The 113,613-nt window shown below is 61.2% G+C and carries 106 protein-coding genes and 3 tRNA genes (2 of these 109 cut by a window edge); 28 read left to right on the forward strand and 81 right to left on the reverse strand.

Annotated elements, in window-relative coordinates; genetic code table 11:
* Together O9X62_RS01075 and O9X62_RS01080 are read right to left on the reverse strand one after the other, a co-directional pair.
* On the reverse strand, positions 1-78 hold the 5' portion of the coding sequence (locus O9X62_RS01075) for a chemotaxis protein CheX (protein WP_269530924.1). The gene continues 552 nt to the left of window position 1, outside the view; 78 of the gene's 630 nt are visible here — the first part of the coding sequence; it begins with the start codon at positions 76-78; its stop codon lies beyond the left edge, outside the window.
* Positions 75-440, reverse strand: coding sequence for a response regulator (locus O9X62_RS01080; protein WP_269530925.1), 366 nt, complete (start codon positions 438-440; stop codon positions 75-77). The genes O9X62_RS01075 and O9X62_RS01080 overlap by 4 nt, the downstream gene beginning before the upstream one ends.
* Before the next feature lie 224 nt (positions 441-664).
* On the opposite strand from O9X62_RS01080, the gene O9X62_RS01085 reads away from it, so the two are divergent.
* Positions 665-2,359: a M28 family peptidase gene (locus O9X62_RS01085; protein WP_269530926.1), complete on the forward strand. Its 1,695-nt coding sequence runs from the start codon at positions 665-667 to the stop codon at positions 2,357-2,359.
* Positions 2,360-2,450: 91 nt separating this feature from the next.
* Here O9X62_RS01085 and O9X62_RS01090 read toward each other — a convergent pair whose 3' ends face one another.
* The 16 genes from O9X62_RS01090 to siaA form a co-directional block, all read right to left on the reverse strand.
* Complete coding sequence (locus O9X62_RS01090) at positions 2,451-2,744, reverse strand: DUF3144 domain-containing protein (protein ID WP_269530927.1); 294 nt, start codon at positions 2,742-2,744, stop codon at positions 2,451-2,453.
* Positions 2,745-2,768: 24 nt separating this feature from the next.
* Positions 2,769-3,740 carry a lipoyl synthase gene (lipA, locus tag O9X62_RS01095; RefSeq protein WP_269530928.1) on the reverse strand — a complete coding sequence of 324 codons (972 nt, stop codon included), beginning with the start codon at positions 3,738-3,740 and terminating at the stop codon, positions 2,769-2,771.
* Positions 3,741-3,766: 26 nt separating this feature from the next.
* Entirely contained in the window at positions 3,767-4,438 is a 672-nt protein-coding gene (gene lipB / locus O9X62_RS01100; protein WP_269530929.1) for a lipoyl(octanoyl) transferase LipB, read from the reverse strand.
* A gap of 2 nt (positions 4,439-4,440) precedes the next feature.
* Positions 4,441-4,710, reverse strand: a complete 270-nt coding sequence (locus tag O9X62_RS01105) for a YbeD family protein (RefSeq protein WP_269530930.1) — start codon at positions 4,708-4,710, stop codon at positions 4,441-4,443.
* A 267-nt stretch (positions 4,711-4,977) separates the two neighbouring features.
* Positions 4,978-5,481 carry a GNAT family N-acetyltransferase gene (locus O9X62_RS01110; protein WP_269530931.1) on the reverse strand — a complete coding sequence of 168 codons (504 nt, stop codon included), beginning with the start codon at positions 5,479-5,481 and terminating at the stop codon, positions 4,978-4,980.
* Positions 5,475-6,335, reverse strand: coding sequence for a D-amino acid aminotransferase (locus tag O9X62_RS01115; RefSeq protein WP_269530932.1), 861 nt, complete (start codon positions 6,333-6,335; stop codon positions 5,475-5,477). Before O9X62_RS01115 ends, O9X62_RS01110 begins: the two co-directional genes overlap by 7 nt.
* A 15-nt stretch (positions 6,336-6,350) precedes the next feature.
* Positions 6,351-6,782: a GNAT family N-acetyltransferase gene (locus tag O9X62_RS01120; RefSeq protein ID WP_269530933.1), complete on the reverse strand. Its 432-nt coding sequence runs from the start codon at positions 6,780-6,782 to the stop codon at positions 6,351-6,353.
* Between the two features lie 2 nt (positions 6,783-6,784).
* Positions 6,785-7,912: a D-alanyl-D-alanine carboxypeptidase family protein gene (locus O9X62_RS01125; RefSeq protein WP_269530934.1), complete on the reverse strand. Its 1,128-nt coding sequence runs from the start codon at positions 7,910-7,912 to the stop codon at positions 6,785-6,787.
* 166 nt (positions 7,913-8,078) lie between these two features.
* Positions 8,079-9,050: a Nudix family hydrolase gene (locus O9X62_RS01130; RefSeq protein ID WP_269530935.1), complete on the reverse strand. Its 972-nt coding sequence runs from the start codon at positions 9,048-9,050 to the stop codon at positions 8,079-8,081.
* Entirely contained in the window at positions 9,047-9,898 is an 852-nt protein-coding gene (locus O9X62_RS01135; RefSeq protein WP_269530936.1) for an ATP-binding protein, read from the reverse strand. Before O9X62_RS01135 ends, O9X62_RS01130 begins: the two co-directional genes overlap by 4 nt.
* Positions 9,899-9,904: 6 nt before the next feature.
* A complete protein-coding gene (locus tag O9X62_RS01140; RefSeq protein ID WP_269530937.1) occupies positions 9,905-10,318 on the reverse strand; it encodes a TonB family protein in 414 nt (137 codons plus the stop codon).
* A 19-nt stretch (positions 10,319-10,337) separates the two neighbouring features.
* On the reverse strand, positions 10,338-11,561 hold the full coding sequence (argJ, locus tag O9X62_RS01145; protein ID WP_269530938.1) for a bifunctional glutamate N-acetyltransferase/amino-acid acetyltransferase ArgJ: 1,224 nt from the start codon (positions 11,559-11,561) through the stop codon (positions 10,338-10,340).
* A 119-nt stretch (positions 11,562-11,680) separates the two neighbouring features.
* The gene (siaD, locus tag O9X62_RS01150; RefSeq protein ID WP_269530939.1) at positions 11,681-12,466 is read right to left on the reverse strand and encodes a biofilm regulation diguanylate cyclase SiaD; all 786 of its coding nucleotides are present in this window, start codon (positions 12,464-12,466) and stop codon (positions 11,681-11,683) included.
* Positions 12,463-12,849, reverse strand: a complete 387-nt coding sequence (gene siaC, locus O9X62_RS01155; protein WP_269530940.1) for a biofilm regulation phosphoprotein SiaC — start codon at positions 12,847-12,849, stop codon at positions 12,463-12,465. Before siaC ends, siaD begins: the two co-directional genes overlap by 4 nt.
* Positions 12,850-12,863: 14 nt before the next feature.
* Positions 12,864-13,406: a biofilm regulation protein kinase SiaB gene (siaB, locus tag O9X62_RS01160; RefSeq protein WP_269530941.1), complete on the reverse strand. Its 543-nt coding sequence runs from the start codon at positions 13,404-13,406 to the stop codon at positions 12,864-12,866.
* A gap of 25 nt (positions 13,407-13,431) precedes the next feature.
* Positions 13,432-15,429 carry a biofilm regulation protein phosphatase SiaA gene (siaA, locus tag O9X62_RS01165; protein ID WP_269530942.1) on the reverse strand — a complete coding sequence of 666 codons (1,998 nt, stop codon included), beginning with the start codon at positions 15,427-15,429 and terminating at the stop codon, positions 13,432-13,434.
* Positions 15,430-15,573: 144 nt separating this feature from the next.
* Between siaA and O9X62_RS01170 the strand changes: the two genes are divergently transcribed.
* On the forward strand, positions 15,574-16,962 hold the full coding sequence (locus tag O9X62_RS01170; RefSeq protein WP_269530943.1) for an aminopeptidase P family protein: 1,389 nt from the start codon (positions 15,574-15,576) through the stop codon (positions 16,960-16,962).
* Here the strand turns inward: O9X62_RS01170 and O9X62_RS01175 are convergent.
* Entirely contained in the window at positions 16,959-18,938 is a 1,980-nt protein-coding gene (locus O9X62_RS01175) for an ATP-binding protein (RefSeq protein WP_269530944.1), read from the reverse strand. The genes O9X62_RS01170 and O9X62_RS01175 overlap by 4 nt on opposite strands.
* 326 nt (positions 18,939-19,264) lie before the next feature.
* On the opposite strand from O9X62_RS01175, the gene O9X62_RS01180 reads away from it, so the two are divergent.
* Positions 19,265-19,837: a DUF2087 domain-containing protein gene (locus tag O9X62_RS01180; protein WP_269530945.1), complete on the forward strand. Its 573-nt coding sequence runs from the start codon at positions 19,265-19,267 to the stop codon at positions 19,835-19,837.
* Positions 19,834-20,781 carry a GNAT family N-acetyltransferase gene (locus O9X62_RS01185; protein ID WP_269530946.1) on the forward strand — a complete coding sequence of 316 codons (948 nt, stop codon included), beginning with the start codon at positions 19,834-19,836 and terminating at the stop codon, positions 20,779-20,781. Before O9X62_RS01180 ends, O9X62_RS01185 begins: the two co-directional genes overlap by 4 nt.
* A 124-nt stretch (positions 20,782-20,905) precedes the next feature.
* Here the strand turns inward: O9X62_RS01185 and mutY are convergent, their stop codons facing one another.
* On the reverse strand, positions 20,906-21,952 hold the full coding sequence (gene mutY, locus O9X62_RS01190) for an A/G-specific adenine glycosylase (RefSeq protein WP_374708383.1): 1,047 nt from the start codon (positions 21,950-21,952) through the stop codon (positions 20,906-20,908).
* Between the two features lie 37 nt (positions 21,953-21,989).
* Entirely contained in the window at positions 21,990-22,913 is a 924-nt protein-coding gene (gene nhaR / locus O9X62_RS01195) for a transcriptional activator NhaR (protein ID WP_269530948.1), read from the reverse strand.
* A gap of 112 nt (positions 22,914-23,025) precedes the next feature.
* Between nhaR and O9X62_RS01200 the strand changes: the two genes are divergently transcribed.
* From O9X62_RS01200 to O9X62_RS01210, 3 genes are read left to right on the forward strand one after another with little or no spacing between them, the layout of a single operon-like run.
* Positions 23,026-23,433, forward strand: a complete 408-nt coding sequence (locus O9X62_RS01200) for an HPF/RaiA family ribosome-associated protein (RefSeq protein WP_269530949.1) — start codon at positions 23,026-23,028, stop codon at positions 23,431-23,433.
* 10 nt (positions 23,434-23,443) lie between these two features.
* Positions 23,444-23,866: a TerB family tellurite resistance protein gene (locus O9X62_RS01205; protein ID WP_269530950.1), complete on the forward strand. Its 423-nt coding sequence runs from the start codon at positions 23,444-23,446 to the stop codon at positions 23,864-23,866.
* A gap of 30 nt (positions 23,867-23,896) precedes the next feature.
* Positions 23,897-24,889 carry a TerC family protein gene (locus O9X62_RS01210; RefSeq protein ID WP_269530951.1) on the forward strand — a complete coding sequence of 331 codons (993 nt, stop codon included), beginning with the start codon at positions 23,897-23,899 and terminating at the stop codon, positions 24,887-24,889.
* Here the strand turns inward: O9X62_RS01210 and O9X62_RS01215 are convergent.
* Positions 24,835-25,302, reverse strand: coding sequence for a VOC family protein (locus O9X62_RS01215; protein WP_269530952.1), 468 nt, complete (start codon positions 25,300-25,302; stop codon positions 24,835-24,837). The two genes, O9X62_RS01210 and O9X62_RS01215, sit on opposite strands and share 55 nt — an antisense overlap.
* Before the next feature lie 137 nt (positions 25,303-25,439).
* On the opposite strand from O9X62_RS01215, the gene O9X62_RS01220 reads away from it, so the two are divergent.
* Positions 25,440-26,840, forward strand: coding sequence for a diguanylate cyclase domain-containing protein (locus tag O9X62_RS01220; protein WP_269530953.1), 1,401 nt, complete (start codon positions 25,440-25,442; stop codon positions 26,838-26,840).
* A gap of 121 nt (positions 26,841-26,961) precedes the next feature.
* On the opposite strand, the gene O9X62_RS01225 is transcribed toward O9X62_RS01220, so the two are convergent.
* From O9X62_RS01225 to O9X62_RS01245, 5 genes are all read right to left on the reverse strand, one after another.
* Entirely contained in the window at positions 26,962-28,542 is a 1,581-nt protein-coding gene (locus O9X62_RS01225) for an ABC transporter substrate-binding protein (protein WP_269530954.1), read from the reverse strand.
* Between the two features lie 59 nt (positions 28,543-28,601).
* Positions 28,602-30,194, reverse strand: coding sequence for an ABC transporter substrate-binding protein (locus tag O9X62_RS01230; protein ID WP_269530955.1), 1,593 nt, complete (start codon positions 30,192-30,194; stop codon positions 28,602-28,604).
* A gap of 241 nt (positions 30,195-30,435) precedes the next feature.
* Positions 30,436-31,203, reverse strand: coding sequence for an SDR family NAD(P)-dependent oxidoreductase (locus O9X62_RS01235; protein WP_269530956.1), 768 nt, complete (start codon positions 31,201-31,203; stop codon positions 30,436-30,438).
* Positions 31,204-31,269: 66 nt separating this feature from the next.
* The gene (locus O9X62_RS01240) at positions 31,270-32,859 is read right to left on the reverse strand and encodes an ABC transporter substrate-binding protein (protein WP_269530957.1); all 1,590 of its coding nucleotides are present in this window, start codon (positions 32,857-32,859) and stop codon (positions 31,270-31,272) included.
* 116 nt (positions 32,860-32,975) lie between these two features.
* A complete protein-coding gene (locus O9X62_RS01245) occupies positions 32,976-34,091 on the reverse strand; it encodes a beta-ketoacyl-ACP synthase III (RefSeq protein ID WP_269530958.1) in 1,116 nt (371 codons plus the stop codon).
* Between the two features lie 241 nt (positions 34,092-34,332).
* On the opposite strand from O9X62_RS01245, the gene O9X62_RS01250 reads away from it, so the two are divergent.
* Positions 34,333-35,130: an ABC transporter substrate-binding protein gene (locus O9X62_RS01250; RefSeq protein WP_269530959.1), complete on the forward strand. Its 798-nt coding sequence runs from the start codon at positions 34,333-34,335 to the stop codon at positions 35,128-35,130.
* 12 nt (positions 35,131-35,142) lie between these two features.
* Here the strand turns inward: O9X62_RS01250 and ybaK are convergent, their stop codons facing one another.
* The 5 genes from ybaK to O9X62_RS01275 all read right to left on the reverse strand — a co-directional run bounded on the left by ybaK (position 35,143) and on the right by O9X62_RS01275 (position 39,625).
* Entirely contained in the window at positions 35,143-35,640 is a 498-nt protein-coding gene (gene ybaK / locus O9X62_RS01255) for a Cys-tRNA(Pro) deacylase (protein WP_269530960.1), read from the reverse strand.
* A gap of 69 nt (positions 35,641-35,709) precedes the next feature.
* Complete coding sequence (locus O9X62_RS01260; RefSeq protein WP_269530961.1) at positions 35,710-36,468, reverse strand: transporter substrate-binding domain-containing protein; 759 nt, start codon at positions 36,466-36,468, stop codon at positions 35,710-35,712.
* 39 nt (positions 36,469-36,507) lie between these two features.
* Entirely contained in the window at positions 36,508-37,263 is a 756-nt protein-coding gene (locus O9X62_RS01265) for an ABC transporter substrate-binding protein (RefSeq protein WP_269530962.1), read from the reverse strand.
* A gap of 11 nt (positions 37,264-37,274) precedes the next feature.
* The gene (locus tag O9X62_RS01270) at positions 37,275-38,804 is read right to left on the reverse strand and encodes a methyl-accepting chemotaxis protein (protein ID WP_269530963.1); all 1,530 of its coding nucleotides are present in this window, start codon (positions 38,802-38,804) and stop codon (positions 37,275-37,277) included.
* A gap of 92 nt (positions 38,805-38,896) precedes the next feature.
* Positions 38,897-39,625 carry an ABC transporter substrate-binding protein gene (locus tag O9X62_RS01275; protein WP_269530964.1) on the reverse strand — a complete coding sequence of 243 codons (729 nt, stop codon included), beginning with the start codon at positions 39,623-39,625 and terminating at the stop codon, positions 38,897-38,899.
* A gap of 135 nt (positions 39,626-39,760) precedes the next feature.
* Between O9X62_RS01275 and O9X62_RS01280 the strand changes: the two genes are divergently transcribed.
* Positions 39,761-41,197: a YdiU family protein gene (locus tag O9X62_RS01280; RefSeq protein WP_269530965.1), complete on the forward strand. Its 1,437-nt coding sequence runs from the start codon at positions 39,761-39,763 to the stop codon at positions 41,195-41,197.
* A gap of 145 nt (positions 41,198-41,342) precedes the next feature.
* Here the strand turns inward: O9X62_RS01280 and O9X62_RS01285 are convergent, their stop codons facing one another.
* The 3 genes from O9X62_RS01285 to O9X62_RS01295 all read right to left on the reverse strand — a co-directional run bounded on the left by O9X62_RS01285 (position 41,343) and on the right by O9X62_RS01295 (position 46,789).
* Positions 41,343-42,764, reverse strand: coding sequence for a S41 family peptidase (locus O9X62_RS01285; RefSeq protein WP_269530966.1), 1,422 nt, complete (start codon positions 42,762-42,764; stop codon positions 41,343-41,345).
* A 213-nt stretch (positions 42,765-42,977) separates the two neighbouring features.
* Complete coding sequence (locus tag O9X62_RS01290) at positions 42,978-44,813, reverse strand: methyl-accepting chemotaxis protein (protein ID WP_269530967.1); 1,836 nt, start codon at positions 44,811-44,813, stop codon at positions 42,978-42,980.
* Positions 44,810-46,789 (reverse strand): methyl-accepting chemotaxis protein, encoded by a 1,980-nt coding sequence (locus tag O9X62_RS01295; RefSeq protein ID WP_269530968.1) that lies wholly within the window; start codon positions 46,787-46,789, stop codon positions 44,810-44,812. The genes O9X62_RS01290 and O9X62_RS01295 overlap by 4 nt, the downstream gene beginning before the upstream one ends.
* Positions 46,790-47,048: 259 nt before the next feature.
* On the opposite strand from O9X62_RS01295, the gene O9X62_RS01300 reads away from it, so the two are divergent.
* Positions 47,049-47,711 (forward strand): FMN-binding negative transcriptional regulator, encoded by a 663-nt coding sequence (locus O9X62_RS01300; RefSeq protein WP_269530969.1) that lies wholly within the window; start codon positions 47,049-47,051, stop codon positions 47,709-47,711.
* An 11-nt stretch (positions 47,712-47,722) separates the two neighbouring features.
* On the opposite strand, the gene O9X62_RS01305 is transcribed toward O9X62_RS01300, so the two are convergent.
* The 4 genes from O9X62_RS01305 to O9X62_RS01320 form a co-directional block, all read right to left on the reverse strand.
* On the reverse strand, positions 47,723-48,709 hold the full coding sequence (locus O9X62_RS01305) for an NAD(P)/FAD-dependent oxidoreductase (RefSeq protein WP_269530970.1): 987 nt from the start codon (positions 48,707-48,709) through the stop codon (positions 47,723-47,725).
* 7 nt (positions 48,710-48,716) lie between these two features.
* The gene (locus O9X62_RS01310) at positions 48,717-49,256 is read right to left on the reverse strand and encodes a glutathione peroxidase (protein ID WP_269530971.1); all 540 of its coding nucleotides are present in this window, start codon (positions 49,254-49,256) and stop codon (positions 48,717-48,719) included.
* 76 nt (positions 49,257-49,332) lie between these two features.
* Positions 49,333-50,088 carry an IclR family transcriptional regulator gene (locus tag O9X62_RS01315; protein ID WP_269530972.1) on the reverse strand — a complete coding sequence of 252 codons (756 nt, stop codon included), beginning with the start codon at positions 50,086-50,088 and terminating at the stop codon, positions 49,333-49,335.
* Entirely contained in the window at positions 50,085-50,972 is an 888-nt protein-coding gene (locus tag O9X62_RS01320; protein WP_269530973.1) for a DMT family transporter, read from the reverse strand. Before O9X62_RS01320 ends, O9X62_RS01315 begins: the two co-directional genes overlap by 4 nt.
* Before the next feature lie 156 nt (positions 50,973-51,128).
* Here O9X62_RS01320 and O9X62_RS01325 point away from each other — a divergent pair, with 156 nt between their 5' ends.
* The 6 genes from O9X62_RS01325 (at position 51,129) to O9X62_RS01350 (ending at position 57,760) form a co-directional block, all read left to right on the forward strand.
* The gene (locus tag O9X62_RS01325; protein WP_269530974.1) at positions 51,129-52,307 is read left to right on the forward strand and encodes an acyl-CoA dehydrogenase; all 1,179 of its coding nucleotides are present in this window, start codon (positions 51,129-51,131) and stop codon (positions 52,305-52,307) included.
* A gap of 193 nt (positions 52,308-52,500) precedes the next feature.
* Positions 52,501-53,655 (forward strand): CaiB/BaiF CoA-transferase family protein, encoded by a 1,155-nt coding sequence (locus O9X62_RS01330; RefSeq protein ID WP_269530975.1) that lies wholly within the window; start codon positions 52,501-52,503, stop codon positions 53,653-53,655.
* A 3-nt stretch (positions 53,656-53,658) separates the two neighbouring features.
* A complete protein-coding gene (locus O9X62_RS01335; protein ID WP_269530976.1) occupies positions 53,659-54,948 on the forward strand; it encodes an FAD-binding oxidoreductase in 1,290 nt (429 codons plus the stop codon).
* Positions 54,949-54,959: 11 nt separating this feature from the next.
* Positions 54,960-55,856 carry a polysaccharide deacetylase family protein gene (locus O9X62_RS01340; RefSeq protein ID WP_269530977.1) on the forward strand — a complete coding sequence of 299 codons (897 nt, stop codon included), beginning with the start codon at positions 54,960-54,962 and terminating at the stop codon, positions 55,854-55,856.
* A gap of 10 nt (positions 55,857-55,866) precedes the next feature.
* Positions 55,867-56,397: a PH domain-containing protein gene (locus tag O9X62_RS01345; RefSeq protein WP_269530978.1), complete on the forward strand. Its 531-nt coding sequence runs from the start codon at positions 55,867-55,869 to the stop codon at positions 56,395-56,397.
* 16 nt (positions 56,398-56,413) lie between these two features.
* A complete protein-coding gene (locus O9X62_RS01350; RefSeq protein WP_269530979.1) occupies positions 56,414-57,760 on the forward strand; it encodes a glutamine synthetase family protein in 1,347 nt (448 codons plus the stop codon).
* Positions 57,761-57,870: 110 nt separating this feature from the next.
* Here the strand turns inward: O9X62_RS01350 and O9X62_RS01355 are convergent, their stop codons facing one another.
* The 10 genes from O9X62_RS01355 to grpE form a co-directional block, all read right to left on the reverse strand.
* Complete coding sequence (locus O9X62_RS01355) at positions 57,871-58,479, reverse strand: DNA-binding response regulator (RefSeq protein ID WP_269530980.1); 609 nt, start codon at positions 58,477-58,479, stop codon at positions 57,871-57,873.
* Between the two features lie 24 nt (positions 58,480-58,503).
* A complete protein-coding gene (locus tag O9X62_RS01360; protein ID WP_269530981.1) occupies positions 58,504-59,604 on the reverse strand; it encodes a sensor histidine kinase in 1,101 nt (366 codons plus the stop codon).
* 225 nt (positions 59,605-59,829) lie between these two features.
* A complete protein-coding gene (locus O9X62_RS01365) occupies positions 59,830-61,647 on the reverse strand; it encodes an amidohydrolase family protein (protein ID WP_269530982.1) in 1,818 nt (605 codons plus the stop codon).
* 180 nt (positions 61,648-61,827) lie between these two features.
* A complete protein-coding gene (locus tag O9X62_RS01370; protein ID WP_269530983.1) occupies positions 61,828-62,181 on the reverse strand; it encodes a DUF4870 domain-containing protein in 354 nt (117 codons plus the stop codon).
* Positions 62,182-62,355: 174 nt separating this feature from the next.
* Complete coding sequence (locus O9X62_RS01375) at positions 62,356-62,667, reverse strand: DUF4156 domain-containing protein (RefSeq protein WP_269530984.1); 312 nt, start codon at positions 62,665-62,667, stop codon at positions 62,356-62,358.
* A gap of 62 nt (positions 62,668-62,729) precedes the next feature.
* Entirely contained in the window at positions 62,730-63,119 is a 390-nt protein-coding gene (locus tag O9X62_RS01380; protein ID WP_269530985.1) for a DUF3718 domain-containing protein, read from the reverse strand.
* Positions 63,120-63,172: 53 nt separating this feature from the next.
* Positions 63,173-65,158 carry a methyl-accepting chemotaxis protein gene (locus tag O9X62_RS01385; RefSeq protein ID WP_269530986.1) on the reverse strand — a complete coding sequence of 662 codons (1,986 nt, stop codon included), beginning with the start codon at positions 65,156-65,158 and terminating at the stop codon, positions 63,173-63,175.
* 220 nt (positions 65,159-65,378) lie between these two features.
* A complete protein-coding gene (gene dnaJ / locus O9X62_RS01390; RefSeq protein WP_269530987.1) occupies positions 65,379-66,509 on the reverse strand; it encodes a molecular chaperone DnaJ in 1,131 nt (376 codons plus the stop codon).
* 86 nt (positions 66,510-66,595) lie between these two features.
* Positions 66,596-68,515, reverse strand: a complete 1,920-nt coding sequence (dnaK, locus tag O9X62_RS01395; RefSeq protein WP_269530988.1) for a molecular chaperone DnaK — start codon at positions 68,513-68,515, stop codon at positions 66,596-66,598.
* Between the two features lie 113 nt (positions 68,516-68,628).
* The gene (grpE, locus tag O9X62_RS01400; protein WP_269530989.1) at positions 68,629-69,177 is read right to left on the reverse strand and encodes a nucleotide exchange factor GrpE; all 549 of its coding nucleotides are present in this window, start codon (positions 69,175-69,177) and stop codon (positions 68,629-68,631) included.
* Between the two features lie 346 nt (positions 69,178-69,523).
* Between grpE and aceA the strand changes: the two genes are divergently transcribed.
* From aceA to O9X62_RS01415, 3 genes are all read left to right on the forward strand, one after another.
* Entirely contained in the window at positions 69,524-70,822 is a 1,299-nt protein-coding gene (gene aceA / locus O9X62_RS01405) for an isocitrate lyase (protein WP_269530990.1), read from the forward strand.
* Positions 70,823-71,042: 220 nt separating this feature from the next.
* On the forward strand, positions 71,043-73,205 hold the full coding sequence (locus O9X62_RS01410) for a malate synthase G (RefSeq protein WP_269530991.1): 2,163 nt from the start codon (positions 71,043-71,045) through the stop codon (positions 73,203-73,205).
* Positions 73,206-73,292: 87 nt separating this feature from the next.
* The gene (locus O9X62_RS01415; protein WP_269530992.1) at positions 73,293-74,720 is read left to right on the forward strand and encodes a diguanylate cyclase; all 1,428 of its coding nucleotides are present in this window, start codon (positions 73,293-73,295) and stop codon (positions 74,718-74,720) included.
* Between the two features lie 134 nt (positions 74,721-74,854).
* Here the strand turns inward: O9X62_RS01415 and O9X62_RS01420 are convergent, their stop codons facing one another.
* Positions 74,855-75,775: a DUF808 domain-containing protein gene (locus O9X62_RS01420; RefSeq protein WP_269530993.1), complete on the reverse strand. Its 921-nt coding sequence runs from the start codon at positions 75,773-75,775 to the stop codon at positions 74,855-74,857.
* 178 nt (positions 75,776-75,953) lie between these two features.
* On the opposite strand from O9X62_RS01420, the gene O9X62_RS01425 reads away from it, so the two are divergent.
* The gene (locus tag O9X62_RS01425) at positions 75,954-77,696 is read left to right on the forward strand and encodes an ABC transporter transmembrane domain-containing protein (RefSeq protein WP_269530994.1); all 1,743 of its coding nucleotides are present in this window, start codon (positions 75,954-75,956) and stop codon (positions 77,694-77,696) included.
* Positions 77,686-79,452, forward strand: coding sequence for an ABC transporter ATP-binding protein (locus O9X62_RS01430; RefSeq protein WP_269530995.1), 1,767 nt, complete (start codon positions 77,686-77,688; stop codon positions 79,450-79,452). The genes O9X62_RS01425 and O9X62_RS01430 overlap by 11 nt, the downstream gene beginning before the upstream one ends.
* 6 nt (positions 79,453-79,458) lie before the next feature.
* Here the strand turns inward: O9X62_RS01430 and O9X62_RS01435 are convergent, their stop codons facing one another.
* Positions 79,459-79,836 carry a homoserine dehydrogenase gene (locus tag O9X62_RS01435; RefSeq protein ID WP_269530996.1) on the reverse strand — a complete coding sequence of 126 codons (378 nt, stop codon included), beginning with the start codon at positions 79,834-79,836 and terminating at the stop codon, positions 79,459-79,461.
* A gap of 60 nt (positions 79,837-79,896) precedes the next feature.
* Positions 79,897-80,055 carry a hypothetical protein gene (locus O9X62_RS01440; protein WP_269530997.1) on the reverse strand — a complete coding sequence of 53 codons (159 nt, stop codon included), beginning with the start codon at positions 80,053-80,055 and terminating at the stop codon, positions 79,897-79,899.
* 260 nt (positions 80,056-80,315) lie between these two features.
* Here O9X62_RS01440 and O9X62_RS01445 point away from each other — a divergent pair, with 260 nt between their 5' ends.
* A complete protein-coding gene (locus O9X62_RS01445) occupies positions 80,316-81,413 on the forward strand; it encodes an ABC transporter substrate-binding protein (protein WP_269530998.1) in 1,098 nt (365 codons plus the stop codon).
* 66 nt (positions 81,414-81,479) lie between these two features.
* Here O9X62_RS01445 and O9X62_RS01450 read toward each other — a convergent pair whose 3' ends face one another.
* Positions 81,480-83,696, reverse strand: a complete 2,217-nt coding sequence (locus O9X62_RS01450; RefSeq protein ID WP_269530999.1) for a TonB-dependent siderophore receptor — start codon at positions 83,694-83,696, stop codon at positions 81,480-81,482.
* A gap of 288 nt (positions 83,697-83,984) precedes the next feature.
* On the opposite strand from O9X62_RS01450, the gene O9X62_RS01455 reads away from it, so the two are divergent.
* Positions 83,985-85,592, forward strand: coding sequence for an NAD(P)/FAD-dependent oxidoreductase (locus tag O9X62_RS01455; RefSeq protein WP_269531000.1), 1,608 nt, complete (start codon positions 83,985-83,987; stop codon positions 85,590-85,592).
* Between the two features lie 203 nt (positions 85,593-85,795).
* On the opposite strand, the gene O9X62_RS01460 is transcribed toward O9X62_RS01455, so the two are convergent.
* The 28 genes from O9X62_RS01460 to tpiA form a co-directional block, all read right to left on the reverse strand.
* Positions 85,796-85,872 (reverse strand) — tRNA-Pro (locus tag O9X62_RS01460).
* A gap of 49 nt (positions 85,873-85,921) precedes the next feature.
* On the reverse strand, positions 85,922-86,335 hold the full coding sequence (locus O9X62_RS01465; RefSeq protein WP_269531001.1) for a MerR family transcriptional regulator: 414 nt from the start codon (positions 86,333-86,335) through the stop codon (positions 85,922-85,924).
* The gene (locus O9X62_RS01470) at positions 86,304-86,624 is read right to left on the reverse strand and encodes an integration host factor subunit alpha (RefSeq protein WP_374708384.1); all 321 of its coding nucleotides are present in this window, start codon (positions 86,622-86,624) and stop codon (positions 86,304-86,306) included. The genes O9X62_RS01465 and O9X62_RS01470 overlap by 32 nt, the downstream gene beginning before the upstream one ends.
* 43 nt (positions 86,625-86,667) lie before the next feature.
* A complete protein-coding gene (gene pheT / locus O9X62_RS01475; RefSeq protein ID WP_269531003.1) occupies positions 86,668-89,031 on the reverse strand; it encodes a phenylalanine--tRNA ligase subunit beta in 2,364 nt (787 codons plus the stop codon).
* Positions 89,032-89,098: 67 nt separating this feature from the next.
* The gene (gene pheS / locus O9X62_RS01480) at positions 89,099-90,097 is read right to left on the reverse strand and encodes a phenylalanine--tRNA ligase subunit alpha (protein ID WP_269531004.1); all 999 of its coding nucleotides are present in this window, start codon (positions 90,095-90,097) and stop codon (positions 89,099-89,101) included.
* A 142-nt stretch (positions 90,098-90,239) separates the two neighbouring features.
* Positions 90,240-90,599, reverse strand: coding sequence for a 50S ribosomal protein L20 (gene rplT, locus O9X62_RS01485; protein ID WP_269531005.1), 360 nt, complete (start codon positions 90,597-90,599; stop codon positions 90,240-90,242).
* A 23-nt stretch (positions 90,600-90,622) separates the two neighbouring features.
* On the reverse strand, positions 90,623-90,823 hold the full coding sequence (gene rpmI, locus O9X62_RS01490; RefSeq protein WP_269531006.1) for a 50S ribosomal protein L35: 201 nt from the start codon (positions 90,821-90,823) through the stop codon (positions 90,623-90,625).
* Between the two features lie 134 nt (positions 90,824-90,957).
* Complete coding sequence (gene infC / locus O9X62_RS01495) at positions 90,958-91,479, reverse strand: translation initiation factor IF-3 (RefSeq protein WP_269531831.1); 522 nt, start codon at positions 91,477-91,479, stop codon at positions 90,958-90,960.
* Between the two features lie 83 nt (positions 91,480-91,562).
* On the reverse strand, positions 91,563-93,464 hold the full coding sequence (gene thrS / locus O9X62_RS01500) for a threonine--tRNA ligase (RefSeq protein WP_269531007.1): 1,902 nt from the start codon (positions 93,462-93,464) through the stop codon (positions 91,563-91,565).
* 161 nt (positions 93,465-93,625) lie between these two features.
* A tRNA-Val gene (locus O9X62_RS01505) sits at positions 93,626-93,702 on the reverse strand.
* A 56-nt stretch (positions 93,703-93,758) separates the two neighbouring features.
* A complete protein-coding gene (locus O9X62_RS01510) occupies positions 93,759-94,061 on the reverse strand; it encodes a DUF2818 family protein (RefSeq protein ID WP_269531008.1) in 303 nt (100 codons plus the stop codon).
* On the reverse strand, positions 94,058-95,512 hold the full coding sequence (gene nuoN, locus O9X62_RS01515) for an NADH-quinone oxidoreductase subunit NuoN (RefSeq protein ID WP_269531009.1): 1,455 nt from the start codon (positions 95,510-95,512) through the stop codon (positions 94,058-94,060). Before nuoN ends, O9X62_RS01510 begins: the two co-directional genes overlap by 4 nt.
* Positions 95,513-95,546: 34 nt before the next feature.
* Complete coding sequence (locus O9X62_RS01520; RefSeq protein ID WP_269531010.1) at positions 95,547-97,043, reverse strand: NADH-quinone oxidoreductase subunit M; 1,497 nt, start codon at positions 97,041-97,043, stop codon at positions 95,547-95,549.
* A 47-nt stretch (positions 97,044-97,090) separates the two neighbouring features.
* On the reverse strand, positions 97,091-99,133 hold the full coding sequence (gene nuoL, locus O9X62_RS01525) for an NADH-quinone oxidoreductase subunit L (RefSeq protein WP_269531011.1): 2,043 nt from the start codon (positions 99,131-99,133) through the stop codon (positions 97,091-97,093).
* A gap of 43 nt (positions 99,134-99,176) precedes the next feature.
* On the reverse strand, positions 99,177-99,479 hold the full coding sequence (nuoK, locus tag O9X62_RS01530; protein ID WP_269531012.1) for an NADH-quinone oxidoreductase subunit NuoK: 303 nt from the start codon (positions 99,477-99,479) through the stop codon (positions 99,177-99,179).
* A 27-nt stretch (positions 99,480-99,506) separates the two neighbouring features.
* Positions 99,507-100,157, reverse strand: a complete 651-nt coding sequence (locus tag O9X62_RS01535) for an NADH-quinone oxidoreductase subunit J (protein WP_269531013.1) — start codon at positions 100,155-100,157, stop codon at positions 99,507-99,509.
* A 24-nt stretch (positions 100,158-100,181) separates the two neighbouring features.
* Positions 100,182-100,670: an NADH-quinone oxidoreductase subunit NuoI gene (gene nuoI, locus O9X62_RS01540; RefSeq protein ID WP_269531014.1), complete on the reverse strand. Its 489-nt coding sequence runs from the start codon at positions 100,668-100,670 to the stop codon at positions 100,182-100,184.
* Positions 100,671-100,685: 15 nt separating this feature from the next.
* Positions 100,686-101,744, reverse strand: coding sequence for an NADH-quinone oxidoreductase subunit NuoH (gene nuoH / locus O9X62_RS01545; RefSeq protein WP_269531015.1), 1,059 nt, complete (start codon positions 101,742-101,744; stop codon positions 100,686-100,688).
* Positions 101,745-101,754: 10 nt separating this feature from the next.
* A complete protein-coding gene (nuoG, locus tag O9X62_RS01550; RefSeq protein ID WP_269531016.1) occupies positions 101,755-104,079 on the reverse strand; it encodes an NADH-quinone oxidoreductase subunit NuoG in 2,325 nt (774 codons plus the stop codon).
* 32 nt (positions 104,080-104,111) lie between these two features.
* Complete coding sequence (gene nuoF / locus O9X62_RS01555; protein WP_269531017.1) at positions 104,112-105,401, reverse strand: NADH-quinone oxidoreductase subunit NuoF; 1,290 nt, start codon at positions 105,399-105,401, stop codon at positions 104,112-104,114.
* 4 nt (positions 105,402-105,405) lie between these two features.
* Positions 105,406-105,909 carry an NADH-quinone oxidoreductase subunit NuoE gene (gene nuoE / locus O9X62_RS01560; protein ID WP_269531018.1) on the reverse strand — a complete coding sequence of 168 codons (504 nt, stop codon included), beginning with the start codon at positions 105,907-105,909 and terminating at the stop codon, positions 105,406-105,408.
* Positions 105,906-107,159 carry an NADH-quinone oxidoreductase subunit D gene (locus tag O9X62_RS01565; protein WP_269531019.1) on the reverse strand — a complete coding sequence of 418 codons (1,254 nt, stop codon included), beginning with the start codon at positions 107,157-107,159 and terminating at the stop codon, positions 105,906-105,908. The genes nuoE and O9X62_RS01565 overlap by 4 nt, the downstream gene beginning before the upstream one ends.
* The gene (locus O9X62_RS01570; RefSeq protein ID WP_269531020.1) at positions 107,152-107,745 is read right to left on the reverse strand and encodes an NADH-quinone oxidoreductase subunit C; all 594 of its coding nucleotides are present in this window, start codon (positions 107,743-107,745) and stop codon (positions 107,152-107,154) included. The genes O9X62_RS01565 and O9X62_RS01570 overlap by 8 nt, the downstream gene beginning before the upstream one ends.
* 14 nt (positions 107,746-107,759) lie before the next feature.
* Positions 107,760-108,254, reverse strand: coding sequence for an NADH-quinone oxidoreductase subunit B family protein (locus O9X62_RS01575; RefSeq protein ID WP_374708379.1), 495 nt, complete (start codon positions 108,252-108,254; stop codon positions 107,760-107,762).
* The gene (locus O9X62_RS01580; RefSeq protein WP_269531022.1) at positions 108,245-108,613 is read right to left on the reverse strand and encodes an NADH-quinone oxidoreductase subunit A; all 369 of its coding nucleotides are present in this window, start codon (positions 108,611-108,613) and stop codon (positions 108,245-108,247) included. The genes O9X62_RS01575 and O9X62_RS01580 overlap by 10 nt, the downstream gene beginning before the upstream one ends.
* 104 nt (positions 108,614-108,717) lie before the next feature.
* Positions 108,718-108,802 (reverse strand) — tRNA-Leu (locus O9X62_RS01585).
* A 25-nt stretch (positions 108,803-108,827) separates the two neighbouring features.
* Positions 108,828-109,187 (reverse strand): preprotein translocase subunit SecG, encoded by a 360-nt coding sequence (secG, locus tag O9X62_RS01590; RefSeq protein ID WP_269531023.1) that lies wholly within the window; start codon positions 109,185-109,187, stop codon positions 108,828-108,830.
* Positions 109,188-109,189: 2 nt separating this feature from the next.
* A complete protein-coding gene (tpiA, locus tag O9X62_RS01595; RefSeq protein ID WP_269531024.1) occupies positions 109,190-109,915 on the reverse strand; it encodes a triose-phosphate isomerase in 726 nt (241 codons plus the stop codon).
* 213 nt (positions 109,916-110,128) lie between these two features.
* Here tpiA and pstS point away from each other — a divergent pair, with 213 nt between their 5' ends.
* From pstS to pstB, 4 genes are all read left to right on the forward strand, one after another.
* Positions 110,129-111,172 (forward strand): phosphate ABC transporter substrate-binding protein PstS, encoded by a 1,044-nt coding sequence (pstS, locus tag O9X62_RS01600; protein ID WP_269531025.1) that lies wholly within the window; start codon positions 110,129-110,131, stop codon positions 111,170-111,172.
* Positions 111,173-111,278: 106 nt separating this feature from the next.
* A complete protein-coding gene (pstC, locus tag O9X62_RS01605; protein WP_269531026.1) occupies positions 111,279-112,277 on the forward strand; it encodes a phosphate ABC transporter permease subunit PstC in 999 nt (332 codons plus the stop codon).
* A 13-nt stretch (positions 112,278-112,290) separates the two neighbouring features.
* On the forward strand, positions 112,291-113,136 hold the full coding sequence (gene pstA / locus O9X62_RS01610) for a phosphate ABC transporter permease PstA (RefSeq protein ID WP_269531027.1): 846 nt from the start codon (positions 112,291-112,293) through the stop codon (positions 113,134-113,136).
* 37 nt (positions 113,137-113,173) lie between these two features.
* Positions 113,174-113,613 carry the 5' portion of a phosphate ABC transporter ATP-binding protein PstB gene (gene pstB / locus O9X62_RS01615; RefSeq protein ID WP_269531028.1) on the forward strand. 331 nt of this gene lie beyond the right edge of the window, so 440 of the gene's 771 nt are visible here — the first part of the coding sequence; its start codon is at positions 113,174-113,176; its stop codon lies off the right edge, out of view.

Genomic DNA, 113,613 nt, shown 5'->3' on the forward strand with positions numbered 1-113,613 from the left:
CGCGGCAGCGCGACCCACGCTGATATTGAATATCTCGCACAGGGCGTCCTGCTGCAGCGCGGTCAGTTCCGTGCTCATGCACCCTCAACCAGTTCCAGCAACTGGGCGATCACTGCCTCGGTCACCGGCTTTTGCAGAAAGCACATGCCCAGCGCTTCGGCACGTTGCCGCACGCTGCTCTGCACGTTGGCCGTGAGCACCACCACGCTCAGGCCCGGATGCAACTGCAGCATCTGCTCGCCCGCCACCAGGCCAGACATACCGGGCATGTTCACATCCAGCGTGACCAGTTCAATCGGTTCACGGGCAACGATACTCAGCGCTTCTTCGCCACTGGCCGCCTCGAAAAACCGCCAGTCAGGGCGCTTTTCCTCAAGGTAGGCACGCGCGAGCATCCGCGATACGCGGCTGTCGTCGACGATCAATACATGTTTGCTCATGGCAGGAAACGATCCTTGGCGCGATATGCAACGGTGTTGCCATCATCATAGTCCATGCCGCGCTGCCTTCCTGCACTTGCCCGGTGTTTCGGATATACGACGCCGCATTAGAAAGGGCTGATTTATCCGCACGCCTGTGCCAGCATGCCGCTGGGCCGGATCGGGCCCATAAAAAGTCGGGCTGCACCACACGTGCAGGCTCACCAGTACAAGCGGGAGACACCATGCACCGGCAGTACTTTCACATCGCCAGCCTGTTAGCCGCTATTGCGGCACCGGGGGTCGCCCATGCGCAGGACGCCCTGATCCGCAGCGACCAGCTGATAGCACATACTCGCATCCTCAGCAGCGCCGAATTCGAGGGCCGCGGCGTTGCCTCGGCAGGCGAGCAGAAGACCGTGGCGTACCTGACCGAACAGTACAAGGCCATGGGCCTTGCACCGGGCAATCCCGATGGCAGTTATGTGCAGAAGGTGCCGATGGTCGGCATCCAGACCCAGCCCAGCCTGCGCTTCAGCGGCTGTGCCAAGGACATCAAGCTCGATGCCCCCATCGACTACGTGGCCTTCACCACGCAGGAAAAGCCCCGCATCCGCACGCAGGAATCCGATCTGGTATTCGTCGGCTATGGCGTTGTGGCACCCGAATACGGCTGGGACGATTACAAGAACGTGGATGTACGCGGCAAGACCATCGTCATGCTGATCAATGATCCGCAATTGCCCGATCCGCACGATCCGGCACGGCTGGACGACAGCAAGTTCAAGGGCCGGGCAATGACCTACTACGGCCGCTGGATGTACAAGTACGAGATGGCAGCACGCAAGGGTGCCGCTGCCGCCATCATCATCCACGAGACGATTCCGGCCGCTTACCCCTGGCTGGTCGTGCTCAACAGCAACTCGCGCGAGAACTTCACCATCGCCGCCAAGGACGGCCATGCCAGCGATGTGCCGGTGCGCTCATGGCTGCGCGGCGACCACGCCGAAAAGCTGCTCAAGGCTTGCGGCCAGGATTTTGACCAGCTCAAACAGGCCGCGCTGAGCCCTGGGTTCAAGCCGGTCAAACTCAAGGCCAAGGCCAGCTTCACGCTCAACAACACGCTGCGGCGCATGGACTCGCACAATGTAGTCGCCCGCCTTGAGGGCAGCGACCCGGCCCGCCGCGATGAACTCATTGTCTACACCAGCCACTGGGATCATCTGGGCAAGCGTGGCAACGACATCTATTACGGTGCCACCGACAATGCCACGGGTTCGGCCGCCTTGCTGGAGCTGGGTCGCGCATTCAGCGACGCCGCCAAAGCCGGCCACCGCCCCGCGCGTAGCCTGCTGTTCCTGGCCACCACGGCCGAAGAATCCGGCCTGCTTGGCGCGGCCTATTACGCCGCCAACCCGCTGTATCCGCTCGCCCGTACCGTGGCCAATATCAATATCGACGGCATCAACACCTGGGGCCGCACGCGCGACATGGTGATTGTGGGGGCGGGCCAGTCCAGTCTCGAAAACATTGCCCGCGATGCCGTTGCCCAACAGGGGCGCGTGGTCGCGCCCGAGGCCAAGCCCGAAAACGGCGGCTACTTCCGCTCCGACCATTTCGAGTTCGCCAAGGCCGGCATACCGGCGCTGTATATGTGGAGTGGCGTGGATTACATCGGCAAGCCGACCGGTTACGGCATCGGCAAGATGAGCGAGTACATCAGTAACGATTACCACAAGCCCAGCGATGTGATGAAGCCGGATTGGGATCTTAGCGGTGGCGTGGAAGACACCGAGCTGCTGTACCGGATCGGCCGCCGGCTCGCCGATGGGGTCGAGCAACCAGCCTTCAATGCCGATTCGGAGTTCAGGGCCAAACAGCATGCCTTGCAGGGCAAAGCCGGGCAGCGCTACGGCAATACAGGATACGGCGCCAACTGAGCCCGCAATGACAACGGGCGCCTCGGCGCCCGCTGGCCTTATTGCACCCTGTGTTCACCCTGCGTAGGGGCGTCATCGCCGCCGGGTCGTATCAGGCCTGATCAGCGTCTTCGCGGTATTCGTCGAAGTTGTCGATGTAATCGGCCAGGCTGTCCTTGAGCGCATTCTGGAACTGTGCCGTGTACAAGGCCAGCAATTCACCGCGCTTGGCACGCAAGGCATCGACACTGTCAAAGCCCTGTGCAGCCGTCCATACCGTGTAACGCGTCAGGGCAAACAGGAAAGCCGCCTGCACTTCGTCGGCACCCGCGGTATCGAGCTGGACATTGGCCAGCTGGACGTACGCATCGGCCCGATCAAAAAACGCGTCCTCGTTGTCGCTCATGCTCATCTCCATTGCGCTGCCAGCTTACAGGCCAGCGTCATGCGCCTGCTGATCGGCGTGATAGGACGAACGCACCAATGCGCCCACGGCGGCATGTTTGAAGCCCATTTCGTAAGCGGCAGCTTCGAAGACCTTGAACTGCTCCGGCGTCACATAACGCAGCACCGGCAGGTGGCTGTTCGATGGAGCCAGATACTGGCCGATGGTGATCATGTCGATATCGTGCGCACGCATGTCGCGCATGACTTCAAACACTTCCTCATCGGTTTCACCGAGGCCCACCATGATGCCGCTCTTGGTCGCGACATTCGGGTTGCGTGCCTTGAAGTCCTTCAAAAGCTTGAGCGAGTGCAGATAATCCGAACCGGGACGGGCCTGTTTGTAGAGGCGCGGGGCGGTTTCTAGGTTGTGGTTCATCACATCGGGCGGGGTGGCCGTCATGATGTCGATGGCCACATCGAGGCGACCACGGAAGTCGGGCACCAGCACCTCGATCTGAGTATTGGGCGACAGTGCGCGAGTCTGGGCAATGCAATCGGCAAAATGCTGGGCACCGCCATCGCGCAGGTCGTCGCGGTCTACCGAGGTGATCACCACATACTTGAGGCGCAGCGCGGCAATCGTTTCAGCCAGATGCTTGGGTTCATTGGCATCGAGCGGGTTCGGGCGGCCGTGGCCCACGTCGCAGAACGGGCAGCGGCGCGTGCAGATGTCGCCCATGATCATGAAGGTGGCCGTGCCCTTGCCGAAGCATTCGCCAATGTTCGGGCAGCTGGCCTCCTCGCACACCGTGTGCAGCTTCTGCTCCCGCAGGATGTTCTTGATCTCGTAGAAGCGGTCACCGGCCGGTGCCTTCACGCGGATCCAGTCAGGCTTCTTGAGCGGCTCGGCCAGCGGCACGATCTTGATCGGGATGCGGGCGGTCTTGGCCTCGCCCTTGAGCTTGACGCCTTGTTCGGCTTTCTCGGGCGGGGTGGTGACAACGGGCGAGGACATGCTTGGGGACTTTCGTTCACGCCGGCTCAAGCGGCCGGCTGGGAGTTCAAGGCGTAATCTGATACCGCGGCGGTACCGTCCTGCGCCAGCAAGGCCTTGATTTTACCGGCCAAACGCGGTCCGAGCGAGGCCGGCGTCTCGTTCAGGCCAAAATCGCTGAGCTGGGTCACGGCCAGACCCGCATAACCGCAGGGGTTGATATAGCCGAAAGGCGTGAGGTCCATCGCTACATTGAGCGCCAGCCCGTGATAACTCTTACCGTTGCGGATGCGCAGCCCCAGTGAGGCAATCTTGGCTTCTACGCCGTCGCGCTGTACATACACGCCGGGTGCATCCACCTTGCCGTAAGCGGCGATGTTGAAGTCTGCCAGCAGCTCGATGATGGCCTGCTCGATCCGGCGGACAAACTCGCGCACACCCAGCTTGCGCCGGCTCAGATCCACCAGCAGGTAGACCACCAGCTGGCCGGGGCCGTGATAGGTAACCTGACCACCACGGTCGATGGGCACGATGGGGATATTGCTGAGCTGCAGCACATGCTCAGGCTTGCCAGCCTGGCCCTGGGTGAACACGGGCGGGTGTTCGAGCAGCCACAGCTCATCGGGCGTGCCGGTACCACGTTCATCGGTGAACGTCTGCATGGCGCGCCAGGTCGGTTCGTACTCGACCAGGCCAAGTTGTTTGACGACAGGTTCCACGCTTACAGCACGTACTTGACCATGGGGTGGCCCGTCACCGCGCGGTAGATTGCATCGAGCTGTTCCTGCGAGATGGCCGTGACCGTCACGGTCAGCGACACATACCTGCCACCGGAGCTGACGCGCAGCTCGATATCTTCGGCCGTCAGGTCATCGGCATGGATGCGTACCAGCTCGAAAATGGTTTGCGAGAAATCGTCGTGGCGTTCGCCCATCACCTTGATGGGAAAACGCGTGGGGAATTCGATGATGGCTTCTTTGGGTTCGCTCATGGCGACCTCCTTGTAGCTGGGCCAGGGTCAACGCCCCATCGGGCGCAGGGTAAGGTCTGGCAAAGGTAAGATTCCGGGCGATGGGCTGTCGCGCCACAGTTTATTCGTCGCGTCGCCCTAGGCATCCTTGAGCCGACAGATGAACTGTCGACGGGCCCTGGCGGTGCTGATCTACGCCAGCGGGAACGGCTACGTGATGCAGTGGACTCCGGATGGCATCCCGACCTAGATGGTGTCATTGCCGTGTTTTCAAACCCCTGCGACCGTTCAGCGGCGCAAATCGAGCGCCATATGGTACTCATCGTAGTGCGCCTCACCCACACGCAGCGAATCGCGCTCGGTGCCCCACACCACAAAGCCGGCACGCGCATAGAGCGCCACGGCGGCCACATTGCCGGTTTGCACACTGAGCTGCAGCCAGTCCGCGCCCAGTTCGGTGCGCGCGCTGCGCTTGATGGCATCGACCAATTGGCTCGCCACACCCTGGCCGCGGCTTGCCGGCTTTACATACATGGCGAACAGATTGCAGCGGTGCCGCGCCTTGTGCGACATCTCACGCCGCGCGGTTGCTGTCGCGATGAGTTCGCCGTCGCGCTCGGCAACCCATACGCGGTTCAGCGGGTCGGTCAATCGTGCGGCCACCACGTCAGGCGAGAAGCCAGCCTCTTCGGCCACGCTGCTGCCATAGGCCTCGGGATGGGCGGCCAGCGCCTCAAGCCGCATGGCCTGCCATGGCTGTGCGTCGGCCGCCGTGGCCAGACGGATCAGCATGCGCCACCCGCACGCATCACGGTGTCCTTGTAATCCTGATACAGCGCGTCCATGCGCTGCGCCAGCGGGCCGACCTTGCCATCACCCACCGGCTGGCCGTCAAGTTCGACCAGCGCCAGCACTTCCTTGGTGGAACTGGTCATCCACAGCTCGTCGGCGGCGCGGACTTCGGCTTCGGTAATCGTGCGTACCTGTAGCGGCAAACCATGTTGCTGCGCCAGTTCGATGATCAGGTCGTAGGTAATGCCGGGCAGGATCAGATGATTCTTGGGCGGCACGGCAATCACGCCATCCTTGACCACAAACACATTGCTGGCCGCGCCCTCGGTGAGGAAACCATCACGGAACATCACGCATTCGGCACAGCCGGCACGCTTGGCGGCCTCGCGAAGCAGCACGGTGGGCAGCAGGTTCAATGATTTGAGATCACAGCGTAGCCAGCGGAAATCGGCATGACTGATGGCGCGCACGCCCTGTGCCTTGATCTCGGGCGAGGGGGATTTGAGTTCGGCTGCAAAGATCAGCACGGTGGGCGGCACGTCGACCGGAAACGGAAAGTCGCGCTCGTTTGCGCTGCCGCGCGTCACGTGGAAATACACCGACTGATCATCAAACGGCTGGCGAGCAATCACGCCCAGTATCCGTTCACGCCACTCATCCCGGGTATGTGGATTGGGCAGCTGAATGGCGGAGAGATTGGTCTCCAGCCGGCCCAGGTGCTCATCGAGCCGGAATGGGTGGCGCGAGTAGACCGGCACCACTTCGTAAATGCCGTCGCCGAACAGGCAACCGCGATCGAAGGCAGAGATTCTTGCCTCAGCAGCCGGCAGGTAGTCACCGTTCAGATACAGCATCGCGAACCACTCCCTTCAAGCCAGTGTTTTGCGGAAAGCCAGCTGGCGCTTCACTTCGGCATAGCCCAGTCCACGATAGAACGCATGGGCTTCTTCACGTTGGGCGGCCGAGCGCAGGCTGACAATCGCGATGCCCTGCGCCTGAGTCCAGCGCTCCACCGCCGCCATCAAGGCAGCGCCTATACCCTGGCGCCGGCAGCGCTGATCCACGACCAGGCCACCGATCTCTACCGAGAGCGGCGATTCGATCAGTGGCCGCACAAAACCATGCACCCAGCCCACCACCTCGCCAGCCGGATTTTCCGCTACCAGCAGGCAATGATCAGCATTGCCCAGCATGCGCTGCAGGTTGTGCCGCACCGTGGTCAGCTCAATGGCATAGCCCAGCTGGGCCGAGAGTTCGACCAGCGCGTTGGTATCCGGCAGCGCAATCGGACGGATCTGCACGATCAGTTGAACCAGAGCTTGATGCTGTCGATGGTGCGGCCAAAGAAGCCGGCCTCGGCGACCGGGGCCAGCGCCTTCAGCGGCAGCTCGCCCAAGGCCTGACCATCGAGGCTCAGCTTGACCGAGCCAACCACCTGGCCTGCCTTGACCGGTGCGATCAGACGCGGCTGCAGCACAATCTGTCGTTGCACGCGGGCAGCGGCACCCTTGGGCACCGTGGTGTACTGGTCGGCATCGAAACCCACGGCGAGCTTGTCGCTCTGGCCCTTGAACACGCGCATCTGGCTGACCGCCTGACGGGCTGCGTACAGCTTGGGCGTATCAAAGAACTGCAGGCCGTAGCCCAGCAGGCTGGCGCTTTCGTTGGCGCGGGTCACATCGCCCTCGGTACCCAGCACCACGCTGAGTACGCGGCGATCGCCATCGCGCTTGCTGGCAACCAGGCAGTAACCGGCGCTTTCGGTGTGACCGGTCTTCATGCCATCCACGCCGGGATCACGGTAAAGCAGCAGGTTGCGGTTAGGCTGGCTGATGTTGTTATAGCGGTACGACTTCATCGAGTAGATGGGGTAGTACTGCGGAAAATCGCGCAGGATGGCCGTCGCCAGAATGCCCAGATCCCGCGCCGTGGTGTAGTGGTTAGGATCAGGCAAGCCGGTCGAGTTCATGAAGCGCGTGCCCTTCATGCCCAAGCGTGCCGCTTCCTGGTTCATCAGGGCAGCAAAGGTCTCCTCGCTGCCGGCAATCGCCTCGGCCAGCGTCACACAAGCATCGTTACCGCTTTGTACGATCATGCCGCGGATCAGCTCATCCACCGTGGCGGGCTTCTTCGGATCCAGAAACATCCGCGAACCTTCGGTCTTCCAGCCCTTTTGCGACACGGTCAGTTGCTGCGTGGCCTGAATGCGGTTTTCCTTGAGCGCCTTGAAGGTAATGTAGGCCGTCATCAGCTTGGTCAGCGAGGCGGGCTCGATGCGCTTGTCGGCATCCTTGGTAGCCAGTGTGGCGCCGCTCTTGATATCAAGCAGTAGATAAGCGCGCGCGCTCAGTTCCGGTGCGGGCGGGACAGGCAGGGCAGCGTGACTCGCCAGCGAAGTGGCGATCAGCAGGGCAAGCAGGGATTTCTTCATGGCGGGAGACAGGTATTCCGGTTGGATCGGCGCAGATCGGCACGCCGCGCTGCAAAACACGCCGCATTGCGCGGCAAAGGCGCCAATTATATGCGAAACAGCCACCTGCTCAGGTGGCCGTTTAGGCAAGACAAGACCGATACTGCGGCCAAGCCAAGGCCTTGGGCTAGCCGGATACCAAGCGATCTTGCAAACCCTGCTGCCAGGGCGCGCGCAAGGCCGCAACCCCCTGTGCACCGGCCGCTTCGGCCTGTGGCAGATCCTTGATGGACAAACCGCCAATGCCGTAAACCGGCAAAGGCCAGCCCTGGCTTACCAGATCGGTAAAACCAGGCCAGCCTATGCCCGAGCGGCCCGGATGACTGGGCGTAGGGTGCAGGGTGCCCAGCACCGCATAGTCGAGCCCCAGTTCAGCCGCCTTGGCCAGCTCGGCGGCGTTGTGCACCGAGGCGCCCACCCAGCCCTCAGGCCGGCTTGCCGTCTGCAGCAAGGTGCGGGCACTGAGATGCACCCCGTCCGCCCCCAGCTGTGCCGCCAGTTCAGCTTGATCATGCAGCAGCACCCGAGCCCCGAAGGGTCCGGCCATATCGATCACCTGCCGGGCCAAAGTCGCGTAATCCACGGCGGATAGCTGCGGCTCACGCAGCACCACCCAGCGCAATCCCCCCTGCAAGCAGACAAAAAGGCGCGCCAGCCAAGTGGGGATACCCAGCTCAGCCACGTTGGAGAAGGCCAGCAAGGGCGGCAATTCCAGCCCCCGCAAGATGGGGGTGTTGGCAGGCAACACCGGCCCCACCGTGAGCGCGCCCGGCCACTGCCAGGCGAACGACTGCGCCTCGCGGGAATGCAGCTCACCTTCCCAGGCGGTTACCTTGAAGAAATTGAGCCGCACGGTGGCATGGGGGTAGGTAAAGGTCTGCACCAGCCAAGGATGCGCGGCCGTCACAGAAATGCCCATCTCTTCGTGCAACTCTCGGTCCAGCGCCTGCCGCGGCGTCTCACCCGACTCGATCTTGCCGCCGGGAAACTCCCACCAGCCTGCGTACGCCTTACCTTCGGGCCGCGACCCCAGCAGGAACTGGCCGTCAGGCCGGACCAGCACGCCAGCCGCGACATGGGTGATCTTGGTCTCGCTCATGCGCGCCCCGCCTTGTCACGCGCAAACTGCCAGGCCACACGGCCCGAGCGCGAGCCACGGCCCAGCGCCCAGTTGAGTGCTTCGCGTTCGATGGTCTCATCCCAGGCCGGCGCACCAAGCTCAGTCAGCCAGTGGCGTACGGCAGCCAGATACTCATCCTGGCTGAACGGGTAAAAACTCAGCCACAAACCAAAGCGCTCGGAAAGGCTGATCTTTTCCTCGACCGCATCGGCCGGATGGATTTCGCCATCCACATGACGGGTCTTCAGGTTCTCGTCGAAGTACTCAGGCAGCAGATGACGGCGGTTGGAGGTGGCATAGATCAGCACATTGGCGCTGGTCGCAGCCACACCGCCATCAAGCACCGATTTGAGCGCCTTGTAGCCACCCTCGCCTTCTTCAAAACTCAGGTCGTCGCAGAACACGATGAAGCGTTCGGGTCGCTGGCTCAGCTGCGCCACGATATCAGGCAGGTCAGTCAGATCGTCCTTATCCACCTCCACCAAGCGCAAACCCTGAGCGGCGTACTCGGTCAGTACAGCCTTGACCAGGGACGACTTGCCCGTGCCGCGTGCGCCCGTCAACAGCACGTTGTTGGCGGACTTGCCCTCGACAAACTGGCGCGTGTTGCGAGCGATTTCGACCTTCTGCGGTTCGACATTGTGCAGATCTGCCAGGCGGATGCGATGCGGCGCAGCCACGGCTTCGAGCCAGCCCATGCTGGTACCCAGCACCACCTTCTTGCGCCAGCGGAAGGCGAATGCAGTCCAGTCGGGTTCTGCCACCAGTGGCGGAAGCAGGGCATCCAGGCGGTTCAACAGATCAGCAAGTTGGGGGCTGAGGGTCATGGTGGCTCAGAGAATCTCGAAATCCAGACTGATTCTGCATCTGACGGGAATGGCTTTGCCATCGCGCTCGGCCGGTTTGAAGCGCCAGCCACGTGAGGCAATCAGTGCGTGATTCTCGAACCAGGGGGATTGCTTGGAAACGGCCTCTGCATCAACCACTTGCCCTTGTTCATTGACCGTGAAGGTCAACCTCGCAGACCCGTGTTCATTGGCAAGCCCACGGCCAACGGGATAGAGCGGTTTCGTACCGCGAACCAATTCAGGCGGACGATCCAGCTGATTGGGTATGCAACCAGTGAATACCCTCGGCGCCATGGAAATAGCCGGCGTGATCGGGCGACCGAAGGGATCAAGATCGATCGGGCCCAAGGCGCAGGACGTTAGCGTCAACGCCACGGTAGAGACAATCACTACTCGCATGGACATACCTGGAAGGCGACTAGCTGCGGTAATCGGCATTGATCTTCACATAGTCGTAGCTGAAATCGCAGGTCCACACGGTCGCGCTGACCGGGCCGCGGTTCAGCACCACGCGGATCAGGATTTCGGCCTTGTTCATCACGCGCTGGCCGTCTTCCTCTCGGTAGGCCGGGTTACGACCTCCCTTGGTCGCGACCAGTACCTCGTCGAGGTAGAGGTCGAGCTTGTCCACATCCAGATCATCGATGCCGGCATAGCCGATGGCGGCGAGAATGCGGCCCAGATTGGGGTCAGAAGCAAAGAAGGCGGTCTTCACCAGCGGCGAGCGGCCAATCGCATAGCCGATGGCCTTGCACTCGGTTTCATCCTTGCCGCCTTCAACCTGCACGGTCATGAACTTGGTCGCGCCTTCACCATCGCGAACAATGGCTTGTGCCAAGGTCTGCGCAACTTCCGTCACGGCATCGCGAAGTGCGGCGAATTCGGCGCTGGCCGCGTCGCTGATAGCCGGGCCGGTCTGGCCGCTGGCGATCACGATGAAGCTGTCGTTGGTGGAGGTGTCGCCATCAATCGTGATGCAGTTGAAGCTGCGGTCGGCAGCGTGCTTGACCAGCGCCTGCACCAGCGGCTGGGTGAGCTTGGCGTCGGTGGCGATGTAGCCGAGCATGGTGGCCATGTTCGGGTGGATCATGCCGGCGCCCTTGGCGATACCGGTGATGGTGATGGTGGCGCCGCCGATGCTGACCTGCTTGCTGGCCGCCTTGGGCAGCACATCGGTTGTCATGATGGCCGCTGCGGCGTCGGACCAGTTGGCCGGGGCCAAGTTGGCGACGGCGGCGGGGACGGCGTTAATGATTTTCTCGTATGGCAGCGGCTCAAGGATCACGCCGGTCGAGAACGGCAGGATTGCTTCGCGGCGCAGGTTCAGCGCGCCGGCGACAGCATCGCACACCTTGATCGCGCGCTCGCGGCCATCAAGGCCGGTGCCGGCATTAGCATTGCCGGTGTTCACCACCAGTGCACGTGGCGTGGCAACCGCCAGATGCTCGCGGCACAGCTGCACCGGGGCGGCGCAAAAGCGGTTCTTGGTGAACACGCCGGCTACAGCAGCGCCTTCGTCCAGCTTGATGACCAGTACGTCCTTTCGGCCGGCCGTCTTGACCCCCGCCGAGGCAATGCCCAGCGTCACGCCGGGGACGGGATGGAGCGAGGCAGGATCGGGCACGACGAGGTTGACGGGCATGGCGGGGTTCCGGTTGTTGCAGTGCAAGAAAGGCGCAATTCTAGCCCGGAATCGACATGGCAGCAGGGGGATTACCGGCGCATTGCGCCATGGTGCCTCGCGAACGCGAGACACGGCATTCAGGCGCTATGGCCCTGATTGCGGCCGGCGCGTTTGGCCTCCAGCAGCGCGGCATCGGCACGATTGAGGGTATCGGCATAGGCCTCTCCCGGTCGATGCGCCGCCAGTCCGGAACTCACGGTAATGGAGATGGCTTCTTCACCCACACGGATCTTCAGGGCGGCGATGGCCATGCGCACACGCTCGATGATGCTGACAGCAATCTCCATAGTGGTTTCCGGCAGGAGGATCAGAAACTCCTCGCCGCCCCAGCGGCCGCACAGATCGTAATCGCGCATCTCATCCTGCATGCATCGTCCCGCTTCGATCAGCACGGCATCGCCGGCATCATGCCCGTAGCGGTCGTTTACCAGCTTGAAGTGATCAAAGTCGAGCAAGGCAATGCAGAAGCTGCGCTGGTGGCGTTCGTCACGCTCTACCTCGGCGCGCAGCCGCTCCATCAGCAGCCGGCGGTTAGGCAGACCGGTGAGGGCATCATGGGTGGAAGCTTCTTTGAGCGCAGCATTGAGGTCCTGCATCATCTGCTGGTAGCGATCGGAGATGCGCGCCACCTTCTGCAACTGGCGCAGCTGCTTGTCCACACGCTCTGCCATGCTTTGCTCGCGCTCGCGGGCCATGCTCTGATACACGTCCGAGACACGGGTGATACGGTCGAGCCGGTTGAGCAACTCGTGGTGCTGGTGCCAGAGCTGGCTGAGCGGAAAACGCAGGGGGTTATCCTGGTAATCAGGGTCCGCCAGCAGGCGCTTGACCTGCTCTTCCAGTATCCACTTGTCGGTGCTCATACAGGTTCGCTGGCCACAATCGCAAAGGGGAAGCTGCAGTCTTCCTTGAACTCGCCGGCCAGCTCGGCCACCCGCTCGTTGCGGGCGTCGTAGTGCCAGTTCACGGCCACGGCACGGCCCTTGTGATGGACTTCTTCGAGCAGATCGAAAATATCCATCATGACCTTGATGCTGCTGGTATTCAGGTACATCAGCCGCAATTCCAGGGTCAGCGGACGATCCGTCTCAGCCAGAAAGTGCTCTACCCAGTCGATCACAGGGCCGAAAAGTTCGAAGGAGTTTTCCGGGTAGGAGTCACCGGCAATCGTCAGCAGGCCTGCGGCATGCGCGGTATCGATGGCGGGTGTGGATTGGGTGGCAGGGATATGAATATCGGTGGTCATGGTCTTGTCTTGCATCAGATTACGGCGCGCAGGCTGAAGAAGGCTTTGCCGTCTTCGAGTTCGGTCAGGCTGGCGGCCAGGGGCGCGCTGGCCTTGCGGGCGATGTCGATCAGGCCCAGGCCGGCGCCGGTGGTGGCGTCCGCATCACGGGGCTGGCGCAGCTGCTCCTTGTAGCGGGCCTTGAGTGCGGCCTTGTCAAGGCTGGCGAGGCTGGCCACTTGCTGCAGCAGGATGGCGCCATCAGCGCGCTCAACCAGATTGCCCGCCGACACCACATAGTGCCCGTCATCATCGCGGCCTATCACCACCGTGGCCGCCGATTCCACCTCGGCGTAACCGCGGCTCTGCGCGTAATGGCGAATATTCTGGCTCATTTCAATATACACGCCGAATACATCCATGGCCTCGCTGGGTGTGGCCTGCTCGGCCTGCAGGTAGTTCTTGAGGGCCGTGCCGATTTCTTCAATCAGGCTGCGCGAGATCGGGCCATTGAAACACAGCAGGATGCGCTCGCGGTTGAAGTGGGTGCGCAGGCTGTAGAGGTCGATATTGTTCATGTGGCTCTCAACGGATCATCGTGGATCAATCAAAGCGGAAGCACAGCAGGGTAATGTCATCGCGCTGGTTGGCATCGCCCTGATGCCGGGCCACGGCCGCCGCTAGCGCGGCACCCTGTTCGGCCAGCGGCAGGGCAGCATGCTCGCGCACCAGCGCAACCAGCCGGCTGGTGCCAAAGCCAAAGCCATGCTCGCCACCAGCCTGATCGAGCAGGCCGTCCGTGGTCAGATAATAGGTGCGATTGGCCTGCAGCGGCACGGTGACATCCTGATAATCGCCACGACGCTTGTCGCCGATGGCGCGGCGGTCGCCTTTGATCTCTTCGACAGTTTCGCCATCGCTCCACAGCAAGGCGATCTTGGCGCCAGCAAAGCGCAGGGTCTTTTTTGCCCGATCCACATAGACCAAGCCGGCATCCATGCTGGTGGCAATGCTGCGCGGCAGGTGGCTCTCGGACAACATCTGACGCATGGCGGCATCGGTGTGATGCAGGATGGCAGCCGGCGAGGTGGTGCCGACTTCGGCAATCGCATGGTCGATGGCCGCGCGCGCCAGCATGGTCATCAAGGCCCCCGGCACGCCATGGCCTGCACAGTCGATCACGCCAAGCAGGCAGTTGTCGCCGTCTTCCCGGAATACATAGAAGTCGCCCCCCACCACATCGCGCGGACGCCAGAGCACGAAGTGATGTTCGCCCAGCGATTGCGTGAGCTGCCGGTCAGGCAGGATGGCGCGCTGGATCAGGCTGGCGTAATCGATGGAATCGTTGATCTTCTTGTGCGCGGCGGCCATCTCGCGGTTCGCAGCTTCCAGCGCCGCCGTGCGTTCCTGTACCCGCGCCTCGAGCTGTTCGGTATGGCTGCGCACCTGATCGGCCATGCCGGCAAAGGCACGGCTCAGCTCGCCGATCTCATCATCACGCTGGCTGGCGCCCCCCACCTGATAATCGCCCTCCGCCATGGCCTGGGCGGAGGCGCGCAAGCGTTTGAGCGGGCCGAGGATCAGTCTCTCCACGGCGTAGATGAAGCCGGCCAGCAATAGAAACAGCACCAGCACCACGCCGGCCAGCACGGGTTTGATCCAGGCATCTTCGAACAAGCGCGCGGCGTGCAGATCGACAGCACTGACCACATACCAGCGCAGTTCAGGAATATGGCTGACCGCAATCACCTGTGATTTGCCATCAAGGCGGGCATGCGCCAAGCCCACGGCATCGCGACTGGCTTCCGCCACCTTCATGGCCTTGAGAAGGGCAGCGCGGGTCGATGCGTCAGGCAGCATCGTGAGCAGGTTGCCGCCCGTATGCGTGGCCGATTGCGTGCCGGAATTGAGTGCGATCAGGCGCTCATCGGGATGCGCCTGGATCGCGCCCTTGGCATCGATGATGATGGGCGTCACACCCACCGCGTGGTTGCGGATGAACTCACCCAGAAAGGTCGATAGATCGAATCCAGTACCGGCGAGACCGATCTTGCGCTCGCCGTCGTAGACCATCACGTTGATCCAGGCCTTGGTGACCTTCAGCGAGGCATCGTAATTGACGTTGATGTTGTAGCGCTGGGTGTTCTTGAGCGTGCTGAAGTACCAGCCGTCCTCCGCCTTGGCGGCATCCAGACGGTAGCGCGGCGCCTGGCTCAGTGGCGTGAAGGCATCGTTGAAATAATACTGGTGCGACTGGTTGCTGATGATGAAGTAGGACCGATCGCGGAAATCCCGCCGGTAGCCCTCGGCCTCACGGAACATCAACTCGCGCTTGGCCGGGTTGGTTTCATCAAGCAGCCACTGGCGGGTGATTTCCGAATCCGCAAAACGTAGCGACAAGGCCAGCTCGCGCGATAACGGTGCAAATACCCGCTCACGGCTCAACAAGGCGGTATCACGGGCGTACGCCACCCCGAAATGGTTGCGAATGTTATCCACCACACGCCAACCGATGAGCAGGGCCGGTAACAGGGCCAGGATGCAGGCAATCGCGAGGGCAATCAGGGCCTTGCCACGCAGGCCGAGTCGGGACAGCAGCATCGGTACTCCGGAGAGAGGATTCAGGTGCCGGAACCGGCACAGCCACTATCTTGCCATCGAATCCGGCCTTGCATCATCTGCCTTGCATGACAAATCCACGTGCCAGCACCGGTATCATGCGCAGCAAGTCACCAGGAGCCCGTCATGTTCACCCCCGACACCTACGCCGCCCGCCGCGCCGCGCTTGCCCAACAGGCCGGCAGCGGCCTGATCCTGCTGCTCGGCAACGCCGACAGCCCGATGAACTACACCGACAACATCTACCCCTTCCGTCAGGATTCGAGTTTCCTCTACACCTTTGGCCTGGACATGCCGGGCCTGGCCGGGGTGATCGATATCGATGCCGATACCGCCACCTTGTATGGCGACGATGTCAGCCTCGACGGCATTGTCTGGATCGGCCCGCAAGCCACGCTGGCCGAGCTGGCGCGCAGCGTGGGCGTGATTGAAGCCAAGCCGCTGGCCAAGCTGGCCGACCGCATTGCCAAGGCGCGTGACGCCGGCCGCGCCGTGCATTACCTGCCGCCCTACCGTGCCGAGCTCCGCCTGTGGCTGGCCGAGCTGCTATCGCTGTACGTGAATGCGGTGGATGCCGGCGTATCCGAAAAGCTGACGCAGGCAATGATTGCGCTGCGCTCGATCAAATCGGATGCCGAAATCGCTCAGATGGAAAATGCGTTGGACGTCGCCCAGCGCATGCACTTGCTGGCCATGCGCTCGGCGCGCAATGGCGTGAAGGAACAGGAAATCGTCGGCCTGATGACGGGCCTGGCCGCGAGCCAGGGCCGGGCGCTGGCCTATCCGATCATTTTCAGCCGCGACGGGCATATCCTGCATAACCACGGCCATGGCTACACCCTCAAGACCGGGGATCTGGTTGTCAACGATGCCGGTGCGGAAAGCCCCCTGCACTACGCCAGCGACATCACCCGCACCACACCTGTGGGTGGCCGCTTCAGCGAACGCCAGCGTGTGGTCTACCAAGCAGTCCTGGATGCGCAGCTGGCCGCGATCGACGCCATGAAACCCGGTATCAGCTACCGCGAAATCCACGATCACGCCGCGCGCGTGTTGGTGGCCGGCGTCGAGCCGCTGGCACTGTTCAAGGCCAGCGCCGAGGAAGTCGTTCACAGCGGTGCCTATGCCCTGCTGTTCCCGCACGGCCTTGGCCACCATATCGGGCTGGATGTGCACGATATGGAAGCCCTGGGCGAAGACCGCGTCGGTTATGGCGAAGGCGTGAGCCGCAGCAACGAGTTCGGCCGCCGCTCACTGCGCTTGGGCAAGCCGCTGCACGCGGGCAATGTGGTGACGGTGGAGCCGGGCGCGTACTTCATCCCCGCACTGATCGAACGCTGGGAGGCCGAAGGCCGCCACGCCAGCCTGATCAACTATGCCTCGTTCAATGCCTGCAAGGATTTTGGCGGCATCCGCATCGAGGATGATGTGCTGGTCACCGCCGGTGGTGCACGGGTGCTCGGCAAGCCGATTCCGAAGACAGTGGCGGATGTCGAGGCGCTCGCCAGCGCTTAATCCGTGGTTAACGGCAGGGTCAGATCGCAGGACACACCGCTGCGCGTGGCCTGCAGACGATACCGCCCGCCGGCCTCCGCCACCCAGCGGGCCAGATGGGCCAGCCCCTGGCCCGGCTTGCGGGTATCGGCGTCAAACCCGCAACCATCATCCGCAAACTGTAAATGCAGCTGCGCGTCGCTCACGTCGATCTGGAGTCGCCACTGGCGTGCGTTTGCATGGCGGGCGCTATTGGTCAGCAACTCCTTGACCACCTGCTGCAGACGCTCTGCGCGGTAGTCGTCCAGCAGCGTTTGCTCAGGCACTGTCGCTACGTCGATCTGCAAGTCCACGCCGGCCGCTGTGGCGCTGGTCCGGGCCTGCTGCGTCAGCTCGGCTAGCACGGCAGTCAGCGGCAACAGGGTGCGCGGCTGGTCGGTCTCACGCTCGGCGTCTGCAGCAACCGGTAGTGTGTCCATCGCTCGCGCCAGCGCACGCAGCCATTGATCTACCTGTTTCGCATGGGTCGGGCTCAACAAGACATTGCCCTGCCAAGGCTGCTCGATGCGGGCAGCGGGTAGATTGAGCAAGGGCGGCAGGATCAGGGTTGCGCCGGCATCGACCACCGTAGTGCGCAAAGGCATACGGCCCGGCTCGGATACCTGCCTTGCCGCAAAGGCGCGTTGCAAAGCCGCCTGCCAGCCAGCTGTGCGTACCGCCCGATCCGGCTCGCGGATCAGCTCGGCCAGTTTGCCCAGCATGGCTTGCTGATCCAATCTATGACGCTGATGCAGGGTGGCACGCAGGCGGCGGAAACCGAAGATGGCTAGACCACCCGCCAACAATGCCGGGACCATCGCCATGGCGGTGCCGATGGCCGGATGCAGGCCGGCATACACCGTAGCAGCTACGCCCAGTGCGATGACCGCGCCCAGCAGGTGCCAGCACCACACATCGAACCGATACAGTAGATGCCGCTGCACGCCGACGGCCAGCGCGGCAAACACCAGCACCACGCCCGCCTGCAACAGCACCGCTTCACTGGCGGCATCGTCAGCGAACAGCATCAACACCATGCCGCCCAGACACACGGCCAGCAACACGGCGCGCAAGCTCGCCCGTGCCCAAGGGTTGGTCCGGCTGCGCGACAGCTGCAACAGCAGCAAGGCGATCGCGGCCAGCATCAGACCCTGCAAACCCGCGTGCAACCTGGCACTCGACAAGGCGCCCGTTCCCGTGGCAATCAGACTGGCCATGCCCAGCACCGGTACGGCCCAGAAAACACGGTGCGCCAGCAAGCGGGTCGGGTACAGCAGCAACAGGCTGAGCAGCGCAAAACCGAATACCAGGGCGGCACCGTTGTGCAACAGACCCATACGCAGCAGATAGGCTGCCGGCATCGCGAGCTCGCGGCTGCTGCCCAGTGCGGCCGTGTACGCCAGCACCGGATAGCTGAGACCCGCCAAGGCCAGCGCCACCGCGGCCGGCGAACGCGGATGCGCGGCCCAAGCCCAGGCGGCTAGCAGCGCCACCGCCGCGCCACTCCAAATATAGGCCCAGTAGTGCGAGGGCATGGTGTTGGCCGCGCGCTCGACCGGGCGGATCAGATAGGTGGCCGGCACCCCATCGTGCGCCACCAGCAGGGTCAGCTCAGGCTGCTTGAGCCATTGCGACACCATCTCCTGCCGCGCCAGCCAGCCCGCTTCCAGCGAGGCGGTCTTTCCCGGTACGGCGGCGAGGTCGCCGACATTGAGCGCCAACCGCTGCTCGCGATCAACCGAACCCACAGCCAGCAGTTGCGCGGGTGTCTTGATGGCCGCTGTCGGGCCGCTAGTAGAAACAATCACGACCTTGCCGCTGGCTGCATCGGCCTGCAGCACCATGCCCAGCAAGGGAGTGGACTGCGCCAGCGCCAGCAGCCACATGGCCGCCAGCGTCAGCACGATGGCCAAGCCCATCAGGAGCGGCAGGGAGGCAATCGGGCGGGATAAGTTCACGGTAAGCATTCCAGAGCGGACAAGATAGGCCGCGATTATCGTACGGACAGCCAGGCACGGCGATAGTGCTGCAGTGGATGCCGGCGACCACCCTTCATCCGCTCATGCTTGAGCATCACCCCGCGGTCGGCGTATGCTCGCGTTCGGTCGGCAGTTCACCCAGGCGTCGCCGGTTCACCTGAACCACGCTAAATCTGCCCGGCAATCCCTCTCGCCGTGTCTTTGCACACGGCCACACAGCTTGGCTAGAAACCTTAGTGCCAAGCCATAACGGCGACCAATGGCATACCCGCAACCGGGTAGGCACGATGACAAGGAATCGAACCATGTCTCGTCCCGTTTTTCCGTTTTACGCACCCGATATCTCCGCCCTCGCCCGCTCGCTCTCCAAGCAATGGGCCGAGCAGACCGAGCCGCCCAGCCATGTGCAAATGCTCAATATGCTGGCGCGCGCCATCGGGCAGCAGAACTTCCAGCAGTTCCGTACCGCCGCCCCCGTCGAACCGGCAGCACCGGTCTTGCCGCCCGTGGCACCCGACTATGCCGAACAGCGCGCCGCCGCAGCCACCGCCAGCAACGCCGACACACGCCGCCTGCTGCGTCATTTTGACGAAGCCGGCCGCCTGCTGCGCTGGCCCGGCAAGTTCTCGGAACAGCTACCGTGCATCTGGACCATCTGGGCGCGGCTACCGGCCCGGCGTGATCTGAGCGAAAAGGCCATCAACGAATACATCAAACGCTGCGAAACTTTTGGCGACCATGTGCTTTTGCGCCGCGAGCTGGTGAACTACAAACTGGTCGAACGCACGCCCGATGGCAGCACCTACCGGCGCATCGAGCAGCCACCGCCGAGCGAGCTGACGCCGCTATTGCAAGCCGTACTGGGGAGGCAGGCATGATGCTGATCAGCCCCATGGCGCTGAGCCGCCACGCCGCCCTGCGCGATGCCGGCGGCTACGCTGATGGCCGCAGCCTGCAACTGGATGCCCTGCAGCACAGCGATCTGCCTGCCTTGCAGGCACTGGTCACGCAGGCGCTCGCCCCGGCCGAGCCGCCCGATCTGGCGAGCGATCTCTACAGCGGTCCGCGCGGTGCAGGTCGTCAGGTCGTGGTGGCGCGCAGCGGCGGCCAGATACTCGGTTGTGCGGCCTGGGTGACCTTCGGCATTGCAGAAGATGGCCGGCTTTATGGCTCGCCGGTCGTAGCCACCGATCGCCACACGGCCCACGCACTATTGGCCTACCTGCTCGACACGGCATCCACACTGGGTGCCAGCCACCTGCGTGTCAGCACCTGGGCGGGTGAATCGGCCAAGGTCGCGGCCTTGCAGGCGGCGGGGTTTACGCAGCTATTCGAGTGGGTCAACTTTGCGCGTGACACCGGCGATTGGGTCGCGCCGGACTGGTCAGACACAGGTCTGCACCGGCTTGATCTGGCACAGGCCGATTGGGCGCAACTCACGGCACTCCATAACGCCGCATTCTCGGGCGTACCCAACGCGCCGCCCCTGGACGAGGCCACCGTGCAGGACGATTGGCAATCCGCCGACCAGCAAGCCAGCGCCGTACTGGTGGATGGTGCGGGCCACTATGTGGCCTATGTGCTGGTCACCGAGGAAGGCGATGTGGATGGCGTGGGCGTGGACGCCAGCCTGCGCGGCCGTGGCCTGGCGCGACGCCTGTATGCCCATGCCGCGCAAGCCTTGCGTGCCCGCGGCCTGCATCAGCTCACCGCGCTGGTCTCCAGTGCCAATGCCGAATCCATGGCCTTGCATCAGCGTCTGGGGTTTCATGAATCCACACCCCGTGGCGCGGTCTACGAGCGCGCCACTCACGCAGCCTGAGTGTTCGTGGCCTCCAGCCAGCCGGAGCTTCGTAGGAGTGGGCGTGCCCGCTCCTACGAATCCATTCCGTTCCATGCCTGGGCCGAATGCAATGAAACCCCAAGCTACGCAGCACCGATGTGAATCAGCCTTTAGGCATACCTGCGAGCAGCAGTTTGCGTACCGGCGTGGGTATGCCCGCCTTGAGCGCCTCAGCACGGCCGAACCAGCGGGCACTGCCTTCTGCGACGCCGGCCGCTCCCGTGAGCACGACCGGCAGCGGTGTGATCGTCAGGCGGAAATGCGTGAACACATGCACCAGCGGTGGCAAGGCGGTTTCAGGCACCACCTCCAGACCGAAGCGTTCGCGGCACAACGTAGGTGCTGTGGCGACAGCATCCGTCTCCGGCAAGCTCCACAAGCCGCCCCAGATCCCCGTGGGCGGGCGCTGTTCGAGCAATATCCTGCCCTGATCCAGCACCAGCAGCATCACGGTGGCACGTTCGGGTATGGTCTTTTTGGGTTTGCGGGTCGGTAGCTCGGCCTGACGGCCTTCGATATGCGCTCGGCAATCGTCCCGCAGGGGGCAACGCGGGCATTGCGGCTTGCTGCGGGTGCAGACCGTCGCACCCAGATCCATGATGCCCTGGGTGAAGGCCGGCATGTCGTCTGCACTGGCAGGCAGTAAATCCTCGGCCAGTTGCCACAGCCGGTTCTCGATCTTCTTTTCGCCGGGAAAGCCCTCAATACCGGCCCAGCGTGTCAGCACGCGTTTGACGTTGCCATCCAGGATCGGCGTGCGCTCGCCAAAGCAAAAGCCCGCAATCGCCGCTGCGGTAGAACGGCCGATGCCCGGCAGGGTTTCCATTTGCACGGCGCTTGGCGGGACCACGCCGGCAAAGTCGCGCATCACGGCCTGAGCCGCCTTGTGCAGATTGCGCGCCCGCGTGTAGTAACCGAGCCCCGCCCAGTGCGCGAGCACCACGTCCAGCGGCGCGGCGGCCAGATCGGCCACCGTGGGGAAGGATTCGGTGAAGCGCTGGAAGTACGGGATGACCGTGGCCACCTGCGTCTGCTGCAGCATGATTTCCGACAGCCACACCTGGTAAGGATCGCGCACCTGCCAGGGTAGATCGTGGCGGCCATGGGCGCGCTGCCAGCGCACCAGTCGTGTGGCAAAGTCGGTCGGCATATGAGTCATGATCGGCATACTGGCATGGCGGGGCACATTAGCCCCGCTCGGTGTGGGCGGCTTGGCCGAACAGGGTGTTGCGTGCCTGATTCGTGACGGCCAGCACCGCAGGATGCCGTAACTGCCGCTCGACGGAAATGGCGTAGAACTGTTCAGTCAGCTCATCAATCCGGCCCAGTTCCTGCAACTGGTACTCCTCGCAGATGGTGGCGGCCAGCACGGACGGTGCCGCAAAGCAGCCCATGCCTGCCTTACCAAAGGCCTTGAGCAAGGCGCCGTCATCAAATTCTGCCACCACCCTGACACGCAAGCGGCGCCGCTCCAGCCAAGCCAGCAAGCGTGGACGAATCGCGGCATCCTGACCGGGTAGCAGCCACGGCGCATCCTGCAGGCAATCGGGGAAACTGCCCGTCAGGCTGCGGCATAAATCCGCCGTCGCCAGAATGCTGATCGCACTCTCACCCAGAAGGTGATTGAACGCACGCACATTCGCCTCGGGTGGCAAGGGGCGATCCGCAATCACCAGATCCAGCTGGTGGATGGCCAGATCGGCCAGTAGCGCCATCAAGCCCCCCTCCCGACAAATCAGCCGCACGGGCAGATCGGCAGACATGGCCGGTTGCAGAAGGTGGAAGGCAATGGTCTTGGGCACCATGTCACCTACCCCCACCCGGAACTGTTGCGGCAGCCCCCCGGGATAGTTGCGCAGCACATCCTGCAACTCCCGCCCCAGATGGAAAATCTCGTCGGCGTAGCTCAGCACCAGCCTGCCGGCGTCCGTCAGCTCCAATCCGCGCCCGCGCTTGCGCAGCAACGGTGTGCCCATGGCCTCATCCAGCAGGCGTAACTGGCCGCTGATGGCTTGCGGCGTCAGGTGCAGCTGCTCGCTGGCGCGCAGCACGCCACCGTGTTTGACCACCATCCAGAAGTAGTGCAAGTGCTTGTAGTTCAAGTGATTCATTGCATGAATACTTCCAGAAAACTGATCAATTAAGAAATTTTATTCGATTTTTATCCATATTGCCGACTCGCTAGACTGGCCTTGCTGATGGACCACAACCAAGGTGCAGACCATGAAGATCGAGATCAAGGCCCACAACTTCACCGTAAGCGACGGACTCCGGGCATTCGTCAATCACCGGCTCGCGCTGGGCCTGCGCCGGCACCGTGAACGCATCCGCCAGGTGACTGTGCGGCTGGCCGACATCAACGGGCCTCGCGGTGGTATCGACAAACATTGCACCGTGCAGATAGCGCTTTACCACCTTCCTGATGTGCTGATCGAAGATGTCGAGGCAGATCTGCACCAGGCCATCTCTCGGGCTGCGGACCGGGCGAGCCGCACCGTAACGCGCCGGCTGGCCCGCCAGCAAGACCGCGATAGCCGTGCAGCAGAGCTGGCCGATAGCGATGTACTGGATATCGAACCTAGTCGGTGGATACCGCCGAACCCTGCGACATCCCGCTCAGCCATGTATTGAGGAGACCCTAATGCGCCATTACCCGGATAACAGCCCGGCCGCCGCGGCCCGCCTGATCGCCCTGACCCTGCTGGCTGATGGCGGGATGGACCCGTCCGAGCTGGCTGCGCTGGAGCGCAGCCAGGTACTCGCCCAGCTAGGCATCAGCTACCCACAGTTCCAGCAGGTCTTGCTGGAACTATGTGCCGACGCCCTGCAATACAGCGATTGGCCGGGCATGCAGCAACTGGCTGGCGACCCCGCCGTGCTCGATCGCCTGCTGGGCGAGATCAGCGATCCCGGCAAGCAAGTCACTGTCTTGCGCGCCATGCTCGATGTAGCCGATGCCGACCAGCAGCTGACTGACAGCGAACGCACTGTGCTCGGTCGCGCCATGCAGTGCTGGCACCCTGCGCTGCAAAGGAGTGGTACCCGATTAGCGCAGGCCGCCTGATTCCGGCGGCCTGCCACAAGGAGAAGCATGATGGAAATCTGGATGGCCCTCTGGCTGGGTAAGCCTATATGGATGTGGGTCGCATTTCTGGCCGTGGTCCTCGCACTGCTGGTCTTCGACCTTGGCGTACTGAACCGCAAGGATGAGGAAATCGGCGCCGTCAAAAGCCTCAAGCTGTCTGCGTTCTACATTGCTGCAGGTTTGGCTTTTGGCGCCTGGGTCTGGCTAACGCTGGGTGCCGATGCGGGCATGCAGTACTACACCGGTTTCCTGATCGAGAAGAGCCTGTCGCTCGACAATGTGTTCGTCATCTCGCTGATATTCACTTACTTTGCGGTACCACGCCGTTACCAGCACCGCGTGCTCTTCTGGGGCATTCTCGGGGTCATCGTGTTGCGCGCCATCATGATTGCCTTGGGCGCCACGCTCGTTGCCCAGTATTACTGGACGCTCTACCTGTTCGGCGGATTCCTGATCCTCACAGGCCTGAAGATGCTCTTCGTATCTGACAGCGAACCCGATTTGTCGCGCAACCCCATACTGCGCCTGTTGCACAACCGCCTGCGTGTGACCGATCAGCTGCATGAGCAGCGCTTCTTCGTGCGACAACCAGCCGCCGATGGCAGCGGGCCGATGGTCTGGTGGGCAACGCCCCTGTTTCTGGCGCTGTGTATGGTTGAACTCGTCGATCTGGTGTTTGCGGTCGATAGTGTGCCCGCCATCTTCGCCATTACCACCGATCCGTTCCTGGTCTACACGTCTAACATCTTTGCGATCCTGGGTCTGCGCGCGCTCTACTTTGCCTTGGCCGCCATCATCCACCGCTTCCATTACCTCAAGTACGCCTTGGCGCTAGTGCTGGTGTTTATCGGCTCGAAGATCTTTCTGGGCGACTTCGTGTTCGATGGCAAGGTCCCCGCTACCTTATCGCTGGCCATCACCTTCGGCCTGCTGGCCGCAGGCGTACTCTACTCGCTGTGGAAAACACGCGATGGCGGGGTCGTTGCGGCGGCATCGAAATAGAAATTCCCGGCGGCATCCAGATAGCCGCCGGGGTTCCAGGCCACTTCCCACACATAGCCATCGGGGTCGGCAAAGTAACCGTTACGGCCACCCCAGAAAGCATCCTCCGCCGGGCGCGTAATCGTCGCGCCCTTGGCGGAGAGTTCTGCCAGCAGCGCATCCACCTGATCACGTTCAGCCACGTTGTAGGCCAGCGCAATGCGCGAGTGGCCGGTCGTGGTGGCATCCAGCCCTGCATCCTTGGCCAGTTCAGCCGCAGGGAACAGGGCCAGCACAAAGCCATTAAGCTGGTAAAACGCCACTCCGGGCTGGCTTTTGGGCGATAACGGCCAGCCGAGTGTCTGGCTGTAGAAAGTCTGGGCGCGGGCCAGATCGGCGACACCGAGGGTCAGGAAGCTCAGGCGTGCTTGCATCGCAATATCATCCCTGGATTGGAGCACGGAGTTTACGGCCACGCCGCCCACTGCGGGCAATCCGTCGGTATGGGGTTCATGCTGGCCCGAGCCGGGTGTAATCTTGCGCCGACGACTTTTATATATTGATTCTCGCCATGTCCACGGCCGCCAGGGAAACCTATCTGCAGCGCATTATCGACACCCAGTCTGCGATTGTTCAGGCAACGCTGGACCTCGATGCCTTCATGCAGCTGATCGTGGATACCTTGCAGGACCTGACCGAGGCGGTGGGTGCTGTCATTGAACTGGTAGACGGTGAACACATGCTCTACCGCGCGGCCAGCGGTGCCGTCGCCCCTCACGTGGGCTTGCGCTTGCGTCGCGATGGCAGCCTGTCCGGCCTCTGTGTGGCGCGGGCCGAGGTACTGCTGTGCGAGGACTCGGAAACCGACCCACGTGTAGACCGGGAGGCCTGCCGCCGCGTTGGCGTCCGTTCCATGATCTGTGCGCCGCTGTTTCGTGCCGGCGAAGCCGTTGGCGTACTCAAGGTCATGTCCCGCGAGACACACGGCTTTGACGCCGAGGATGTACAGACGCTCAACCTACTCAGCGGTCTACTCGCTGCCGCTCTTGGCAAGCAATTGGCCTTCGATGCGCTTCACCAGGCCGAAGCGCGGCTCAGGGTTTTGCTGGACAATGCCCAGGATGCTGTCATTTCTGTCGACGAGGCGGGCAGGATCTTGCGCTGGAACCGCGCCGCAGAGCGCCTGTTCGGCTGGCCCGCCAATCAGGTGATAGGACAACCCATTCACACGATTGCGCAGCAAGGCGACGGCTCGCTCGCGGAAATTTTCGATGACTTCCGCAGTAATCCGGCCTTGTTTCAGCTAGACCTGAGACCGGAGATGCAACTGACCCTGCAGGATGGTCGCTGCATCACGGTGGAATACAGCGTAGGCATCAACGAGTTCGAGCAGGGCAAGGAGCTCAATGCCTTTCTGCACGATGTAACGGTCCGTAAATCACTGGAGCTGGCCATGCGGGACATGGCACTCACCGACGGACTGACCGGGCTGCCCAATCGCCGGAAAATCGTCGATGCCCTGCACACCGCCATCCTCCGGTATCGCCGTCATCCGACCGGGATGGTGTTGATGTTTCTGGATATGAATGGCTTCAAGCTGATCAACGACACCTACGGCCATGATCTCGGTGACCGGGCCCTGCAGGAGTTTGCACATCGTTTGCGCGCCACCGTCCGGGAAACCGACGTAGTCGGGCGACTGGGCGGAGACGAGTTCGTGGTGCTAGCCGAGGATGTAGGCAGCAGCGCGAATGCTTTGCAGATCGCTGAAAAAATCATCGCTGCCATGATCAACCCGCTAGGCGCGACCGATATCCGCCTCGCCACCAGTATCGGTATTTGCCATTACGAGGCGCCCTGGGGGCAGGACGAATGGCTCAAGCGGGCAGATGCCGCGATGTATGCCGCCAAGCAGCAGCGAACCAAGCTGAACCGCATCGCCGTTTTCGACGACACGATGCTGCGACCCTAGCCGTGGGCTGCGGGCCCCGATGCACGGCTCGACCAAGGTAGCCAGCCTGGGTAACCGGTAAAAAAAGAAACACCAGCCCGCAGGCTGGTGTTTCTTTTGGGGGGGACTGCAGCCAACGTGGCTACTTGGGCACCACGCCTTCAAAGTTGTTATTGGTGAACGGATTCGGTTTGAACCCGGTCACCCCCTTGAGGAAAGCCACGCTGTTGAGCGGCTCCACCAGGGTTGCCCACGGCGATTCGTCAATGAAGATCTGCTGGGCCTGTTCGTACAGCTTGGTGCGCTCCTTGATATCGGTTACGCGCTTGGCCTTGTCGATCAGGCTATCGAACTGCTTGTTGCACCAGCGCGAGCGGTTCTCACCCGACTCAGCGGCGGCGCAGCTGAGGTTAGGGGTGAGGAAGTTGTCGGGGTCGCCGTTGTCGCCGGCCCAACCGTACAGCGTCACATCATGTTCGCCGGCCTTGGTACGCTTTTGCAGTTCCACCCACTCGAACAGCACGATCTTGGCGTCCACGCCGATCTTCTTCCAGTCGGCCTGCATCATCTCGGCAGTCAGCTTGGGATTCGGGTTCGAGCCCATGGCCGAATTGCGCACGAAGATGTTCAGCGTCAGGCCCTTCTCGTAACCCGCTTCCTTCATCAGCTTGCGGGCCTTGTCGAGATCGCGCTTGGGCGCCGGAATGCTGCGGTTGTAGCCCCACATCTTGGCCGGCAGCGGCAGGTGCGCCGTGGCGGCATTGCCCTCGTACACCACCTTGGAGATGGCGTCCTTGTCGAGCGCCAATGCCAGCGCCTGACGCACGCGCTTGTCCTTGAGGTGCGGCTTCTGGGCATTGAAGGCCACATAGGCCAGCAGCAGCGCCGGGTGCTGTACGACCGTGATCTTGGGGTCCTGCTTGAGCGAAGCAATATCGGCGGGCTTGAGGTCTTCCATGAAGTGGCACTCGCCGCGCTTGAGCTTTTGCGCGCGTACCGAGGCATCTTCGGTAATCGCGAAGATCAGCCGGCTGGCGGGCTGCTTGCCACGCCAGTAGTTGGGGTGCGCCTCGTAGCGTACCTGCGCGCCCTTGTCGTAACGCTTGAACACGAAGGGGCCGGTGCCCACGGGCTTGAGGTTGATGTCGCCGGGACGGCCGGCCTTTTCCAGCTGCTGTGCGTACTCGGCCGACACCACATCGGCAAAGCCCATGGCCAGGTTGGCCAGGAACGGGGCTTCGGGCTTGGTGAGGATGAACTTCACCGTATACGGATCGACCTTGTCGATACGCTTGATCAGCTCGGGGAAGCCCATGTCCACCGCGTAGGGCCAGCCTTGCGGACTGGCTTTGTGGCCGGGATGCTTGGTGTCGATCATGCGCAGGAAGGTCCAGAGCACATCGTCGGCATTGAAGTCACGCGTGGGCTTGAACCATTCGGTGGTGTGGAACTTCACGCCTTTACGCAGATAAAAGGTGTACTCCAGGCCATCCTTGCTGACATCCCAGCGCTCGGCGAGGCCGGGGATGACCTTGGTGCTGCCTTTGTCGAACTCGGTCAGGCGATTGTAGATGGCCTCGGTGGACGCATCGTGGGTGGCGGCAGCCGTGAACATGCCGCCGTCGAAGCCTTCGGGCGCGGCAGACGAGCAGAACACCAGCGGCTTGGCGTGCAGGGTGGCGCTCAGGGCCAGGGAAGCCAGCGCAATATGGGTCAGTTTCATGGAAATTCCTCGTAACAATGGCCCGCAACGGGGCGGGCCATCATGGGGCTGCGGGCGGCTTACTTTACCGAGACGCCGGTGAACTGCATGGTGCCGAAGGGGCTGATCTTGAAGCCCTGCACCTTCTTGCTCATCGGCACGTTGACCACCGAATGGGCCACCGTGGTCCACGGAAGTTCCTGCTTGAAGATTTCCTGGGCCTTTTCATACAGGGCGGTGCGCTGCTTCACATCGGCCGTCTGCTTGCCCTTCATGACTAGATCGTCAAACGGCTTGTGGCACCACTGCGAGTAGTTGTTGCCACCCACGGCATCGCAGCTCAGGTTCACGCCCAGCCAGTTGTCGGGGTCGCCATTGTCGCCGGTCCAGCCGACCAGGATCGCATCGTGCTCGCCGTTCTTGGCGCGCTTGAGGTACTCGCCCCATTCAAAAGTGGTGATCTTGGCCTTGACGCCGATCTTGGCCCAGTCGGCCTGGATCATTTCAGCCATCAGCTTGGCATTGGGGTTGTAGGGGCGCTGTACCGGCATGGCCCACAGGGCCAGCTCGAAGCCATTGGGGAAGCCGGCCTTGGCCAGCGCAGCCTTGGCGGCATCGACGCTGTAGGCTTGATCCTTGAGCTTCTTGTTGTACGACCACTGCGTCGGCGGCATCGGGTTGGTGGCCGGCTGGCCGGAGCCGGCGTACACGGCCTCGATGATGGCCTTCTTGTTGATGGCCATGTCGAGCGCGCGGCGCACGGCCACGTTATCGAGCGGCTTGTGCTTGACGTTGTAGCCCAGGTAACCGAGGTTGAAGCCGGCCTGCGACATCACATTGATCTTGGGGTCCTTCTTCAGCACTTCGATGTCGGAGGGCTTGGTCTGGAAGGCGATATCGCACTCGCCGGCCTTGAGCTTTTGCGCACGCACGGCCGAATCGGTGGTGATGGCGAAGATCAGGTTATCGACCTTGATATCGACCTTGTTCCAGTACGCCTTGTTGGCGGTGAAGCGGATCAGCGCGTCCTTCTGGTAGCTCTTGAACGCGAACGGGCCGGTACCGATGGGCTGGGTGTTGAGTTGCGAGGCCTTGCCCGCCTTGAGCAGGGTGTCGGCATACTCAGCCGAGTGGATCGAGGCAAACGACATGGCCAGATTGGCGATAAAGGCGGCATCCACCTTTTTGAGCACGAACTTGACCGTGTGAGGGTCGAGCTTCTCGATCTTGGCGATATTGGCATCCATGCCCATATCGGTGAAATACGGGAACTCGCTCGGGTAGGCCTTGCGGAACGGGTGATCCTTGCTGAGCATGCGCTCGAAGGTAAAGACCACATCGTCGGCATTGAAATCGCGCGTGGGCTTGAAGCTGTCGTTGCTGTGGAACTTCACGCCCTTGCGCAGCTTGAAGGTGTATTCCAGACCATCCTTGCTGATGTCCCACTTCTCGGCCAGACCGGGGGTCACGTTGGTCGCACCGCGCTCGAACTCGACCAGACGGTTGAACACCGGCACGGCCGAGGCATCGAAATCTGTCCCTGCCGTGTACTGACCGGGGTCGAAACCGGCCGGACTACCTTCGGAACAGTATTTCAGGGTACCGGCTGCGTGGGTGTACCCGGCTGCGAGCGCAGCAGTCAGGGCGAGCGACAAGGTGGTCAGACGCTTCATGGATTCGGTCCTCGGAGGATGGTGGGAACGTAGCGACGTTATAGCCGCGGATGGCGGCTCGCGCATGCGCGGAGGACGGTATCACAGGCTGCGTGGCGCCCGTCATGTCGCAGCGAATCACTGTTGCGGGAGGCCGACAGAGCGGCGGGCCACCACTTCAACACCGCGCAACGGACTTGACGTGAACCATGAAAAACGGGCCTCGCGGCCCGTTCTATCTGGATGACGCCCAAGGTCTGACTCAGGCAGACAAGCCGCCGTCCACCACCAGACAATGCCCCACCACATACGATGACACGGGCGACGACAGCCAGAGGATGGCCTGAGCGATCTCGTCGGCGGTCGCGAGGCGCCCCAAGGGAATGGCTTGCGCGGTATGGGCCTGGATCTCCTGCCGCATGGCTTCCGGGACAGCCGCCATGCGCTGCTGCCGCCTCGGCGTATCCGTGGCGCCGGGGCATACGGCATTGATCCGGATGTGCTGGCCTATGTACTCACGCGCAACAGAGCGTGTCAGCCCCAGTACCGCATGACGCCCGGCACTGTACATGGCCGCGCCCGCCACGCCCGACAAACCGTTGACCGAGGAGACATTCACGATCGTGCCGCCCCCCTGCGCTTGCATCATCGCAATTTCGCGCTTCAGGCACAGAAACTGGCCATGGACATCCGTATTCAGCAGCGCGGCGGCTTGCTCATCGGACATCTCATGAAGCATGGCCGGGCTTTGTGCCACGGCAGCGGTATTGACCGCGCAGTCCAGCCGGCCAAACCGATCGGTCACAGCCTGGAACAGCGCCGTTACGCTGACGACATCCGAAATATCGCAGGGCACGAACAGGGCTGCCTCACCAAGCGAGGTCTGCGCGGCCTCGCCTTTTTTTGTATCCCGTCCGGCTATCACCACGCGCGCGCCGGCCGCAACAAACAGCGCCGCAGCCGCCAGACCAATACCTGACGTACCGCCCACAATCAGCGCGACCTTGTTTTCCAGACCCGGATAAATCACGGCACCGCCTGCTTGTCAGGAATGATGAAGACTGGCCGGCCAGGGTGTCCTTGCCGACCAGCCAGATTACTGGAGCGATACCCCGGAAAAACTCATGCGGCCAAACGGGCTGATCTTGAAGTCCACCACCTTGCGGTTCATGGGCACGCTGACCACCGAATGGGCAATCGTCGACCAAGGCATGGCCTGTTTGAAGCGTTCCTGCGCCTTCATGTAGATGGCGGTGCGCTTCTTCACATCGGCCGTCTGCTTGCCATCCAGCACCAGTTTGTCGAACTCCTTGTCGCACCATTGCGAGTAGTTACCGGCGCCCACGGCGTCGCAACTGAGGATGTTGAGCCAGTTGTCGGGATCGCCGTTATCGCCGGTCCAGCCGAACATGCCGGTATCGGCCTCGCCCTTCTTGCCACGCTTGAGGTATTCGGCCCACTCATAGGTGGTGATCTTGGCGGTGACGCCGACCTTGGCCCAATCGGCCTGGATCATCTCGGCCATCAGCTTGGCATTGGGGTTGTAGGGGCGCTGCACCGGCATGGCCCAGAGGCCGATTTCCAGTTGCTTCACGCCCGCCTTGGCGAGCAGCGCCTTGGCTTTCTCGGGGTTGTAGGGTGCGTCCTTGAGGTTCTTGTTATACGACCACTGCGTCGGCGGCATGGGGTTGGATGCTGCAATGCCGGTACCTTGGTACACGGCCTCCAGAATCGCCTTCTTGTTGATCGCCATATCGAGCGCCTGGCGCACCTCCAGCTTGTCCAGCGGCTTCTTGGTCACGTTGTAGGACAGATAGCCCACATTGAAGCCGGGCTGCGACGCAATCACGATCTTGGGATGGCCCTTGGCAGCCGCCAGATCAGCGGGCTTGGGCATGAAGGCAATATCGCATTCGCCGGCCTTGAGCTTTTGCACCCGCACGGCGCTATCCGGCGTGATCACGAAGATCAGCTTGTCGAGCTTGGTCTCAGCCTTATTCCAGTAGGCCTTGTTGGCGCTATAGCGGATGACCGAATCCTTGTCATAGCGCGTGAACACGAAGGGGCCAGTACCGATGGGCGCGCTGGCAATCTGTGCCGGTTTGCCGGCCTTGAGCAAGGCATCGGCATATTCAGCCGAGTGGATGGACGCAAAACCCATGGCCAGATTGGCGATGAACGCGGCGTCGATCTTCTTGAGCGTGAAACGGACGGTATAGGGGTCCACTGCTTCCACATTGGCGATGTTCTGATCCATCCCCATACTGGTGTAGTAGTGGAACTCGGCCGGGTAAGCCTTGTTATAAGGATGCTCGCGCTTGCCCATGCGCTCGAAAGTGAACACCACGTCCTGCGCATTGAAATCGCGTGTGGGTTTGAAGGCCTCGTTACTGTGGAACTTCACCCCGCGGCGCAGATGGAAGGTGTACTGCAAGCCATCCGGGCTCAGCGTCCATTTCTCGGCCAGACCCGGCACCACGGCCGTGCCACCACGCTGGAACTCCACCAGGCGGTTGAACACCGGCTGCGACGAGGCATCGAAATCCGTGCCCGCCGTAAGCTGACCGGGGTCGAAACCTGCGGGACTGCCTTCGGAGCAATACTTGAGCGTGCCGGCGGCATGGGTAGTGGCGCTGGCGGCAATCAGGGTAGCCAAGATCAGGCTGGGGCGGACATAACGGTGCATCGGGGGTTCTCCTCGGAGTACACGGGGCCGAAAAACAGACAGCCCGCATTGTGGCGGGCTGTGCTGGATTATGAAAGCAAGTGGCGCGACGACCGCTTGTGCTGAGGCGACAGGCCTCAGCGCTTGCGCAGCACTACGCTGCCGACCGAGTAACCCGCGCCAAAGCTCGAAATCACGCCCACCTCGCCCGCTGCCATCTCTCCGTGCAGATGAAACGCGATGATGGAGCCCGCGCTCGATGTGTTGGCGTACCGATCCAGAATCACCGGTGCCTCATCGGCCATGGCATCACGATCGAGCAATTTGCGCGCGATCAGCAGGTTCATGTTCAGGTTGGCCTGATGCAGCCAGTAGCGACGCACGCCGGTAGGTACCAGATTGAGGCTGCCCAGATGGGTGGCAATATGCTCGGCCACCATGGGGCAGACTTCCTTGAACACCTTGCGGCCTTCCTGCACGAACAGCTTGTCGCGCAGATCGCCCCATTTATCCTCGGCACGGTTCAGGAAACCCGCGTTATTGCGGATATTGTTCGAGAACAGCGTGGCAAGCTTGGTGCCCAGAATCTCGTAACCGGCCGTCTTGGCCAGATCAGCACGCTCCACCACCACCGCTGTCGCCACATCGCCGAAGATGAAGTGACAATCGCGATCGCGCCATTCCAGATGCGCCGAGCAGATTTCCGGGTTCACCATCAGCACCGCGCGCGCCGTGCCGGTCTTGATCGCATTGGCAGCCTGCTCGATGCCGAAGGTCGCGCTCGAACACGCCACGTTCATGTCGAACGCCCAGCCGTTGATACCCAGAGCCTGCTGGATTTCCACCGCCATGGCCGGATAGGCGCGCTGCATATTGCTGGCCGCGCAGATCACGCCGTCGATTTCATCCACGCTCCGGCCAGACCGCTCCAGCGCCTGCTTGGCCGCCGCCACGGCCATCTCGGCCATGATCGACAATTCCTCATTGGCGCGTGGGGCAATGCTCGGGCACATGCGCGCGGGGTCGAGCACACCGGCTTTATCCACTACAAAACGCTGCTTGATGCCCGATGCTTTTTCGATGAACTCCACCGAACTCTCGGCCAGCGCCTCCCGCTCGCCCGCAGCAATTGCAGCCGCGTGTTCAGCGTTGTGGCGACGCACGTATTCATTAAAGCTGGCGACCAGTTCCTCGTTGCTGATGGCATGAGGCGGCGTGTAGAGGCCGGTGCCGGTGATGACGGCAGTGTGCATGGGCGGTATCCGTGATTAAGCAAGCGCTTGAATCGGCTAATGATAGCAGATGGGTCCTGTGCTCCTGATCAGGGCGATTGGCGGCTGCGAGTCATGAGGCAAGCCACCAAGCCCGCTCAAGCAAGCTACTGGCGATCCCGCCGAGGGACCAAACGTCCCGGCAAGTGCTGCCACATTCACGCTCATGTACTAGGCTGACTGATCAATACATGCTGCTGAAACATCCCGATAAGGAATTGCCATGCGCTTGCTGCCCTTGCTGGCCTGTCTGCTGAGCACCAGCGCCATTGCCTACGCCCAATCACTCTGCCTCGATCGTCCCATCCACTTTGCCCACTACGAGTTCGGCCTGATCTACGCCGAGGGTAAAGGCGGTATTGATGACGATGTGCAGAAGGAACTGGCCAGACGCAGCGGCTGCGCATTCAAGACCACCCTGCAGCCGCGCGCGCGAACCTGGTTTGAACTGGAAAGTGGCTCGGTGGACATGGCGGGATCCGGTGTGCAGACGCCAGCGCGTGATGCCTTTGCCTGGTTTGAGCACTACGTGATCGAGGTCAATCAGGTCGTCATCGGCCCCAAGGTACCCGCCCAGGTGCGCAATATGGATCAGTTCATTGCGACCCCGGCGCTTACCATTGGCGGCGTTCGCTCCTTCAGCTACGGGTCTTACTATGACCGCTACGTGAAGTTGCTGGATGCGCAAAACCGCTTCTACAACGCAGCCGATTCGCGCATGGTCTACCAGATGTTTGACCGCGGACGTTTCGACATCTTCATCACATCGCAGTTCTTGTCGCAGTTCTACTTCCGCGAACTCAAGATCCCTATTGCAAAGCGGATCGAGAACTGGGATCCCGGCAGCGGCACACCTAGCGGGCTGGTGTTATCGAAGAAATCGTTCACGCCCGAACAGGCGCGCGGCTGGCAGGAGATGATCCGCAAGATGCGCGAGGACGGCACGCTGCGGGCGATTCTGGCAAAGCATCTGGGCAAGGAGCTGGGTGCGCAGTCGATATATGTACCGCCCGCCAAGTAAACGAACTGACATTCACTCCGTACCGTGCGGATTGGCGACATCAACGGCTTCGGGCTTGAGGACCGGCAGCAAATCCTGCGGATTGAGCCCCACCAGAAAACCGCGCTTGCCGCCGTTCAGATAAATGCGCGGCAAGTTGAGAATGCTGCGTTCGATGTACACGGGCATCGGCTTCTTGGTGCCTAGCGGCGAGGTGCCGCCCACCAGATAGCCTGTGTGTTTATTGGCGACTTCGGGCGTGCATGGTTCCACATGCTTGCGGCCGGTCTGGCGTGCCAGATTGCGCGTGGAGGTTTCGCAATCACCGTGCATCAGCACAATCAGCGGTTTCTTGTGCTCGTCTTCCATGACCAAGGTCTTGATCACCGCGTGTTCGGGTACACCAAGCTGGCGGCTGGATTCGGCTGTGCCGCCCTTCTCCACGTAGTCGTAAAGGTGTTCGGTAAACGCGACCTTGTGCTGGCGCAGGGCGCGCACGGCCTGGGTAACGGGGGCTTTTTCCTGTGACATGCGGCAATCTTAACAAGGCGGCCACCCACTGCCCAAGCGGGTGGCCGCACTGGTTTCCAGCAGGCCGGACTATTTGAAACTGGCCACGGCCTTCTTGTACTCCGGAGACTCCCGCACGGTGGCGACGGTCTGCCAGACCTCTTTGGCAAATGCGCCGTTCTGTGCAACCAGTTGTTTGGACAGCATCAGGTAGTAGGGCTTTTCAACCAAGGGAGGTGAGACCTTTTCCACCTTGCCTGCAAACTCCGGCAGACGGATCGAGTTCTCGCCTTCCAGTGTCTGCAAGGCTGCCGCACCCAAACGACCTGCCGCCAGCTTGCGCAGCGTGTCGTCGGCGCTGCGCGTGCCATCATCCACCCGCACGCCCATCCCCTTGAGTTGATCCACCACCGAGTAACCCTGTTGGGCACCCACCGCACCATTGAGGTTGCTGATGGTTTTGCCATCAAAGCTCACCGTACTGCCTTTGGCGCGGAACAAGGTGTAGCCATCCATCATCATATGCTTGCTCTCATCGGGCTTGTCGCCGCCGCCAGGGTAAACCCCAAGCGCCAGGCGATCCGGCTTGAAGCTGGCAGCGAAGGCACCATCCATATTGCCTTGGCGCATCTCATCGAGGCAGCGTGCCCAGGGGATGCGGTGGAACTCGAACTTGGTGCCCAGCTTCTGCGACACCATCTTCAGCTGGACGATGTTCAGTCCGTCGCGCCCATCCACCACCCATGGGTAGACCTCGGTACTGTCTACACACAGTTTCAGCATTGCTGGCTTGTCAGCTGCAGAGACGCCGACACCCAGCATGGCGGCTAGCAGAAATAGCATTCGCATCTTCATGTTCCTTGTCGGTAGGGGACGATGCCGCCAGGACTAGCCACCCAAACGCTTGTCCATGATGGCCTTCACGTCGATCTTCTTGAGACCTTCGTTGAATATCTTGGCTATGCGCTGGCCCTCGGCATCCTTCTTGAAGCAGACGAACAGCTTCTTGTCCTCCAGCAGCTTGGCGTTCATGGCCAGCTTGCCTGCAAAGGGCTTGAGATCGGGCTGGGTTTGCAGCAGGTAGCGGAACACATTGGCATCCACCACCGCAAGGTCGATACGGCCATTGCCCAGTTTTTGCAGGTTCTTGCCATCGTCCATGGCCACATCCACCCGCTGCTGCTTGGCCGCGACGCGCGCATCGAATTCGGTGGTGTTCACATAGTCCTGCACCACGCCGACCTTCTTGCTGGCCAGATCGGCAATGCTGCTCCAGGTGTAGGGCGCATCCACCCGCTGGGCCAGACCCAATGGGCCCGAGCCCATGGGGTCGGACAAGTGGAAGTCCTTGCGGACTTCGGGTGAGTCGTATTCCGGGAAGTAGCCTGCGTAGCCGGGGTCACTCTTGGCAAGCTGCACAGCCCGGCTCCAGGGATAAAACTCCACCTTCAGCTCGTAGCCCATGGCTTTGAAGGCGGCTTTGGCGACCGCCACGCTGGCCCCCTGCTCTGTCAGCTTGGCACCGGTGTAGGGCGGCCAATCCAGCGAGGTCAGCTTGACGACCTTGGTCTCAGCCAGCACCGGGGCGGCGATCAACAACGAAGCCAGCAGCGGCCCACACGACTTGCGCAACAATTCCAACATGGCGACTCCTTTCAAACCTTGAATTGCTCGACGGCGTTCTGCAACTGCACCGCCAAACGGGCCACCTCCTCGGCGGAAATGGAAGTCTGGCGAGCGCCATTGGCGGCTTCGCTGACCACTTTCTGGATATTGCGGATGCTGTCTGTTACGCCATCAACCGATTGATCCTGCTGGGCCGAAGCGGCAGCAATCTCCTCATTGATGGCGGCAATGCGCCGGGCCGATTCAGCCAGATGTTCAATGGTGCTGCCGGCATCCCGGGCGCGATTGAGGCCTTCCTCGGCGCGATCACGGCTGCTGTCCATGGCCATGACAGCGCGAGTGGTACCCTGCTGCAGCTCGGTGATGACCTGCTTGATCTCGGTGGTGGAGTCATGGGTGCGGTTGGCCAGCACCCGCACCTCATCCGCCACGACCGCAAAACCGCGCCCTGCCTCGCCGGCTCGCGCAGCCTCAATCGCGGCGTTGAGCGCCAGCAGATTGGTCTGCTTGGCAATTTCGTTGATGACTTCCAGCACGGTGCCGATCTTGGCGCTATTGGCTTCCAGCTGGGCAATCACCTCGGCAGCAGCCTCCACTTCGCGCGCGGCGTTGCCGATGGTCGAGATGGCGTTGTTGACGACCGCCTGGCCTTTATCGGCCTCGACATTGGCAAAGTTGGCGGCATCCGCCGCTTGATTGGTATTCACGGAAATCTCGTGGACCTGGCGGCTCAATTCTGCCGCCGCCACCACTACGGCTTCGCTCTCCTGCTGCTGAAGCTGGATACCGGCACTGCTGGCCTCCATGATGCGGCTGGTCTGTTCGGCCGCGGCAGCCAGCTGTGGCGCAATCTCGGCCACCTGACGCATCACACCCTGAAGGCGCTCCACAAAGAGATTGAACGAGCGCGATACCGCCGTGAACTCGTCATCTCCGCGCAAGGTAAGGCGACGGGTCAGATCGGCATCGCCGGAGGCAATTTCGCGTAGCGCCTTGCTCAGCTGGTTGAGTGGCCGGAGCACCACGGCACTGAGGCTGAACGACAATGCCACCAGCAAGATGATGTCGACCACCAGAATCTGGATCACCAGCACCGTGAGGTTCTCGCGCAGCGCGTCCTCCACGCCTTGCTGCGAGACAAAGATTTCGGCAACCCCCACGCTCTTCTTGGTGCCTTCATCATTGAATTCGAGGGGCACTTCCTGCTTGCTGCCGGGAATCACGGCCGCCAGTTCGGCCTTGGTGGTCTTGCCATCCTCCCCTCGCATCAGGCCGGCAATGGAGTCCTTGCCATTGCGCAAACGGATCCCGTTGAAGGTCCGGGACACCATTTCGGCCTCCAGCACCTGGCCAATCTGGTTCTTGTCGAAGTTCCAGATCGCGGCTGGCAAGCTGAGCTGCAGCCGCACGGCCAAGGCATCGGCCTGTTCCTTGAGGCCCTGTTCCAGACGCTGCTTGGTGGACAGGTAGTTGTAAGCACCCAGCGCCAGCAGCACGAGGCTGATCACCAGCACAAAGATGAGGTTAAGCCGCCAGCTGATGCTCTTGTTGAATTTCATGATGCCCACCCATTGAAGGCTTGCCGACGTGGTGACAGGTTCGTTGTTATCCGGTCCTCATCAGGGGGCATATGCCCCCTGTGGGCGCCGTTTTATTGGTATTTCTTGCCGATCCGGTCAGCCGTGCCATCCTGTTTGACGGCTTTGACGGCATCGTTGAGTTTGCGGATGACGTCATCCGCCACACCGGGATTGCAGGCCAGATACATATGCGCATCCTTGGGGTCGCCTACGGTGATCACGGGCTTGATCTTCAGGCCGCTGCCCTCGCGGGAAACCTTGTAGGGGCCGCTCTTGGCCCCTGCCACCCAAAGATCGATACGGCCCGCCGCCAGCTTGGGCAGATTGAGCGAATCACTGGGCACGCGGTCCAGCTTGATACCCTGCTTCTCCACGAAGTCCCCATAGGCATCGCCGTTGTAAGCGCCCACCTTGTAGCGCTTGGCATCGGCGGGTGAACCCAGGGCGATGTTGCTGTCGGCACGCGCAAACAGGGTGATGTCGTCACCGACCAGCGGGCCGATCCACTTGAACTGTTTTTCGCGTTCGGCGTTACGCACGGCGGAGTAGACGCAGACATCGGCCTGCTTCTTGGCCATATCGAGGGCGCGCTCCCAAGGCAGCAGCTCAATGTTGGCCGAGAGACCTGCGCGCTTGAGTGCATCCTGAAGGATCTCGGTCGAGATGCCACTGACCTTGCCATCGCTACCCTTGAGGTTGAAGGGCGCATAGTCCTCGGTCACGAACTTGAGCGCAGAAGCCTGAACCGCCACCAGGCCCAGCAAGGCCACCTGACAGCAACGGGTCGTCACTGAACGCATGAATGTCTCCTTCAGAATATCTATGTATCGGGTAACCACGGCGAGGGACCATACCGGTATCTCCACGCTAGTTGAGCAATCACTCAGGTTCAAGTTGAGGTACTTGACCAGGCATGGCTCCGATAAGATGCGGACATGAACACCCCCTTCCTGCATCCACCCGGCTGGGCCGCCTTGGGCGAAGCCTTTTCACAAGCAGTCGTGCCCACACCCTTGCGCGAGCCGGTGATGGCGGTCTGGAACCGCGCGCTGGCCGACGAGCTGGCGCTGCCAGGCACCGGCGAGGATTGGCTGGCCCGTCTGTCGGGAACCCCGATGCCGTCAGCCAGCCCCGCACTGGCAACGGTGTATTCAGGTCACCAGTTCGGCATCTGGGCTGGGCAACTTGGGGATGGGCGTGCCCTGCTGCTGGGCGAGGTGGCAGGACAAGAGATCCAGCTCAAAGGTGCCGGGCTGACGCCCTACTCGCGTATGGGCGACGGGCGGGCAGTACTGCGATCCAGCATCCGCGAATACCTGTGCTCCGAAGCCATGCAGGGCCTCGGCATCCCCACGACCCGCGCATTGGCACTGGTGGCCAGCCCGGAAACTGTCTGGCGCGAAACGCCCGAAACCGCCGCTGTCGTGACACGCGTGGCGCCCAGTTTTCTGCGCTTTGGGCACTTTGAACACTTTTTCCACCGCGGCGAACACGCGCAGCTGCGGCAGCTGGCCGACTACGCCATCACGCGCTACTTTCCCCACTGCCGGGAAAGCACCAATCCCTATCAGGCCTTGCTCGACGAGGTTATCGAGCGCACGGCCGACCTGATCGCCGACTGGCAAGCCGTGGGCTTCTGCCATGGGGTGATGAACTCGGACAATATGTCGCTGCTGGGTCTGACGCTCGATTACGGCCCGTTCGGCTTTCTGGATGGTTTTGATGCAGGCCACATCTGCAACCACTCGGACCATCAGGGCCGCTACAGCTATGCGAACCAGCCCGAGATCGGCTTGTGGAACCTACACTGCCTGGCGCAGGCGCTGTTGCCACTGCTGGACCGGGATGCTGCTGTCGCGGCCCTGCGTCGCTATCAGCCCCAATTCGAGGCGGCACTGGGTGAGCGCTTCCGCGCCAAACTGGGCCTGCTGACCGAACGTGAAGACGACTGGGCCTTGCTGACCACGCTATTCGATTTGATGCAGGCCGGTCGCACCGACTGGACGATTTTCTGGCGCCAGCTCGGCGGATTTTGCAGTCAGCCCGGCGCAGCCAATACCGCCCTGCGGGACCTGTTCGTCGACCGCGACGGCTTTGATGCCTGGGCTCTCCGCTATGGCGAACGCCTGCGCACCGAGAACCGCACCGATGCCGAACGCGCACAGGCCATGAATCGGTCCAATCCCAAGTTCGTATTGCGTAACCATCTGGCCGAGCAGGCCATTCGCCTTGCCAAGGAAGGTGATTACAGCGAGATCGCTCGCTTGCAACATGTGCTGGCCGCACCGTTTGATGAACACCCGGACCACGCGGCACTTGCTGCCCTGCCGCCCGACTGGGCACAGACACTATCGGTGAGCTGCTCATCCTGATCCGGCGCGTCGCCCGCGGGATGCGATAAGGCCGCGTGATACGGCACCAACTACGTGGACGCTCATCCGCATGTCAGGCGCGGACTCGGTTCCAAAAGCAAAAAGGCGCGAGAGATCGCGCCTTTTTGCTTTGCTTGCCCCAACTTTACTGACGTTTGGGCAAGGTGAACGCATTCTCACGCAAGGGGCCACGCAGCATCAGGCCATCGATCGGCTCACCGCCGACCATCCGGGCGGCCGCAGCCGGCTTGCAGCTGCCATTGGCGCGCTTGTACAGGGCGGCAGACAGCATGCCCTCGTTGCTGTCGCCCAGCTGGCTGGAGAAATCATCGCTGGCACGGCAGGTTGCGGCAAAGCCATCGGCATAGTCACCAAAGCCCTTGGCATTGGTGCCCGAGAACTCGATCGGGAAGTAGGAAATCCCGCAGTTATCCTTGGCCGTAAAGCCATAAGGCTTGCCACAGGTAGTGCCACCAATCAGCTGTACGTCCACATCCACGCCGCGCAGCCCATTGATGATGGACTCGCTCGCCGAACAGGTGGCGTTACTGGCGATGATGTACACACGAGCCAGACCCAGCGTGGGCAGCGCATCGCCCGAGGTGCAATAAAACTGGCTGTTGAGCTTGCAGGCCGTGGTGCGGAACAGGTCACGTGAGGCGGCAGTATCGGCTGCTCGCTTGTCGTTGTATTGCAGCTGGGTAAAGACCTTGCCCTGCGCACGGGCCGGGCCGGCAATCATGTAAGCCAGCTGGTTGGCCAGATACAGATAGCCACCGCCGTTGTAGCGCAGGTCCAGCACCAGATCGGTGACGCCGGCCGTCTTGAACTGGTTCACGGCATCAATCAATGGCTGTTCGGCCGTGGCGATATGGTCGTTGAAGACCATGTAACCGACTTTGGCACCGCCGGCATCCAGCGTTTTGGCCACCAGCACCGGTTGCTTGGCCACAGTGGCGGCTTGCAAGGTCACCGTGAATTGCGTGGCGCCCGTGCGGTTGAAGACGAAATTGTGGCTGCCCTGGGCAGCGGGATAGAGCGCGGCATTCAACGTGTCTACCTCAAGGCTGGTAGTGCCATCCGCACTCACGCCGTCCACCGTGACCAGCAGATCACCACGACGCACACCGGCCTGGGCGGCGGCTGAACCCGGCTCGACATACGCGACCTTGATCCCGCGGGGCGCACGCGCGGAATCAAGGTGCCATTCAATGCCATAGCCCAGCGAGGTACCGCTATTGGCCATGTCATCCCATGCCTTGGTCGGATAGGTAAAGCTGAACTCGTCCTTGCGCTTGCCCGAGGCGGTGAACAAGGGGGACTTGAGCGCATTGAAGTAGTTATCGAGCGACTCGTAGTACTTGCTCTCATTGCTGTAGGCAAGATCATTGGCATCCACGACAGGCACATCGCGGTACCAGAGATAGTTGCGGTCGATGTAATCACGCACCCAGCGCTTTTCATCACTGAGGGTGCCGATCGTGGTCGTCCCTTCGGCATCGCCGCGATAAGGGTTATTGGGCGAACAAGCCTGCGCCTTGACGGTGGACGTCGGCGGCGTGGTCACCGGCGGGCTGACAACTACATTGCTGCCACCCCCACCTCCGCCACCACAGCCCGCAAGGCCAAGCGCCAACACAAGCGCGCAGCTTGCGGCGCGCGGGGAAAAGAGGGGCAATGCTGAATACATGGCAAACCTGCAAACAAAGGGATCAGCCCGCCATGGTGCAATCAGCAGGCCGCCACTGCAAGCGGTGCAAAGGCTGAACAGACCTTGGCCTTAACTGTGCGCGGGCTCCAGCGCAAAGAAGCGGACCAGCTGGTGCAAGGATTCAGCCTGTACCCGCAGGTCTGCTGCAATATGCGCCAACTCCTCGGCCGTACCTGCATTCTCCTGAACAGACTGGGATATCTGCCCCAAGGCGATATTGATTTGCTGGGTGCCGCCCGACTGCTCGGCACACGCCGCACTGATGGCGGAAACGAGTTCCGAGGTGCGTTTCACTGCGGGTTCGATCGCCGCCAGCATGGCTTGCGCCTGTTGCGTGGTTTGCACACCTGTGCGTGCCACCTCGGCCACCTCCCGCGCGGCGGCCGCTGCATGTTCGGCCAAGCGGCGCACCTCGCCGGCAACCACGGCAAACCCTTTGCCATGCGGCCCGGCACGGGCAGCCTCAATGGTGGCGTTGAGCGCCAGCATATTGGTCTGGTAAGCGATTTCGTCCACCGCCGCAATCTGCGCTGCCACCGCATGCATCACCGCTACCGCCTCGGTCACGACCGTGCCGCCCTCATGAGCCTTGAGGCTGGACTCCCCGGCCAGCACTGCCGTCTGGCGGGCATGGTCGCTATTGGCGCCGATGGCCGAGGCAATCTGCTGGACGCTTGCCGCAGTTTCCTCGATACCAGCCGCCTGCTGGCCACTGGCAGTCGCCATGGCAAAGGAAGCGCGCTCAAGCTGAAGCGCCGCCTCTACCAACTGGTCCGCCCCTTGGTGCAAGGCGGCCGCCGTGCCGCCCAGGCCATGGAGCATGCTCTGCATGGCCGCGAGTACGCTATGTTGATCGCCTTTGCGCAGGACGATGGTCTGCGCCAGTTGCCCGTGCGCCACGGCATGGGCGATGCGGGCAACCTGTTCAGGTTCGCCACCCAAGGTGCGGCGCAGGCTGGCGGTGATGCTCCAGAGCAGCAGTGCCAGCATAAGGGCAAGCAAGCTGGCCGCCAGGACGCTGAGATGAAACCAGTTGCGCAGGTCAGCCTGCGCACGCAGGGCGTCGTTGCGTATGGTATCGAGCAGGGCCTCGCCCAGCACCTGCAGGCTGCCCAGACGTTCAGATGCAAGTGAGAACCAGCTGGGTGCTGTCACCGGAAAACCGGCGGGTTCGGCCAGCATGCCGCTGCGCAGCTGCATCAAGCGGGTCAACAACGGCGAGTGGCGATGCTGGTTGTAGGCGGCCAGCAAGGGGGGATCGGCAAAGTCGGTGAAGTCCGCCTCACAACGTTGCTGACGGGCTAACAGGCCGATCAGTTTGTCACGTTCCCCGCTGGCAAACCGGCCGGCACTGATCACACCATTGAGCAGCCCACGCTCCTGCGCCGCCGCTTCCTTGAGGCAAAGCAGCCCGAGCAGGGCAAATTGCTGGCGCAGGGTTTCGGCGCGCTGGGTCTTACGGACCGCGGCCGTGGTGTAGTGCAATTGCGAGGCAATGACTTTGCTGTAGTCGGCAAACAGCGTCGCCGGTGTCGCATTGCGCGCATCCACCTGCTGTCTGAGCGTCTGGATTGTCTGCGCCATCGGATGTGCCGCTGCCTGCCAGCCCAGTTTCACCAGTGCCGCATCACTGGCCCCGCGTGCCTCTGCGACCGCGCCATCACCCAGGCGCCCTGCCGCCAGCATGCCGTAGCTCAAGCCGCGCTCGGCCTGCAGCGTATGGGCAAGGCGGCTGGCATCGGTCATCAGATGCGTCTGTCTTACCGTTGCATCGAGCAAAGCCAGCTGGCGGTCGAGCGTCTGCAGCCAGGGTACAAGCACGCCCAGCAACACCAGCAGGGGCAAGCAGGCCAAGCAACGCAGGCGGTTGCGAAAACTGAGCACGCGCATGGGGCGCTCGCTCACGCGAGGTGGAATCGGCCAACAATGCCAGCCAACTGACCAGACAAGCGATTGAGGTCCTTGGCCAGCTCTGCCGTCTGGAAGACGGCGCGGCTGTTTTCCTCCGTCATCTGGGCAATCTGCTCGATCTGCTGGGCAACCATCTCGCTGGCATTCTTTTGCTCGCTCATCGCCAGCGCAATCTCGCGGGCAGCACCCACGGCGCCGGTGGTATCGGTGTCGATCTCACCGAGCGCGGCCGATACTTCACGCACGCCCTCCACCCCTTGCTGCATGCGCTCACTGGACGCACGCATGGCCGCACTGGCGGCCTGGGTATCGGCGCGAATGGCGGCAACCAGCTGGCTGATGTCGCGGGTGGCACTGCCAGCTCGCTCGGCAAGCTTGCGGACCTCATCGGCGACAACCGCAAAGCCGCGACCGGTTTCACCCGCCCGGGCTGCCTCGATGGCAGCATTGAGGGCAAGCAGATTGGTCTGGTCGGCAATCTCGCGGATCGTCGCAACAATGCCGTCAATCGCCGCAGAGCGCTGCGCCAACTGTGCGATGGTTTCCGCCGCCTGCGTCACCGCGGCGTCCACATGCTGCATCTGCGTCGTTGCCGACTCGGTAATGGCCCGACCACGCACGGCACTCTGCTGGGCGTCCGTGGCTTTGCGTTCGCTATCGCTGGTGGCGGCGGCCATGGTGGCGATGCTCACTGTCACCTGCTCCACCGAAGCCGCGATGCCATTAACCGAATCGGACTGATTCTGCGTAGCGGCCGAGACCTGCCCTGCGGTATCTGCCAGCGCATCCGAAGCGCCAGCGACATCACCCGCGCACCGCTCCACTTCAAGGATGGAGGCATTGAACGCAGCCAGCAGGGCATTGAAGGCATGGCCGATGCGGGCGATCTCGTCCGAACCGGTAACCGTTGCCCGCAGCGAGAGATCCATGGAGTCGCGCAGCTGGCTCATCAGCTGCTCGATGCCCTTGACCGGATCAGCCACCGCATGGCTGATCTGCCAGGCCAGCACGGCGGTCAGCACCAGAATCACAAGGGTAATGCCGATCTGCCACCACAAGGCGGCCTCGGCCGATTGCTGGCTGGCGGCGGCCGTACCGCGTATGCGCTCAAGCTGGACATCGCGCACCTCGCGCAGGGCGTCGAGCCGCAGGGTGGCCGTGGCAAACCACTGCTTGGCATCGACCCCGAAATTTCCCTCGGCCGCTTTGCCGACAGCCAGCTCACGCAGGCGTGCCGTCTCGGCGAACACCGGCAAGGTCGTGCGTGCGCGGTAGGCCTCCAGCGTGGCGGCATCGGCAAGGGCCACAAACTGGGCCTCGCAGCTTTGCTGTACACCGGCTGCAGCCTGGACCTTGGCCAGGCTGGCCGGGGCGAACTGGCCCGAGGTGAACACGCTGTTGAGCAGACCTCGCTCGCGCGCCGACTGCTCCATCACGCACAGGAGCGATACCAGTGACTGCTCATTGCGCATGACTTCGGCATGCTCGGTATCACCCGCAATGCCTTGCGCGAGCTGCACGGTGCCCGTCACCCAGGCGGTGTAGCGATAAAAACTCGTCAACGGCGGTACGGCCTTGCTGCTGATCTGGGTACGCAAGCCCGGCAGATCATCCAGGGCGGCTTCCACCGCCGCGAGATTCTTGCTCACGCTGTCGGGCAGGGTGGTGGTGGCGACATAATCCGCGAGCCGCTTGCGCGCCTGGTCGGTTTTCTGGCGTGCGCCCTGCATGGGGGCACTGTCGCCACCCGACAGATAGCCTGCGCTGGTACCGCGTTCTGCCTGCAACGCCAATGCCAGATCGCTGGTGTGGCCCAGCAACTGGGTCAGCGATACGGTGGCCCGCATGGCGCGAGCCGTGTGCAGGCTGTCAAGCATGACCACGCCCACCGCCAGCAGCAAGGCGATGACCGGCACACTGACCAGCAAGACCAGCTTGCTGCGCACACTGATGGATGAAAGGTGCAACATGGCGACACTCCTCTCCGGAATCAGATTTCCCGACCACCCAGGGCCTCAGGCCGCATCATTGCCAATACTGATGGCGCGCAAACGTCAGGTCTTGCGCGCCATCGGCTGGATTTTTTTCCTTGGTGTTCATTAGCCGTTGTAGCCCCAATCAGCGCGAAGTCCAAGGGCGCTTTTTTGCGCTGCAACACCGCGCGGAGCGCGCATTTCAACCATGGGCAAATTGGGGTAGTGTGCAAGGCCCGATCTCGGTCACTACGCCATGTATACACCAGGCCATTTCAGCGAAACCCACCCGGCCCTGCTCGCCAGACTGATCGCCGATCACCCCTTGGCAACTGTGGTCTGCGCAGGCGTGAACGGGCCCGAAGTGAATGTATTGCCGCTCTTGCTGAGTGGGGATGCAGTGGCAGAGGGCTGCCTGATCGGTCATGTGGCGGCTGCCAATCCGCTGGCACTGGCCGATGGCCGGGAGGTCACCGTGGTATTCCATGGCCCGGATGCCTATGTGTCGCCGAACTGGTATCCCACCAAGGCGCTCCACCACAAGGCCGTGCCGACCTGGAACTATGCGCTCGTTGAAGTACGTGGCCGGTTGCAGGTGTTTGCCGAGCCAACGCGGCTGGACACGGTGTTGAGGACCCTGACCGAGCGTTTCGAGGCCACACAGCCGCAACCCTGGTCGCTCGACGATGCACCCGCCGATTTCCGTGCGGCCATGTACAAGGCCATTGTCGGGATTGAAATCCGCATCGGGTCCATTGCCGGCAAGTTCAAGCTCAGCCAGAACCGCAGCACGGCAGATATCGAGGGCGTGATGCAAGGCCTGCGCCGAGGTGGCAGCGAATCGCAGCAAGCAACCGCCGACTGGATGCAGGCGCTGGGCGCCCTGTCCAGCAAGTCAGATGGCGGAGCATCTCGCTAGGCGCCCGCCCGTCAGCTTGCTGCCAGTATGCGCGCCGCCAGCGCGGCACCAGAGCACCAAGCCCCTTCCACACGGCCGCCGTTGAGCCAGTCCCCCGCCAGACCGATACCCAGCGCCTCATCGTGCACGCAGCCTAGCGACAGGGGTTGGGCGACTTGTGCATAGCGCCAGCGGTGCGCACGCGCCTCGATGGGGAGTACCGGCGTGGCAATCCCTTGGGCAAACGCCGCCGTCAGGGTATCGATCACCCATTGCTCGGCGGCCTCGACATGTTCTGTAGACCAATCCGCATGGCCATGCAGCACCCAGGCTTCGGCCGGAGGGCGGCCGGGCTTGCTGGTGTTGCGGGCAACCCAGGATAAAGGGCCGGTATTCACGAAGGCCGCATCAAATGCGACCGGTAATGCCTGGTCAAAGCGCAGCATCACAGCCCAGCAGGGCTGCATGGCGACACCCGCCGCCAGCGTTGCCAGGGTCGGGGTGTCCTGGAGCAAAGCGGCCGCCTGAGGCGCCGGCACGGCCAGCACCAGTTGTCGGCAGGCAGCGGTATCTCCGTTATCGAAATCCAGATGCCAGCCATCACCATCGCGTGCCATGGCGGTCAGGCGGTGTTCTGCAAAGAAAGGGATGTCACCGAGCATGCGCCGGCACAGGCCACTCATGCCCGGCACACCGACAAACCGGGTCTCGGCGGCCGTATCGTGGCAACCATCCGCATCCAGTGCCGCGACGCGCACATCCCAGGTCGCCACGGCACCCGCAGCCTGCTGCTCACCGACCCAGGCGCAAAAACCCGGATCGCGTGCGGTGAAATACTGCGCACCGTGGTCGAAGCTGGCCCACTCCCCGCGCCGGGTTGCCAGCCGGCCGCCTGCACCGCGGGCCTTGTCGAAGACGGCAATCCGCTTGCCTGCAGCGGCCAGCAAACGGGCGCAGTTCACACCCGCCACGCCTGCGCCAACCACGGCCACATCCAGCACATGCATGGGCGTTGTCATGGCGGACTCAGCGTGCGCCAGTGGCGAGCATGGGCCGGAGTTTGGCCATCAGCTCCGGGGCATCCGGTTCGGTGGGTGTGCTGTAGGCGTAGACGGTCTGGCCATCGGGCGCGATGAGGTATTTCTGGAAATTCCACTTGGGCGCCTGTCCCGTGGCTTTGGCCAGTGCCTTGAAGAATGGATTGGCCGTGTCGCCCCGTACGCTCGATGCCTCGACCATGGGGAATTCCACAAAATAGGTCAGCTTGCAGAACTCGGCGATCTCCGCGTTGGAGGCAAGCTCCTGCTTGAAGTCATTGGACGGAAAGCCCACTACCGTGAGCCCCTGCGCCTTGTACTGCTTGTACATGGCTTCGAGCTTTTCAAACTGGCGCGTGTAGCCGCACTTGCTGGCCGTGTTCACAACGATGATGGGCTTGCCGGCCAGGCTGCATAAATCCAGCGGTTTGCCCTGCAGGGTTTTGAAACTGTGTTGCAACAAGGGTGGGCAGGCTGCCAGCGCACCCAGCGGTGACAACAACAGGAACAAGGCGGCGAGACGGGACATGGCAGGCACTCCGGCAGAATACGGGCCATGCTAGCCCTCGCCCCGAGCAGCGTCAAAATTCCGGGCTTCGTTCAGCCTAGGCGCTCAGTTCACGCGCCAGCTGCATCAGGCGAGGCGCAATGTCGGCACGCCAGCTGGCTTCATCCAGCCGGTAAGCCGGGCCGCTGCAATTGATGGCCATCGCTGGGCTGCTGCCGGGGATCGGCACGGCCACCGCATAGATATCGGGCTCGAACTCGCCAAACGACGCGCAGAAGCCGTCATGTCGGTAGGCCGCCAAGGCTTGCTGCAAGCGCGCTTGCAATGCCGGCCAGGCAGTCGCGTTCTGTGCAGCCAGCGCCGCATCCAGTTCGGCACGGTCAGTGGCTGCCATGTTGGCGTAAAGTGCCCGACCGATGGCGGTGCTGGCCAGCGGTACCGTCGAGCCCACCTCCAGGCGTATGCCCACGCGGGCTGGGGAGCGGCAGGTCTCCACATAGACCACGCGCAGATCCTGGCGCACGCCCAGCGTCACCGACAAACCGGTTTCTTCCGACAAACGCCGCATCGGTTCACGCGCACGCTCCCGCAAGTCCAGTCCGCTCAGCGCGGCAAAACCCAGCGTGAGCACCGCGGGTGCAGGCCGGTACTTGCCCGATTCGTCCTGGCTCAGGTAGCCCAGCTGACAAAGCGTGTAGGTGAGCCGCGATACCGTGGACTTGGGCAGCTGGCAGCGCTGCGCCAGTTCGGTATTGCCCAAGGCCCTATCCCCGGCCTGAAAGGCGGCCAGGACATCCAGCCCACGTGCCAGCGCGGTGACGAACAAACGGTCATCCTGATGTGCATCGCTCATGCTGCCCGCCCCTTGGGTTCGATGATCACGATCGCGATACCCACCACCAGCAGGCCCGCCCCGGCCCAGAAGGCTTGCGTTGGCAACTCGGCAAACCAGAGCCAACCGACCAGCGGACTGAACAGCAGCAAGGAGAAGCTGCCTGCCTCCACCGCCGAGGCATCCCCCACCTTGTAAGCCTGGATGTAGGCGAAATACACCCCCATGGTCGACAAGCCCAACAAGGGCAGCAAGTACCAGGACTCGGGCGGCGGCATGGGCAGGTAAAAGCCGCACAGCAGGCCAAACACGACCCAGTTGGTCACATAACTCCACCAGACGATGGTGGCTGATGGCTCAGTCGTGCCCATTTTCTTGAGCACTACCCCCAGCAGGGCTTCGGAAAGCGCGCACAGCAAGGCCACCAGCGACGCGAACTGGAAGGTATCTGCACCGGGCCGGAGGATGGCCAGCACGCCGCCAAAGCCAATACCCACACCCAGCCAACGCGACCAGTGGGCACGTTCACCCAGCAGCCATACGCCCAGCGGCAACATGAACAGCGCGGCTGTCATCAGCAGCGCATTGGTCTCGGCCAGCGGCAGGCGGGTAACGGCATAGGCTGCGGTGTAGGAGGAGGTGGCGATAAAGACACCGCGCACCAGATGCAGCTTGGGTTGGCGTGTCATCACCAGCCGCCCGCGCGTGAGCAGCACAAAGGGCAAGAGCATCAGCAGCACGATATTGGCGCGCAGGAATACCAACGCCTCGGCATCGTAGCCATAAGCACCCATCGCCTTGGTAGCGGCGTTCATGGTGGCCCAGCTGGCCATGGCCAGAATGACGAAAGCCACGCCGCGGGTATTGCCGGCCAGGCCCTCCCACCCGGATATCAATCGTTTCAACACATCATCCTTTGGATACCAGCCGATGGTCTGCCTTTACAAGCAGTCCCGCTCGCCGGTAAGCTGTTTCGCATTGCAGAATTATGTTCCGCATTGCGGAACAAGACAAGCCAGACCGCCGCCGCAGATCGCGGCCCAACCGACCGGAGAAACTTCATGGCCAAGCCGCACTTCCAATGGGATGACGCTCTGCTGCTCGACGAACAGCTGTCCGACGAAGAACGCATGATTCGCGACGCCGCGCGCGACTACTGCCAGGGCAAACTGCTGCCTCGCGTGCTCGAGGCCAACCGCCACGAGCATTTCGACCGCGAGATCATGAGCGAGCTCGGTGAGCTGGGCCTGCTGGGTTCCACCATCCACGGCTATGGTTGCGCCGGTGCAGGCTACGTTTCCTACGGTCTGGTTGCGCGTGAAGTCGAGCGTGTGGATAGCGGTTACCGCTCGGCCATGAGCGTGCAATCGAGCCTGGTCATGTACCCGATCTACGCTTACGGCTCCGAAGCACAGAAACAAAAATACCTGCCCAAGCTGGCCACCGGCGAATGGGTGGGTTGCTTTGGCCTGACCGAGCCGAACCACGGCTCCGACCCCGGCAGCATGATCACCCGTGCCCGCAAGGTGGATGGCGGCTACAGCCTCAGCGGTGCCAAGATGTGGATCACCAATTCGCCCATCGCCGATGTGTTCGTGGTGTGGGCCAAGGACGACGCCGGCGATATCCGCGGCTTCGTGCTCGAAAAAGGCATGAAGGGTCTGAGCGCCCCCAAGATCGAAGGCAAGTTCAGCCTGCGCGCCAGCATTACCGGCGAGATCGTCATGGACGAAGTGTTCGTGCCCGAAGAGAACATGTTCCCGGAAGTGAAGGGCCTCAAAGGCCCGTTCGGCTGTCTTAACAAAGCACGCTATGGCATTGCCTGGGGTGCGATGGGCGCCGCCGAGTTCTGCTGGCACAGCGCCCGCCAGTACACGCTCGATCGCCACCAGTTCGGCCGCCCGCTGGCCGCCAACCAGATCATCCAGCTCAAACTTGCGAACATGCAGACCGAAATCTCCCTGGGTCTGCAAGCCGCTTTGCGCGTTGGCCGCCTGATGGACGAAGACCGCGCCGCGCCCGAGATGATCAGCCTGATCAAGCGCAACAACTGCGGCAAGGCACTCGACATTGCCCGCGTCAGCCGCGACATGCACGGCGGCAACGGCATCAGCGACGAATACGGCGTGATCCGCCACGTAATGAACCTGGAAGCCGTAAACACCTACGAAGGCACGCACGACGTGCACGCGCTGATCCTGGGCCGCGCACAGACGGGCATTGCCGCATTTGGTGCGTGATTCCAATCAAGGCATGAAATTCAAACCTTGAAACACCGCGGGCACTGAGCACACAGCGGGCAACAGGGAACCCAAGCCTGAACCAGACCAAGATACAAACGGTTCATGCTGCTCACCCTGTGCCTGCTCCGTGCGCACTGTGCCCTTCGTGTTTCGGGGCTGGGGTTTTACGCCGCAATCCAGGCGACTCTCGATGTCTGCACTTTCCCACCTCCGCGTCCTCGACCTCTCCCGCGTGCTGGCCGGCCCCTGGGCCACCCAGCAACTGGCCGATATGGGCGCCACCGTCATCAAGATCGAAAAGCCCGATGGCGGCGACGACACCCGCGGTTGGGGTCCACCGTTCCTCAAGGATCGTGACGGCCAGCCCACGCGCGAATCCGCTTACTACCTGTGCGCCAATCGCGGCAAACAATCGGTCGCCATCGACATGGCCAGCCCCGAGGGCCAAGCGCAGCTGCATGAGCTGGTCAAAAGCTGCGATGTGGTGGTCGAGAACTTCAAGGTGGGCGGTCTCAAGAAATACGGGCTCGATTACGCCACGCTGAGCGCCATCAAACCTGATCTCGTCTATTGCTCGATTACCGGCTTTGGCCAGCAAGGCCCGCGCGCGGATCAAGCGGGTTACGACTTCATGATCCAGGGTCTGGGCGGGCTGATGAGCATTACGGGTGAACAACACGGCGAACCGCAAAAGGTCGGCGTGGCCGTCACCGATCTGTTCACCGGCATGTATGCCACCGTCGCCATCCTTGCCGCACTGGCGCATCGTGATCGCACAGGTATCGGCCAGCATATCGATCTGGCGCTGTTTGATTGCCAACTGGCCATGCTGGCCAATGTGGCGTCCAACTATCTGGTCGGCGGTGTCAATCCGCCACGCTACGGCAATGCCCACGCCAATATCGTGCCTTACCAGGCTTTTCCCGCCAGCGATGGGCATGTGATCGTGGCCGTGGGCAACGACGGCCAGTTCGCCCGCTTTGCCGAGCTGTGCGGCCATGCCGAATGGGCGTCCGACGCACGCTTCGCCACCAACAAAGCCCGCGTGGAAAACCGCACTGCGCTGGTGCCGCTGATTGAAGCCGCCTTGATCCAGCAGCCACGCGCACACTGGATTGCCGGCATGGAAAGCGCCGGCATTCCCGGCGGGCCGATCAATACGATTCCCGAAGCGCTGGCCGAGCCACAAGCCGTGGCGCGCGGCAGCGTCGTGGATATTCCCCACCCGCTCGGCAGCGTGCGCATGGTCGCCAACCCGATCAAGTTCTCCAGAACGCCGATCCGCTACGACGCCCCGCCCCCGATGCTGGGCGAACACACGCAGCACATACTGGCCCGTGACTAAACCATGTCGCTGAACGCCCGCCTGCAGCCGTATCCCGCCAGCTACTACGCCGCCAGCGTGGCCGACGCGCCTTTGCGCCCGGCCTTGCACGGCGAGGTGCAGGCCGACGTGTGTGTTGTCGGTGCGGGCTATACCGGCCTGTACACCGCGCTGCGGCTAGCCGAGGCCGGCAAGCGGGTGGTCATGCTCGACGCCAGCCGCGTGGGCTGGGGTGCATCGGGCCGTAATGGCGGGCAAGCGATACTCGGTTTTTCATGCGACATGCCGCCCATCGAGGCGCAGCTGGGCCGCGATGAGGCGATGCAGATCTGGCAGCTGGTGCGCGACGCCGCCGGCGAAATCCGCCAGCGCATCGCCCGCCATCAGATCGATTGCGACTGGCAGGACGGCCATCTGTGGACCGCGGTGTTGCCGCGCCGCGTCAAGCTACTGACCGACTGGCAGCAGGAGGCCAGCGAACACTGGGGCTACACCGGCCTGCAGTTCATCCCCAAGCACGACCTTGGTAACTGGGTCGATAGCCCGCGCTACCAAGCCGCGCTGTACGACCCCGAAGCCGGTCACCTGCATCCGCTCAAGTACGCGCTGGGTCTGGCCGCGGCGGCCGAGGCGATGGGCGTGGTCATCCATGAGCACAGCCCGGCCATCCGCCACACGCAGCAGGGTAATCAGGTCATCATCGACACCGAAAACGGCCGCGTGCGCGCCGATGCGCTGGTGCTCGCCGCCAATGTGTACCTAGGCGATCTGGACCGCGAACGCTCGCGCCGGATTTTGCCGGTAGGCACCTTCATGGTCGCCACCGAGCCGCTGGGTGAGCGCGGCGCCAAGCTCGTACCCAGCCGCGCCTGCGTGACCGACAACCAGTTCGTGCTCGATTATTTCCGCCTGAGCAGCGATGGCCGTCTGCTGTTCGGCGGTGGCTGCACCTACCTGGGCGGCATGCCGCGCGATATCAAGGCAGCCATGCGCCCCTCGCTGGATCGCGTGTTCCCGCAGCTCAAGGACGTAAAGCTCGACTACGGCTGGGGCGGACTCATCGACTGCACGATGCGCCGTACGCCCGACTTCGGCCAGCGCGGCAATGTGTGTTGGGCTCAAGGTTTCTCGGGCCACGGCGTGATCCCCACCTGCGTGGCCGGCCGCGTGCTCGCCAGCGCGATACTGGGCGATGACAGCCATCTGCGCCGCTTCATGAAGCTCAGCAACCCGCCGCTGCCAGGCGGCCGTTGGTTGGCCGGGCCAATGGAAGCTGCGGGCAAAACGTGGTATCGCTTGCGAGACTTGTTCTGATGAGCCTCGCCATGCGCCAATCCCTGCTGCTACTCCTCGCCTTGCTGACGCTGCCCGTCTGGGCCGGCAAACAGATCGCCCTGACCTTTGACGACGGCTTCGACCCGCGCAAACAGCCGCAGGCCGCCGAGTGGAACGCGCAGATACTCGCCACGCTCGACAAGGCCGGCATCAAAAGCCTGCTGCTGCCTAGCGGCAAGAACGTGGACAGCCCGGCGGGTCTGACGCTGGTGCGTGCCTGGGGCGAGGCCGGCCATCAGATCGGCAATCACACCTATACGCATCGCGACTATTCCGGGCTCAAGTACAGCCTTGCTGACTTTGATGAGGACATGACACGCAACGCCGCGCTGTTCAAGGACATGCCAGGCTGGACGCAGCGCTTCCGTTTTCCGTATTTGAAAGAAGGCGCAACCTCGGGTCGCCGCGATGGACTGCGTCTCTGGCTGCGCGAGCACGGCTATAAAACGGCCCCGGTAAGCGTGGACGCCAGCGACTGGTACTACGATGAGCGCTTCCTTGCCTGGCAGGCGCGCCATCCCGACGCCGACCCTGCGCCATTCCGGCAAGCCTATCTCGACCATATCCGTAACCGCGCCGACTACTACCACCAGCTCGGCCAGAAGGTGGTGGGCCGCGAATTCCCGCATGTTCTGCTGCTGCACACCAATGCCATCAACGCCGCGTTTTTGGGCGACCTGATCGCCATGCTGCGCAAGGAAGGCTGGTCGTTTGTCTCGGCCGAAACCGCATTCGCCGATCCGCTCTACATGATCGAACCCGATTTCGTCCCCGCCGGGGAAAGTCTGCTGTGGATGCTGGGCAAGGTACGCCGCCTGCCCGATATGCGCTACCCGGCCGAAGACAGCCGCTACGAAGCGCGTCTGCTCGATGCCGCGGGTCTGTAAGTAGATAGCCATGCACGAAACCATTCTGCACCGCGCCACCTTCAATACCTTGGTTCGCCCCTATCTGGTGCTCTATGTGGCGTTCTTTCTGGTGCTCACCATCGTCGGCATTCCACTCGCCGTGATCTGGGTATGCGGTGTCGGCCAATGGTGGGCGCGCCACTATTACGACAAGCTCGAATGCGAACTCAGCACGCGCACGCTGCGCTTTCGCAAGGGCATCCTGTTCCAGGTGGAAAAAACCATCCCGCTGGAAAACATTCAGGATGTGACCTTTATCGAAGGCCCGATCCTGCGTTACTTCCACCTGAGCATGCTCAAGTTCGAAACCGCCGGGCAGAACGCGCAAATGGCCAGCCAGATGCAGCTGGTCGGCATCATCGATGCCCACGCCTTCCGCCAGCAGATCCTCGCCGCGCGCGATCAGCTGCGCCACCCTACCCTTGCCGCCCCAAGCGGTGACGATGCACAACTTGTCGCACTCAAACACATTGCCAGCCGTCTCGACGAGATAGCCCAACTGCTGCGCGAGCGGCACTGAACCAGCGGAAATCATCATGAAACAGCCAGCCCAAACCACCGATCTGTTCCAGCCCGATACCGTGCGCGAAGTTGAATGCCTGGTACCGGATATCAATGGCTATCCACGCGGCAAGGCGCTGCCGGGCAGTGCGTTTGCCAAGGGGCAGGAGCTGCGCCTGTGCCGGGCTGTCGCCATCCACACCGCCACGGGCGACTGGGCCGATTACGAGTTCTCGGGGGAGGGTGATCCGGACATGAAGCTGATTCCGGTCATGTCCACACTCAAACCTGTGCCCTGGGCCAGCCGCCCGCGCGCGCTCTGCATCCACGATTGCATCGACCTCGACGGCCAGCCCACGCCAATTGCGCCGCGCAATGTGCTCAAGAACGTGTTGTCGGGCTACGCCGTACATGGATGGTCGCCCGTGGTGGCGCCAGAGCTTGAGTTCTATTTGCTCGCCCCGCATACCGACCCTCATCAACCTCTGCAGCCTCCGACCAACGCTCGCGGGCGTAGCGAAAACGGCCAGCAAGGCTTCGGTTTCATCGGTCTGAACGACCATGCAGCTTTCTGGGATCAGCTCTATGCCGCGCTCGACGTACTGGGCATCCGCTACGACACCTTCGTGCATGAACTAGGACCGGGCCAGTTCGAAATCAACCTGTGGCACGGCGATGCGGTGGAAGTGGCCGACCAGACCTTCCTGTTCAAGTACGCACTCAAGGAAATTGCAGCCCAGCATGGCATGCAGGCCATCTTCATGGCCAAACCCATGGCCGGCCAGCCCGGCAGCGCCATGCATATCCACCAGAGCGTGGTCGATGCACGCGGCCAGAACATTTTCAGCGGCGCCAATGGTGAATCCACGGCCTTGTTCGAGCACTTCATCGCCGGCCAACAGCAGGCGATTGCCGAGCTGATGCCGGTGTTCTGCCCCTTTGTGAACAGCTACCGCCGCTTTGCCAAGCACATGGCCGCACCGGTAAACCTGAGCTGGGGTTACGACAACCGCTCGGTCGGCATCCGCGTCCCGCACGCCGGCCCGGCCGCGCGCCGCGTGGAAAACCGGATTCCCGGCGTGGATGCCAACCCCTATCTGGTACTGGCTGCCAGCCTTGCCGCAGGCCTATGGGGCATGCAGCAGCAACTGCGGCCCACTGCGGCCGCCGAAGGCACCGTATTCAACCAGATCAGCGACGCCCCCACCCTGCCGGGTACGCTGGATGAAGCCCTGGCCCGCATGCGCGCCAGCGCATTGCCCGGGCAGCTGCTGGGTGACACCTTTACCGCATCGTTCATTGCCGTCAAACAAGTCGAACTCGACAGCTTCTGGGCCGAGATCACGCCGTGGGAGCGGCAGTACCTGACGGCGTTGGCCTAATCAAGAGACGGTACGCCGTAGGGTGCAATCAGCCCAGCGCATTGCACCTACACCGCTCACACGGCACAACCATTCGGTGCAATGCGGCTTTGCCTTACTGGACCCTCCGGTTACAGCCAGCCCTTGTCCCGCGCCAAACGCGCCGCTTCGATACGGTTGGCCGCCCCGAGCTTGCCGATGGCTTCGGAAAGATAATTGCGTACCGTGCCTTCTGACAGGTGAATCAGGCTGGCGATCTCACCCGAGGTTTTGCCCTCGCCTGCCAGGCGCAGCACCTGCCGCTCACGGTCGGTCAGTGGGTCGTCGCCATCCCAGCCGGCGAGTGCCAGCTCGGGGTCGATGGCGCGGCCGCCGCTGGCGACGCGGCGGATGGCAGCGGCCAGTTGTTCGCTCGGGGCATCCTTGAGCAGATAGCCGCCCACGCCGGCCGACATGGCCCGATGCAGGTAGCCGGCTCGGCCAAAGGTAGTGACGATGACCACGCGGGTAGGCAGACCGCGCGTGCGCACTGCCTGCGCCAACTCCAAGCCGGTCATCAATGGCATTTCGATATCGGTCAGCAGGATGTCGGGCCGTAGCGCGGTCACGGCCTCAAGCCCGGCGCGACCATCGCCGACTTCGGCCACCACGTCAAAATCGGCTTCGAGCCGCAGCAGCGCCGCCAGTGCGCCGCGCACCAGCGCTTGATCTTCGGCAAGGACGATACGGAGACTGGGCATGGCGTGCAGCGTCGTGAGGGTTGATCAGGCGGCCGCGAGTGGCACGCTGGCCGTCAGCAACAAGCCATCCTGACGGTCGAACGTGAGTGTACCGCCAACGGCATCGAGCCGTTCGCGCATGCCGGTCAGGCCGTGGCCGGGCACAAGCTGGGTATCGGTCGGGCCATTGTCGTGCACGGTCAGCAGCACCGCACCGCCGTCCGGCCGCAGCCGCAGACCAAGGCGGGCCTCGCTGGCCTTGGCATGGCGGACGATATTGGTGCTGGCCTCGACTACCGCCTGCGCCAGGGCATGCTCGGCTGCGGCATCCAGCTTGGGTTGCGCGTCGATCTGCAATTCGACCGCAATGCCGGCGGCCACCAGCGTGGACTCGGCGCGGCGGATGGCCTCGATCAAATCCACCGAGCGCAGGCCGACAATCGCCTGCCGCACTTCCGCCAGCGCCGAGCGGGCCACTTGGGCGACTTCCTGCATTTCGCCACTGGCCCGGACGGGTTCCCGTTCGGCCAGCTTGTGGGCGAGCTCAGCCTTGATGGCGATCAGGCTCAGCGTATGGCCCAGCAAGTCATGCAGATCCCGCGCAATGCGTTCGCGCTCGGCCACCTTGGCGATGCGTTCGATTTCCACGTCCTTGAGCGCGATCACGGCCTTGGCGCGTCGGCTCGTCTTTTCACCGAGCATGGCACCACCGACACCGAACAGGATACCGGCGAGGATGCCGTAATAGCCGCCGCCCAGGCTGTAGTACTGGAACACCGCAAATGCACCGGCCATCACGGCCAGCATGCCGATGACGGATTCCTTGATGGTGGCGCGTTCACCGGGGAAGCCGGCATACAGAAACAGCGTGTGAGCGGCGGGGTTGTAGGGCACCAGCCATGTGGCAATCAAGAAAGTCAGCGCCTGGCCGATCCACAACTTGGGACCACTGGCGTAATAGGTGACAAAGTGGATGGGCACATACAACGCAATGGCCAGCAGGGTTTCCTGCAGATGGAAATTGCGGTAGCCAGCGCCACCCCCCCAATCAAGCATGGGTGTGAACAGAAAGCCCAGCCAGATCAGGTGAAACATCGGCTCCCAGCCAATGGGTGTACGGACAGTCAATTCTTTGCAGCTCGTCATGATGTTTCCTCGTATCCGGGTGCAGCATAGCGGGATGATGGGTATTCGTCGCCAGCGCGGTGTCCAGCCAACGCCCCGATTCTTGACCGCTGCGCCAACAGCCGGCAGTGCAAGACATCAGTACTTGCGGGTGACAGCTGTCACCCTTGTTTCAGGCGTCGCGGCGGCAAAAAAACGCCGCACCCGTGAGGCGTGCGGCGTTCTTCAGCCTTGGCAGCAAGCGAGTTACAGCATCAGCTCCACATCGGCGATTTCGAACTGGAACGCCCCCTTGCGCATGGCCGCCACCAGACCCAGCATGGTGGTGGTTTTGGGGTCAAAACCGTTCAGGCGCGCCCAGGGCAGCTCAACAGTCTTCCAGTCGGCCTCGGCTTTGAAGGAGACCACTGCCGGCTGGTAACTGCCGGCCTGCCAGAAGCCTTGAACAGCGTAGGTGCCACCGTCGCCGCGGGTCTTGAAGCGCAAACCCTTGGCGGCCGAGAGATCAGTTGGCGCAAAACCGTGTGCGCCGGGATTGAAGGCAATGCCCGCCCAGGGAAAGGCAAAGGCCGGGTCCAGTGCCCCAGCCAGCCTGATGCTGGTATTGCCCTCGGTCGTCTTGCCGGGACTGAGCGTCACGGTGGACTTGCCATTCATGACCGTGTCCAGACTTGGCATCCAGACACCGAACGGGGCGGCCATCTTGACCTCCTGTCCCTGTGCCTCAAACAGACCGATGCGTCCATCTGCCGGCAGCGCTTGCGGGCGGGCGCTGGCCTTGGCCTCGCGCTCGGCCCGCACCGCCTTGATCCGTGCCTCGCGCAGTGGCTGTATGGAAACACCGTTCTTCCACACTTCCACAATGGCCGTCGAGTCGCTGATCTGCTGTGCCGGATTGCCCTTGACCAGCAGCAGGTCGGCTCGCAGCCCCTTGGCGATGCGGCCGCGGTCTTTGAGGCCGAAAGCCTGGGCTGGCAGGCTGGTGGCAGCACGTAGCGCCTCCAGCGGCGTCATGCCGGCTCCCGCCAACAGCACCAGCTCACGATGCATGCTGGCGCCATGCAAAGTACCGGGGTTACCGGAATCAGTACCTGCCAACACCGGCACGCCTGCCGCACGCAACTTGGTGATGCTGGCCTTCATCAACATGTCGAGACGGGCACTCAAATCCATGGGGCGCATGGTGACGCCGAGACTGCCGCGCTGCCCATCGTCGAGCACATCGACAATCGCCGGCTTGTCCAGCAAGGTCTGGCCACCCTTGCGACCGAACACGCTTTCGTAAACGGAGTAAGTCGGGATCACAAATGCGCCCTTGGCTTTGGCCAGCGCCACGAATTCGTCGTCAGCCTCACGGTCGCTGAACAGATGCACCAGGCCATGCGCACCGGCATTGAGCGCATCCTTGGCCGATTGCAGGTTAGATACATGCACGACCGCGAGTTTGCCCTGGGCACGCGCTGCGGCTATGGCCGCCGTCAGCGTCGGCAGATCCAGCGTAGGCATTTTCATGCCGAAGCTTTTACCGTCGTCGTAAACCAGTTTGATGAAGTCCGAGCCCTCGGCAATGCGCTCGGCCACGAAGGCAGCAGCATCATCAGGGCTTGTCAGCGTAGGGATGGGGAAGCCGTACTGGGTACCGTGTCCACGCGGGACTGTCACCATGGTGCCCGCGCTGAAGAGATCGGCCTCGTCCAGCAGCCTGCCTTCCCGCATGAGTCGTTTAGTCTCCTGCATCATCGGCACGGCCATGAACATGTCGATCTGGGTGGTCACCCCCACCAGCAGCGGAATCTTGGCGTTCTGGTAGGCGTGGATATGGCTGTCGATCAGACCGGGCAGCAGGGTGCAATCGTCGCAATGCACTTCGCGGCTGCCGGCCGGCTGCTTGCCGCGAAAATCGGCATCGACAATCTTGCCGTCACGCACCAGCACGCTGCGTTTGGCATGCAGGGATTCGCCATCAAACACACGCACATCGCGAATCAGTGTGGTGTCGGCCAGCGTGATGCCGCTGAGGCACAGGGTCAGCAGCGCGGGCAAGATACGGGGGGTGAACAGCATAGGAAGGTCTCCTTGTGGGTGTGACCTTACTGTGGGCCCTGCCCTGCGCTGCACACAGTCGCAGGCGTCATCATTTGTGGATGACAGATGTCATGGACAGGCCGGGATCGGGAATGCAAACGCCGCCCAGTCGGGCGGCGTTTTACCGCTGCAGCCAGCAGCGCAAACCGGTAATGGCGTTTACTTGATCAGACGCAGATTGAAGGGCAGCTTGTAGGCAATGCCCTTGCTGGCATTGATCGCGCCCAGAATGCAGAACACCAGATGCACGATGCCCAGCACCGGCATCATCAGCAAACCGATGACCACAAAGGACAGTACGGCGCAGATCACGTAACCGATGATGGCGGTGATCGACCAGTTGAGTGCTTCCTTCGCGGTTTCCAGCACCAGTTCGTCATCTTTCTTGATCAGAAAGACAATCAGTGGGGGAATGAAACCGAAGATCAGCGTGCCGATCCAGGTCAGGATGGCAAAGGTGTTGCTGTCGCTCGACGCGGTGGCCGGTGTCTGGCTAGGTTCTTGGTCTGACATGCTTGGGGTCTCCCTGTACAAGGCGGTGTTGGCCGCGGGTGGGTGCGCGACGACGGCGCTTCGCTCAGGGTAGACCAATGTCATGCAATTGCCAGCCCGACACACGGTGATATTGCCAAACACGCCGCCAATTCGGCGCACGGTGTCGTCTTCACCGCCAGACCGGCCTGCCGCTTATCGGCAGCGATACACCTTGAAGTCACGCTCGCCGTTCTCGATCGGGCCGGCAGGCACGACGGTGTCGCCTTGCAGATCCAGCGCAGAGTTGCGCGCCAGGGTATTGAGTTCAATGATCTGCTTGCCTTCGTCGCGGCTTAGCGGGCCCAGCTTCGCCAGCACCTTCACGCGGGTGGAGCCCTTGAGCGTGCAGCCGCCAACCAGTTCCGGTTTACTGACCTGGATACGTTCGGCTTCGGGCTTGAGAGGGACAAAATCGGCACAGGCCGTCAGGCCAGTTGCCAGCAGGCAGAGGGTAAGGATTCTCATGCAAGATGCTCCGGCATTCGGGGGGCTCACAGTGTGCCGCAAGCCCGCCCCATCAGCCAGCCTCAGGACTTGGACTGGATCAGATCCAGCACGGCCTTGACCTTGGGCTTGCTGGCCGCATCCGCCGAATCATGGTGCTTCTTGGCATAGTCGAGTGCGGCCAGGCCATCCGCGTCTTTTTCCGACAGGATCTTCTTGCCACCCTTGCTGATGATCAGGGAGGCGGCCTCCAAGGCACCGCTCACCACGGCATAGCGCAAGAGGGGGTATTTGCCGCATTTGATATCGGAATACTCCCTGCGCAGGTCAACATCATTCTCATCCAGTGCATTGCGCAGGCTGGTGCGGTCGTCGGCCTTGATGTAGTCGCAAATCTTCTGCATGTCAGATGCCTGTACGGCAACCTGCAACATGGCAACCATCGCGATCATCGGCAAGGTGCGGGGGTTCATGATGGATAGCTCCTTCTGTTTCTGGATCGTTATCGGCGCCGGAGGGGCTTCACTCATCGGCTGACCTGGAATTGGGAGACCTGCCGCTGCAGGCGTTCGGCAAGCTTGGCGAGTTCACGGCTGGACTCCGCCGTCTGTGTCGCACCCCGTGCGGTCTGTTCAGCAATCGTGCTGACATCCAGCACGCCTTGATGCAGCTGGCGGGTGGTCAGATTCTGGGTTTCGGCGGCCTTGGCGATTTCGCCGCTCATCGTGTCCACCTGCCGCATGCTGGACAGAATGGCCTCCAGCGCACGGCCAGCCTCATGGGCCTGGCTGACGCTGGACTTGGTGCCTTCACGGCTGGCGCGCATGGCTTTGACCACATCACCCACGCCTTCCTGCAGGCGATTGATCACGGAATGGATTTCCCCCGTGGATTGCCGTGTGCGGCTGGCCAGAGTGCGAACCTCATCCGCCACCACGGCAAAGCCGCGGCCCTGTTCGCCGGCACGGGCAGCTTCAATGGCGGCGTTGAGTGCCAGCAGATTGGTCTGATCGGCAATCTCGCTGATGACGGTGAGGATGCGGCCGATATCGTTGCTGTATTCATCGAGCTTGCTCACCACATCAGCGGTGGAGGCGATGTTGCTGGCCAAGCCTTCAATGATGTGCAGGTTGGACTCCACCACGGTCTGGCCCCGTTCGGCCATATCGCGGGCGCTGCGCACTTCTGACAGCGTGCGCTCGGCACCTTCGGCCACGGCACGCACACTTTCCGACATGGCCGACATTTCCTGCGCCATCGTGTCGGTCTGGTGGCGCTGGTGCTCGATGCTGGCACTGGTCTGTACCGCGATGCTGGTGCTCTGCTCGCTGGCACGGGCCAGGGTCACGGCATCATTGGCAATGTCCACCAGCATGCTGCGTAGCCGTTCGGTGAGTTCATTGGTAGAGCGTCCGAGCTCGCCGAACTCGTCGCGGCTATCCACCATGACCAGCTGGGTCATGTCGCCCTGAGCCAGGCGGCGCAGCTGCGCCATGACACGCGACAGAGGTTGACGGATGCTGTTGGTGACCCACACTGCGACCAGCCCGGCCACAACCAGGGCAGCAAGGCCCATGATCACGATGGCGGCAATGCCGAAGGTACTGGCACGATCTGCCGCTTTGCGGGCCGCGGCGACGCGCTCGCCGGCCAGCGCAACCACCGCATCCAGTTGCTTGCGGGTGGCTTCGATGCGCTGGTCAAGCTGAGTCAGTGCCTGTACCGATTGCGCATCCTGTTCCAGTGCTTTGATATGCAATGCCAGCAAGGCTTTGTCGCCCTTGAGCAGGGAAACGTAATCACCGAGCAGTTCAGCGACATCGGCAACTGCCTTGCCATCACCCAGCTGATCAAGGCTGTTGCTGAGGGATTCGGCAATCGGCTGCATATCCTTGGCGGCAATACGGGCGGATTCCAGCTTCTTCTGATCCAGCACCTTGGTCGCCGTGTTGATGGAGAGCTTGATCTGTTTGCGCAAGGCATTGAGCAAGGCCGGGTTGCCGCCTGCATCCAGTGCATCGGCAATGGCACCATCCATCTCGTCTGCCGTGTCTTCAAGTTGCCCGCGCCCACGCTTGAGCGCCGGGAAAAGTGCCGCGTACTGCTTGTGGGAATTGAACAGTGCATCGGCAGCGCCCTGCACTGCGGCAATCTCCTTGCCGAAAGCCTGCGAGGCAGACTTGATCTCCGGATCGTCGTCGCCGAGACCCGTCAGTTCCTTGCGCAGCTGGGTAATGCGCTTGCCTGAGGCCGCATAACGCGCCTCCAGGTCCGCGAGTTCGGCAGTCTCGGTGGTGGCATGGTAACTATCCGCGCTGCGGCCGATCTCCAGCAGCGACACCAATACCGCCTGGCTCTGATTACTGAGCTGCGTGGCATCCGACACATTGACCATGCTGCTTTTCATACTGGCCTGACCCACCAGACCCGTCAGCCCCACCGCCAGCAACAACACGGTAACGACCCCAAAACCCGCACCAATCCGTTGTACTACCGTCAGTCGTCCCAACATCGCTATCTCCCCGATATGCGCCACCAGAGCCGGTGCGGTCTATGCCGTCAGTCGGTCTGTTCCACCAGCTTAGTCATACTTTACGGATTCTACCCGGACTGAATGTTACCCAATTAGCACTTTCTAACTTAGCGCCCCACTCCACTGCCCAGAAACGCACAACGCCGGCATGAGCCGGCGTTGTGCGTAGAGGCAGACCTCCCTGTCTTGCAGGGCGAGATCAATTGGAGAAGAAGTCCTTCACCTTGTCCATCCACGAGTTGGCACGCGGATTGTGCTTGGCGTCGTCTTCGAGGCTGATGTTCTCGAACTCGCGCAGCAGCTCTTTCTGCCGATCCGTGAGCTTGACCGGCGTCTCTACGACCACATGGCACATCAAATCGCCCGTGATCGCGGAGCGCACACCCTTGATGCCCTTGCCACGCAGGCGGAACACGGCACCCGTTTGCGTTTCGGCCGGGATCTTGAGCTTGACCGCGCCATCGAGCGTGGGGATCTCGATCTCGCCGCCCAGTGCAGCAATCGCAAAGCTGATCGGCATTTCGCAATGCAAATCATTGCCTTCGCGCTCGAACACGCTGTGCTGGCGGATATGGATGACCACGTACAGATCGCCGGGTGGCCCGCCGTTGACACCGGGCTCGCCCTCGCCACTGAGGCGGATGCGATCGCCCTCGTCCACGCCGGCCGGAATCTTCACGCTCAACGTCTTCTGCGTCTTGATGCGCCCCTGGCCATGACAGCTACGGCAGGGGTCGGGAATCACCTTGCCGGTCCCGTGGCAGGTCGGGCAGGTCTGTTGCAACGAGAAGAAGCCTTGCTGGATACGCACCTGACCCTGACCGTGGCAAGTGCCGCAGGTCTTGGGTTCGGTGCCTGGCTTGGCGCCGCTGCCGTGGCAGGTATCGCACTCTTCGTGCGTAGGAATCTTGATCTTGGTTTCGGTGCCACGCGCAGCCTCTTCGAGCGAGACCTCCAGGTTGTAACGCAGGTCGGAACCGCGATACACATTGGAGCGCCCACCGCCATTGCGGCCGCCACCGAAGATATCGCCAAAGATATCGCCAAAAGCATCGGCAAAGCCGCCACCCCCGGCGCCAAAACCACCGCCCATGCCGGCTTGCGGGTCAACCCCGGCGTGGCCGTACTGGTCATATGCCGCACGCTTCTGGCCATCGGAGAGGATCTCGTAAGCCTCTTTGGCCTCCTTGAACTTTTCCTCAGCGTCCTTGCTATCCGGATTGCGGTCCGGGTGGTACTTCATCGCCAGTTTGCGATAAGACTTTTTGATCTCTTCATCGCTGGCATCACGATTGACACCCAGAACCTGATAGAAGTCTTTTTTTGCCATGCTGTTTCCTTACGGCAAAGGCGCAGAGCCGGCTGGATCAACCAGCCCGCGCTGCGCCTTGCGGTCAAACGGACAGGTTGATCGCCTTATTGCTTGTCGTCTTTGACTTCGGTGAACTCGGCATCGACCACGTTCGCGTCTTCCGCCTTGGCGCCAGCGGGCGCACCCTCGGCACCGGCAGCACCTTGCTGGGCCGCATACATCTTCTCGGCCAGCGAGTGCGATGCCTTCATCAGGGCTTCGGACTTGGCATCGATCACGGCCTTGTCATCCGACTTCACGACCTCTTCGGCTTCTTTCAGCGCCGTCTCGATGCCGGTCTTTTCCTCGGCACTGATCTTGTCGCCAAACTCGCCCAGCGACTTCTTCACCGAGTGGATCAGGCCTTCGAGCTGGTTACGGGCACCGACCAGTTCGGTCAGCTTCTTGTCTTCTTCGGCATTGGCTTCGGCGTCCTTCACCATGCGCTGAATCTCTTCTTCGCTCAGGCCCGAGTTGGCCTTGATGGTGATGTTGTTGGCCTTGCCGGTCGCCTTGTCCTTGGCCGATACGTGCAGGATGCCGTTGGCGTCGATGTTGAATTCGACCTCGATCTGCGGCGTGCCGCGGGCAGCCGTGGGGATGCCTTCGAGGTTGAACTGACCCAGCGACTTGTTAGCCGAGGCGCGCTCACGCTCGCCTTGCAGCACGTGAATGGTCACGGCGCTCTGGTTGTCTTCGGCGGTCGAGAACACTTGCGATGCCTTGGTCGGGATCGTGGTGTTCTTCTGGATCAGCTTGGTCATCACGCCGCCCAGGGTTTCGATACCCAGGCTCAGCGGGGTCACGTCCAGCAGCAGCACGTCCTTGCGGTCGCCCGACAGCACCGAACCTTGAATCGCAGCACCAACGGCCACGGCTTCGTCAGGGTTTACGTCACGGCGTGCTTCCTTGCCGAACAGTTCCTTCACCTTTTCCATGACCTTGGGCATACGGGTCTGGCCGCCGACCAGGATCACGTCCTGGATGTCGGAAATCTTCAGACCGGCATCCTTGATCGCCAGCTGGCAAGGTGCAACCGTACGCTCGATCAGGTCTTCGACCAGGCTTTCGAACTTGGCACGGGTGATCTTCATGGCCAAGTGCTTGGGACCGGTAGCATCCATCGTCACGTAAGGCAGGTTGATATCGGTCTGCTCACTGCTCGACAGTTCGATCTTGGCCTTTTCAGCGGCTTCCTTGAGACGCTGCAGGGCCATCACGTCGTTCTTCAGATCGATACCTTGTTCCTTCTTGAACTCGGTGACGATGTAATCGATCAGGCGCTGATCGAAGTCTTCACCGCCCAGGAAGGTATCGCCGTTGGTCGACAGCACTTCGAACTGGTGTTCGCCATCCACATCGGCGATTTCGATGATGGAGATATCGAACGTACCGCCGCCCAAGTCGAACACGGCAATCTTGCGATCGCCTTCCTGCTTGTCGAGGCCAAAGGCCAGCGCAGCGGCGGTCGGTTCGTTGATGATGCGCTTCACTTCCAGACCGGCGATACGGCCGGCATCCTTGGTGGCCTGGCGCTGGCTGTCGTTGAAGTAGGCCGGCACCGTGATCACGGCTTCGGTCACTTCTTCGCCCAGATAGTCCTCGGCGGTCTTCTTCATCTTGCGCAGCACTTCCGCCGAGATTTGCGGCGGGGCCATCTTCTTGCCCTTTACTTCCACCCAGGCGTCGCCGTTATCGGCCTTGCTGATGGTGTAGGGCATCAGGTCGATGTCCTTCTGCACTTCCTTCTCGTCGAACTTGCGGCCGATCAGGCGCTTCACGGCATACAGCGTGTTCTTGGGGTTGGTCACGGCCTGGCGCTTGGCCGGCGCGCCGACGAGGATTTCGTCGTCGTTGGTGTAACCGATGATGGACGGCGTGGTGCGTGCGCCTTCCGCGTTTTCGATGACCTTGACGTTGCCGCCTTCAAGCACGGCCACGCAGCTATTGGTGGTGCCGAGGTCGATACCGATGATCTTGCCCATGTTCTAGTCCTCTCAATATTTGATCTGCTTGCCGGCCGTGCCGGCGAAATCCGAATAACCTTGCTAGCTAAGTGGGGATGCTTGAATGGCTTTCAAGCCCCGGTTTGCATGCTTTATTCCTTGGCCTTGGCCACGATCACCATGGCCGGGCGCAGCACGCGATCTGCCAGGGTGTATCCCTTCTGCATCACGCTGACCACGGTGTTGGCTTCCTGCTCGGATTCGACCGTGCTCATGGCCTGGTGCTTGTGCGGATCCAGCTTCTCACCGGCCTGCGGTTCGATGTCCTTGATCTGGAACTTCTCGAAGGCGGTGACCAGATTGCGCAGGGTCATGTCCACGCCCATCTTGATGTTCTCGATGGACGAGTTGTCCTTGAGCGCCATCTCCAGGCAGTCCTTCACGATCAGCAGCTCGCCAGCGAACTTGCCCACGGCGTACTTGTGCGCTGCGGCAACATCATCCTGCGCACGGCGGCGGATATTCTCGGCCTCGGCCTTGCCGTAGAGCAGTGCGCTTTGCAGCTCTGCGACCTTGGCTTCCAAGGCAGCTACCTGAGCCTCCAGACTCTCGGCAGCGACAGCCTCCTCGTGCTCGAACGGCGCAGAATCTGCGTCAAGCTGTTGATCTTGTTGGTTTTCTTGGGGGTTCTCGGCTTGCATGTAACGGGTCTCCTGAAGCAATAGACCCCAAGATGAGGATGGTTATCGGCTTTTCAAGCCCTGTGCCTTTTTCTCACACTGACGGTGACCAGCCACAGATTTGTGGCATGTGGGCCGCCGCTCGGAAGTTCTTGCTGCACTGCACATGAAACTCCCCAATAATCGACTACACAAAGCAAGGAATACCCAGACCGGCCCACCAGCCTGATCCGGGTCCATATCGCCCCAAGCCGATACCGCCTGGGTGCATGCGGGTACCAACTGTGCCGGCAACCCAAGCTCTCTCCCTTATGAATCCGCCTGCTCTGGCTAAGCCGGGCAAGCTGCAACAAACGAGGTACTAGATATGTCGACCCGCGAACAACGCATTGCCGCCATTCAACACGACTGGGATACCAACCCGCGCTGGAAGGGCATCAAGCGCGGCTATACCGCTGCTGACGTCGAGCGCCTGCGCGGCTCCGTCCAGAATGAGTACAGCCTGGCCCGCCGCGGTGCCGAAAAGCTGTGGAATCTCGTCAACAACGAGCCTTACATCAACTGTCTGGGCGCCCTGACTGGCGGCCAAGCCATGCAACAGGTCAAGGCTGGCGTAAAGGCCATCTACCTGAGCGGCTGGCAAGTCGCTGCCGACAACAACGAATACTCGGCCATGTACCCGGACCAATCGCTGTATCCGGTGGACTCTGTGCCCAAGGTGGTGGAACGCATCAACAACGCCTTCACCCGCGCCGATGAAATCCAGCACAGCAAGGGTATCGAGCGCGGCGACAAGGACTTCATCGACTACTTCGCCCCTATCGTGGCCGATGCCGAAGCCGGTTTCGGCGGCGTGCTGAACGCTTACGAACTGATGAAGGCCATGATCCGTGCCGGCGCCGGTGGCGTGCACTTTGAAGACCAGTTGGCCAGCGTGAAGAAGTGCGGCCACATGGGCGGCAAGGTGCTGGTCCCCACGCAGGAAGCCGTGCAGAAGCTGATCGCCGCCCGTATGGCTGCCGACGTGTACGGCGTGCCCACCCTGGTGATTGCCCGTACCGATGCCGAAGCTGCTGATCTGCTGACCAGCGACTACGACGAGAACGACAAGCCCTTCCTGACCGGTGAGCGCACCGCCGAAGGTTTCTACAAGACCAAGAAGGGTATCGAGCAAGCCATCAGCCGCGCTGTGGCCTATGCCGAATACGCCGATCTGGTCTGGTGCGAAACCGGCACGCCGGATCTGGAGTTCGCCCGCAAGTTCGCCGAAGCCGTGCATGCCAAGCATCCGGGCAAGCTGCTGGCCTACAACTGCTCGCCGTCGTTCAACTGGAAGAAGAACCTCGACGACGCCACCATCGCCAAGTTCCAGCGCGAACTGGGCGCCATGGGCTACAAGTACCAGTTCATCACCTTGGCTGGCATCCACAGCATGTGGTTCAACATGTTCGACCTGGCCCAGGACTACGTGGCCCGCGGCATGTCGGCCTATGTCGAGAAGGTGCAAGAGCCGGAATTCGCCGCCCGCGACCGTGGCTACAGCTTCGTCAGCCACCAGCAGGAAGTCGGCACCGGTTACTTTGACGATGTGACCACCGTGATCCAGGGTGGCAAGTCGTCGGTGACCGCGCTGACCGGTTCGACCGAGGAAGAGCAGTTCCACTGACCAGTGCAGCGACGGGGACAGTGTAGAGCCAGGCCGGCAAAGCCGGCCTTGGTCGGGATGACTGGTTTTCCGGTCAATCCCTGATCAACTCCACACCCCCCGCCCTCGCCGCCGCGAGGGAGCCTCGCTGACGCTCGTTAGTGGAAGACTCGACAAGGACGCCGCCCAGCTCGCAAGAGTGCGGGCGGCGTTTTGTTTCCTGCCAGCCAAGGATTTGCCCATGAGCAACCGCATCCATCACGGCAGCCTCGCCATCGCCCGCGAGCTGTACGACTTCGTGAATAACGAAGCCATTCCCGGCAGCGGCATCAGTGCCGACGCCTTCTGGTCCGGCTTTGAGGCCATCATTGCCGATCTGCAACCGCAGAACACCGCGCTGCTCGCCCATCGCGACGCGCTGCAAGCCAAGATCGACGCTTGGCACCAAGCCAACCCGGTGTTCAATCTGGCCGCCTACAAAACCTTCCTGGCAGAGATCGGCTACTTGCAGGCAGAAGGTGACGACTTTGCGGTGACCACGACCAATGTGGACGACGAAATCGCCCGCATGGCCGGCCCGCAGCTGGTGGTACCCGTCAAGAACGCGCGCTATGCACTCAACGCCGCCAACGCGCGCTGGGGTTCGCTGTACGACGCGCTCTACGGCACCGATGTGATCGCGGAGACCGGCGGTGCCGACAAGGGCAAGGGTTACAACCCGGTGCGCGGGGCCAAGGTCGTTGAATTCGGTCGTCAGTTCCTAGACCAGACCTTTGCGCTGCAAGCCGGTTCGCACAACGATGTCACCCTCTACAGCGTGGCCAATGGCCGCCTGCTGGTGGCCCTGAAGGGTGGCGAAACCACTGGCCTGCAAGACCCGGGTGCGTTCGTGGGCTACACCGGCTCGGCCGCAACGCCAGACAGCATCTTGCTCAAGCACAACGGCCTGCATGTCGAAATCCAGATCGACGCCAAGCACCCGATCGGCGCAACCGACCCCGCACGCGTCAAGGACATCGTCCTCGAAGCCGCCATCACCACGATTCAGGATTGCGAAGACTCAGTCGCCGCCGTCGACGCCGAAGACAAGGTGGAGGTGTATCGCAACTGGCTGGGCCTGATGCTGGGCACGCTCGAAGACACGTTCGAGAAGGGTGGCAAGCCAGTCACCCGCCGCATGAACGCCGACCGCGTCTACAAATCGGCCCAGGGCGGCGAGCTGAGCCTGCATGGCCGCTCTCTGATGCTGCTGCGCAATGTGGGCCACCTGATGCGCAACCCGGCCATTAGCTGGCAGGGCGAAGAAGTGTACGAGGGCATCATGGATGCCGCCGTTACCGCACTGATCGCCAAGGTCGATATCGACCGCCGTGGCGCGCTGCGCAATAGCCGCACCGGTTCGTTCTATATCGTGAAGCCGAAGATGCACGGCCCCGATGAAGTTGCCTTCGCGGTCGAGCTGTTCGCCCGCGTCGAGACCCTGCTGGGCCTGCCCGTCAATACGCTGAAGATCGGCGTGATGGACGAGGAGCGCCGCACCAGCGTGAACCTCAAGGCATGCATCCGCGCAGCGCGTGAACGCATCATTTTCATCAACACCGGCTTCATGGACCGCACCGGCGACGAGATTCATACGTCCATGGAAGCCGGCGTGATGGTGCGCAAGGAAGCGATCAAGTCCACCGCCTGGATCAAGGCTTACGAAGACGCCAATGTCGATGTAGGCCTGCTGTGCGGCTTGCAAGGCAAGGCGCAGATCGGCAAGGGCATGTGGCCCAAGCCTGATCTGATGGCGGAGATGATGAAGGCCAAGCTTGGCCACCCGCAGGCCGGCGCCAACTGCGCCTGGGTGCCCTCGCCCACCGGCGCCGTGCTGCACGCGCTGCATTACCACCAGGTCGATGTGTTCGCGCGCCAAAACGAACTCAAGCTGCGCACCCGCGCCAGCCTGGACGATCTGCTCACGCCGCCGCTGGCGCCGAGCACGGATTGGTCGGCCGCCGATATCCAGTCCGAACTCGACAACAACTGCCAGGGCATTCTTGGCTATGTGGTGCGCTGGGTAGACCAGGGCGTGGGCTGTTCCAAAGTGCCCGATATCCACAATGTGGGCCTGATGGAAGATCGTGCCACGCTGCGTATCAGCAGCCAGCACGTCGCCAACTGGCTGCGCCATGGCGTGGTCACCCGCGAGCAGGTGCAGGCCGCGCTGGAACGCATGGCCGCAGTGGTCGATGCGCAGAATGCGGGGGATGCGGCTTACCAAGCCATGGCGGGTAATTTCGCCACCAGCATCGCCTTCCAGGCCGCCAGTGACTTGATTTTCGAAGGCACGAAGCAGCCCAATGGCTACACCGAGCCTTTGCTGCATCAGGCACGGCTGGCCGTGAAAGCAGGCGGGTAAGCTGAACCTGCTACAGGCCGGATTTGCGCCGGGTCTGCTGAGACAGATCCGGCGCAACCGTGAAATGACGACTCATGGCCTAGAATCATGAGTATGTACGGCCCATACACCCAGCCCGCCCCTCTATCCGCCACCCAATCCAACTGGCACTGGTTGCTGCTAGCCGCTTTGGCTTACTACCTGAGCGCCCGGCTTGGCATGACCATATTCTCGCTCCAGCCGGCCAACATCACACTGCTTTGGCTACCTGCCGGCATCGGCTTGGCCATGTGTGTGGTGGGCGGACCTGTTGCGCTGGCAATGATATTCATGGCCAGTTTCAGCGCCAACCTACCGGGCATGGCGCATGCCTCAAGCCTGATGCAGGTGCTGCATACCTCAGTCGCAGCGGGTGCCGACACACTCGCTCCCTGGCTGGCAGCCCGGATGCTGAAGTTCCATCTCCCCTATGGATTAACGTATCTGGGGGACCTCTTTCCGTTCATCCTGCGCGTCTGCGCCCTGCCCACACTGGTGTCTGCATTGATTCTGGCCACCAATCTGGTTATCGGCCGCTACATCGACATCGAAGCCGGCCCCGCTTTTGTGGCCATGCTGTTGTTTGCCGACAGCTTGGGCATCCTCATCAGCTATCCGCTGATCCACGCTTGGCAAAGGCGCACGCCGATGGCGTTCCGCGACTGGCGTGCCTGGGCCTGCGTCACGGGGCTGGCGGTGTTGCTGGCCTGGCTGGCCTTTGAACACGTTGCCGGGCTGATTTTTCTGGTGATGCCGGTGATGCTCTACCTGGTTTTCCGCGTCCCCGACCATGCGACGCTGCTGGCCTTGGCCGTGACGCTATGCCTGATCGTGGCACTGGCCGGGCACAATCTCGGCCCTTTCAATGTGGGTAACGTGGCGCACTCTCGATTCATGCTGCAGGCCTTCCTGCTGTCGACCGCGCTGATCACTCTGGGCCTGATGCTGCAGCACGATGACCTCATGCGCACCTTGCTGGCCAAGCAGGACTGGCAATACCGCGCCAATCATGACGCGCTGACCGGATTACCGAATCGGCGGACCCTGATACCGGAGGTCGAGCATGAAATCGAACGCGCCCACCGTAGCGGTCGCGGCTTTGCACTTGCCTTGATCGATATCGATCACTTCAAGCAGATCAATGACAAGCACGGCCACCCACGCGGTGACGCCGTGCTGGTGGCACTCGCCCGCCACCTGCAAGCCAGTCTGCGCAATATCGATATTGCCGCTCGCATCGGTGGCGAGGAATTTGCGATCCTCTTTCCGGAAACAGCTCGGGACGATGCCTTGCGTGCGCTCGAACGTATCCGTGAAGCATTGGCAGCGCAGGATATCGAGGCCGGCGGTCAGATCTTGCGCATCACCATCAGCGCAGGCCTGGCACACTGGGACGAGCAAACGGCCGGCGGCAACGCTGAAACACTGCTCGAACAGGCCGACCAGCGTCTGTATGCCGCCAAACGCGCGGGCCGCAACTGCGTGGTGGCGGCTTAGCCATCACCGCACCCGGAGGCGACAGCATGGATCGCCACGGCAAGCCGCGAACGCTTGGCCTGCGCACTCTCTGCCCGCTCGTCTCCACTTTCAGCGGGACGCCTAGCCCCGCCAAGCATCACCGCCGTCTTCAGTCAGGCTGGTTTTCGCAGGCTGGTCCACACCTTCTCGCCAGCCTTCACCATCAGTAGTACCACCGCGCCGGCGATCACACCAATTACGCCCTCGCTGAGCGTGGTGACCAGCCACCCCATGCCGCCCGCACCGCTGGCCCAGTCTTCGATCAGGTGATGAGCCGCCGGCACCCCGTGGATCAGGATGCTGCCGCCCACAAGGAACATGGCCGCAGTGCCCAGCACGGAGAGCGACTTCATCAACCAAGGCGCCAGCCATAGCAAGGCGCGGCCGACTTGTTGTGCCGCTGCTTGACGCATCTTGCTCAGATGAAGCCCGGCGTCGTCGAGTTTGACAATGCCGGCTACCAGGCCATACACGCCTACCGTCATGATGGCGGCAATCCCCACCAGCACCGCGACACGCTGGCCGAATGGCGCGTTGGCCACCGTACCCAGTGCAATCACGATGATTTCGGCCGAGAGGATGAAATCGGTACGGACAGCACCGCGAATCTTTTCGCGCTCCATTTCCACCATATCCACAGCAGGATCCGCCAGTGCACGCAGGTGCTCGGCATGGTGGGCTTCGTCCTCTTCCGGCTTGTGCAGGAACTTGTGCGCCAGCTTTTCCACACCTTCAAAACACAGGAAGGCCCCGCCCAGCATCAGCAGCGGCAACACCGCCCAAGGCGCAATGGCGCTGATCAACAGTGCCGCCGGCACCAGAATCACCTTGTTGCGCACCGAGCCCTTGGCCACGGCCCAGACCACCGGTAATTCGCGGTCGGCATTCACGCCGGAAACCTGCTGGGCATTGAGCGCCAGATCATCACCGAGTACACCGGCGGTCTTCTTGGCAGCCACTTTGGTCATCACCGCCACATCGTCAAGAATGGTGGCAATGTCGTCGATCAGGGCAAACAGGCTGGATGCGGCCATCGGGTGTCCTTGCAGGTTAAGCGCACAGTGCAGGCGCAGGCGGGTAGGCCCGATTGTAGCCCGATGTCAGCAGACGTGAATGCCCTTACCCGGTGCGGGCACTCCAGCTTGCTTGGCGCGGCAAGCCCGCTTGCCCGTAGAATCATGGGCCCTCCTCGCCACAAGCGTAGGCCTGCGCATGTCCCTCTCCCGGCTCATCGGTCGTTTCATTCGCCAGCACTGGCGTCCCTATCTGCTCTCGGCCCTGATGCTGGCCGGGGTTGCCCTGCTGACCGTGTGGATTCCGCGTCAGGTCGGCGCGATTGTCGATGGCCTCGTCGCAGGCACGCTCACTGCGCAGGATCTGTGGCTGCCGCTGGGCAAACTGGTGCTCGCCGGTATCGGTATCTACTTCCTGCGCGTGGGTTGGCGTTTGCAGCTTTTTGTGGCCAGCTACCGGCTCGGCGTGGAGCTGCGGCGACGTTTGTACCAGCGCATGAGCCTGCAAGGGCCGGCCTTCTTCCAGCAGCAGCGCACTGGCGATCTGATGGCGCTGGCCACCAATGATGTCGATGCCGTCGAAATGGCGTCGGGCGAGGCCATGCTGGCTGGCTTTGACGGCACGCTGACGCTGGTGATGGTGGTGGCAACAATGACGCTGGCGATCAACTGGCAGCTCGCCGCCATCGCCCTGCTGCCGTTTCCCTTGATGGCGCTGGCGTTCTGGGCGATTTCCAATCGCATCCACCATGCCAGCAAGGACGCGCTCGAACGCTTCAGCGCGCTCAACGACCATGTGCAGGAAACGCTGTCGGGCGTGCGCACCGTGCGTGCGCTGGGCCTCGAACACCGCGCTGCTGCCGATTTCAGCCAGCTGGCCGGCCGTGCAGCGCGCGCCAGTCTGCGTGCGCAGCGCTGGGAAGCGGCGTACGAACCCGCCGTGGGGCTGACGCTGGTTGCCGCCACCGTGCTGGCACTGGGCTATGGCGGTCAGCTGGTCTGGCAACAGGCACTGTCGGTTGGCCAGCTCACGGCGTTCACCATGTATCTGGGCCAGCTGATCTGGCCGATGTTTGCAGCGGGCTGGGTGCTGTCGCTGATCGAACGCGGCCGCGCGGCCTGGGGGCGCTTGCAACCAGTGCTCGATGCACCGCTGGCCATGGCCGACGAAGGCAAGATCACCACGCTGAAGCCGGGGCACTTGGTGTTTGACCAGGTCGCACTGCGCTATCCGGGCCAACAGACCGATGCCTTGCAGGATGTGTCGTTCACACTCGCGCCGGGGCAGACGCTGGGCCTGGTCGGCCCGACCGGCTCAGGTAAATCCAGCCTGCTGCGTGTGCTACTGCGCCAGTACGCTAGCTGTGCCGGCACACAACGCTGGAACGGTGTCGAGCTGCACGATTACACGCTGACCACACTCAGCAATGCGATTGCCTGGGTGCCGCAAGAGCCCTTCCTGTTTTCGGCCAGCATTGCCGAGAACATCGCACTATCTCGCCCTGATGCAAGCCGTGAGCAGATCGAACAGGCGGCGCGGCTAGCGGCCGTGCACGACGATATCGCCCGTCTGCCGCAAGGCTACGACACACCGGTTGGCGAACGCGGCGTCACGCTGTCGGGTGGGCAGCGCCAGCGCGTGGCAATTGCCCGCGCGCTGCTGGCCGACGCACCTTTGCTGCTGCTCGACGACGCGCTGTCGGCTGTCGATACCCAAACCGAAACCGATATCCTCGGCCATCTGCGCAGTGCGCGGCAGGGCCGCACGGTCATCATCGCCAGTCATCGCTTGTCAGCCGTGATGGATGCCGACCAGATCCTCGTCCTGCGTCACGGCCATATCAGCGAAACCGGCACCCACGCCGAACTGCTCGTGCGCGATGGCTGGTACGCCGCGCAGTGGCGCTATCAGCAACTGGAGGCCAGCCTCGATGCGGATTGATACCAACACGCGCCGCGCAGTCGCGCTGATGCAGCACGCCGCCGCGCCCGAAAAATCGCACCTCTGGCACGGCCTCGCCTGGCTGATTGTCGCCGCGGCGCTGGAGGCCATCGGCCCGCTGCTAGGCCGTCACTTCATCGACGATTACCTGCTGCCGCGTCAGCTCGACTGGCCCGGCATTGTCATGTTGCTCGGCGGCCTGCTGCTCAGCGGCTGGATCGCCAGCCTGCTGCGCTATGTGCAGCTGGTACGGCTGGCCGGCGTGGCCATGCGATCAGTGCAGCGGCTGCGGGAACAGGTTTATGGCCATGTGCTGCGCCTGCCCATGGCGTTTTTCGACCGTGCGATTACCGGCCAGCTGGTCAGCCGCGTCACCAACGATACCGAGCAGGTCAAAAGCCTCTATGTGCAAGTGCTGTTCGTGATGCTCGACAGCAGCATCGTCGTGCTCGGCGCACTCGCCGCCATGGCCTGGCTCGATTGGCGACTGATGTTGATCGTGCTGCTGCTGGTGCCGGCCGTGGTGGTGATCGTCTGGTTCTACCAGCGCTTCTCGGCACCGGCAGTTGCGCGTGCACGCGAGCTGCGCTCGGAAATCAACGCGCAGATCGCCGAGAGCATCGCCGGTATGGCCGTCTTGCAGGCAGCCGGCGCGGTGGGCCGCTTCAATCAGCGCTTTGGCCGCGCGACCGAAGGCTATTTCGACGCCCGTTGCAGCGAACTGCGCGCCAATGCCTGGCTGTTGCGCCCCATGCTCGACCTGCTGAATGTGCTGCTCTTGGTCACGGTGATCTACGGCTTTGGCAGCCGCACGATCAGCGGCATGGAAGTGGGCATCCTCTATGCCTTCGTGAGCCTGCTGGGCCGCGTGGTGGACCCGCTGATCCAGATCACCCTGCAGTTCAGCCAGCTGCAGCAAGCCGTGGTGGCTGCATCGCGCGTTGATACGCTGCTGCAGGAACCCACCGACTCGGCGCGAGTAGAACAAGCCACCCCGCTGCGCATAGCCCACGGCTGCATCGAACTCGATGCACTGCGCTTTGGCTACACGCCTGAACACCCTGTGCTGCATGACTTGAGTCTGGCTATCCCGGCCGGTGCCTTTGTCGGGATCGTCGGCCACACGGGTAGCGGCAAGTCCACACTGCTGTCCTTGCTCTTGCGCTTCTATCAGCCGCAAAGCGGAAAGATCCTGATCGACGGCACGCCACTGGCGCAGTTTGATGACGCCGGTTTCCGCGCTCAGGTCGGGTTGATCCCGCAGGAGCCGTTCCTGCTGGCCGCGAGTGCGCGCGAGAATATCGACATGGGTCGCGGTCTGGATGATGCCACGATAGAAACCGCTGCCCGCGCAGCACACTGCCACGACTTCATCACGCGTCTGCAAAACGGCTACGCCACGCAGCTGGGTGAAGGCGGCGCGCTGTTATCGAGCGGCCAGAAGCAGTTGATCGCGATTGCCCGCGCGCTGGCCGGCCAGCCGCGCATCCTGTTTCTGGATGAGGCGACGGCGCATATCGATTCGGAAACCGAGCAGATCGTGCAGCAGGCGCTCAGCGCGCTGCACGGCAAGGTGACAATGGTGTCGATTGCCCACCGGCTATCGACGATTCGCGATGCGGATCAGATCGTGGTGCTCAATCATGGCCGGATTGCCGAGCAGGGCAATCATGAAGCGCTGATGGCGATTCCACAGGGCATCTATCAGCGCCTTTATCTGCTGCAGCAGATCGGTGATACGCCGGATCAAGACTGAGCGGCCTCAGTAGCCGACCTGTCGGCCCTCGATCACCGGCAGGATATCGGTGGAGATCAGCGACCAGATCACCCGGACCACGGATTCGGAAGCAATGGTAGTGTGACGGTTGCCGCTGATGGCCAGCTTTTCGCGTAGCTCACGGCGGATATCGGGCAGGCCGGTGAGGTCGAAGATCACATCCACGCCTTGCCCCAGATGCACCACATCATCCAGGGTGCGTACACCGATACCAGCCTTGATGGCCTGCTGACGGCCGGGGGTGTCGTGGACTTCGGCCACACACACAAGCTCGATACCCTGACCATGTCGCGGCAACATCTTGTCCAGAAAGGCCGAACCGATACGCCCCAGGCCAATGATCGCGATACGCTGGTTGTTCATGCCTGCTCCTTATCCTTGGGCGCACATCGCGCCTGCAGATAGGTATAGAACCTCAGCGGCTCAGGCGCGAACGACTTGTTCCGTGCTGGCTACCTGGGCGGCCGGTTCGGCCTGATCCACCGTTGCCGTGAATTCGCTGATCAGTGCCACGGCAAACAGCGCAGCGACGCTGACGACGAGAGTGGACTGGAACAGATCGTTGATGAAGGTGCGTTGCATGATTTTCTCCTGGTACTGATTTTGTTTAGGGAGAAGCGTTGTGCTCCTCTGATGGCTTGCATCATGCGTGGTCGCAGGTCCAGCTTCGAGGCACTTGCGACCAGTTGCTGTCCAACACGGACAAAATGCGCCAAGCACGGATAAACGACGCCAGATCATCAGCAAGCGCCATGGCGGCAGCATCACCGCGCGCGGCCTTCATAAGACGATAACAATATGCGCGCATGCTGCAGGGCAACCTGAAACCGAGTCCGCCTGCCATGCCCCGCTACTTACGCCATTTGTTCCTGCTTGCCGCCCTGCTACCCGCCGCGTTTGCCGGGCCTGCCATCGATGTGGTTCAGGTCGCCGACCTCAGCGGCCCCAACAGCAACACTGCGCGCGATTTCGTTACCGGCGCCCGCACCTATTTCGACCAGATCAACGCGGCAGGCGGCGTGAACGGCCGACCGATCAATCTGGTGGTTGCCGATGACGGTGGCGACCCCGCAAGCACGGTGGTGCTGAGCCGTAAACTGGTGAGCCAGTACCGTCCTGTTGCCCTGTTCGGCCTGTTTGGTGACGACAATGTGCTGAAAGTGCTGGCGGACAAGCAGCTGGCCGGCGTGCCGCTGGTGGCACCCTATATCGGGTCCGAACAGACGCTGGGGCCCGCCGTGTACAGCCTGCGCGCCAGTTCTGTGGACGAGATCGCCAAGATCAGCCGCATCGCCGCGCAAAGCGGTATCCGCCAGATGGGCGTGGTCGTAGGCGACGACGCACTGAGCCGCAGCATTGCCGGCCAGATCGGCAAGCTGCTCAAGGACAACCATGTCGCCCTCACGGGCTTTGTGCGCCTGCCGGCCCAAGGCGGCGATATCGACGCCGCCGCCGCCCAGCTGGCCGGCAAGGCACCGCAAGCCGTAATTCTCGCCTCGCCGACCATCAATGCAGCCGCGTTTGTGCAGGCCTATCAGCGCTTGCGGGGCAGCACGCCGTTCTATGCGCTGTCTTGGGTCAATCCGCAAACCATGCAGGAGTTCCTGGGCAATGAGGCGATCCGCTGGGTGGCCGTCAGCGCGCTGGTACCCTCTCCCTACAATCCCACGCTGCCGATTGCGCGCGAGTTCGTCAGCGCCTTGAAGAAGTACCGCGATGAACCGCCCAGCTATGCCTCGATGGAGGGCTATCTGGCCGCGCGCATGCTCGTCGATGCGCTGCGTGGCGGCGATGCCAGCAGCGTCGCGCTACGCCGCAATCTGGATAGCTATCGGCGCAATCTGGGTGGCTTTGCGCTGAAAATGGACGGCACCAATAGCCGGGCGTCGCGTTTTGTGGATCTGGCGGTGTTCTCGGGCTCGGGGCGATTGGTCAACTAAGTAGCGGTACCCGGCCAAAAGAAAGGCGCTCATTGCTGAGCGCCCTTCTTACTTGCCACTGCCAGCTCAGAACTTGAGTTCGAGCGTCGCGTTCCAGTTGACGAAGGTCTTGTTGCGATTGCTGCTCACTCGGTAGACCCCACCTTGCTGAAGGGTACTACCGCTGGTTGAATCGGCATGGCTGAGATTGGATCCCGACACGCGCAGCTGCGCAGCCGGGCCAAAACGCCACAGGGCGTAGGCATCCAGCACGCGGCGCGGGCCGGTATCGCTGGTTTCACTGCTGCTCGTCTGCACCGTGTAACCCGGCACCCAGTTGTAGTTAGCCCCAATCGTCAGCGGCACGCTGCGAAAGCGGTAATCCACGCCCAGATTGGCCGTTTGCTTGGCCTGCCGATCAAGCCGGTTGTTGGGGCCGGGAATGCCATCCACGCTGGACCAGTACTGGCTGAGATTGGCACGTACATCCAGTTGCAGATCGGACTCGATCAGCTCGCCTATGCGGAACTTGGCTTCCAGCTCCACGCCCCGCGTACTGGCACCGGCCAGATTCACTGGCTGATTGAGCCAGCGGCCATCGGCTTGCTGGCTGGTCTGGCGGCGAATCAACTGATCGATACGCCGCGTAAACAGATTGGCGCTCACCAGGCCGTTCTGGCTCAGGTAATGCTCGTACGCCACTTCCAGGCCCCAAGCGAGTTCAGGCTGCAGATTGGGATTGCCGCTGCGATCCGGATTGGTGGGGCTGTTGTCTGTGGAGACATAGGGCCGACCAGCCAGATCCCAGGTATTCGGTGCGCGATAGCTGCGCGTGAGATTGGCGCGGATCTGGTCATTCTTCTTGCCCGGAATCCGCCATACCGTATGGAAGGTCGGGCTGACCACACTGCTGGTACGCTCGATCTGGGTCAGCTTGTCGCGGCTTTCCACCGTGATGCTTTCCCATCGCACACCGCCATATGCCGACCACTGCGGGTTGATATCCCACTCGTCCTGCACAAAGGCGGCGAGTTTACGGGTGCTGGCGTTGATCACATCACCAAACTCGGTGATCTGCGGCACGCCGTTCTCGATCACCTTGCGATCCTGGGTGCGCTTGCTCAGATCAGCATCCCAGCCCAGTGCCAGTGCGTGTGTCTCACCGATCGGCGTAGACCATTTGCCACCCGTCGTGAAGCCGTTGTCCTCGGTGCGCGAGTCGTCGTGACGACGCAGGCGCAGGGTGCCATCGGCCAGATACTCGCGGCGCTCGGACGTGTTGTCGTTACGGTTGGCATTGAAGCCGAAGCGGACATTGAGTTTACGTCCCTCATCCAGCTTGCGTTGCCAGTTGCCGGAGCCACGCAGCATGTCGAAGCTGCCATCGCCATCGCCAGCGCTGCTCGTATAGGGGGCAGGCTCGCCCAACGGACGTTCGAGCTGGCCGGTGTAGGTGTAACGATTGTCGGAGTGGAAAATGAAGGTCTGTGCCGTGAGGCTATCGTCCTCACTGATCTTCCAGTTAAGCCGCGGGCTGGCCATCAGGCGACGGGACTGAAACTGCGACCGGTTGCTGCTGTCTTCGCGGAAATTGAGGCGGCCATCGGCGGCGTAACCTAGCGTGCCACTGCTGGATTCATCTTTGCCGCGGCTCTGGTCAAAGTTGGCCGATAGCGTGTAACCCAGGCTGCCCACCTTGTCGTTGTGCTGCAAGGCAATGCCGGGCTGAAGGCCTCGGCCGTTGTCGTTGAGCGTGAACTTGGCTTCGCTGAGGCGTTTGCGGGCATCTTCACGCAAAACGATATTGATGGTGCCAGCAATGGCCTGGGCACTATGTTCGGCCGTGGGCGCGCGCATCACTTCGATCCGTTCGATCTGATCGGGCGACATAGAATCGAGCGAGAAGCCGCGCGGTGCGGGTTCGCCATTGAGCAGGATCTGCGTGTAGCCGCTGCCGAGTCCACGCATGCGGATCTCGCCCCCGCGGCGACCCGGTGTGCCGCCAAGGGTTACACCAGGCAGACGCTTGAGCACATCTCCCAGGTTCGTATCCCCATACTGGGCGATCTCTTCCCGGCCCACCACGATCTTGGCGGCGGAGCTGGCACGACGGCGATCGGTGTCGGTGATCTGGCGTCCGGTTACATTGATTTTCTCATCCGCCTTGGTCGCTGACTCTGTCTTGGGGGGCGGGGTGGTGTCTTTGGCGGAAGCATCGGGGTCCGCCGCCTGCGCCGTCACGACGCACATCGCGCTCAGCAGCAGGTACAGGGGAGCGCGTGGACACGGGGGATACAGGGGCACGAATTCCTCCTCAATCTGTTTTATTGGCCATGTTGGTCAGGGGGAATCCGTATTGGTTCACCATGATGAGCCAGCCTGCAGGCTGATCTCCGGCGCGCATGGTAGCAGCACACTTGTTGCATTCCTCATTCCAGCCCGGAAAGTTCCCCACACCCAACGGCATGCCACCCAGGCTGGCGCCGATGAGGCGAGGCTGATCGCTTACAATACAGGTTGCGGCGGCAGGTCATGCCGACCGCACAGGCTTGCCCGGCAGACCGGGCCACCCCGATACAGACTGGATTGCCCATGCTTCGCCTCAACGAACTCCGCCTTGAACTCGATCACACCCCGGAACAACTGGATACCGCGCTGCGCGAGCGCCTGCGCATCAAGCCCGCCGACCTGATCGGTTTTACAGTCTTCCGGCGCGGTTATGACGCGCGACGTGGCCAGATCACCCTGGTCTATACGCTGGATGTCGAGGTACGCAATGAGGAGACGGTATTACGCCGGCTCGCGGGTGACAACAAGATCGGCCCGGCGCCCGATATGACGTATCGCCCTGTCGGCCATGCACCGGCCGGATTGCCGCATCGGCCCGTGGTGGTGGGTTTCGGTCCCTGCGGCATCTTCGCGGCACTGATCCTCGCGGAAATGGGCTTCAACCCCATCGTGCTTGAACGCGGCAAGGAAGTCCGCCAGCGCACCCAGGATACCTGGGGCCTGTGGCGCAAGAACACACTGAACCCGGAGTCCAACGTTCAGTACGGTGAGGGTGGCGCGGGCACGTTCTCGGATGGCAAGCTCTACAGCCAGATCAGCGATCCGCGCTTTCTGGGCCGCAAGGTGCTCAAGGAGTTTGTGGCGGCAGGTGCACCGGAAGAAATCCTCTATGTGAGCAAGCCCCATATCGGCACCTTCAAGCTCGTCAGCATGGTCGAGATCATGCGACAGAAGATCATCGATCTGGGCGGTGAAATCCGCTTTGAACAGAAGGTGACCGACCTGCTGATCGAGGGTGCAGAGGGTAGCCGCCAGGTGCGCGGGCTACGCCTCGCCAGCGGCGAAGAAATCCGTACCGATCACGTGGTGATGGCACTGGGTCACAGCGCACGCGATACCTTCACCATGCTGCACGAGCGCGGTGTGTTCATGGAGGCCAAGCCATTCTCGGTGGGTTTCCGGATTGAACACCCGCAATCACTGATCGACCGCGCCCGTTTTGGCAAGCATGCCGGCAACCCGGTACTTGGCGCCGCGGATTACAAGCTGGTCCATCACGCCAGCAATGGTCGCTCCGTGTATAGCTTCTGCATGTGCCCCGGTGGCACCGTAGTCGCCGCCACCTCCGAACCCAATCGTGTGGTCACCAACGGGATGAGCCAGTACTCACGCAACGAGCGCAATGCCAATGCGGGCATCGTCGTGGGTATCGGGCCAGCCGACTATCCCGGTGATGTGCTGGCCGGCATGGCCTTCCAGCGCGAACTGGAATCGCACGCCTTCGTGCTCGGCGGTGGCGATTACAGCGCGCCAGGGCAACTGGTGGGTGACTTTCTGGCGGGTCGCTCGTCCACCCAGCTGGGTGCCGTGCAACCCTCTTACAAACCTGGCGTCAAGCTTGGCGATCTCGCCACGGCACTACCGGACTACGCGATCCAGGCCATGCGTGAAGCGATTCCCGCATTTGCACGCCAAATACGTGGCTTTGACATGCCCGATGCCGTGCTGACTGGCGTGGAAACCCGCACCTCCTCACCTGTGCGGCTCACTCGCGGGGAAGACTGCCAAAGCCTCAATGTGCGAGGCCTGTTCCCGGCTGGCGAAGGTGCCGGCTATGCGGGCGGGATTCTCTCGGCAGGGGTGGACGGCATCCGCGTTGCGGAAGCTGTTGCGCAAGCCATTCTGGGCTAAGCAAGCCGGACTGAAGGCGTAAGGTGGCGGGCAATATGCCGCGCATGGCCGGTGTTCGCCAAAGAGCCCACCGAGCCCAAGCGGCCGCAGCCGTGCATGGGGCCGCAGGGCGGCAGTAACAGGGACAGCGGCACACACCAACAAGCACGGCACGACGCACAAAGAAAAAGGCCTGCAGACATTGTCTGCAGGCCTTTGATTCTTGGTCGGAGCGAGAGGATTCGAACCTCCGACCCCTTGCACCCCATGCAAGTGCGCTACCAGGCTGCGCCACGCTCCGACTCGGAAGAGCGCGGATTATACCCGAGATTATCTGGCTGGCAAGCCGCTTATGCCCGGATGAAATCGCGCAGTGCAATCAGCTCCACGCGCAGGCGGCGTAACGTTGCCTGCGCACTGGCATCCATCTCCGCCTCATGCTCCAGCGCCGCACCCAGGCTGGGTTCACCATGTTCAGCGGCGTCCAGTGCATGTTGCTCCAGACGGTTACGCGCACCACTGATGGTAAAACCCTCTTCGTACAGCAAAGTACGAATACGCCGAACCAGCAGCACTTCGTGGTGCTGGTAGTAGCGCCGGTTGCCACGCCGCTTGACTGGTCGCAACTGGGTGAACTCCTGCTCCCAGTAGCGCAGCACATGCGGCTTCACCCCGCACAGTTCGCTGACTTCACCAATGGTGAAGTAGCGTTTGGCGGGGATAGGCGGTAACTCAGTTCGGGGCGACGAGCTTTCCGTCTGCATAGTTGTCTTCCACCATGCCCTTCAGTTTCTGGCTGGCATGGAAAGTGACCACGCGGCGAGCCGAGATCGGAATCTCTTCGCCAGTTTTAGGGTTGCGACCAGGACGCTGCGGCTTGTCGCGCAGCTGGAAATTGCCGAAACCGGACAACTTCACACTTTCCCCCGCTTCGAGCGACTGGCGGATTTCTTCGAAGAAGGCCTCCACCATGTCTTTTGCTTCACGTTTGTTGAGGCCAACCTTGTCAAACAACAGGTCAGCCAGTTCGGCTTTAGTCAGAGTCAATCCCATGATTTTCTGAGGCAGGAATCGTCGCAAATTCACTATCCGGCGCTTAGCTGCGGAGCTCGGCCTGGACGCGTTGTTGCACCGCGACGATGAGTTGTGAGACGGCAGAATCGATGTCCGCGTCCGAAAGGTTTTTCTGAGTATCTTGCAATATCACCTTGAATGCAAGGCTCTTTTTCCCTTCCGGCACCCCTGCGCCGCGGTACACATCGAAGCATTCAATGGTCTTCACGCAGGGCTGCTTAGCCGTAGCGAACGCATCGAGAATCTGCTGATATTGCACCGCATCATCCACCACAAAAGCGAGGTCGCGGCGTACCGGCTGGAGCTTGGAAACTGGCTGCGACTTGACCAGATCACGCGCAGTCAGCGCCGACAGGTTCAACTCAAACAGCACGGGTGCAGCGGGCAGATCATAGCGCTGTACCCACTGCGGATGCAGCTCACCCAGCACGCCGATATCGCGGCCATCCAATATCACACGGGCGCAACGACCCGGGTGGAATGCCGGGTGCTCGGCCTTCTCGAAACGCGCGTGGCGCGGGGCCAGCAGCGCTTCGACATCGGCCTTGATGTCATAAAAATCCACGCGCTCAGCCTTGGCACCCCACTGCTCAGCCACGCGAGCGCCATAGGCCAGACCCGCGATCATTTCGGGTTGCTGCTCGGCCTGGGTGCCGTGGAACACACGCGCCACCTCAAACAGACGCACGCGCTCATGCTTGCGGTTGAGATTGCCGGCCAGCGTATGGATCAAGCCGCCAATCAGGGTCGAGCGCATCACGCTCATCTGGCTGGCAATCGGGTTGATCAGCTTGACCGGCTGCGCATTGGCAGCGAAGTCCGCTTCCCATTGCGACTCCACAAATGCGTAGCTGACGATTTCCTGGTAATCGCGCGATGCCAGCAGCTGCTTGATCGCCAGCGCCTCGCGGCGGCGGCCATCCTGCGCCAACATGGCCTGCGGTGCCGTTGGTGCGCGCGTGGGGACATTGTCGTAGCCGTACAGGCGCGCAACTTCTTCGATCAGGTCTTCTTCGATGGCGATATCGAAGCGGTAGCTCGGCGGCGTGACGTGCAGCGCTTCACCACTAGCGACGACCGTCAGGCCCAGCTTTTCGAACATGGCTTGCAAGGTAGTAACCGGCAGCTCTATGCCCAGCACCTTGGTCACGCGCGCAGGGCGCAATGCCACGGCAGGACGGGCTGGCAAAGTAGCCAGCGCCTCGCTGACCGGGCCGGCCTGGCCGCCACAGATGCTGAGCACCAGCTCCGTAGCGCGCTCCAGGGCATCACGGCAATGCCCGAAGTCGACACCACGCTCGAAACGGTGGCTGGAATCGGAGCCAAAGCCCAAGCGGCGGCTCTTGCCGGCGATCACGTTCGGGGCGAAGTAGGCAGATTCGAGGAACACATCCTGCGTTTCGCCAATCTGTACCGAAGTAGGCTGACCGCCCATGATGCCGGCCAGGGCAACGGGGCCGTTGGCATCGGCGATCACCAGCATGTCCGGTTCCAGCGCCAGCGTCTTGCCATTGAGCAGCTCAAGCTGTTCGCCAGCGGCCGCAAATCGCACGCTCACGGTGCCAGACAGCTTGGCATGGTCGAACGCATGCATGGGCTGGCCCTGCTCCAGCAGGATGTAATTGGTGATATCGACTAGCGCGGAGATCGAGCGGATACCGCTGCGCTCCAATCGGCGCTTCATCCAAACCGGCGTAGGTGCCGCGGCATTGACGCCACGCACCACACGTCCAGCGTAGCGCGGGCAGGCATCGGCAGCATCGAGCTTGATATCGCGGCGGTCGTCGATCTGCGGACTAACCGTGGCAATTGCGACCGGCTTGTAGTCCGCACCCGTCAGTGCAGCGACTTCGCGGGCGATGCCGCTCAGGCTCAGGCAGTCAGCGCGGTTCGGGGTCAGCTTGAGGGTCAGGATGCGGTCGTCGAGCGCGTAGTATTCGCGGAAATCCTGCCCGACCGGCGCATCGGCCGGCAGCAGCAAGAGGCCATCGCTCTCTTCGCTGACGCCCAGCTCGCGTGCTGAGCACAGCATGCCGAAGCTTTCCACGCCACGCAGCTTGGCTTCCTTGATCTGGAAGTCACCGGGTAACTGCGCACCAACCAATGCGCACGGGACTTTCACGCCTGGTGCGACATTGGGTGCACCGCAAACGATCTGCAGCAAATCCCCGCCCAAACCGGCATCGACCTTGCAGACGTTGAGTTTCTCGGCGTTCTCGTGCTTGCGCACCTCAACCACCTGAGCCACGACCACCTTGTTGAAAGCGGGTGCAGCCGGGTCGTTCTCTTCGACTTCTAGGCCGGCCATCGTCAGCAATTCGGCCAGCTGGGCGTTATCGAGTGACGGATTCACCAGCTCACGGAGCCATTGTTCAGAGAATTTCATGCCTTCTATCCTTCAGGACGGGCAACGCATCTTGGCGCTGCCGGGAATGCGGTTTCGGTCTGCCGGCTTAACGAAACTGGCCGAGGAAGTTCAGATCGTTCTCGAAGAACAGGCGCAAGTCGTTGACGCCGTAGTACAGCATGGCAAAGCGGTCGAGGCCGATACCGAATGCGAAGCCGGTATAGCGCTCGGGGTCGATGCCGACATTGCGCAGCACATTCGGGTGCACCATGCCGCAGCCACCCACTTCAAGCCAGCCGCGCTCGCCCAGCACATCGACTTCGGCCGAGGGTTCAGTAAACGGGAAGAAGGATGGGCGGAAGCGCACCTGCAGGTCATCGCGCTCGAAGAAGCGGCGCAGGAAATCAATCAGCGTGGCCTTGAGATCAGCGAAGCTGACGTCCTCATCCACCCACAAGCCTTCCATCTGGTGGAACATCGGCGAATGGGTGGCATCGGAGTCCACGCGGTACACGCGACCCGGCGCCACGATCTTGATCGGCGGCTGGTTGTCGAGCATGTAGCGCACCTGGATCGGGCTGGTGTGCGTACGCAGCACCAAGGGCTCGGCACCGGCTTCGCCCTCCACATAGAACGTGTCCTGCATCGCCCGCGCGGGGTGGTCCTTGGGGATATTCAGCGCTTCGAAGTTGTGCCAGTCGCCTTCGATCTCGGGGCCATCGGCCACTTCGAAACCCATGGACTGGAACAAGGAGACAATGCGTTCCTTGACCAAGCTGACCGGATGCAGGCCGCCTGCCTCGATACCGCGACCCGGCAAGGTCACATCCAGCGCCTCGGCAGCCAGCTGCTTGGCCAGCTTTTGCGCAGCCAGCGCGTCGCGGCGCTGATTCAACGCCTGCTCGAACGCCGTCTTGGCCTGATTGATCACCGCCCCTTGTGCGCGCTTTTCCTCTGGGGGCAGACTTGCAAGCTGTTTGAGCAGCTCGGTCAGCGCACCGGATTTACCCAGATAACGGGCTTTGACGTTTTCCAGCTCGACAGCATCATCGGTTGCGGCGAGCGCAACGATGCCCTCATCAAGAATGGCTTGGATATTGCCCATATGGTTTCACTCCAGAAGATCGCTGGCGATGAGTTCTCGATAGTCGAAAATCCATGGCCAGCAGGCCTGCGGGATGGGAATGCGGGCGAGAGCGGGGACAAAAAAAGGGAGGCTCACGCCTCCCTTTTCAGCTTTGTGTCGCTCAGGCTGCGAGGCTGGCCTTGGCTTGCACAACGAGTTGTGCAAACGTTGCCTTGTCGAACACAGCCAGATCGGCCAGCACCTTACGATCGATTGTGATCGAGGCGCGCTTGAGGCCGTTCATGAACTTGCTGTAGCTCAGGCCCAGTTCACGCGAAGCTGCATTGATACGTGCAATCCACAGCTGACGGAACTGACGCTTCCGTTGACGACGGTCACGGTAAGCATATTGACCTGCCTTCATCACCGCCTGTTTGGCGATGCGATAGACATTCTTACGACGACCACGATAACCCTTGGCAAGGGCCAGTACTTTTTTGTGACGGGCGCGGGCTGTTACACCACGTTTAACGCGAGGCATGGCTGATTTCCTTCCCTAGAAGATTAAGCAGAGTAAGGCAGCATGGCGCGAACGGAAGCCATGTTGGTCGGGTGGACCATCGTGGTGCCGCGCAGCTGGCGCTTGTTCTTGGTGGTCTTCTTGGTCAGGATGTGGCGCTTGAACGCTTTGCTGCGCTTGACGCCGCCATTGCCCAACACCTTCAAGCGCTTCTTGGCGCTCGACTTGGTCTTCATCTTCGGCATGACATACTCCAGAATTGCCTGGTTCTGATTAGGCGCTGGGCGGCGCGAACGCACTTAATACCCAACACCACGCTTTTTGCGGCAAGTGGCCGGTAGACCGGCCGGGGCTTGCCGCCACCCCGTATCGGTGATGCCTACTGCTTCTTCTTCGGTGCCAGCATCATGATCATCTGACGACCTTCAAGCTTGGGGAACTGCTCAACAACCGCCAGTTCAGCAAGATCAGATTCGATACGGCGCAACTGCGCCATGCCGATTTCCTGGTGCGCCATTTCACGACCACGATAACGCAAGGTGATCTTCGCCTTGTCGCCTTCTTCCAGGAAGCGCGTCACATTGCGCAGCTTGACCTGATAGTCGTTCTCGTCAGTGCCCGGACGGAATTTAACTTCCTTGATCTGGACCTGCTTGACCTTGAGCTTTTGCTCATGGCGCTTCTTGCTCTCGCGGTACTTGAACTTGCCGAAGTCCATCAAACGGCAAACCGGCGGGATCGCGTTAGGTGCAATCTCGACGAGATCCACTTCGCGCTCTTCGGCCATACGCAAGGCTTCAGCCAGGCTCACAATGCCGAGCTGTTCGTTGTTGTCGTCACTGAGACGCACTTCGCGGGCGGTAATTTCACCGTTGATCCGCAGCTCCTTATCTTGAGCGATAGCAGCTTACTCCCTAAGAAAAAATGAAAACCGCGCGTCCTACGCAGAACAGCCTCGTATCGCAACGAGGCCATCGGGCCCAATCAGATCAGCTCTGCCTTCCAGCGCGTAATCAGCGCATCCAGCGTCATCTGACCCAGATCTTCACCACCGCGGGAACGCACGGCAACTAATCCGGCAGACTTTTCCTTATCGCCCAGCACAATCTGATAAGGCAGCTTCTGCAAGCTATGTTCGCGGATTTTAAAGCTTATTTTGTCGCTTCTCAAGTCCGACTCGACACGGAAGCCCGCTTCCTTGAGTTTTGCGGTGACATCCAGTGCGTAATCGGCCTGATGCTCACTGATGCTCATCACCACCGCTTGCACGGGTGCAAGCCACAACGGAAACGCACCAGCATGATTCTCGATCAGGATACCCAAGAATCGCTCCAGCGAACCCAGGATCGCACGATGCAGCATGACGGGACGCTTACGGGCACTTTCTTCCGAGCTGACGTACTCCGCATCAAGACGTTCCGGCAACACGAAATCCAGCTGCAGGGTACCGCACTGCCAGGAACGGCCCAGCGCATCCTTGATGTGATATTCGATCTTGGGGCCATAGAAAGCCCCCTCACCCGGCAGCTCTTCCCATTCCACGCCACAGGCACGCAAGGCATCACGCAGGCCGTTTTCCGCCTTGTCCCAAGTCTCATCGGTGCCGGCACGCTTTTCAGGGCGCAGGCTGAGCTTGATGGCGACGTTATCAAAACCGAAATCGCGATAGACCGACATCGCCAGCTCGTTGAAAGCGCGGGACTCAGCCACGATCTGGTCTTCGGTACAGAAGATATGCGCATCATCCTGGACAAAACCGCGCACCCGCAGGATGCCATGCAGGGCACCCGATGGCTCGTTGCGATGGCAGGCGCCAAACTCCGCGAGGCGCATCGGCAGGTCACGGTACGAACGCAGGCCGCTGTTGAAGATTTGCACATGGGCCGGACAGTTCATCGGCTTGACCGCGTAATCGCGCTTCTCCGACTCCGTCGTGAACATGTTCTCGCGATAGTTTTCCCAGTGGCCTGACTTCTCCCACAGCACACGATCCATGACCATGGGCGTGCGAACCTCTTGGTAGCCCGCCCTGTCTAGCCGCTTGCGCATGTATTGCTCGACGGACTGCCACAGGCTCCAACCCTTGGGATGCCAGAACACCATCCCAGGCGCCTCATCCTGCATATGAAACAGGTCGAGCTGCCTACCCAGCTTGCGGTGATCGCGCTTCTCGGCCTCTTCCAGCATATGGAGATGCTGTTCGAGATCTTCCTTCTTGGCCCAGGCCGTGCCGTAAATACGTTGCAGCATCTCGTTACGGCTGTCACCACGCCAGTAAGCGCCCGCCACTTTCATCAGCTTGAAAACCTTGAGCTTCCCCGTTGACGGGACATGCGGGCCGCGGCACAGGTCCGTAAACTCGCCTTCGCGATATAGCGACAAAGCCTCATTGGAGGGGATGCTCTCAATGATTTCGGCCTTGTACTTCTCGCCGATGCCATTGAAATAGGCCACTGCCTCATCCCGCGAGAGCTCATAACGTTCGACGGGAATATCCCGCTTGGCCAGCTCGGCCATCTTGTTCTCGATCGCCGTCAGGTCTTCGGGTGTGAAGGGGCGCTTGTAGCTGAAGTCGTAAAAGAAACCATGCTCAATGACCGGGCCGATCGTGACCTGCGCCTCAGGGAACAGCGACTTCACCGCATAGGCAAGCAAATGCGCGGTGGAGTGGCGAATCACCTCAAGACCATCAGGATCCTTATCCGTCACGATGGCCAACTGAACATCACGGTCGATCAGATAAGAGGTGTCGACCAGCTTGCCGTCGACCTTGCCGGCAAGGGCAGCGCGGGCAAGGCCGGCACCGATGCTGGCGGCCACATCGGCAACGCGCAGGGGTTGGTCATAACTGCGCTGGGAGCCGTCGGGAAGCGTGACGATGGGCATTTGGTTCCACCTTTGCAAATACTGCGAACGATACAGACGAAAAAAAAGTGCGACCTAAGTCGCACTTTTCTTTGAACAAACGAATTCCGAAAGCCGACTCAGCCCTGATTGAGTGTGCCGGTAGTAGTAGTTCGGAATGACATGATCATTTGCTCCGATGTTGGTAGGCGCGATTGGACTCGAACCAACGACCCCCACCATGTCAAGGTGGTGCTCTAACCAGCTGAGCTACGCGCCTGAAGAGCTGCGCATTCTAGGGATTGCATCCGCTTCTGGCAAGCCCCCGATGCAAATTTAGTTTCCCGGCTGTCGCCACAGGTAGCGCATCACAAACCCGGGGTAGGCGGCCACAACAAACAGCGCAAACGTTGTCGCATAGAACGGCCACTTCTGATCATGCACAGGCCCGACACGACTTTCCAGCCAAAGACCCAGCCCGCCGACCAGCACGTACAGCAGGCAGAGCTCGATCAGACGCCAGCCCAGCGACTTACCCGCGGCAACCTTGGGGCCTATCAGGAAGAGGCGCTCAACCATGAATGGCAAATTGGCGGCCAAGGCCGCCAATCCGAGATAAACGATCAGCGCAGCGCTCACAGCACGCCCAAGCTGTTACGAATCGACTCATAGCACAGCTGAAGCAGGCGATTTGGAGCCAGGCCAATAACGACAATGGCCAGACAATTCACGGACAACAGTACGCGCATGTCGAAGTTTGCCACGATCGGGCTAGCGTCCTGTGGCTCATCCATGAACATCAGCTTGACTACGCGGAGGTAGTAGAAAGCGCCCACCAGCGAGAACAATACTGCAATCACCGCCAGCACCACCATGTCACGCTCGACAATGGCCTGAATCACCGCCAGCTTGGCGAAGAAACCGACGAACATCGGGATGCCCGCCATCGAAAACATGACAATCAGCAACATCCAAGCAAACCATGGGCTGCGTTTGGCTAGACCTTTCAGGTCAGACAGGCGTTCTGCCTCGAATCCTTGACGGCTCATCAACAAGATCATGCCGAAACCAGCAACGGACATGATGGCGTAGGCCAATGCGTAGAACATTGCCGACGAGTAGCCCTGAACAGTGCCCGCAACCATACCCAGCAGCAGGAAACCCATATGGGAAATCGTGGAGTAAGCCAGCATCCGCTTGAAATTGGTCTGCGCGATCGCGACTACATTGCCGACACCGATGGACAGCACGGCCAATACGATCAGCATGCCCTGCCAATCCGGTTGCAGGCCGGGTAAACCCTGAACCAGCAGGCGCATGATGAAACCGAATGCAGCCAGCTTAGGCGCCGAACCGATCAACAGCGTGATAGGGGTAGGCGCACCTTGATAGACATCCGGCACCCACATGTGGAACGGCACATTGCCCAACTTAAAGCCGATACCGGTCACCACGAACACCAGACCAAAAATCAGCAAGTTACGATTAGCGGAACCATCGGCGATCTTGTTCGCAATCGTCGGCAAGTCGAGGCTACCAGTAGCGCCATAGAGCATCGACATACCATACAGCAGCATGCCCGACGCTAGCGCACCGAGAACGAAGTACTTCATGGCGGCTTCCGTCGCCACTTGGGAGTCACGCGGTAGCGCCACCAAGCCATAGAGCGACAAGGACAGCAACTCAAGGCCCACATACAGGGTGAGCATGTTGTTGCTCGAAGCCATCACCATCATGCCCAGCAGGGCAAACAGGGTAAGAGTGAAGACCTCGCCACGGTACATTTGCCGGTCTGCCGCATAGGTACGGGCGTAGACAAACATGAGGCCTACGGCGCCATACATGCCCAGCTTCAACACATCTGCCATGGCATCGGCAACAAACATGCCGGTAAATGCAGTGCGCGGGGCCCAGGAGAAGCCCTCCACCGTGAGCACCGCGGCGCCCAGAAGGGTCAGCAGTGACAGCACATAGGTGATATCGCGACGTTCGTCCTTGACGAAGAGATCAATGAGCAGCACAGCCGAGGTGGCGCAAAGCAGCCAGATCTCGGGGAGCGCAGCGAGCAGATTCAAACTTGCGAGCGTCATTCTTGATGTAATCCCGGAGCGATGACCTTGGCTGTCAGGGCAGCTTGGTCTGTTTGACCTGAGAGATCAGCGTGTCAACGCTGGTATGCATTTTCGACGTAAAAGCCTCTGGATACAGGCCCATGCCCAGCACGGCAACCGCGAGCACCGCCAGCACAGAGAATTCACGTGCGTTGATGTCTTTGAGTTCGGCAACATGCTCATTGGCAACCTCGCCAAAGACGACACGCTTGTACATCCACAAGGTGTAGGCGGCACCGAAAATCAGGGTGGTCGCGGCAAAGAATGCGTACCAGAAGTTCACTTTGACCGCCGCGATAATCACCATGAACTCACCCACAAAGCCCGAGGTGGCCGGCAAACCTGAGTTAGCCATGGCAAACAAGAGTGCAAACGCTGCGAACTTGGGCATCGTGTTGGCGACGCCACCGTAATCGGCAATCTTGCGGCTGTGCACACGGTCATACATGACCCCGATACAGAAGAACATGGCAGCCGAAACAAAGCCGTGGGAAATCATCTGGATCAGGGCACCCTCAACCCCGTAGGTCGTGGGTGCACCATCCATGAACATGTAGAACCCGAGGGTGACAAAGCCCATGTGCGAGATCGACGAATAAGCGACGAGCTTCTTCATATCGGTCTGTACCAGTGCGACGAGGCCGATATACACCACGGCGATCAGCGACAGGCCAATAATGATCCAGCCCCACTCACGCGCGGCATCCGGCGCAATGGGTAATGCGAAACGCAGGAAACCGTAAGCGCCCAATTTCAGGGTAATCGCAGCAAGCACCATGGAACCACCTGTTGGTGCTTCAACGTGCGCATCCGGCAACCAGGTGTGAACCGGGAACATCGGCACCTTCACGGCGAAAGCAAAGAAGAACGCGATCATCAGGAATCCCTGCACGCCCAGCGGCAAGGCCACGCGCTGGAACTCGCTGATCTCGAAGCTCTTGCCCACCTTGAAGTACAGGTAAATGAAGGCGACCAGCAGCAGCAGCGAACCCATCAAGGTATACAGGAACAACTTGATGGCGGCGTACACGCGGTTTGCACCACCCCAGATACCGACGATCAGGTAAAGCGGGATCAGCATCGCCTCGAAGAACACGTAGAACAACATTGCGTCCATCGATGCAAAGGCACCGTTGATCAAACCCGACATGATCAGAAAAGCGGCCATGTACTGCGCAACGCGTTCCTGTATGACCTCCCAACCAGCGATGACTACCAGCAAGGTGGTGAACGCATTGAGAATCACAAAGAACATGGACAGGCCGTCAACACCAAGATGGTAGTTAACGTTGAATGCTGGAATCCACGGGTACAGCTCTTCGAACTGGGCCCCGCCATGCAGGGGTGCAAAACCCGTGTACAAGGGCAGCGTGACCAGAAAGCCCAGCAGCGCACCCACCAGCGCCACCATACGGGCCCAGCCCGCATTGCGATCACCGCCGGTCGCCATGACGATAAGGCCGGCCACGATGGGCACCCAAATCGCCAGACTCAACAGATGTTCAGACATATCAACCCTTAAACGCGCAAATTGTTGTTATGTGCCAGTACGGCGTCTCAGTAAGAGAAGCCCAGTAGTCTGAGCAGTGCTTGCAGGTGGCCATTGAACCAGGCAAGCGCGAGCATCACGCCAATAATCATGGCGAATGCATAGTGATAGATGTAACCCGTCTGAATGCGACGGACCAGGCTCGCGGACAAACCCACGAGTTTGGCTGCGCCGTTGACAAACAAGCCGTCGATAATCAGGGTGTCGCCGCCCTTCCAGAACACCTTGCCAATTCCACGGCCAAAGGCAGCAAAGCCCTGAATGTAGAGGTGATCCATGTAGTACTTGTTTTCCATCAGGGTATACAGCGGCATGACGCGCGCTTTGATGGCCGCCGGGATATCCGGGCGCTTCATGTAGAAGAACCAGGAAACCACCACACCCGCCAAGGCAAGCCAGAAAGGCGCCGTGACAAGACCGTGGATTGCCATCGCTGTCGCGCCATGGAACTTCTCGGACAGCTCACGCATGACCGGATGCAGATCGCTGTAGATCACCCCGTCGAAGAAGCCGCCATACAGCATCGGTTCGATCGCAATGAAACCGATCAGTACCGATGGAACAGCCAGCGCGATCAGGGGTAGCGTGACCACCCATGGCGACTCATGTGGCTTGTCGTTCGGGCCGAGGCCGTGGTGGTGATCATCGTGTGCATGGTCTTCATGGTGATCGTGCTTGACCTGCATCCAGCGCTCTTGTCCATGGAAAACCAGGAAGTACATCCGGAATGAATAGAAAGCCGTCACGAAGACGCCGATCAGCACGGCCCAATATGCAAAACCCGCAGCCGGCAAGGTAGAGGCATGTACGGCCTCGATGATCGAATCCTTGGAATAGAAACCGGAGAGCAGCGGCGTACCAATCAGTGCTAGCGAGCCGAGCAGCGACGTGATCCAGGTGATGGGCATGTACTTGCGCAGGCCACCCATATTGCGGATGTCCTGATCATGGTGCATGCCCATGATGACGGAGCCGGCACCGAGGAACAGCAACGCTTTGAAGAACGCATGCGTCATCAAGTGGAAAACGGCGACCGAGTACGCGGACGCGCCCAGCGCCACTGTCATGTAACCCAGTTGCGACAGGGTCGAATAGGCAACAACGCGCTTGATGTCGTTCTGGATGATGCCCAGGAAACCCATGAACAAGGCCGTGATGGCGCCGATGACCATGATGAAATTCAAGGCCGTGTCGCTCAACTCGAAAATCGGCGACATGCGGGCAACCATGAAAATACCTGCGGTCACCATGGTGGCAGCGTGAATGAGTGCCGAAATCGGTGTCGGGCCTTCCATCGAATCAGGCAGCCAGACATGCAGCGGGAACTGGGCAGACTTACCCATGGCACCCACAAACAACAAGATGCAGGTGACCGCCAGCAAGGACCAGGTCACGCCGGGGAACAAGCTGATGGTGGCGTCTTTGAGTGCAGGCGCCTTGGCAAACACTTCGGCGTAATCAAACGAACCGAAATGGGCAAGCACCAAACCAATGCCCAGCAAGAAGCCGAAGTCGCCAACGCGGTTGACCAGGAACGCCTTGAGATTGGCGAAAATGGCGGTCGGGCGCTTGAACCAAAAACCGATCAGCAGGTAGGAAACCAGGCCCACTGCCTCCCAGCCGAAGAACAGCTGGACGAAGTTGTTGCTCATGACGAGCATCAACATCGAGAACGTGAACAGCGAAATGTAGCTGAAGAAGCGCTGGTAACCCGGGTCTTCCTCCATATAGCCGATCGTATAGATGTGCACCATCAGCGAAACGAAGGTAACAACGACCATCATCATGGCCGTCAGTTTGTCGACCAGGAAACCAACGGACACATCCAGTCCGTCAATCGTCATCCAGGTGTACACATTGCCGTTATAGGCCTGGCCACCATTGAGCTGATCAAACAGCACATAGAACGAGCCGACACACGAGGCGGCCACGCCCAGAATCGTGACCCAGTGCGCGCCGGCGCGCCCCACGAAGCGGCCAAACAGGCCCGCCACAATGGCGCCAAAAAGCGGAAACAGGGCGATCAGCAGGTAGAGCGTAGGTTTATCCATGTCTGCGCGGGCAAATTCTTGTTGGTTTGTCGGGCTCGGCTCATCAGCCCTTGAGGCTGTCGAGGTCTTCTACATTGATGGAGCGTTTGCTACGGAACAGCACGACGAGAATCGCCAAGCCAATAGCAGATTCTGCCGCTGCCACCGTCAGGATGAAGAACACGAAAATCTGCCCTGCGGTGTCGCCCAGATACTTGGAAAAGGCGATGAAGTTCATGTTGACGGCAAGCAGCATCAATTCGATCGCCATCAGCAGCACGATCACGTTCTTGCGATTCATGAAGATGCCGAATACCGAGATCGCAAACAGGATCGCGGCAAGCACAAGGTAGTGGGTCAGCGTCATGGGTTACAGGCTCGTTTTCGTTTGCGCTCAGGCCGACGGCTTGTCAGCAGCGTCGTCACTCGTTTCGGTCGAGGGTTGTTCAACCTCGGCGGCCATTTTCACGATACGCACACGGTCTGCGCGCTTCACGGCAATCTGTTCTGCAGGATTGATGTACTTGGTGTTTTTGCGTTTGCGCAGCGTCAAGGTAACAGCAGCAATCATTGCCACCAGCAGCAGTACGGCAGCCAGCTCGAACTGCAGCAGGTACTGCGTGTAGATCGGCACGCCCAGCTGTTTGATGTTGGAAACACCATCAGGCAGCGGCGCAACCGACGAGAAAGACTGCAGACCCGTGCTGGGCGCAATCAGGATGAGCACCATTTCAACGGCCATGATGGCGGCCACGATGCCTGCAACCGGGAAGTAATGCCAGAAGCCTTCACGCAGCTCTTCGAAGTTGATATCCAGCATCATCACGACGAACAGGAACAGCACCATCACCGCGCCCACGTAGACCAGTACCAGCGAAATGGCGAGGAACTCGGCCTCGATCAACATCCACAGCACAGCGCCGGTGAAGAACGACAGCACAAGACTGAGCGCCGCATGCACCGGGTTCTTCGCTGTAATGACGCGCAGTGCGGAAACGATCAGGATCGCCGCAAAAACGTAAAAGATGACAATGGTCAGGCTCATGGCAGCCGGCTCGATCTTGATCGTTTATCGGTATTTGGCATCGGCTTCACGGTGACGGGCAATCTCTGCCTCGTAACGGTCACCTACAGCCAGCAACATGGGTTTGGTGTAATAGAGATCACCGCGCTTTTCACCGTGATACTCCAGCACATGCGTCTCAACAATGGCATCGACCGGACAGGCTTCTTCACAGAAACCACAGAAAATGCACTTGGTCAGATCGATGTCATAACGTGAAGTACGGCGAGTACCGTCATCACGTACTTCGGATTCGATCGTGATCGCCATTGCGGGGCAGACTGCCTCGCACAGCTTGCAGGCAATACAGCGCTCCTCACCGTTGGCGTAGCGCCGCTGGGCATGCAAGCCGCGGAAGCGTGGCGAGTACGGCGTTTTTTCTTCCGGAAACTGCACCGTGATCTTGCGCTGGAACAAGTGGCGCCCTGTCAGGGCCATGCCCTTGACAAGTTCGACCAGCAAGAAGGTTTTGAAGAAATTCTGAATGGTTTCCATTTATCGCCTGCCCGCTTACCAGATCGAGTACGGGGTTTGCATCCACGCCGCCACGACGACGATCCAGACCAAGGTCACGGGGATGAATACTTTCCAGCCCAAACGCATCAGCTGGTCATAGCGGTAGCGCGGGAAGGTTGCGCGGAACCACAGGAAGAGGAACATCACGAAGGCCATCTTGATGAACAGCCAGTGGAAACCGGCAGCGCCCAGATAAGGCACGGATGCAGGCAGCGGCGACAGCCAGCCCCCCAGGAACATGATCGATGTCATCGCGCCGATCAGCCACATGTTCGCGTACTCGCCCAGGAAGAACAGGGCAAAGCTCATACCCGAGTACTCGATCATGTGACCCGCAACAATTTCCGACTCGCCTTCAGCAACATCAAATGGTGCGCGGTTGGTCTCGGCTACGCCGGAGATCAGGTACACCAGCAAGAGCGGGAACAATGGGAGCCAGTTCCAGGACAGAATGGAACCACCGCCAATCCCTTGTGCCTGCTGATTGACGATATCGGTGAGATTAAGACTACCCGACACCATCAGCACGCCAACCAGGGCAAAGCCCATGGCGAGCTCATAGGAAATGACCTGCGCCGACGCACGGAGTGCGCCAAGAAAGGCGTACTTGGAATTGGAGGCCCAGCCGGCGACGATGACGCCATAAACACCCAGCGACGTGATTGCCATCACATAGAGCAAGCCGGCATTCACATTGGCCAGCACCACATCCGGTGCAAACGGAATGACAGCCCAGGCTGCGAGTGAAGGCGCCAGCACCATGATGGGGGCAAAGAAAAACAAGCCGGTAGAGGCCGCGCTCGGAGAAATGATTTCCTTGAGCAGCAACTTCACGCCGTCGGCAATGGGTTGCAGTAGACCAAACGGACCCACACGATTCGGGCCGATGCGGATCTGCATGTAGCCAATCACCTTGCGCTCAGCCAGTGTCAGGTAGGCGACGCAGCCGAACAGCGGACCGACGATCAGGATGATCTTGAGCAGGGTCCAGGCGACCAAGCCCAAGGTCGGGCCCAAGGAAGACAGGAAGAGGTTGTGGAGCGTGTCGATCATCTGGCTCTCCTCAGGCACGCGTCACGTCGACAGGGCCGATGGCCTTGCCAAGTCCAATGGTACTGGGGTGTGAGGTCGCCAGACGTACGACGTCTACAGCCAGACCTGCATCAATCACCACCGCGCCCGTCATGCTGCGATCACCCTGACTGACTCTTGCTGCATCACCGCTCGACAACCCCAGACGCGCCGCCGTCGCCGGCGACAAACCAATGCCGGGCGCTGCTGCATCGCGGGTTTTCTGCAAGGAGGAGGCACGGCGCACCAGCGAGTCCGCCTGATAGATCGGTACTTCGCCCAGACGAACAAGTTCGTTTGCAACGGTATTGATCTGAACGGCATGCTCAACCTGGTTATCCAGCTTGGCAGAAATGCCCGCTTCACCAGATGGCAGGGCGGCCTTGCGAACGGCATCCACGCTATCGAGGTCGAAACCTTCGATCCCGAGCAGATTGCCCAAGACACGCAGCACTTTCCATGCAGGACGGCTGTCACCAAGCGGCTTGACCACGCCATTGAAGGTCTGCAGGCGGCCTTCCATATTGATGAAGCTACCTGCCGTTTCGGTAAACGGCCCGACAGGCAGCAGCACATCCGCGTAATCGACGGCGGCATGCTTGAATGGCGACAGGGCCACTACCATCTCGGCCTGCTTGAGCATATCCAGCCCGGCCTCACCATGAAGGCCATCGAATTCGGGTTCGGCATTCAGGAGAACAACTGCCTTGCGCGCTTGGGCAAAGGCATCCGCCATACGTAAGCCCAGCACCTGCGCACCCACCGTATTGGCGGCTTCGCTGGCAAAGCCCAGTACAGCGCCAGTAATCTGGGCCAGCTGTGTAGCCAGTGCAGCAAGTTCCACTGCGCGCGGATGATGTGCTGCCAGATTGCCCAGCAGGATAGACGCGTGCTGTCCTTCGGCCGTGGCCGCATCAATCAGCATCTGCGCAATCGCATGCGCGTCCGGACCGACTTCAACGGTAGCCACGTCGGCAGGAACCGCTACTTGGCGGATCTCTGCGGCAGCCTTGACCACGGCCGCCAAGGACTCCACCCATGCATCAGGGCGTCGGATCAGCTTGGCACTGATGGTGGTCTGCAATGCATCATCAGCCGCATGCAGAACAGCCAGCTTGGCGCCGCGCTTGACGCTCTGGCGAAGTCGCTGTGCAAGCAGAGGCTGCTCTTTGCGCAGGGTCGAGCCGACAACAAACACTGCCTTGCTTTGCTCCAGCGCCACAATACTCTGACCCAACCAGAGGGAGCCCTTGGAGGCAGATGCCAAGCGGCTATCTGCAGTACGGCCGCCGACAAAGGCGCTCGCACCCGCAACCGAGTGACTGATCTTGTTGAGAAGGAACAGCTCTTCCAGCGTCGAGTGTGGCGTAGCGACCAAAGCGAGTGACTCGGCCCCATGGTCGCGAGCGACGGACTTGAGACCATTGGCGACATACTCAAGCGCAGTCTGCCAATCCGTCTCGATCCACTGACCGCCCTGCTTCAGCAAGGGTCGGGTCAAACGTTGGTCGCTATTCAACGCCTCGTACGAGTAGCGATCGCGATCCGCAATCCAGCATTCGTTAACGGACTCGTTTTCCAGAGGCAGCACACGCATGACACGGTCGCCCTTGACCTGGACTACCAGATTGGCACCAAGACCATCATGGGGGCTCACGCTCTTGCGGCGCGACAATTCCCAGGTACGAGCCGTGTAGCGGAAAGGCTTGGACGTCAGGGCGCCCACCGGGCACAGATCGATGACGTTGCCGGAGATTTCGGAATCCACCGTCATGCCGATAAAGGACATGATCTCCGAGTGCTCACCACGACCGGCCATGCCGATCTCTTGCAGACCAGCCACCTCTTCGGTGAAGCGGACACAGCGGGTGCAATGGATGCAGCGGGTCATGTCGGTGGAGATCAGCGGGCCGAGGTCCTTGTTCGGGACCACACGCTTTTCTTCCTGATAGCGCGAAGAAGAAGCGCCATAACCCACCGCGAGATCCTGCAACTGACACTCGCCGCCTTGGTCACAGATCGGACAGTCTAGCGGATGGTTGATCAGCAGGAATTCCATCACGCCTTCTTGTGCCTTGACGGCCATATCAGAGTGCGTGTGAACCTTCATACCGTCACTGACCGGCGTGGCGCAGGCTGGCAATGGCTTGGGAGCCTTTTCTACCTGAACCAGACACATCCGGCAGTTGGCAGCAATCGACAGCTTCTTGTGATAACAGAAGTGCGGAATGTACGTACCAATGGAACGTGCGGCCTCAATCACCGTCGTTCCGTTCGGGACAGTCAGTTTGGTACCGTCGATTTCAATTTCAAGCATGGTCGGGCTACCCGATCAATTGTCCACCCGGCTTAGTAGCCAGGAACGATGCACTTCTTGTGTTCAATGTGGTGCAGGAACTCATCACGGAAATGCTTGAGCATGCCCTGTACAGGCATGACTGCCGCATCACCCAGGGCACAAATGGTTCTGCCCGCGATGTTCTTGCCCACAGACTCCAGCAAATCCAGATCCTCGGGGCGCCCCTGACCATTTTCGATCCGGTCGACTACCCGATACAGCCAGCCGGTGCCTTCACGACAAGGCGTGCACTGGCCACACGATTCTTCGTAATAGAAATACGAGAGTCTGCGCAGTGCCTTGACCATGCAGACGGTCTCATCCATCACGATAACGGCACCGGAGCCCAGCATGGACCCCGCCTTGGCGATGGCATCGTAGTCCATCGTCGTTTCCATCATGATGTGCGCAGGCAGCACAGGCGCGGACGAACCGCCAGGAATCACGGCCTTGAGCTTCTTGCCACCACGCATGCCGCCGGCCATTTCGAGCAGTTCGCTGAATGGCGTGCCCAGCGGCACTTCAAAGTTACCAGGGCGATTCACATGGCCCGAAACCGAAAACAGTTTGGTGCCGCCGTTGTTGGGCTTGCCCAGCTCAAGAAACTTCTGGCCACCCTCGCGGATGATGTAAGGCACCGAGGCAAAGGTCTCGGTGTTATTGATGGTGGTCGGCTTGCCATACAGACCGAAGCTCGCCGGGAAAGGCGGCTTGAAGCGCGGCTGGCCCTTCTTGCCTTCGAGCGACTCCAGCAAGGCCGTTTCCTCACCGCAAATGTAAGCACCATAACCATGGTGCCCATGCAGCTCGAAACTGAAATCACTGCCGAGGATGCGCTCACCGAGAAATCCGGCCCGGCGCGCTTCTTCCAGCGCGGCTTCAAAGCGCTGATAGGCTTCGAACACTTCACCGTGGATGTAGTTGTATCCGACTGTGATACCCATCGCGTACCCGCCAATGATCATGCCTTCGATCAGTGCGTGCGGGTTGTACTGGATGATGTCGAGATCTTTGAAGGTACCGGGCTCACCCTCGTCGGTATTGCAGACGAGATATTTCTGGCCCGGGAAGCTGCGCGGCATGAAGGACCACTTGAGCCCCGTGGGGAAGCCGGCACCACCACGACCGCGCAATGAAGATGCCTTCACTTCGGCAATCACCGCGTCCTGGGTCATGCCCTCGGCAATGATCTTCTTGAGGGCAGCGTAGCCGCCACGCTTTACATAGGCATCCAGCGTCCAGCAATTGGGGTCGTCGAAGTCGACTCCGTCGAACACTACGCCCTTGACGTAAACGGTCATGCGCTTAGTTCCCGGCCTGTGTCAGTTCCGCCAGCTTGCGATCAATCGCATCTGGGGTCATGTGGTTGCACATAGTGTGGTTATTCACCAGCATTACCGGCGCGTACCCGCAAGCGCCCATGCATTCACCCTCCTTCAGGGTGAAGCGGCCGTCCGCGGTCGTCTCGTTGTAGCCGATACCCAACTTCTGTTGCAGATATTCGCCAGCATCTGCACCACCAGACAGCGCGCAGGGCAGGTTCGTGCAGACGGTCAACTTGTACTTACCCACCGGTGCACGGTCGTACATGTTGTAGAACGTGGCGACTTCATGCGCCGCCATCGGCGCGATGCCCAGATAGTCGGCAACAAACTTGATGGTATCGCTGGACAACCAGCCCTTTTCAGTCTGGGCAATGCGCAGGGCCGACATCACGGCCGAGCGCTTCTGGTCCGCCGGATACTTGGCAAGCTCGCGATCAATCTGCGCCAGCGAGTCGGGGGTAAGCCCGTGGTTGATGTCAGTCATCGGTCAATCTCTCCGAACACGATATCCATCGTGCCGATAATGGCAACGACGTCGGAAATCATGTGGCCACGCGCCACCTCATCCAGCGCGGCGAGGTGTGCAAAGCCCGGTGCACGAATTTTCAGGCGGTAGGGTTTGTTGGCGCCATCGGAAACCAGGTAGATGCCGAACTCGCCCTTGGGATGCTCAACCGCAGCGTAAGCCTCACCCTCAGGAACGTGCATGCCTTCCGTGAACAGCTTGAAATGATGGATCAGCTCTTCCATGTTCGTCTTCATATCGAGACGGGAAGGCGGTGCCACCTTGTGGTTGCTGACAATGACCGGGCCGGGGTTGCTACGCAGCCAATCCACACATTGCTTGATGATGCGGTTGGACTGGCGCATTTCTTCAATACGGCACAGATAGCGGTCGTAGCAGTCGCCATTGACCCCCACTGGGATGTCGAAATCCAGCTTGTCGTAGACTTCGTAAGGCTGCTTCTTGCGCAAATCCCACTCCACACCGGAGCCGCGCAACATTGGGCCAGTCAGCCCCAGCTCCTGAGCGCGCTCGGGGCTGATCACGCCGATACCGACGGTACGCTGCTTCCAGATGCGGTTATCCGTCAGCAGCGTTTCGTACTCATCCACATACTTCGGGAAACGCTGGGTAAAGTCTTCGATGAAGTCGAGCAGCGAACCTTGGCGGTTCTCGTTGAGCCGGCTAATGGCAGCGGCATTGCGCACTTTGGATGCCTGATACTGCGGCATCGCGTCAGGCAAATCACGGTAAACGCCGCCTGGGCGATAGTAGGCCGCATGCATGCGCGCACCAGACACCGCCTCATAGCAATCCATCAGGTCTTCACGCTCGCGGAAAGCGTAGAGGAAGACCGTCATGGCGCCACAGTCGAGACCATGTGCACCAATCCACATCAGATGATTCAGCACGCGCGTGATTTCATCGAACATCACGCGGATGTATTGGGCGCGGATAGGCACATCGATGCCTAGCAGCTTCTCGATCGCCATGACATAGGCGTGCTCATTGGACATCATCGACACATAGTCGAGACGATCCATGTAGGGAACCGACTGGATGAAGGTTTTGTGCTCGGCCAGCTTCTCGGTTGCACGATGCAGCAAACCGATGTGCGGATCGGCACGCTGCACAACCTCGCCATCCAACTCCAGCACCAGACGCAGCACGCCGTGCGCTGCCGGATGCTGAGGGCCAAAATTCAGGGTGTAGTTCTTGATCTCAGACACCGTAGTTCTCCTCGCGAATGATGCGCGGCGTGACTTCGCGCGGCTCGATGGAGACTGGCTGGTAGATCACCCGGCGCTGTACCGGGTCGTAACGCATTTCAACATGGCCAGACAAGGGGAAGTCCTTGCGGAACGGATGGCCGACAAAGCCGTAGTCAGTAAGGATGCGGCGCAAGTCGGGGTGTCCGGCGAAAACAATGCCGTAAAGATCGAAGGCTTCGCGCTCGAACCAGTTGACGCCGGCCCAGACCTCCACCATCGAGGCCACCACAGGGAACTCGTCGTCTTCGCAAAACACCCGCACACGTAGACGCTGATTCAGGGCCACCGACAAGAGGTGGTAAACCACCGCAAAGCGTCGACCCTCCCAGCTGCTGTCTTTGTAGGTGCTGTAGTCCATGCCGCACACGTCGACACAGGACTTGAACTGGAAATCCGGATGCGCACACAGGGTGCGGCTGACCTCGGGCCAATCGGCAGCGCGGACCACCAGGGTCAGCTCGTTGAGTGCCTTTGTCACGGAAACGGCCTTGTCACCCAAGGCCGTTTGCAGCAACTGATGAAGCGCGTCTAGTTTGCTTGCCATGATCGAGTTCTTGATTAACGCGCGATGGTATTGGTGCGCTTGATCTTGTTCTGCAGCTGGATCAGCCCGTACAGCAAGGCCTCCGCTGTAGGCGGACAGCCGGGCACATACACATCCACCGGCACGATGCGGTCACAACCACGCACAACCGAGTAGGAGTAGTGATAGTAGCCACCACCATTTGCGCAAGAACCCATCGACAAGACCCAGCGAGGCTCAGGCATCTGGTCGTAAACCTTGCGCAAGGCCGGGGCCATCTTGTTGCAGAGCGTGCCGGCAACAATCATCAGATCGGACTGGCGGGGACTCGGGCGGAACACGATACCGAAGCGATCCAGATCGTAGCGGGACGCACCAGCCTGCATCATCTCGACCGCGCAGCACGCAAGGCCGAAGGTCATCGGCCAGAGGGAGCCAGTACGGGTCCAGTTGACGACCGTATCAATGGTCGTGGTGACGAAGCCTTTTTCCAAGACATTCTGGCCCACGGGATTTTCTGCTACTCCCATTCCAGCGCCCCCTTCTTCCATTCATAGATAAAGCCAACCACCAGAATCGCCAAAAACACCATCATTGCCAGGAAACCGGCAAAGCCGACTTCTTTGATGACAGCCGCCCATGGCAACAGGAAGGCCACTTCAAGATCGAACAGGATGAACAGGATGGCCACGAGGTAGTACCGCACATCGAACTGCATGCGCGCATCCTCGAACGCCTCAAAACCGCACTCATAGGGCGAGAGCTTTGCCGAATCAGGGCGATTGGTGCCCAACAACGCACCAACCAACTTACCCAACGCCATGGGGGCAACCCCAACCAGCAATCCCACTACCATGAACAGCAGGACCGGGAAGTAACTTTCGAGCATGGACGCTCTCCGATTCGGTTTTCAGTTTCGGATTTTGCAGCGACAACGAACATTGCCGCAGACGCTACCGTAACGATGACCTGTATACAGTAGCCGATTTGATTTGGTGCCGACAGTGAGACTCGAACTCACACAGCTTGCGCCACTACCCCCTCAAGATAGCGTGTCTACCAATTTCACCATGTCGGCACAGCAAGAACTCAACTTACGAGGATCAGTCAGGAATACTGTTTTGCTTACCCTGATCGACCGGCACAGCAGGCACCTGACCCGAGGTCGTGGCAGGCGCAGTTTTCACCACATCAGACATCACACCACCGCCAGAAGTGGCCACCACATTGGTGTCGATCTTCACAAGTGCGAGCAGCGTGCAGAAGAAAATTGTAGCACCAACGGCCGTCGCCCTGCTCAGAAAATTTGCCGAACCCGTGGCACCAAACAGGCTACCCGCCGAGCCGCCGCCAAAGGCTGCGCCCATATCCGCACCCTTGCCATGCTGCAAGAGCACCAACACGATCACAACCAGGGCAGACAGAACGTTCAGCACCTGAATAACGCTTTTGAAGATTTCCATAATCAACTCGCAGCTCGGCAAATTTCACCGAATTCTTTTGCATCCAGCGAAGCACCGCCAACCAAGACGCCATCCACCGCCGAAAGCGCAAGGATATCCGCCGCATTCACCGCCTTGACGCTACCACCGTAAAGTACGGCATAGCTTGCACCAAGGCAGCGCTTGATAAATTCATGCATCTGAGCAATCTGCTCCAGTGAAGCAGCCCGCCCTGTACCTATCGCCCAGATCGGCTCGTAAGCCACGCAAAAGCGCTTGGGCGTTGCGCCGCGTGCCATCAGCGTATGAAGCTGCGCCAACTGCGACTCGATCTTTGCTTCCGCCCTGCCACCATCGCGCTCTGCCAGCGTCTCGCCAACGCAGACTACGCCGAACAAACCCACCTCAAGCAGGCGCGCCAGCTTGTTCATGACCGACTCGTCGGTTTCGGCGAAATACCGCCGCCGCTCTGAGTGGCCGATGATGGCTAGATGACACCCGACATCACGCAACATCCGCGCAGACACTTCACCAGTGTAGGCGCCGTCTCCGTGCTCGCTGACATTCTGGGCGCCCAGTCGCAAGGACGAACCGGCCAGTCGCTCACCCGCCCGTTGCAGATAGGGCGAGGGGACACATACCGATACATCCGCGGGCAATGTCTGCTTCAGCAATTGATCGAGCACATCATCGATCACCACTGCCGAACCGTTCATTTTCCAGTTGCCGACTATATGCTTGCGTTTCATGAGCACTCACCCGGCATCCAGCAAAGGCCGCGGATTCTAATCGCTCACCCGGAACGAGTCAAACCAGCCAGCCCATCACCGGCGTGCAGTTGTAATCTTTTCGAAATATACGATGATTATCATCTGGCTCGTCCCTGAATCCTGGCGGCCACGCTTACGGCTAGCGAAGGTTCATGCACTCACAGTTTAGATAGATACAAACGGAGAAACAGCATGCAATGGTCATTCGGTCGTAAGTTGTTGGTTACTGCCATCATCGGTCTCGGCGCAACCGTCGCTCAAGCAGCAGACATCACCGGCGCAGGCGCCAGCTTTCCTTACCCGCTGTATGCAAAGTGGGCTGAGGTCTACAAGCAGAAAACCGGCAACGGCCTGAACTATCAGTCGATCGGCTCGGGTGGCGGCATCAAGCAGATCCAGGCCAAGACCGTGGACTTTGGCGCATCGGATGCCCCGTTGAAGCCAGAAGAGCTCGCCAAGAGCGGCCTGCAGCAATTCCCCACTGTGATGGGCGGCGTGGTACCGGTCTACAATCTGCCCGGCGTGCCGGCAGGCCAGCTCAAGCTGACACCCGCGCTGCTCGCTGATATTTACCTCGGCAAGATCAAGACCTGGAATGACCCGGCGATCGCCGCGCTGAACAAGGGTGTGGCGCTGCCCCAGCTGGCCATCAATATCATTCGCCGCGCCGATGGCTCGGGCACTACGTTCATCTTCACCAATTACCTCTCGAAGATCAGCCCCGAGTGGAAGTCCAAGGTGGGCGAAGGTACCGCGGTGGCTTGGCCAGCCGGTGTAGGCGGCAAAGGTAACGAAGGCGTCGCTGCTTATGTTCAGCGCCTCAAGGGTGCCATCGGCTATGTCGAGTACGCTTACGCCAAGAAGAACAAGCTCGCCCACGTTGCCCTGCAGAACCGCGATGGCGCGTTCGTGACGCCGAGCGAAGAGTCGTTCAAGGCGGCCGCTGCATACGCCGACTGGAAGAACGCACCGGGCTTCTATGAGATCCTGACCAACGAACCGGGCAAGGCATCGTGGCCCATCGTCGGCGCCACCTTTATCCTGATGCACACCAAGCAGGACAAGGGAGCGCAGGCTCAAGAAGTGCTGAAGTTCTTCGATTGGGCCTACAGTGCCGAAGGCGACAAGATGGCACTGGATCTGGACTACATCCCCATGCCGGATGAAGTGGTGGCACAGATCAAGGCATCGTGGAAAAAGATGACTGACAATCAAGGCGCGGCCGTAATCAAGTAAACTTCGCGCCCAACCCGCCTTAATCCGGCGGGATCACACAGCAGCGGCAGGAATTGATGCAAGCAGTCAGTTCCTGCCGATTTGTTCGTTTCAACGCGAGAAGTCCATGTCCGCAAATAGTCCTACACGGCGTTTCCAGCTCGCTGACGCACTGTTCTTCAATCTCACACGCGGTGCGGCAGTGCTGGTGCTCGTGTTACTGACCGGCATCATCCTGTCGCTGATCCATGGCGGCTGGGAATCCATCAGTACCTACGGTGCTGGGTTCATCTTTTCACCCGACTGGAATCCGGTCTCGGAACAGTTCGGCGCCTGGTTGCCTATTCAAGGTACGCTCATCACGTCAGCGATTGCGCTGCTGATCGCCGTACCCGTCAGCTTCGGCATCGCGATATTCCTGACCGAGCTTTCCCCACTCTGGCTGCGCCGCCCGCTCGGCATTGCCATCGAGTTGCTTGCCGGCATCCCGTCCATCATCTACGGCATCTGGGGTTTGTTTGTGGTCGCCCCGATCCTAATGGAAGGCCTTCCGGTGAAGCTGGGTCAGACCCTGCTGTTCACCATCCCCCCCATCCAGCAATGGCTTACGGAAACCACAGCAGGGATACCATTGCTGGGTAGCCTGTTTGACGGCCCGCCCTTCGGCGTCGGCATGTTCACTGCCGGCGTGATCCTCGCGATCATGGTGATCCCCTACATTGCCTCGGTCATGCGTGACGTGTTCGAGATCGTTCCCTCCATGCTCAAGGAATCGGCCTACGGCCTGGGTGCCACGACCTGGGAAGTGGTGTGGAACGTGGTACTGCCTTACACCAAGACCGGCGTCATCGGCGGCATCATGCTCGGCCTGGGTCGTGCACTGGGTGAAACCATGGCGGTCACCTTCGTGATCGGCAACTCTTACGACAAGATCCAGTCGCTATTCCACCCCGGCAATTCGATTGCTTCCATCCTGGCCAATGAGTTCGCCGAGGCGAGCTCTGCCCTGCACTACGGTGCGCTGATCGAGATGGGCCTGATCCTGTTCCTCATCACCTTCATCGTACTGGCTTGCTCCAAACTGCTACTGCTCCGCCTGCAAAAGGGCGAAGGCAGCAACGCCTGAGCCCGGAGAAACCATGAATCCCTCTCTCTACAAGCGCAGACGCATCGTCAACGCCTTCAACCTCACCATGTCCATGCTGACCATGCTCTTCGGTCTGTTCTGGCTGGTGTGGATCCTCTACACCCTCTTCGCCAATGGCCTGCAGGCCATTAGCCTGGATGTCTTCCTGCATGACACGCCCGGCCCGGACTCGGCAGGCGGCGGCTTGCGCAATGCCATTCTGGGCAGCCTGATGATGGCCACGACGGGTACCTTGATCGGCACCCCGATCGGCATCCTGGCCGGCATATATCTGGCCGAACATGGTCAGCGTGGCTGGCTGGCGCCCACCGTGCGCTTCATCAACGATATTCTGTTGTCCGCGCCATCCATCGTGATCGGCCTGTTCGTCTGGATCGTTTACGTCAAGACCATCGGCCACTTCTCCGCCTGGGCTGGCAGCTTTGCGCTGGCCCTGCTGGTCATCCCGGTGGTGCTGCGGACCACCGAAAACATGTTGCGCCTCGTGCCCAGCGCGATGCGTGAAGCAGCTTACGCCCTGGGCGCACCACGCTGGAAGGTGGTGACTGCAGTCACGCTGCGCGCCGCGAAGGCTGGCGTACTCACAGGTATCCTGCTCGCAGTGGCACGTATCTCTGGTGAAACCGCCCCGCTGCTGTTTACCGCCCTGAGTAACCAGTTCTTCAGCATGAACATGAATGAGCCTATGGCCAACTTGCCGGTTGTCATCTTCCGCTTTGCCATGAGCCCGTATGAGAACTGGATCAATCTCGCCTGGGCCGCAGCCCTGATCGTGACGCTGGCAGTACTGACGCTCAATATCCTCGCCCGCAGCCTGCTCAAGCGCGAACAAAGCTGACCGGCCGCCGCACTGAATTCGAATGAAAGCTCACTCCATGACTGAGACCACCGCCGCACCGAAGCTGTCCGTACGTGACCTGAACTTTTTTTACGGCAATTTCCACGCGCTCAAGAACATCAATCTCGATATTCACGAGAAGAAGGTTACCGCCTTCATCGGCCCGTCCGGCTGTGGCAAGTCCACACTGCTGCGCACCTTCAACCGCATGTACGATCTGTATCCCAAGCTGCGTGCTGAGGGCCAGATCCTGCTGAATGGCAAGAACATGTTGGAAAATGGCGTGGATCTGAACCTGCTCCGCGCCAAGGTTGGCATGGTGTTCCAGAAGCCGACGCCGTTCCCGATGTCGATCTACGACAACATCGCATTCGGCGTGAAGCTGTACGAAAACCTGTCGCGCTCGGAAATGGATGATCGCGTCGAGTGGGCACTGCAGAAAGCCGCACTTTGGAATGAGGCCAAGGACAAGCTGCG

Source organism: Chitinimonas sp. BJYL2, from assembly GCF_027257935.1.
GTDB lineage: Bacteria > Pseudomonadota > Gammaproteobacteria > Burkholderiales > Chitinimonadaceae > Chitinimonas.

What these genes read in the sequence shown, in the direction of transcription:
- O9X62_RS01350 (WP_269530979.1), top strand. Translation starts at nt 56,414, where the DNA reads ATGAAACAGCCAGCCCAAACCACCGATCTGTTCCAGCCCGATACCGTG.
- O9X62_RS01245 (WP_269530958.1), bottom strand. Translation starts at nt 34,091, where the DNA reads ATGCACACTGCCGTCATCACCGGCACCGGCCTCTACACGCCGCCTCAT.
- O9X62_RS01230 (WP_269530955.1), bottom strand. Translation starts at nt 30,194, where the DNA reads ATGAAGCGTCTGACCACCTTGTCGCTCGCCCTGACTGCTGCGCTCGCA.
- O9X62_RS01470 (WP_374708384.1), bottom strand. Translation starts at nt 86,624, where the DNA reads ATGGGATTGACTCTGACTAAAGCCGAACTGGCTGACCTGTTGTTTGAC.
- O9X62_RS01380 (WP_269530985.1), bottom strand. Translation starts at nt 63,119, where the DNA reads ATGAACCCCCGCACCTTGCCGATGATCGCGATGGTTGCCATGTTGCAG.
- rplT (WP_269531005.1), bottom strand. Translation starts at nt 90,599, where the DNA reads ATGCCTCGCGTTAAACGTGGTGTAACAGCCCGCGCCCGTCACAAAAAA.
- O9X62_RS01375 (WP_269530984.1), bottom strand. Translation starts at nt 62,667, where the DNA reads ATGAGAATCCTTACCCTCTGCCTGCTGGCAACTGGCCTGACGGCCTGT.
- nuoE (WP_269531018.1), bottom strand. Translation starts at nt 105,909, where the DNA reads ATGACTGACATCAACCACGGGCTTACCCCCGACTCGCTGGCGCAGATT.
- O9X62_RS01335 (WP_269530976.1), top strand. Translation starts at nt 53,659, where the DNA reads ATGTCGCTGAACGCCCGCCTGCAGCCGTATCCCGCCAGCTACTACGCC.
- O9X62_RS01575 (WP_374708379.1), bottom strand. Translation starts at nt 108,254, where the DNA reads ATGGGAGTAGCAGAAAATCCCGTGGGCCAGAATGTCTTGGAAAAAGGC.
- O9X62_RS01260 (WP_269530961.1), bottom strand. Translation starts at nt 36,468, where the DNA reads ATGCGAATGCTATTTCTGCTAGCCGCCATGCTGGGTGTCGGCGTCTCT.
- aceA (WP_269530990.1), top strand. Translation starts at nt 69,524, where the DNA reads ATGTCGACCCGCGAACAACGCATTGCCGCCATTCAACACGACTGGGAT.
- dnaJ (WP_269530987.1), bottom strand. Translation starts at nt 66,509, where the DNA reads ATGGCAAAAAAAGACTTCTATCAGGTTCTGGGTGTCAATCGTGATGCC.
- nuoN (WP_269531009.1), bottom strand. Translation starts at nt 95,512, where the DNA reads ATGACGCTCGCAAGTTTGAATCTGCTCGCTGCGCTCCCCGAGATCTGG.
- O9X62_RS01330 (WP_269530975.1), top strand. Translation starts at nt 52,501, where the DNA reads ATGTCTGCACTTTCCCACCTCCGCGTCCTCGACCTCTCCCGCGTGCTG.
- pheT (WP_269531003.1), bottom strand. Translation starts at nt 89,031, where the DNA reads ATGAAATTCTCTGAACAATGGCTCCGTGAGCTGGTGAATCCGTCACTC.
- O9X62_RS01085 (WP_269530926.1), top strand. Translation starts at nt 665, where the DNA reads ATGCACCGGCAGTACTTTCACATCGCCAGCCTGTTAGCCGCTATTGCG.
- O9X62_RS01225 (WP_269530954.1), bottom strand. Translation starts at nt 28,542, where the DNA reads ATGAAACTGACCCATATTGCGCTGGCTTCCCTGGCCCTGAGCGCCACC.
- O9X62_RS01115 (WP_269530932.1), bottom strand. Translation starts at nt 6,335, where the DNA reads ATGCTGTATCTGAACGGTGACTACCTGCCGGCTGCTGAGGCAAGAATC.
- pstS (WP_269531025.1), top strand. Translation starts at nt 110,129, where the DNA reads ATGCAATGGTCATTCGGTCGTAAGTTGTTGGTTACTGCCATCATCGGT.
- O9X62_RS01465 (WP_269531001.1), bottom strand. Translation starts at nt 86,335, where the DNA reads ATGCAGACGGAAAGCTCGTCGCCCCGAACTGAGTTACCGCCTATCCCC.
- O9X62_RS01130 (WP_269530935.1), bottom strand. Translation starts at nt 9,050, where the DNA reads ATGAGCGAGACCAAGATCACCCATGTCGCGGCTGGCGTGCTGGTCCGG.
- nuoF (WP_269531017.1), bottom strand. Translation starts at nt 105,401, where the DNA reads ATGACCGTTTACGTCAAGGGCGTAGTGTTCGACGGAGTCGACTTCGAC.
- nuoI (WP_269531014.1), bottom strand. Translation starts at nt 100,670, where the DNA reads ATGGAAACCATTCAGAATTTCTTCAAAACCTTCTTGCTGGTCGAACTT.
- argJ (WP_269530938.1), bottom strand. Translation starts at nt 11,561, where the DNA reads ATGCCCGTCAACCTCGTCGTGCCCGATCCTGCCTCGCTCCATCCCGTC.
- O9X62_RS01205 (WP_269530950.1), top strand. Translation starts at nt 23,444, where the DNA reads ATGCGCCATTACCCGGATAACAGCCCGGCCGCCGCGGCCCGCCTGATC.
- O9X62_RS01170 (WP_269530943.1), top strand. Translation starts at nt 15,574, where the DNA reads ATGTTCACCCCCGACACCTACGCCGCCCGCCGCGCCGCGCTTGCCCAA.
- O9X62_RS01365 (WP_269530982.1), bottom strand. Translation starts at nt 61,647, where the DNA reads ATGCTGTTCACCCCCCGTATCTTGCCCGCGCTGCTGACCCTGTGCCTC.
- O9X62_RS01425 (WP_269530994.1), top strand. Translation starts at nt 75,954, where the DNA reads ATGTCCCTCTCCCGGCTCATCGGTCGTTTCATTCGCCAGCACTGGCGT.
- O9X62_RS01325 (WP_269530974.1), top strand. Translation starts at nt 51,129, where the DNA reads ATGGCCAAGCCGCACTTCCAATGGGATGACGCTCTGCTGCTCGACGAA.
- nuoG (WP_269531016.1), bottom strand. Translation starts at nt 104,079, where the DNA reads ATGCTTGAAATTGAAATCGACGGTACCAAACTGACTGTCCCGAACGGA.
- O9X62_RS01280 (WP_269530965.1), top strand. Translation starts at nt 39,761, where the DNA reads ATGAACACCCCCTTCCTGCATCCACCCGGCTGGGCCGCCTTGGGCGAA.
- ybaK (WP_269530960.1), bottom strand. Translation starts at nt 35,640, where the DNA reads ATGTCACAGGAAAAAGCCCCCGTTACCCAGGCCGTGCGCGCCCTGCGC.
- O9X62_RS01215 (WP_269530952.1), bottom strand. Translation starts at nt 25,302, where the DNA reads ATGCAAGCACGCCTGAGCTTCCTGACCCTCGGTGTCGCCGATCTGGCC.
- O9X62_RS01355 (WP_269530980.1), bottom strand. Translation starts at nt 58,479, where the DNA reads ATGCCCAGTCTCCGTATCGTCCTTGCCGAAGATCAAGCGCTGGTGCGC.
- siaD (WP_269530939.1), bottom strand. Translation starts at nt 12,466, where the DNA reads ATGAGCACCGACAAGTGGATACTGGAAGAGCAGGTCAAGCGCCTGCTG.
- siaA (WP_269530942.1), bottom strand. Translation starts at nt 15,429, where the DNA reads ATGCTGCTGTCCCGACTCGGCCTGCGTGGCAAGGCCCTGATTGCCCTC.
- O9X62_RS01445 (WP_269530998.1), top strand. Translation starts at nt 80,316, where the DNA reads ATGCCCCGCTACTTACGCCATTTGTTCCTGCTTGCCGCCCTGCTACCC.
- secG (WP_269531023.1), bottom strand. Translation starts at nt 109,187, where the DNA reads ATGGAAATCTTCAAAAGCGTTATTCAGGTGCTGAACGTTCTGTCTGCC.
- O9X62_RS01240 (WP_269530957.1), bottom strand. Translation starts at nt 32,859, where the DNA reads ATGCACCGTTATGTCCGCCCCAGCCTGATCTTGGCTACCCTGATTGCC.
- O9X62_RS01430 (WP_269530995.1), top strand. Translation starts at nt 77,686, where the DNA reads ATGCGGATTGATACCAACACGCGCCGCGCAGTCGCGCTGATGCAGCAC.
- nuoL (WP_269531011.1), bottom strand. Translation starts at nt 99,133, where the DNA reads ATGGATAAACCTACGCTCTACCTGCTGATCGCCCTGTTTCCGCTTTTT.
- O9X62_RS01520 (WP_269531010.1), bottom strand. Translation starts at nt 97,043, where the DNA reads ATGTCTGAACATCTGTTGAGTCTGGCGATTTGGGTGCCCATCGTGGCC.
- O9X62_RS01180 (WP_269530945.1), top strand. Translation starts at nt 19,265, where the DNA reads ATGTCTCGTCCCGTTTTTCCGTTTTACGCACCCGATATCTCCGCCCTC.
- nuoK (WP_269531012.1), bottom strand. Translation starts at nt 99,479, where the DNA reads ATGACGCTGACCCACTACCTTGTGCTTGCCGCGATCCTGTTTGCGATC.
- O9X62_RS01535 (WP_269531013.1), bottom strand. Translation starts at nt 100,157, where the DNA reads ATGAGCCTGACCATTGTCATCTTTTACGTTTTTGCGGCGATCCTGATC.
- O9X62_RS01080 (WP_269530925.1), bottom strand. Translation starts at nt 440, where the DNA reads ATGAGCAAACATGTATTGATCGTCGACGACAGCCGCGTATCGCGGATG.
- O9X62_RS01420 (WP_269530993.1), bottom strand. Translation starts at nt 75,775, where the DNA reads ATGGCCGCATCCAGCCTGTTTGCCCTGATCGACGACATTGCCACCATT.
- O9X62_RS01200 (WP_269530949.1), top strand. Translation starts at nt 23,026, where the DNA reads ATGAAGATCGAGATCAAGGCCCACAACTTCACCGTAAGCGACGGACTC.
- O9X62_RS01110 (WP_269530931.1), bottom strand. Translation starts at nt 5,481, where the DNA reads ATGCTGATCCGTCTGGCCACGGCGGCCGACGCACAGCCATGGCAGGCC.
- O9X62_RS01090 (WP_269530927.1), bottom strand. Translation starts at nt 2,744, where the DNA reads ATGAGCGACAACGAGGACGCGTTTTTTGATCGGGCCGATGCGTACGTC.
- O9X62_RS01105 (WP_269530930.1), bottom strand. Translation starts at nt 4,710, where the DNA reads ATGAGCGAACCCAAAGAAGCCATCATCGAATTCCCCACGCGTTTTCCC.
- O9X62_RS01315 (WP_269530972.1), bottom strand. Translation starts at nt 50,088, where the DNA reads ATGAGCGATGCACATCAGGATGACCGTTTGTTCGTCACCGCGCTGGCA.
- O9X62_RS01305 (WP_269530970.1), bottom strand. Translation starts at nt 48,709, where the DNA reads ATGACAACGCCCATGCATGTGCTGGATGTGGCCGTGGTTGGCGCAGGC.
- siaC (WP_269530940.1), bottom strand. Translation starts at nt 12,849, where the DNA reads ATGACCACCGATATTCATATCCCTGCCACCCAATCCACACCCGCCATC.
- thrS (WP_269531007.1), bottom strand. Translation starts at nt 93,464, where the DNA reads ATGCCCATCGTCACGCTTCCCGACGGCTCCCAGCGCAGTTATGACCAA.
- O9X62_RS01140 (WP_269530937.1), bottom strand. Translation starts at nt 10,318, where the DNA reads ATGCGAGTAGTGATTGTCTCTACCGTGGCGTTGACGCTAACGTCCTGC.
- O9X62_RS01250 (WP_269530959.1), top strand. Translation starts at nt 34,333, where the DNA reads ATGCGCTTGCTGCCCTTGCTGGCCTGTCTGCTGAGCACCAGCGCCATT.
- O9X62_RS01270 (WP_269530963.1), bottom strand. Translation starts at nt 38,804, where the DNA reads ATGAAATTCAACAAGAGCATCAGCTGGCGGCTTAACCTCATCTTTGTG.
- O9X62_RS01345 (WP_269530978.1), top strand. Translation starts at nt 55,867, where the DNA reads ATGCACGAAACCATTCTGCACCGCGCCACCTTCAATACCTTGGTTCGC.
- O9X62_RS01435 (WP_269530996.1), bottom strand. Translation starts at nt 79,836, where the DNA reads ATGAACAACCAGCGTATCGCGATCATTGGCCTGGGGCGTATCGGTTCG.
- O9X62_RS01135 (WP_269530936.1), bottom strand. Translation starts at nt 9,898, where the DNA reads ATGACCCTCAGCCCCCAACTTGCTGATCTGTTGAACCGCCTGGATGCC.
- grpE (WP_269530989.1), bottom strand. Translation starts at nt 69,177, where the DNA reads ATGCAAGCCGAGAACCCCCAAGAAAACCAACAAGATCAACAGCTTGAC.
- O9X62_RS01340 (WP_269530977.1), top strand. Translation starts at nt 54,960, where the DNA reads ATGCGCCAATCCCTGCTGCTACTCCTCGCCTTGCTGACGCTGCCCGTC.
- nuoH (WP_269531015.1), bottom strand. Translation starts at nt 101,744, where the DNA reads ATGATCGACACGCTCCACAACCTCTTCCTGTCTTCCTTGGGCCCGACC.
- O9X62_RS01415 (WP_269530992.1), top strand. Translation starts at nt 73,293, where the DNA reads ATGAGTATGTACGGCCCATACACCCAGCCCGCCCCTCTATCCGCCACC.
- lipA (WP_269530928.1), bottom strand. Translation starts at nt 3,740, where the DNA reads ATGTCCTCGCCCGTTGTCACCACCCCGCCCGAGAAAGCCGAACAAGGC.
- O9X62_RS01295 (WP_269530968.1), bottom strand. Translation starts at nt 46,789, where the DNA reads ATGTTGCACCTTTCATCCATCAGTGTGCGCAGCAAGCTGGTCTTGCTG.
- nhaR (WP_269530948.1), bottom strand. Translation starts at nt 22,913, where the DNA reads ATGAATCACTTGAACTACAAGCACTTGCACTACTTCTGGATGGTGGTC.
- pstA (WP_269531027.1), top strand. Translation starts at nt 112,291, where the DNA reads ATGAATCCCTCTCTCTACAAGCGCAGACGCATCGTCAACGCCTTCAAC.
- O9X62_RS01370 (WP_269530983.1), bottom strand. Translation starts at nt 62,181, where the DNA reads ATGTCAGACCAAGAACCTAGCCAGACACCGGCCACCGCGTCGAGCGAC.
- dnaK (WP_269530988.1), bottom strand. Translation starts at nt 68,515, where the DNA reads ATGGGCAAGATCATCGGTATCGACCTCGGCACCACCAATAGCTGCGTG.
- O9X62_RS01570 (WP_269531020.1), bottom strand. Translation starts at nt 107,745, where the DNA reads ATGGCAAGCAAACTAGACGCGCTTCATCAGTTGCTGCAAACGGCCTTG.
- O9X62_RS01300 (WP_269530969.1), top strand. Translation starts at nt 47,049, where the DNA reads ATGTATACACCAGGCCATTTCAGCGAAACCCACCCGGCCCTGCTCGCC.
- O9X62_RS01265 (WP_269530962.1), bottom strand. Translation starts at nt 37,263, where the DNA reads ATGTTGGAATTGTTGCGCAAGTCGTGTGGGCCGCTGCTGGCTTCGTTG.
- O9X62_RS01125 (WP_269530934.1), bottom strand. Translation starts at nt 7,912, where the DNA reads ATGAAGAAATCCCTGCTTGCCCTGCTGATCGCCACTTCGCTGGCGAGT.
- O9X62_RS01360 (WP_269530981.1), bottom strand. Translation starts at nt 59,604, where the DNA reads ATGACGAGCTGCAAAGAATTGACTGTCCGTACACCCATTGGCTGGGAG.
- O9X62_RS01310 (WP_269530971.1), bottom strand. Translation starts at nt 49,256, where the DNA reads ATGTCCCGTCTCGCCGCCTTGTTCCTGTTGTTGTCACCGCTGGGTGCG.
- rpmI (WP_269531006.1), bottom strand. Translation starts at nt 90,823, where the DNA reads ATGCCGAAGATGAAGACCAAGTCGAGCGCCAAGAAGCGCTTGAAGGTG.
- mutY (WP_374708383.1), bottom strand. Translation starts at nt 21,952, where the DNA reads ATGCCGACCGACTTTGCCACACGACTGGTGCGCTGGCAGCGCGCCCAT.
- O9X62_RS01455 (WP_269531000.1), top strand. Translation starts at nt 83,985, where the DNA reads ATGCTTCGCCTCAACGAACTCCGCCTTGAACTCGATCACACCCCGGAA.
- O9X62_RS01410 (WP_269530991.1), top strand. Translation starts at nt 71,043, where the DNA reads ATGAGCAACCGCATCCATCACGGCAGCCTCGCCATCGCCCGCGAGCTG.
- O9X62_RS01580 (WP_269531022.1), bottom strand. Translation starts at nt 108,613, where the DNA reads ATGCTCGAAAGTTACTTCCCGGTCCTGCTGTTCATGGTAGTGGGATTG.
- pstC (WP_269531026.1), top strand. Translation starts at nt 111,279, where the DNA reads ATGTCCGCAAATAGTCCTACACGGCGTTTCCAGCTCGCTGACGCACTG.
- pheS (WP_269531004.1), bottom strand. Translation starts at nt 90,097, where the DNA reads ATGGGCAATATCCAAGCCATTCTTGATGAGGGCATCGTTGCGCTCGCC.
- O9X62_RS01440 (WP_269530997.1), bottom strand. Translation starts at nt 80,055, where the DNA reads ATGCAACGCACCTTCATCAACGATCTGTTCCAGTCCACTCTCGTCGTC.
- O9X62_RS01385 (WP_269530986.1), bottom strand. Translation starts at nt 65,158, where the DNA reads ATGTTGGGACGACTGACGGTAGTACAACGGATTGGTGCGGGTTTTGGG.
- O9X62_RS01275 (WP_269530964.1), bottom strand. Translation starts at nt 39,625, where the DNA reads ATGCGTTCAGTGACGACCCGTTGCTGTCAGGTGGCCTTGCTGGGCCTG.
- tpiA (WP_269531024.1), bottom strand. Translation starts at nt 109,915, where the DNA reads ATGAAACGCAAGCATATAGTCGGCAACTGGAAAATGAACGGTTCGGCA.
- O9X62_RS01220 (WP_269530953.1), top strand. Translation starts at nt 25,440, where the DNA reads ATGTCCACGGCCGCCAGGGAAACCTATCTGCAGCGCATTATCGACACC.
- O9X62_RS01210 (WP_269530951.1), top strand. Translation starts at nt 23,897, where the DNA reads ATGGAAATCTGGATGGCCCTCTGGCTGGGTAAGCCTATATGGATGTGG.
- siaB (WP_269530941.1), bottom strand. Translation starts at nt 13,406, where the DNA reads ATGAACAATATCGACCTCTACAGCCTGCGCACCCACTTCAACCGCGAG.
- O9X62_RS01185 (WP_269530946.1), top strand. Translation starts at nt 19,834, where the DNA reads ATGATGCTGATCAGCCCCATGGCGCTGAGCCGCCACGCCGCCCTGCGC.